At 35.6% G+C, this 115,343-nt stretch carries 113 protein-coding genes and 2 pseudogenes (1 of these 115 running past the window's edge); 85 read left to right on the forward strand and 30 right to left on the reverse strand.

Going from position 1 to position 115,343, the window contains the following annotated elements; all coding sequences use genetic code 11:
• The 14 genes from ACQKM9_RS01675 to ACQKM9_RS01740 form a co-directional block, all read left to right on the forward strand.
• Nucleotides 1–93 (forward strand): thiocillin family RiPP (locus tag ACQKM9_RS01675; protein WP_427732789.1); only part of this gene is annotated, 93 nt, incomplete at its 5' end.
• 34 nt (nucleotides 94–127) lie between these two features.
• Nucleotides 128–316 carry a thiocillin family RiPP gene (locus tag ACQKM9_RS01680; RefSeq protein ID WP_427732084.1) on the forward strand — a complete coding sequence of 63 codons (189 nt, stop codon included), beginning with the start codon at nucleotides 128–130 and terminating at the stop codon, nucleotides 314–316.
• Nucleotides 317–334: 18 nt separating this feature from the next.
• Entirely contained in the window at nucleotides 335–523 is a 189-nt protein-coding gene (locus ACQKM9_RS01685) for a thiocillin family RiPP (RefSeq protein WP_427732086.1), read from the forward strand.
• A gap of 54 nt (nucleotides 524–577) precedes the next feature.
• A complete protein-coding gene (locus ACQKM9_RS01690; protein WP_427732791.1) occupies nucleotides 578–712 on the forward strand; it encodes a thiocillin family RiPP in 135 nt (44 codons plus the stop codon).
• Nucleotides 713–730: 18 nt separating this feature from the next.
• The gene (locus tag ACQKM9_RS01695) at nucleotides 731–919 is read left to right on the forward strand and encodes a thiocillin family RiPP (protein WP_427732088.1); all 189 of its coding nucleotides are present in this window, start codon (nucleotides 731–733) and stop codon (nucleotides 917–919) included.
• A 594-nt stretch (nucleotides 920–1,513) separates the two neighbouring features.
• Entirely contained in the window at nucleotides 1,514–1,681 is a 168-nt protein-coding gene (locus tag ACQKM9_RS01700; protein ID WP_427732090.1) for a thiocillin family RiPP, read from the forward strand.
• 44 nt (nucleotides 1,682–1,725) lie between these two features.
• Entirely contained in the window at nucleotides 1,726–1,869 is a 144-nt protein-coding gene (locus tag ACQKM9_RS01705) for a thiocillin family RiPP (protein ID WP_427732092.1), read from the forward strand.
• A 190-nt stretch (nucleotides 1,870–2,059) separates the two neighbouring features.
• Entirely contained in the window at nucleotides 2,060–2,206 is a 147-nt protein-coding gene (locus ACQKM9_RS01710) for a thiocillin family RiPP (RefSeq protein ID WP_427732094.1), read from the forward strand.
• A gap of 18 nt (nucleotides 2,207–2,224) precedes the next feature.
• Nucleotides 2,225–2,419, forward strand: a complete 195-nt coding sequence (locus ACQKM9_RS01715) for a thiocillin family RiPP (protein ID WP_427732096.1) — start codon at nucleotides 2,225–2,227, stop codon at nucleotides 2,417–2,419.
• Between the two features lie 835 nt (nucleotides 2,420–3,254).
• Nucleotides 3,255–4,829 carry a peptide chain release factor 3 gene (locus ACQKM9_RS01720; protein ID WP_427732098.1) on the forward strand — a complete coding sequence of 525 codons (1,575 nt, stop codon included), beginning with the start codon at nucleotides 3,255–3,257 and terminating at the stop codon, nucleotides 4,827–4,829.
• 270 nt (nucleotides 4,830–5,099) lie between these two features.
• Nucleotides 5,100–8,168, forward strand: coding sequence for an efflux RND transporter permease subunit (locus ACQKM9_RS01725; RefSeq protein WP_427732100.1), 3,069 nt, complete (start codon nucleotides 5,100–5,102; stop codon nucleotides 8,166–8,168).
• A 19-nt stretch (nucleotides 8,169–8,187) separates the two neighbouring features.
• A complete protein-coding gene (locus ACQKM9_RS01730) occupies nucleotides 8,188–9,273 on the forward strand; it encodes an SDR family oxidoreductase (protein ID WP_427732102.1) in 1,086 nt (361 codons plus the stop codon).
• Between the two features lie 279 nt (nucleotides 9,274–9,552).
• Nucleotides 9,553–10,317 carry a TerC family protein gene (locus ACQKM9_RS01735; RefSeq protein ID WP_427732104.1) on the forward strand — a complete coding sequence of 255 codons (765 nt, stop codon included), beginning with the start codon at nucleotides 9,553–9,555 and terminating at the stop codon, nucleotides 10,315–10,317.
• A gap of 180 nt (nucleotides 10,318–10,497) precedes the next feature.
• Nucleotides 10,498–11,847: a TrkH family potassium uptake protein gene (locus tag ACQKM9_RS01740; RefSeq protein WP_427732106.1), complete on the forward strand. Its 1,350-nt coding sequence runs from the start codon at nucleotides 10,498–10,500 to the stop codon at nucleotides 11,845–11,847.
• 137 nt (nucleotides 11,848–11,984) lie between these two features.
• Here the strand turns inward: ACQKM9_RS01740 and ACQKM9_RS01745 are convergent, their stop codons facing one another.
• A complete protein-coding gene (locus tag ACQKM9_RS01745) occupies nucleotides 11,985–13,733 on the reverse strand; it encodes a B12-binding domain-containing radical SAM protein (RefSeq protein WP_427732108.1) in 1,749 nt (582 codons plus the stop codon).
• 278 nt (nucleotides 13,734–14,011) lie between these two features.
• Between ACQKM9_RS01745 and ACQKM9_RS01750 the strand changes: the two genes are divergently transcribed.
• Nucleotides 14,012–15,457, forward strand: a complete 1,446-nt coding sequence (locus ACQKM9_RS01750) for an ATP-binding protein (RefSeq protein ID WP_427732110.1) — start codon at nucleotides 14,012–14,014, stop codon at nucleotides 15,455–15,457.
• A gap of 99 nt (nucleotides 15,458–15,556) precedes the next feature.
• Nucleotides 15,557–16,003, forward strand: coding sequence for a MarR family winged helix-turn-helix transcriptional regulator (locus tag ACQKM9_RS01755; protein WP_427732112.1), 447 nt, complete (start codon nucleotides 15,557–15,559; stop codon nucleotides 16,001–16,003).
• 59 nt (nucleotides 16,004–16,062) lie between these two features.
• Here the strand turns inward: ACQKM9_RS01755 and ACQKM9_RS01760 are convergent, their stop codons facing one another.
• Entirely contained in the window at nucleotides 16,063–16,674 is a 612-nt protein-coding gene (locus ACQKM9_RS01760) for a CPBP family intramembrane glutamic endopeptidase (protein WP_427732114.1), read from the reverse strand.
• 245 nt (nucleotides 16,675–16,919) lie between these two features.
• Nucleotides 16,920–17,108 carry a YkvS family protein gene (locus tag ACQKM9_RS01765; RefSeq protein WP_038183507.1) on the reverse strand — a complete coding sequence of 63 codons (189 nt, stop codon included), beginning with the start codon at nucleotides 17,106–17,108 and terminating at the stop codon, nucleotides 16,920–16,922.
• Between the two features lie 124 nt (nucleotides 17,109–17,232).
• Between ACQKM9_RS01765 and ACQKM9_RS01770 the strand changes: the two genes are divergently transcribed.
• The 5 genes from ACQKM9_RS01770 to ACQKM9_RS01790 all read left to right on the forward strand — a co-directional run bounded on the left by ACQKM9_RS01770 (nucleotide 17,233) and on the right by ACQKM9_RS01790 (nucleotide 21,326).
• Nucleotides 17,233–17,421 (forward strand): hypothetical protein, encoded by a 189-nt coding sequence (locus tag ACQKM9_RS01770; protein WP_427732823.1) that lies wholly within the window; start codon nucleotides 17,233–17,235, stop codon nucleotides 17,419–17,421.
• A gap of 91 nt (nucleotides 17,422–17,512) precedes the next feature.
• On the forward strand, nucleotides 17,513–17,707 hold the full coding sequence (locus ACQKM9_RS01775) for an aspartyl-phosphate phosphatase Spo0E family protein (RefSeq protein WP_038183512.1): 195 nt from the start codon (nucleotides 17,513–17,515) through the stop codon (nucleotides 17,705–17,707).
• A 237-nt stretch (nucleotides 17,708–17,944) separates the two neighbouring features.
• The gene (locus tag ACQKM9_RS01780; RefSeq protein WP_427732116.1) at nucleotides 17,945–18,814 is read left to right on the forward strand and encodes an NAD(P)-dependent oxidoreductase; all 870 of its coding nucleotides are present in this window, start codon (nucleotides 17,945–17,947) and stop codon (nucleotides 18,812–18,814) included.
• A 225-nt stretch (nucleotides 18,815–19,039) separates the two neighbouring features.
• Nucleotides 19,040–20,359 carry an MFS transporter gene (locus ACQKM9_RS01785; protein WP_427732118.1) on the forward strand — a complete coding sequence of 440 codons (1,320 nt, stop codon included), beginning with the start codon at nucleotides 19,040–19,042 and terminating at the stop codon, nucleotides 20,357–20,359.
• Nucleotides 20,360–20,423: 64 nt separating this feature from the next.
• Nucleotides 20,424–21,326, forward strand: coding sequence for a chemotaxis protein (locus ACQKM9_RS01790; protein WP_427732120.1), 903 nt, complete (start codon nucleotides 20,424–20,426; stop codon nucleotides 21,324–21,326).
• Nucleotides 21,327–21,393: 67 nt separating this feature from the next.
• Here ACQKM9_RS01790 and ACQKM9_RS01795 read toward each other — a convergent pair whose 3' ends face one another.
• Nucleotides 21,394–21,849, reverse strand: coding sequence for a YkyB family protein (locus ACQKM9_RS01795; protein ID WP_427732122.1), 456 nt, complete (start codon nucleotides 21,847–21,849; stop codon nucleotides 21,394–21,396).
• Between the two features lie 149 nt (nucleotides 21,850–21,998).
• On the opposite strand from ACQKM9_RS01795, the gene ACQKM9_RS01800 reads away from it, so the two are divergent.
• From ACQKM9_RS01800 to ACQKM9_RS01880, 17 genes are all read left to right on the forward strand, one after another.
• Nucleotides 21,999–23,537 carry a Ppx/GppA family phosphatase gene (locus ACQKM9_RS01800; protein WP_427732124.1) on the forward strand — a complete coding sequence of 513 codons (1,539 nt, stop codon included), beginning with the start codon at nucleotides 21,999–22,001 and terminating at the stop codon, nucleotides 23,535–23,537.
• Nucleotides 23,538–23,540: 3 nt separating this feature from the next.
• Nucleotides 23,541–25,652, forward strand: coding sequence for an RNA degradosome polyphosphate kinase (locus tag ACQKM9_RS01805; RefSeq protein WP_427732126.1), 2,112 nt, complete (start codon nucleotides 23,541–23,543; stop codon nucleotides 25,650–25,652).
• 207 nt (nucleotides 25,653–25,859) lie between these two features.
• The gene (locus ACQKM9_RS01810; protein ID WP_427732128.1) at nucleotides 25,860–27,887 is read left to right on the forward strand and encodes an EAL domain-containing protein; all 2,028 of its coding nucleotides are present in this window, start codon (nucleotides 25,860–25,862) and stop codon (nucleotides 27,885–27,887) included.
• A gap of 128 nt (nucleotides 27,888–28,015) precedes the next feature.
• Nucleotides 28,016–28,783: a 2,4-dienoyl-CoA reductase gene (gene fadH, locus ACQKM9_RS01815; protein WP_427732130.1), complete on the forward strand. Its 768-nt coding sequence runs from the start codon at nucleotides 28,016–28,018 to the stop codon at nucleotides 28,781–28,783.
• A 60-nt stretch (nucleotides 28,784–28,843) separates the two neighbouring features.
• Nucleotides 28,844–29,086, forward strand: a complete 243-nt coding sequence (locus ACQKM9_RS01820) for a hypothetical protein (protein WP_427732132.1) — start codon at nucleotides 28,844–28,846, stop codon at nucleotides 29,084–29,086.
• Nucleotides 29,087–29,285: 199 nt separating this feature from the next.
• Nucleotides 29,286–29,729 (forward strand): cyclic-di-AMP-binding protein CbpB, encoded by a 444-nt coding sequence (cbpB, locus tag ACQKM9_RS01825; RefSeq protein ID WP_427732134.1) that lies wholly within the window; start codon nucleotides 29,286–29,288, stop codon nucleotides 29,727–29,729.
• 96 nt (nucleotides 29,730–29,825) lie between these two features.
• The gene (locus tag ACQKM9_RS01830; protein WP_427732136.1) at nucleotides 29,826–30,725 is read left to right on the forward strand and encodes a LysR family transcriptional regulator; all 900 of its coding nucleotides are present in this window, start codon (nucleotides 29,826–29,828) and stop codon (nucleotides 30,723–30,725) included.
• Between the two features lie 72 nt (nucleotides 30,726–30,797).
• On the forward strand, nucleotides 30,798–31,511 hold the full coding sequence (dapD, locus tag ACQKM9_RS01835) for a 2,3,4,5-tetrahydropyridine-2,6-dicarboxylate N-acetyltransferase (RefSeq protein ID WP_427732138.1): 714 nt from the start codon (nucleotides 30,798–30,800) through the stop codon (nucleotides 31,509–31,511).
• A 13-nt stretch (nucleotides 31,512–31,524) separates the two neighbouring features.
• The gene (locus ACQKM9_RS01840) at nucleotides 31,525–32,655 is read left to right on the forward strand and encodes an N-acetyldiaminopimelate deacetylase (RefSeq protein ID WP_427732140.1); all 1,131 of its coding nucleotides are present in this window, start codon (nucleotides 31,525–31,527) and stop codon (nucleotides 32,653–32,655) included.
• Nucleotides 32,656–32,826: 171 nt separating this feature from the next.
• On the forward strand, nucleotides 32,827–35,211 hold the full coding sequence (locus ACQKM9_RS01845; protein ID WP_427732142.1) for a DUF7408 domain-containing protein: 2,385 nt from the start codon (nucleotides 32,827–32,829) through the stop codon (nucleotides 35,209–35,211).
• The gene (locus ACQKM9_RS01850; RefSeq protein ID WP_427732144.1) at nucleotides 35,208–36,137 is read left to right on the forward strand and encodes an ATP-binding cassette domain-containing protein; all 930 of its coding nucleotides are present in this window, start codon (nucleotides 35,208–35,210) and stop codon (nucleotides 36,135–36,137) included. The genes ACQKM9_RS01845 and ACQKM9_RS01850 overlap by 4 nt, the downstream gene beginning before the upstream one ends.
• The gene (locus ACQKM9_RS01855) at nucleotides 36,134–36,982 is read left to right on the forward strand and encodes an ABC transporter permease (protein WP_427732146.1); all 849 of its coding nucleotides are present in this window, start codon (nucleotides 36,134–36,136) and stop codon (nucleotides 36,980–36,982) included. Before ACQKM9_RS01850 ends, ACQKM9_RS01855 begins: the two co-directional genes overlap by 4 nt.
• Before the next feature lie 12 nt (nucleotides 36,983–36,994).
• Nucleotides 36,995–38,467 (forward strand): hypothetical protein, encoded by a 1,473-nt coding sequence (locus tag ACQKM9_RS01860; RefSeq protein WP_427732148.1) that lies wholly within the window; start codon nucleotides 36,995–36,997, stop codon nucleotides 38,465–38,467.
• A gap of 12 nt (nucleotides 38,468–38,479) precedes the next feature.
• Nucleotides 38,480–39,475 (forward strand): AAA family ATPase, encoded by a 996-nt coding sequence (locus ACQKM9_RS01865; protein WP_427732150.1) that lies wholly within the window; start codon nucleotides 38,480–38,482, stop codon nucleotides 39,473–39,475.
• Complete coding sequence (locus tag ACQKM9_RS01870) at nucleotides 39,472–40,350, forward strand: DUF58 domain-containing protein (protein WP_427732152.1); 879 nt, start codon at nucleotides 39,472–39,474, stop codon at nucleotides 40,348–40,350. Before ACQKM9_RS01865 ends, ACQKM9_RS01870 begins: the two co-directional genes overlap by 4 nt.
• 10 nt (nucleotides 40,351–40,360) lie before the next feature.
• Entirely contained in the window at nucleotides 40,361–42,130 is a 1,770-nt protein-coding gene (locus ACQKM9_RS01875) for a vWA domain-containing protein (protein ID WP_427732154.1), read from the forward strand.
• Nucleotides 42,114–44,714, forward strand: coding sequence for a VWA domain-containing protein (locus tag ACQKM9_RS01880; RefSeq protein ID WP_427732157.1), 2,601 nt, complete (start codon nucleotides 42,114–42,116; stop codon nucleotides 44,712–44,714). The genes ACQKM9_RS01875 and ACQKM9_RS01880 overlap by 17 nt, the downstream gene beginning before the upstream one ends.
• Before the next feature lie 37 nt (nucleotides 44,715–44,751).
• On the opposite strand, the gene ACQKM9_RS01885 is transcribed toward ACQKM9_RS01880, so the two are convergent.
• From ACQKM9_RS01885 to ACQKM9_RS01915, 7 genes are all read right to left on the reverse strand, one after another.
• Complete coding sequence (locus tag ACQKM9_RS01885; protein WP_427732158.1) at nucleotides 44,752–45,924, reverse strand: MFS transporter; 1,173 nt, start codon at nucleotides 45,922–45,924, stop codon at nucleotides 44,752–44,754.
• Nucleotides 45,925–46,054: 130 nt separating this feature from the next.
• Nucleotides 46,055–47,128 carry an ABC transporter substrate-binding protein gene (locus ACQKM9_RS01890; protein ID WP_427732160.1) on the reverse strand — a complete coding sequence of 358 codons (1,074 nt, stop codon included), beginning with the start codon at nucleotides 47,126–47,128 and terminating at the stop codon, nucleotides 46,055–46,057.
• A complete protein-coding gene (locus ACQKM9_RS01895) occupies nucleotides 47,125–47,928 on the reverse strand; it encodes an ABC transporter permease (protein WP_427732162.1) in 804 nt (267 codons plus the stop codon). The genes ACQKM9_RS01890 and ACQKM9_RS01895 overlap by 4 nt, the downstream gene beginning before the upstream one ends.
• The gene (locus tag ACQKM9_RS01900) at nucleotides 47,912–48,736 is read right to left on the reverse strand and encodes an ABC transporter permease (RefSeq protein ID WP_427732164.1); all 825 of its coding nucleotides are present in this window, start codon (nucleotides 48,734–48,736) and stop codon (nucleotides 47,912–47,914) included. Before ACQKM9_RS01900 ends, ACQKM9_RS01895 begins: the two co-directional genes overlap by 17 nt.
• A complete protein-coding gene (locus ACQKM9_RS01905; RefSeq protein WP_427732166.1) occupies nucleotides 48,726–49,832 on the reverse strand; it encodes an ABC transporter ATP-binding protein in 1,107 nt (368 codons plus the stop codon). The genes ACQKM9_RS01900 and ACQKM9_RS01905 overlap by 11 nt, the downstream gene beginning before the upstream one ends.
• Before the next feature lie 15 nt (nucleotides 49,833–49,847).
• The gene (locus tag ACQKM9_RS01910; RefSeq protein WP_427732168.1) at nucleotides 49,848–50,390 is read right to left on the reverse strand and encodes a helix-turn-helix domain-containing protein; all 543 of its coding nucleotides are present in this window, start codon (nucleotides 50,388–50,390) and stop codon (nucleotides 49,848–49,850) included.
• A 379-nt stretch (nucleotides 50,391–50,769) separates the two neighbouring features.
• On the reverse strand, nucleotides 50,770–51,441 hold the full coding sequence (locus tag ACQKM9_RS01915; protein ID WP_427732170.1) for a LytTR family DNA-binding domain-containing protein: 672 nt from the start codon (nucleotides 51,439–51,441) through the stop codon (nucleotides 50,770–50,772).
• Nucleotides 51,442–51,624: 183 nt separating this feature from the next.
• Between ACQKM9_RS01915 and aceA the strand changes: the two genes are divergently transcribed.
• From aceA to ACQKM9_RS01950, 7 genes are all read left to right on the forward strand, one after another.
• Nucleotides 51,625–52,908 (forward strand): isocitrate lyase, encoded by a 1,284-nt coding sequence (gene aceA / locus ACQKM9_RS01920; RefSeq protein WP_427732172.1) that lies wholly within the window; start codon nucleotides 51,625–51,627, stop codon nucleotides 52,906–52,908.
• Nucleotides 52,909–52,926: 18 nt separating this feature from the next.
• Nucleotides 52,927–54,531, forward strand: coding sequence for a malate synthase A (aceB, locus tag ACQKM9_RS01925; RefSeq protein WP_427732174.1), 1,605 nt, complete (start codon nucleotides 52,927–52,929; stop codon nucleotides 54,529–54,531).
• 20 nt (nucleotides 54,532–54,551) lie between these two features.
• On the forward strand, nucleotides 54,552–54,674 hold the full coding sequence (locus ACQKM9_RS01930) for a YhfH family protein (protein WP_200866437.1): 123 nt from the start codon (nucleotides 54,552–54,554) through the stop codon (nucleotides 54,672–54,674).
• 292 nt (nucleotides 54,675–54,966) lie between these two features.
• On the forward strand, nucleotides 54,967–55,245 hold the full coding sequence (locus ACQKM9_RS01935) for a hypothetical protein (protein WP_427732176.1): 279 nt from the start codon (nucleotides 54,967–54,969) through the stop codon (nucleotides 55,243–55,245).
• 361 nt (nucleotides 55,246–55,606) lie between these two features.
• A complete protein-coding gene (locus tag ACQKM9_RS01940; protein ID WP_038183596.1) occupies nucleotides 55,607–56,155 on the forward strand; it encodes a peroxiredoxin in 549 nt (182 codons plus the stop codon).
• Between the two features lie 98 nt (nucleotides 56,156–56,253).
• A complete protein-coding gene (locus ACQKM9_RS01945; protein ID WP_427732178.1) occupies nucleotides 56,254–56,712 on the forward strand; it encodes a TlpA family protein disulfide reductase in 459 nt (152 codons plus the stop codon).
• Nucleotides 56,713–56,856: 144 nt separating this feature from the next.
• Nucleotides 56,857–57,516 (forward strand): potassium channel family protein, encoded by a 660-nt coding sequence (locus ACQKM9_RS01950; protein ID WP_427732180.1) that lies wholly within the window; start codon nucleotides 56,857–56,859, stop codon nucleotides 57,514–57,516.
• 150 nt (nucleotides 57,517–57,666) lie between these two features.
• Here the strand turns inward: ACQKM9_RS01950 and rnjA are convergent, their stop codons facing one another.
• Entirely contained in the window at nucleotides 57,667–59,334 is a 1,668-nt protein-coding gene (gene rnjA, locus ACQKM9_RS01955; RefSeq protein WP_038183613.1) for a ribonuclease J1, read from the reverse strand.
• Between the two features lie 4 nt (nucleotides 59,335–59,338).
• Nucleotides 59,339–59,548: a DNA-dependent RNA polymerase subunit epsilon gene (locus ACQKM9_RS01960; RefSeq protein ID WP_053417599.1), complete on the reverse strand. Its 210-nt coding sequence runs from the start codon at nucleotides 59,546–59,548 to the stop codon at nucleotides 59,339–59,341.
• 282 nt (nucleotides 59,549–59,830) lie between these two features.
• Between ACQKM9_RS01960 and ACQKM9_RS01965 the strand changes: the two genes are divergently transcribed.
• Complete coding sequence (locus tag ACQKM9_RS01965; protein WP_427732182.1) at nucleotides 59,831–60,604, forward strand: Cof-type HAD-IIB family hydrolase; 774 nt, start codon at nucleotides 59,831–59,833, stop codon at nucleotides 60,602–60,604.
• Nucleotides 60,605–60,659: 55 nt separating this feature from the next.
• On the opposite strand, the gene def is transcribed toward ACQKM9_RS01965, so the two are convergent.
• Nucleotides 60,660–61,217 carry a peptide deformylase gene (gene def / locus ACQKM9_RS01970; RefSeq protein WP_427732184.1) on the reverse strand — a complete coding sequence of 186 codons (558 nt, stop codon included), beginning with the start codon at nucleotides 61,215–61,217 and terminating at the stop codon, nucleotides 60,660–60,662.
• Nucleotides 61,218–61,575: 358 nt separating this feature from the next.
• Here def and pdhA point away from each other — a divergent pair, with 358 nt between their 5' ends.
• The 9 genes from pdhA (at nucleotide 61,576) to qoxD (ending at nucleotide 72,027) form a co-directional block, all read left to right on the forward strand.
• Nucleotides 61,576–62,691 carry a pyruvate dehydrogenase (acetyl-transferring) E1 component subunit alpha gene (gene pdhA / locus ACQKM9_RS01975; protein ID WP_427732186.1) on the forward strand — a complete coding sequence of 372 codons (1,116 nt, stop codon included), beginning with the start codon at nucleotides 61,576–61,578 and terminating at the stop codon, nucleotides 62,689–62,691.
• 3 nt (nucleotides 62,692–62,694) lie between these two features.
• Complete coding sequence (locus ACQKM9_RS01980) at nucleotides 62,695–63,672, forward strand: alpha-ketoacid dehydrogenase subunit beta (RefSeq protein ID WP_053417595.1); 978 nt, start codon at nucleotides 62,695–62,697, stop codon at nucleotides 63,670–63,672.
• A 30-nt stretch (nucleotides 63,673–63,702) separates the two neighbouring features.
• The gene (locus tag ACQKM9_RS01985; protein WP_427732188.1) at nucleotides 63,703–65,025 is read left to right on the forward strand and encodes a dihydrolipoamide acetyltransferase family protein; all 1,323 of its coding nucleotides are present in this window, start codon (nucleotides 63,703–63,705) and stop codon (nucleotides 65,023–65,025) included.
• 4 nt (nucleotides 65,026–65,029) lie between these two features.
• Nucleotides 65,030–66,445 carry a dihydrolipoyl dehydrogenase gene (gene lpdA, locus ACQKM9_RS01990; RefSeq protein WP_427732190.1) on the forward strand — a complete coding sequence of 472 codons (1,416 nt, stop codon included), beginning with the start codon at nucleotides 65,030–65,032 and terminating at the stop codon, nucleotides 66,443–66,445.
• Between the two features lie 341 nt (nucleotides 66,446–66,786).
• The gene (locus ACQKM9_RS01995) at nucleotides 66,787–67,569 is read left to right on the forward strand and encodes an SDR family NAD(P)-dependent oxidoreductase (RefSeq protein ID WP_427732192.1); all 783 of its coding nucleotides are present in this window, start codon (nucleotides 66,787–66,789) and stop codon (nucleotides 67,567–67,569) included.
• Nucleotides 67,570–68,253: 684 nt separating this feature from the next.
• Nucleotides 68,254–69,165 carry a cytochrome aa3 quinol oxidase subunit II gene (gene qoxA, locus ACQKM9_RS02000; protein WP_427732194.1) on the forward strand — a complete coding sequence of 304 codons (912 nt, stop codon included), beginning with the start codon at nucleotides 68,254–68,256 and terminating at the stop codon, nucleotides 69,163–69,165.
• Nucleotides 69,166–69,200: 35 nt separating this feature from the next.
• Complete coding sequence (gene qoxB, locus ACQKM9_RS02005; protein WP_427732195.1) at nucleotides 69,201–71,144, forward strand: cytochrome aa3 quinol oxidase subunit I; 1,944 nt, start codon at nucleotides 69,201–69,203, stop codon at nucleotides 71,142–71,144.
• Nucleotides 71,144–71,746 (forward strand): cytochrome aa3 quinol oxidase subunit III, encoded by a 603-nt coding sequence (gene qoxC, locus ACQKM9_RS02010; RefSeq protein WP_427732197.1) that lies wholly within the window; start codon nucleotides 71,144–71,146, stop codon nucleotides 71,744–71,746. The genes qoxB and qoxC overlap by 1 nt, the downstream gene beginning before the upstream one ends.
• Nucleotides 71,746–72,027, forward strand: coding sequence for a cytochrome aa3 quinol oxidase subunit IV (gene qoxD, locus ACQKM9_RS02015; RefSeq protein ID WP_076034181.1), 282 nt, complete (start codon nucleotides 71,746–71,748; stop codon nucleotides 72,025–72,027). The genes qoxC and qoxD overlap by 1 nt, the downstream gene beginning before the upstream one ends.
• 505 nt (nucleotides 72,028–72,532) lie before the next feature.
• Here qoxD and ACQKM9_RS02020 read toward each other — a convergent pair.
• The 3 genes and pseudogenes from ACQKM9_RS02020 to ACQKM9_RS02030 all read right to left on the reverse strand — a co-directional run.
• Nucleotides 72,533–72,646, reverse strand: a pseudogene (locus tag ACQKM9_RS02020) (IS3 family transposase); the annotation flags it as partial.
• A gap of 183 nt (nucleotides 72,647–72,829) precedes the next feature.
• Nucleotides 72,830–73,375, reverse strand: a complete 546-nt coding sequence (locus tag ACQKM9_RS02025) for a hypothetical protein (protein WP_427732199.1) — start codon at nucleotides 73,373–73,375, stop codon at nucleotides 72,830–72,832.
• A gap of 153 nt (nucleotides 73,376–73,528) precedes the next feature.
• Nucleotides 73,529–73,678: pseudogene (locus ACQKM9_RS02030) on the reverse strand (TetR/AcrR family transcriptional regulator); the annotation flags it as partial.
• Nucleotides 73,679–73,771: 93 nt separating this feature from the next.
• On the opposite strand from ACQKM9_RS02030, the gene ACQKM9_RS02035 reads away from it, so the two are divergent.
• The 5 genes from ACQKM9_RS02035 to ACQKM9_RS02055 all read left to right on the forward strand — a co-directional run bounded on the left by ACQKM9_RS02035 (nucleotide 73,772) and on the right by ACQKM9_RS02055 (nucleotide 79,775).
• The gene (locus ACQKM9_RS02035) at nucleotides 73,772–76,861 is read left to right on the forward strand and encodes an efflux RND transporter permease subunit (protein WP_427732201.1); all 3,090 of its coding nucleotides are present in this window, start codon (nucleotides 73,772–73,774) and stop codon (nucleotides 76,859–76,861) included.
• A gap of 164 nt (nucleotides 76,862–77,025) precedes the next feature.
• Nucleotides 77,026–77,679: a CidA/LrgA family protein gene (locus tag ACQKM9_RS02040; protein ID WP_427732202.1), complete on the forward strand. Its 654-nt coding sequence runs from the start codon at nucleotides 77,026–77,028 to the stop codon at nucleotides 77,677–77,679.
• The gene (locus ACQKM9_RS02045; RefSeq protein WP_427732204.1) at nucleotides 77,676–78,353 is read left to right on the forward strand and encodes an LrgB family protein; all 678 of its coding nucleotides are present in this window, start codon (nucleotides 77,676–77,678) and stop codon (nucleotides 78,351–78,353) included. The genes ACQKM9_RS02040 and ACQKM9_RS02045 overlap by 4 nt, the downstream gene beginning before the upstream one ends.
• 135 nt (nucleotides 78,354–78,488) lie before the next feature.
• Nucleotides 78,489–79,451, forward strand: coding sequence for an NAD(P)H-dependent flavin oxidoreductase (locus ACQKM9_RS02050; protein ID WP_427732206.1), 963 nt, complete (start codon nucleotides 78,489–78,491; stop codon nucleotides 79,449–79,451).
• A gap of 39 nt (nucleotides 79,452–79,490) precedes the next feature.
• Nucleotides 79,491–79,775, forward strand: a complete 285-nt coding sequence (locus ACQKM9_RS02055; protein WP_427732208.1) for a UPF0223 family protein — start codon at nucleotides 79,491–79,493, stop codon at nucleotides 79,773–79,775.
• Between the two features lie 27 nt (nucleotides 79,776–79,802).
• Here ACQKM9_RS02055 and ACQKM9_RS02060 read toward each other — a convergent pair whose 3' ends face one another.
• On the reverse strand, nucleotides 79,803–80,435 hold the full coding sequence (locus tag ACQKM9_RS02060) for a YktB family protein (protein ID WP_427732210.1): 633 nt from the start codon (nucleotides 80,433–80,435) through the stop codon (nucleotides 79,803–79,805).
• A 157-nt stretch (nucleotides 80,436–80,592) separates the two neighbouring features.
• Here ACQKM9_RS02060 and ACQKM9_RS02065 point away from each other — a divergent pair, with 157 nt between their 5' ends.
• On the forward strand, nucleotides 80,593–80,790 hold the full coding sequence (locus ACQKM9_RS02065) for a hypothetical protein (RefSeq protein ID WP_427732212.1): 198 nt from the start codon (nucleotides 80,593–80,595) through the stop codon (nucleotides 80,788–80,790).
• Nucleotides 80,791–80,931: 141 nt separating this feature from the next.
• The gene (locus ACQKM9_RS02070) at nucleotides 80,932–81,723 is read left to right on the forward strand and encodes an inositol monophosphatase family protein (protein ID WP_427732215.1); all 792 of its coding nucleotides are present in this window, start codon (nucleotides 80,932–80,934) and stop codon (nucleotides 81,721–81,723) included.
• Nucleotides 81,724–81,789: 66 nt separating this feature from the next.
• On the opposite strand, the gene ACQKM9_RS02075 is transcribed toward ACQKM9_RS02070, so the two are convergent.
• Nucleotides 81,790–81,975, reverse strand: a complete 186-nt coding sequence (locus ACQKM9_RS02075) for a DUF5325 family protein (protein WP_427732217.1) — start codon at nucleotides 81,973–81,975, stop codon at nucleotides 81,790–81,792.
• Nucleotides 81,976–82,159: 184 nt separating this feature from the next.
• On the opposite strand from ACQKM9_RS02075, the gene typA reads away from it, so the two are divergent.
• Nucleotides 82,160–84,001: a translational GTPase TypA gene (gene typA, locus ACQKM9_RS02080; protein ID WP_427732219.1), complete on the forward strand. Its 1,842-nt coding sequence runs from the start codon at nucleotides 82,160–82,162 to the stop codon at nucleotides 83,999–84,001.
• Nucleotides 84,002–84,030: 29 nt separating this feature from the next.
• Nucleotides 84,031–84,417, forward strand: coding sequence for a YlaH-like family protein (locus tag ACQKM9_RS02085; RefSeq protein WP_427732221.1), 387 nt, complete (start codon nucleotides 84,031–84,033; stop codon nucleotides 84,415–84,417).
• A gap of 105 nt (nucleotides 84,418–84,522) precedes the next feature.
• On the opposite strand, the gene ACQKM9_RS02090 is transcribed toward ACQKM9_RS02085, so the two are convergent.
• Entirely contained in the window at nucleotides 84,523–84,726 is a 204-nt protein-coding gene (locus ACQKM9_RS02090; protein WP_038183673.1) for a YlaI family protein, read from the reverse strand.
• Nucleotides 84,727–84,739: 13 nt separating this feature from the next.
• The gene (locus tag ACQKM9_RS02095; protein ID WP_427732223.1) at nucleotides 84,740–85,240 is read right to left on the reverse strand and encodes a peptidyl-prolyl cis-trans isomerase; all 501 of its coding nucleotides are present in this window, start codon (nucleotides 85,238–85,240) and stop codon (nucleotides 84,740–84,742) included.
• Between the two features lie 178 nt (nucleotides 85,241–85,418).
• On the opposite strand from ACQKM9_RS02095, the gene ACQKM9_RS02100 reads away from it, so the two are divergent.
• The 3 genes from ACQKM9_RS02100 to pyc all read left to right on the forward strand — a co-directional run bounded on the left by ACQKM9_RS02100 (nucleotide 85,419) and on the right by pyc (nucleotide 90,380).
• Nucleotides 85,419–85,700, forward strand: coding sequence for a YlaN family protein (locus ACQKM9_RS02100; protein WP_038183678.1), 282 nt, complete (start codon nucleotides 85,419–85,421; stop codon nucleotides 85,698–85,700).
• Nucleotides 85,701–85,766: 66 nt separating this feature from the next.
• Nucleotides 85,767–86,936 (forward strand): FtsW/RodA/SpoVE family cell cycle protein, encoded by a 1,170-nt coding sequence (locus ACQKM9_RS02105; RefSeq protein WP_427732225.1) that lies wholly within the window; start codon nucleotides 85,767–85,769, stop codon nucleotides 86,934–86,936.
• A gap of 12 nt (nucleotides 86,937–86,948) precedes the next feature.
• Nucleotides 86,949–90,380 carry a pyruvate carboxylase gene (gene pyc / locus ACQKM9_RS02110; protein WP_427732227.1) on the forward strand — a complete coding sequence of 1,144 codons (3,432 nt, stop codon included), beginning with the start codon at nucleotides 86,949–86,951 and terminating at the stop codon, nucleotides 90,378–90,380.
• Nucleotides 90,381–90,429: 49 nt separating this feature from the next.
• Here the strand turns inward: pyc and ACQKM9_RS02115 are convergent, their stop codons facing one another.
• Nucleotides 90,430–91,350, reverse strand: a complete 921-nt coding sequence (locus ACQKM9_RS02115; protein ID WP_427732229.1) for a COX15/CtaA family protein — start codon at nucleotides 91,348–91,350, stop codon at nucleotides 90,430–90,432.
• A 323-nt stretch (nucleotides 91,351–91,673) separates the two neighbouring features.
• On the opposite strand from ACQKM9_RS02115, the gene cyoE reads away from it, so the two are divergent.
• The 7 genes from cyoE (at nucleotide 91,674) to ACQKM9_RS02150 (ending at nucleotide 98,322) form a co-directional block, all read left to right on the forward strand.
• Nucleotides 91,674–92,591, forward strand: coding sequence for a heme o synthase (cyoE, locus tag ACQKM9_RS02120; protein ID WP_427732231.1), 918 nt, complete (start codon nucleotides 91,674–91,676; stop codon nucleotides 92,589–92,591).
• Nucleotides 92,592–92,687: 96 nt separating this feature from the next.
• Entirely contained in the window at nucleotides 92,688–93,773 is a 1,086-nt protein-coding gene (coxB, locus tag ACQKM9_RS02125; protein WP_427732233.1) for a cytochrome c oxidase subunit II, read from the forward strand.
• Between the two features lie 34 nt (nucleotides 93,774–93,807).
• Nucleotides 93,808–95,679 carry a cytochrome c oxidase subunit I gene (ctaD, locus tag ACQKM9_RS02130; protein WP_427732235.1) on the forward strand — a complete coding sequence of 624 codons (1,872 nt, stop codon included), beginning with the start codon at nucleotides 93,808–93,810 and terminating at the stop codon, nucleotides 95,677–95,679.
• Nucleotides 95,679–96,305: a cytochrome (ubi)quinol oxidase subunit III gene (locus ACQKM9_RS02135; protein WP_427732237.1), complete on the forward strand. Its 627-nt coding sequence runs from the start codon at nucleotides 95,679–95,681 to the stop codon at nucleotides 96,303–96,305. The genes ctaD and ACQKM9_RS02135 overlap by 1 nt, the downstream gene beginning before the upstream one ends.
• The gene (locus tag ACQKM9_RS02140) at nucleotides 96,305–96,637 is read left to right on the forward strand and encodes a cytochrome C oxidase subunit IV family protein (RefSeq protein WP_038183700.1); all 333 of its coding nucleotides are present in this window, start codon (nucleotides 96,305–96,307) and stop codon (nucleotides 96,635–96,637) included. The genes ACQKM9_RS02135 and ACQKM9_RS02140 overlap by 1 nt, the downstream gene beginning before the upstream one ends.
• Before the next feature lie 273 nt (nucleotides 96,638–96,910).
• Nucleotides 96,911–97,831 carry a cytochrome c oxidase assembly factor CtaG gene (gene ctaG, locus ACQKM9_RS02145; RefSeq protein ID WP_427732239.1) on the forward strand — a complete coding sequence of 307 codons (921 nt, stop codon included), beginning with the start codon at nucleotides 96,911–96,913 and terminating at the stop codon, nucleotides 97,829–97,831.
• 29 nt (nucleotides 97,832–97,860) lie between these two features.
• Nucleotides 97,861–98,322 carry a DUF420 domain-containing protein gene (locus tag ACQKM9_RS02150; protein WP_427732241.1) on the forward strand — a complete coding sequence of 154 codons (462 nt, stop codon included), beginning with the start codon at nucleotides 97,861–97,863 and terminating at the stop codon, nucleotides 98,320–98,322.
• A gap of 44 nt (nucleotides 98,323–98,366) precedes the next feature.
• On the opposite strand, the gene ytvI is transcribed toward ACQKM9_RS02150, so the two are convergent.
• The gene (gene ytvI, locus ACQKM9_RS02155) at nucleotides 98,367–99,422 is read right to left on the reverse strand and encodes a sporulation integral membrane protein YtvI (RefSeq protein WP_427732243.1); all 1,056 of its coding nucleotides are present in this window, start codon (nucleotides 99,420–99,422) and stop codon (nucleotides 98,367–98,369) included.
• A 103-nt stretch (nucleotides 99,423–99,525) separates the two neighbouring features.
• Nucleotides 99,526–99,891, reverse strand: a complete 366-nt coding sequence (locus ACQKM9_RS02160) for a YugN family protein (RefSeq protein WP_053417567.1) — start codon at nucleotides 99,889–99,891, stop codon at nucleotides 99,526–99,528.
• 146 nt (nucleotides 99,892–100,037) lie between these two features.
• Here ACQKM9_RS02160 and ACQKM9_RS02165 point away from each other — a divergent pair, with 146 nt between their 5' ends.
• Entirely contained in the window at nucleotides 100,038–101,108 is a 1,071-nt protein-coding gene (locus tag ACQKM9_RS02165; protein WP_427732245.1) for a CAP domain-containing protein, read from the forward strand.
• Here ACQKM9_RS02165 and ACQKM9_RS02170 read toward each other — a convergent pair.
• The gene (locus tag ACQKM9_RS02170; protein ID WP_427732247.1) at nucleotides 101,075–101,845 is read right to left on the reverse strand and encodes an aspartate kinase; all 771 of its coding nucleotides are present in this window, start codon (nucleotides 101,843–101,845) and stop codon (nucleotides 101,075–101,077) included. The genes ACQKM9_RS02165 and ACQKM9_RS02170 overlap by 34 nt on opposite strands.
• 117 nt (nucleotides 101,846–101,962) lie before the next feature.
• Between ACQKM9_RS02170 and ACQKM9_RS02175 the strand changes: the two genes are divergently transcribed.
• The 3 genes from ACQKM9_RS02175 to ACQKM9_RS02185 all read left to right on the forward strand — a co-directional run bounded on the left by ACQKM9_RS02175 (nucleotide 101,963) and on the right by ACQKM9_RS02185 (nucleotide 106,170).
• Nucleotides 101,963–103,435 (forward strand): UDP-N-acetylmuramoyl-L-alanyl-D-glutamate--2,6-diaminopimelate ligase, encoded by a 1,473-nt coding sequence (locus ACQKM9_RS02175; protein ID WP_427732249.1) that lies wholly within the window; start codon nucleotides 101,963–101,965, stop codon nucleotides 103,433–103,435.
• A gap of 733 nt (nucleotides 103,436–104,168) precedes the next feature.
• A complete protein-coding gene (locus tag ACQKM9_RS02180) occupies nucleotides 104,169–104,795 on the forward strand; it encodes a LysE family transporter (protein ID WP_427732251.1) in 627 nt (208 codons plus the stop codon).
• Between the two features lie 130 nt (nucleotides 104,796–104,925).
• Nucleotides 104,926–106,170 (forward strand): MFS transporter, encoded by a 1,245-nt coding sequence (locus ACQKM9_RS02185; RefSeq protein WP_427732253.1) that lies wholly within the window; start codon nucleotides 104,926–104,928, stop codon nucleotides 106,168–106,170.
• A 74-nt stretch (nucleotides 106,171–106,244) separates the two neighbouring features.
• Here the strand turns inward: ACQKM9_RS02185 and ACQKM9_RS02190 are convergent, their stop codons facing one another.
• Nucleotides 106,245–106,520 (reverse strand): YqhV family protein, encoded by a 276-nt coding sequence (locus ACQKM9_RS02190; RefSeq protein ID WP_427732255.1) that lies wholly within the window; start codon nucleotides 106,518–106,520, stop codon nucleotides 106,245–106,247.
• A gap of 372 nt (nucleotides 106,521–106,892) precedes the next feature.
• Between ACQKM9_RS02190 and ACQKM9_RS02195 the strand changes: the two genes are divergently transcribed.
• Nucleotides 106,893–107,339, forward strand: coding sequence for a YlbF family regulator (locus tag ACQKM9_RS02195; protein ID WP_427732257.1), 447 nt, complete (start codon nucleotides 106,893–106,895; stop codon nucleotides 107,337–107,339).
• A 47-nt stretch (nucleotides 107,340–107,386) separates the two neighbouring features.
• On the opposite strand, the gene ACQKM9_RS02200 is transcribed toward ACQKM9_RS02195, so the two are convergent.
• Complete coding sequence (locus tag ACQKM9_RS02200; protein ID WP_427732259.1) at nucleotides 107,387–108,286, reverse strand: glycerophosphodiester phosphodiesterase; 900 nt, start codon at nucleotides 108,284–108,286, stop codon at nucleotides 107,387–107,389.
• Nucleotides 108,287–108,416: 130 nt separating this feature from the next.
• Here ACQKM9_RS02200 and ACQKM9_RS02205 point away from each other — a divergent pair, with 130 nt between their 5' ends.
• Nucleotides 108,417–108,689 carry a YlbG family protein gene (locus tag ACQKM9_RS02205; protein WP_053417558.1) on the forward strand — a complete coding sequence of 91 codons (273 nt, stop codon included), beginning with the start codon at nucleotides 108,417–108,419 and terminating at the stop codon, nucleotides 108,687–108,689.
• Nucleotides 108,690–108,769: 80 nt separating this feature from the next.
• Here the strand turns inward: ACQKM9_RS02205 and ACQKM9_RS02210 are convergent, their stop codons facing one another.
• Nucleotides 108,770–109,159, reverse strand: coding sequence for a DUF7147 family protein (locus ACQKM9_RS02210; protein ID WP_427732261.1), 390 nt, complete (start codon nucleotides 109,157–109,159; stop codon nucleotides 108,770–108,772).
• A 55-nt stretch (nucleotides 109,160–109,214) separates the two neighbouring features.
• Between ACQKM9_RS02210 and ACQKM9_RS02215 the strand changes: the two genes are divergently transcribed.
• The 3 genes from ACQKM9_RS02215 to coaD are packed head-to-tail and all read left to right on the forward strand — an operon-like array spanning nucleotide 109,215 to nucleotide 111,731.
• Complete coding sequence (locus ACQKM9_RS02215; protein ID WP_427732263.1) at nucleotides 109,215–110,636, forward strand: hypothetical protein; 1,422 nt, start codon at nucleotides 109,215–109,217, stop codon at nucleotides 110,634–110,636.
• A 41-nt stretch (nucleotides 110,637–110,677) separates the two neighbouring features.
• Nucleotides 110,678–111,253: a 16S rRNA (guanine(966)-N(2))-methyltransferase RsmD gene (rsmD, locus tag ACQKM9_RS02220; protein ID WP_427732265.1), complete on the forward strand. Its 576-nt coding sequence runs from the start codon at nucleotides 110,678–110,680 to the stop codon at nucleotides 111,251–111,253.
• Entirely contained in the window at nucleotides 111,246–111,731 is a 486-nt protein-coding gene (gene coaD / locus ACQKM9_RS02225) for a pantetheine-phosphate adenylyltransferase (protein WP_427732267.1), read from the forward strand. The genes rsmD and coaD overlap by 8 nt, the downstream gene beginning before the upstream one ends.
• Nucleotides 111,732–111,785: 54 nt before the next feature.
• Here the strand turns inward: coaD and ACQKM9_RS02230 are convergent, their stop codons facing one another.
• Complete coding sequence (locus ACQKM9_RS02230) at nucleotides 111,786–112,670, reverse strand: hypothetical protein (protein WP_427732269.1); 885 nt, start codon at nucleotides 112,668–112,670, stop codon at nucleotides 111,786–111,788.
• A gap of 139 nt (nucleotides 112,671–112,809) precedes the next feature.
• Between ACQKM9_RS02230 and ACQKM9_RS02235 the strand changes: the two genes are divergently transcribed.
• Nucleotides 112,810–113,865, forward strand: coding sequence for a SepM family pheromone-processing serine protease (locus tag ACQKM9_RS02235; protein ID WP_427732793.1), 1,056 nt, complete (start codon nucleotides 112,810–112,812; stop codon nucleotides 113,863–113,865).
• A 3-nt stretch (nucleotides 113,866–113,868) separates the two neighbouring features.
• On the opposite strand, the gene ACQKM9_RS02240 is transcribed toward ACQKM9_RS02235, so the two are convergent.
• A complete protein-coding gene (locus ACQKM9_RS02240) occupies nucleotides 113,869–115,080 on the reverse strand; it encodes a nucleotidyltransferase (RefSeq protein ID WP_427732271.1) in 1,212 nt (403 codons plus the stop codon).
• Nucleotides 115,081–115,207: 127 nt separating this feature from the next.
• On the opposite strand from ACQKM9_RS02240, the gene ACQKM9_RS02245 reads away from it, so the two are divergent.
• Nucleotides 115,208–115,343 carry the 5' portion of a YceD family protein gene (locus ACQKM9_RS02245; RefSeq protein ID WP_427732273.1) on the forward strand. It continues 398 nt past the right edge of the window, so the window shows 136 of its 534 coding nt (coding positions 1–136); it begins with the start codon at nucleotides 115,208–115,210; its stop codon lies off the right edge, out of view.

Genomic DNA, 115,343 nt, shown 5'->3' on the forward strand with positions numbered 1-115,343 from the left:
GCAGCTTCATTAGGCTCATTAAGTACAGTTTCTAGTGGATCTTGCCCCGGATCATCATTGAATACTGCATCAACCGTAGGGACAGCGGGTTAAGTTAACATTCGATCAAAAAATAATAGAAAAGAGGGTGCACAGTTTGAACAATTTTGATGAAATTAAAGTAGAGCAAATGAGCCTTTATATTGAGGAACAAGATCAACAGTTAAATGAAGTTGCTGGTACATGGGGTTCTGCAAGTACATTTACATCAGCTTCTACAATGACGAGTAGTGTATCAACTGCTAGTTCAGCTGCAACTTCTTCTTCATTTGGATAATAAGGGAGGATATATATTATGAGTGAAAAACAAAACATAAATGTAAACATGAAAGATGCATTATATATTGAGGAACAAACTGATATGGTAGAGTTTGCTGGATTTACAACAGCTAGTAGTCTAGCCACGGGGGGGTCTTTTTCTTCAGTGACTTCTTGTGCTGGATCAGTTTCTTCAGCAGGAAGTTTCTCAAGTGCTGGTGACTAATTCACATAGTAAAATGCTTAGGTAACATTTAGAATACTCATTAAATACTGTTATATTGAGGAGCAAGATCAACAGTTAAATGAAGTTGCTGGTACATGGGGTTCTGCAAGTACATTTACATCAGCTTCTACAATGACGAGTAGTGTATCAACTGCTAGTTCAACTGCAACTTCTTCTTCATTTGGATAATAAGGGAGGATATATATTATGAGTGAAAAACAAAACATAAATGTAAATATGAAAGATGCATTATATATTGAGGAACAAACTGATATGGCAGAGTTTGCTGGATTTACAACAGCTAGTAGTCTAGCCACGGGGGGGTCTTTTTCTTCAGTGACTTCTTGTGCTGGATCAGTTTCTTCAGCAGGAAGTTTCTCAAGTGCTGGTGACTAATTCACATAGTAAAATGCTTGGGTAACATTTAGAATACTCATTAAATACTGTTATGTATTTATATGAGTATTCTATTCTTTTCCTACCTAAAATTATACCCTAGAATAACTCTCATTATTCAAGATTTTGGGGGTAAACTAATTATACTTAGAGCCTCAGGGGCTCAGATTAAGAAATGAAATTATTCGACATTCAAATAAAAACCCTCCTTCTAACCATTTTCGAGATTGAGATGATATCTATTTTCATCTAATTTATTCACCGTAGTATCTGGCCCACTTTACCTCTAATCGCCGATAAAGGTACTCCTACACCATAAGCTCCGACAAAATACGCTTGCTCTTTTTGCGAAGAACAGAATAGTTTACGAAAGAATGGCTACTTTTTTGATCATATAAACTGCTCTAATCTTCTGCTTGCAGGTGGAAATCAAGTCTTGTTCAATTATTTTAGGATTAGAAGAAACTCCATGGAGGGGAATTCAAAATTATTTAGCAATACTTGTTGTTCTATTTATTTTATTATTTATTATTTCAAAAAAGTCTTTCCGATATTTAAAGTAATCCTTTAAATCACTGAAAGGAGGTGATAAGTATGGAAGAAAAAAATATAACAGCAACTCTAGAATCAAAAATTTATATTGAAGAGCAAGTAGAGCTAAATGAAGTGGCAGCTTCATTAGGCTCATTAAGTACAGTTTCTAGTGGATCTTGCCCCGGATCATCATTGAATACTGCATCAACCGTAGGGACAGCGGGTTAAGTTAGCATTCGATCAAAAAAATTAAAGAAAAGGGGTTGGACAGTTTGAACAATTTTAATGAAATTAAAGTGGAAGAAATGAGCCTTTATATTGATGAACAAGATCAAGAGTTAAGTGAAGTTGCCGGTACTTGGGGATCAGCTTCTACACTTGGGAGTTGTGCATCAACTATTTCTACAGCCGGATAATAGGAAAGATATACATTTTAGAGCTAAATGAAGTGGCAGCTTTATTTAGCTCATTCAGTATCTTTCCCAGCATTATCAGTGAGTACATCATCAACCGTAGGAACAGCGGGTTAAGTTAGCATTCGATCAAAAAATTATAGAAAAGTGGGTGCACAGTTTGAACAATTTTGATGAAATTAAAGTAGAGTAAATGAGCCTGTATGTTGAGGAACAAGATCAACAATTAAATGAAGTTGCTGGTACATGGGGTTCTGCAAGTACATTTGGATCAGCTTCTACAATGACGAGTAGTGCATCAACTGCTAGTTCAACTGCAACTGCTTCTTCATTTGGATAATAAGGGAGGATATATATTATGAGTGAAAAACAAAACATAAATGTAAATATGAAAGATGCATTATATATTGAGGAACAAACTGATATGTCAGAGTTTGCTGGATTTACAACAGCTAGTAGTTTAGCTAGTTTACCCACGTCGGCATCTTTTTCCTCAGTGACTTCTTGTGCTGGATCAGCTGCTACAGAAAGTTTCTCTAGTGTTGGTGACTAATTCACATTGTGAAATGTTTAGGTAATATTACATTTAGAGTACTCATGTAAATACTTATGTATTTACATGAGTACTCTATTCCTCTACCAAATTATACCCTAAAATAACAAATAACCATAGATGATCTTATCAATATGCATAGAGCATTTTATCAGTCTGTTAATGTGTGTGTTGTAACTCTCATTATTCAAGATTTGGGGAGGTAAATGAAATGAAATTAAATCATTCGACATCAAATAAAAAACTTTCTACCAATTTATGGTATCTTGATTTCTGTTGAGTAGATATCTATGTTCATCTAATTTATTCATCGTAGTATCTCATCGATTTTACCTCTAAACGATGATGTGAAATACTGGTTATAAAAATACGATACATTTTTAGTTGGACAAAAGCTAATCATAAAAAAAAACAAAGAATACGAAAAAAACAATTCTACTACTAAAACTCTGAAATATACAGTTTAATATGGAGATTTCTTATCTGTAATTGGAAAAGTGTACGGAGTGCAAGTGACAAAATTAAAAAGTTGGAAAGATTTAAAATCGGATTTAATTTATGCAGAACAAAAACTGATTATCAAAAAATAACGTGATCTAGTTAAGAGCATGCTAACTATGTATGCTCTTTTTTGTTATAATAGTAGGGTTAAGAATGTATAACAGGATAAGCACATGGAGAATCGACTACAATAATAGAAACAATAAATTGTACGTCACGATTATCGAATGTAGTCAGTCAATGAAGAACTTATATTGACAACTAAATTCGGTTCAGTCTGGCTTAACATTTTTAGTTTTATGATGAAACATTATGGACAGAAGGAGACGGAAAAATGAGTTCTAATCTTGAACAAGATATATTATCTCGTCGTACTTTTGCCATCATCTCTCACCCGGATGCTGGTAAAACAACGATAACAGAAAAGCTTTTGTACTTTGGTGGCGCAATTCGCGATGCAGGTACAGTTAAAGCGAAAAAAACAGGTAAATTTGCTACTTCTGACTGGATGGAAATCGAAAAGCAACGTGGGATTTCAGTAACATCTTCAGTTATGCAATTTGATTATAATGATCGCCGTGTCAACATTTTGGACACACCAGGACACTCAGATTTCTCAGAAGATACGTACCGTACGTTAATGGCAGTAGATAGTGCTGTGATGGTTGTGGATGCAGCAAAAGGTATTGAGGCACAAACATTAAAACTATTCAAAGTTTGTCGCATGCGCGGTATTCCTATCTTTACATTTATCAATAAATTAGATCGTCAAGGTAAAGAGCCACTTGAGTTGATGGAAGAACTTGAAGAAGTTCTAGGCATTGAATCATATGCTATGAACTGGCCCATTGGTATGGGTAAGGAGTTCTTAGGAATTTACGATCGTTATAACAAACGAATCGAGCAATTCCGCACAGAGGAAGAGGAACGATTCTTACCAATTGATGAAAACGGTGAGTTAGCTGTTGAACATGATATGAAGAAAACCTCTTACTACACACAAGCGATGGAAGACATTATGCTTCTAAATGAAGCTGGAAATGACTTTTCAGCAGAACGTGTAACAAGAGGAGAGTTAACACCTGTATTCTTTGGTTCTGCCTTAACAAACTTCGGTGTACAAACATTCTTAGAAACATATTTGAACTTTGCACCAACACCACAACCGCGTCTAACAGAAGATGAGCAAATTATCGAACCTTTAGATAAAGATTTCTCAGGTTTTGTGTTTAAAATTCAAGCAAATATGAACCCAGCACACCGTGACCGTATTGCTTTTGTACGTATTGTATCGGGTGAATTTGAACGTGGTATGAATATGACTTTATCACGTACTAATAAATCATTTAAAGTAACACAATCGACTCAGTTCTTAGCGGATGACCGTGAAACAGTTGATAAAGCTGTAGCTGGAGATATTATTGGTCTTTATGATACAGGTAACTATCAAATTGGTGACACCGTTGTAGGCGGTAAAAAAACATTCCAATTTGAAAAACTACCACAGTTCACGCCAGAATTGTTTATGAAGGTAACGGCGAAAAACGTTATGAAATCAAAACACTTCCATAAAGGTATTTTACAACTTGTGCAAGAAGGTGCTATCCAATATTACAAAACTTTGCATACGGAAGAAGTTATACTTGGAGCAGTTGGTCAATTACAATTTGAAGTATTTGAACACCGTATGAAAGCTGAATATAACGTAGATGTTCGTATGGAACCAATGGGCTCGAAAATAGCACGCTGGATTCAAAATGAAGCAGACGTTAAAGAATCTATGACAGGTCCTCGTAGCATGCTTGTACATGACCGTTATGAAAATCTTGTTTTCTTATTCGAAAATGAATTTGCAATGCGCTGGTTCCAAGATAAAAACGAAAATATTGAGCTTTATAGCTTATTATAAGTTTCACAAGCAGTCGTCCTACTTAGTTAGGACGGCTTTTTTATGTTCTGGTTGAGAAATAGTAATGGCTCAATTGATTTTCTTCATAATCTATTTCGCTTTAAATTTCAAAAGTTTCACAATTAGATTTAATTCATACTAAACATGTCAATAGTATGTATGATAAAAGGAATTTAAAATTTCTGAAAATTAATTATTATCCAAAAAATATTTGTAGTTAAAGTAATAATTCAATATGATTAAAAGAATGAGTAAAAAGGAGCGAGCGCAATGAAGATTAGTAATTTTTCCATCAAGAGGCCTGTTTTTACTATAGTGACGATGTTGCTCGTGATTATTCTAGGAGCAGTATCTTTTTTCAAAATTCCAGTGACCTTAATTCCAGAGTTAAATCCACCAATTGGTGTTGTCGTTACAAATTATTCAGGAGCTAGTCCAACTGAAGTAAATGAAAAAGTAACAAAACCTTTAGAAAGTATGTTATCAACCTTGCCGGGAATTAAATCAATTCAATCTACTTCTCAAGAGGGCGCAAACTTTATGATGCTTGAATTCAATTGGTCGACAGATATAAATAAAATTCAAACGGATGTTTTACAGCGTATAGATCAAACGCCTATCCCATCTGATGCAAATCGTCCGCAATTTTTAAAGTTTGATCCAGCTCAATTTCCAGTTATTCAAATGACATTGCAAGCAACTGGTGATAATCAAGATGTCCGCATTTTAGCAGAAAAACTAGAGAAAGATTTACTACGTACTGAAGGTGTTGCTAGTGTAAATATTTCAGGGACTCTTATAGAAGAAATGCGTATAACATTAGATAAGGACAAGCTTGTAAACAATGGTTTAACCCAGGCAGATATTGTACAAACAATTCAAGGGAACAATGTTTCACTACCAGGAGATCCTATTGAAACGGGTCAAGGACAGCAACTGACGGTGAGAGTATTAAGTACGTTAAGTTCAGTAAACGATTTAAAAACACTTATTGTAAAAACAAACCCTTTAAATGGGGATGAAGTACAATTACAAGACATTGCAAATGTAAAAGTGGCTGAGCAACCAACGGCAACGATTACTAGGGCAAATGAGCATCCAGCTGTCTTAATGTCTGTCTTACAAGAATCGGGAGCTAATACAGTAGATGTTTCAAAGAATTTTAAAACTGCATTAAATACTTTATTAGCCCAAAAGCAGTATGAAGGAGTAAAAGCTGATATTTTATTTGATCAGGGGGATTATGTAAAGTTAGCAATTGATAATATTGGTTCATCGCTTATTTATGGTGGGATTTTTGCTATGTTAGTACTATTTGTCTTTTTAAGAGGCATTCGTAGCCCCATTATCATAGCTGTTGCAATCCCGTATTCTGTCATTGTGACGTTCGTTCTTATGTATTTCTCCAATTTTTCGTTAAATATATTAACGCTTGGAGCACTAGCTTTAGGGATCGGCATGCTTGTTGATAACGCTATTGTCGTAATTGAGAATATTGAGCGCCATCTAGGAATGGGGAAAACACCAAAGCAAGCAGCTTCTGAAGGTACGAAAGAAGTAGCCATAGCAATTATTGCATCCACCTTAACGACAGTAGCAGTGTTTGTACCAGTTATTTTTATAACAGGATTAATTGGTCAGATTTTCACTGAATTTGCATTGACTATTTCTTTTAGTTTACTTGCATCTTTAGTTGTTGCACTTACCGTAGTGCCGATGATGGCAGGCCATATGTTGAAGAAAAAGTCGGGAGATATGGAAGAAAAGCGTAGCAATTCCAAACGCTATACTGCATTTAAAAATTCAGTTGAGTGGGCTATCAAACATAGATTTTTAGTGCTTGCTGTAACTATATTTTTACTTGTTCTTTCGGTTTTTGGATTAACTCGTACTGGCATGGAGTTTTTGCCATCGACTGATGAAGGGTTCTTTTCAATTTCTGTGAAGCTTAATAATGGCTCCGCGCTTTCTAAAACTGAAGAGGTAGTTCAGTTAATTGAGGAGCGATTGAAAAAAGAAAAAGACGTTGCAGTTTACGTTAGCCTCATCGGAGGGAATCAGCAAACACAATCGAGGGGGAATTCTAAAGCAAATGAAGCTGAACTTTCTGTCAAACTAGTAGCACTTGATAAACGGAAGCGCTCTGTATTTGAATTTGTAGATGATATAAAAAAAGATGTGCAACAGGACGTAGGGGATAGGGCAGATGTTAGTTTTAATATGCAAACGGCATCTGGCTCTGCTCCTAATACATTAACATTCAGAGTATCTGACACGAATCATAAGCGACTTAATCAGGCAGTGGAGGATATTCAGAAGAAAATAGAGGGAATTTCCGATATTACTGAAGTTGAAAATGACCTCAATAATACAGTTGAAGAAATACAAGTAAATGTGAATCAACAGAAGGCCTCTCAATTAGGTTTTGTGCCCTCCCAAATTGCACAAACCGTACAACAAATGACAAAAGGCGTCACAGCAACGCAAATTTTGACAAATCAGGATGAAGTACAATCGGTTGTTGTGAATTACGGTGATGCATATAAAAAAAGTATAGAGCGATTAAAAAAAATGCAATTACGAAGTGCTACAGGTGAATTTGTTGAATTACAGGATTTAGCTGAAGTGAAAGTGAAAAAAGGACCTGTATCCGTTAGACGTACGGACCAACTGCCATCCGTTGCCTTTATTTTGAAGTATAAGTCAACACAAACGTTAACTGGGGCAGGAGAAAAAATTGATAAAGTAATTGAAGAGCTCAATCTTCCAGAAAGTACATCGATAAAATTTAGTGGAGATCGTGAACTGTTTGAAGAATCGATTAACGATATGCTGTTAGCCATTGTATTAGCAGTAATACTTGTTTATATCGTAATGGCAGCTCAGTTCGAATCGTTTAAATATCCTTTTGTTATTATGTTCACTGTACCATTAATGATTATTGGTGTTGCATTTGCTTTAGTGTTAACGAATACACCGATTGGGGTAACTGCCATTATTGGTATTCTGGTTCTAGTTGGAATTGTTGTTAATAATGGTATTGTACTTGTCGATTACATTAATCAGCGAAAGGCTGCTGGAGTTCCATCTTATGAAGCAATCGTTACTTCTGCTAGAGATCGTTTAAGACCAATATTAATGACTGCTTTAACGACTGTTCTAGGATTAATACCATTAGCTATTGGTTTAGGTGAAGGAACCGAAATGAATCAACCAATGGGGATTGTTGTAATCGGTGGATTAGTAAGTTCTACATTTTTAACTCTCTATATTGTACCGATTGTTTACAGTTTGTTTGATCGTGAAACACGTTTTTTGAATAAAAAGAGAAAGGCATAGTAATTAGGGGGTGGATGGGATGGCTACAGGTTTTTTTACAGGATTTCCAGGTTTTATTGCTAGTCAAATTGTTCGTACAGCCTTTAAACAAGAATTGTACGATAAAGTGTACGCAGTGGTATTAATAACGGAAATGCAACGAGCAGAAGCTGAAGTAGAGCGCATATTAAAAGATTATCCGGATAAAAAAATAGTTATTATTGAAGGAGATATTACACTACCAAACTTAGATATTAACAATGATCAACTTGAAGAATTATTGAATGAGGTGGATGTCGTTTGGCATTTAGCTGCTATCTATGATTTGGCTGTACCAAAAGAGGCTGCCTGGAAAGTAAATGTTCAAGGCACATCAATGGTAAATGAATTTGTTAGCCGAATTGAAAACATACAACGTTATATGTATTTTAGTACGGCTTATGTTGCAGGAACCCGTGAAGGCATTTTAAAGGAATCTGAATTAATTCGTCCAATAAGTTTTAAAAATTTCTATGAAGAAACGAAATTTGAAGCAGAAACATTAGTAGAAGAATTAAAGGCGACGATGCCAGTAACGATTATTCGTCCTGGTATCGTGCGCGGTCATTCACAAACTGGAGAAACAGTTAAATTTGATGGACCATATTTCTTTTTGAATATGATTGATCGATTAAAATGCCTCCCAATCATTCCGTACATCGGTCAATCGAATGCCAGATTAAATGTGGTACCTATAGATTATATAACGAACGGTGTTGTTTATTTGAGCACTCTTTGCGGGGCTATAGGAAAGACTGTTCATATGACTGATCCAAATCCGCATCCTGTTCAAGAAATATATAGAGCCATGGTATTTACTTTGACTGGTAAGAAGCCAAAAGGTCGTATTCCGTTAAGTCTTGCTAGAAAATCAATGAGTATACTATCTGTCCGTAAAGTACTTGGGGTTGAGTATGAGACTCTTGACTATTTAAGGTGGAATGCATCATTTGACACTAGGACAGCTGAGCAACTTTTAGCGGGTTCTTCTATTCAATGTAAAGACTTTATTCAATCCCTACCTACGATGATAGAGTTCTATAATAAGCATAAAAATAACAAAGCCTATCAGATTCAGATTAAATAATACTAATACTAGTTACTTTCTTAAAACAGAATTTTCCCCCTAGAAAAAAGTTTACTTACCAAAATATTTTAGTTATAATAGAGTCACAAACAAACTTAATTACTTTTGACATTTTGTCAAAGGGGAGTAGCTATAGGGAAACCTACCTCATAGTCGTCATTACATGGTTTAACCGCCATCGGTTATGAGAGCAAATGAATTTTTAAAATTGCTAAGCGAGACCTTTGCCTTTTATTAGGCATGGGTCTTTTATTTTTGTTTGAAAAAGGAGGAAATTGGATGGACACGATATTATTGGAATATGCATGGGTACTATTGGTACTAATAGTATTAGAAGGTTTATTGGCCGCAGATAATGCGGTTGTTATGGCTGTTATGGTCAAGCACTTACCACCTGTTCAACAGAAAAAAGCGTTATTTTACGGCTTGCTAGGTGCGTTTGTATTACGATTTGCTGCGCTATTTATGATTACATTCCTAGTGAACTTTTGGCAAATTCAAGCGTTAGGAGCAGCGTATTTACTATTTATCTGTTTCAAACATTTATATGATCATTGGAAGAAAAAGAATCAGGAGGAAGAGGTCGAAGAAAAACAGGGTTCTGGCTTCTGGATGACAGTATTTAAAGTAGAATTAGCAGATTTAGCTTTTGCTATTGATTCAATGCTTGCTGCAGTAGCTTTAGCTGTAACACTACCTGAAATTGGTGATTTCCACGTTGGTGGTATTAATGGTGGTCAGTTCGCAGTTATGTTCTTAGGCGGTATTATTGGCTTAATCATTATGCGTTTTGCAGCACAATGGTTTGTTAAGTTACTACAATCTTATCCATCTTTAGAAACGGCGGCGTTTTTAATCGTTGGATGGGTTGGAGTGAAATTAGTAGTTTTAACATTAGCACATCCAAAGGTTGCGGTTTTAGATGAGCAATTCCCACATTCAACTACTTGGAAAATGACATTCTGGATTGTTCTTGTTGTACTAGCAGCAGGTGGCTACCTTGTAGGAGTCCGCAATAAGAAAAAGTCAGATGCAACTGAATAATTTAGTTAAAACCCTATTCTCCATATTTATGGTGAATAGGGTTTTTTCTTTGGATAAAAAGGGCAGAATAGGGGAGATTGAAAAGTTATAGAGAGAATATTTTTAGGTACTTTCCTTTTCTCTTACTTTTTCATACAATAGGGAGTATCTTGTTTTCAAGATTGAAAGGATTCGATTTATTTGGGTTTTACTAAAGATATCAATCGGCGTGCAACGCCATTCCAAGCTATTGTTTCATATTATTTTATAGCTATTGCTATTTCTTTTGTACTTTTAAGGTTACCAGGTGTACATAAACCAGGTGTAGAAGTTTCGTTACTTGATTCGTTATTTACAGCAGTTAGTGCAGTTAGTGTGACCGGTTTAACAGTTACGAATATATCTGAAACGTATTCAGTTTTTGGTATTGTTATGTTACTGCTTATTTTACAACTAGGTGCAATTGGGATAATGTCTTTAGGCACCTTTGTTTGGTTACTTGTCGGGAAGAAGATTGGGATGCGTGAACGTCAATTAATCATGGTCGATCATAACCAAACGAAAATATCAGGTGTCGTGTATCTAATAAAAGAAATCGTGAAAATATTAATAACGATTGAAATTATAGGTTCTACCATTTTAACGCTTTATTTCGTACAATATTTCGATAGTTTTAAAGAAGCATTATTACATGGTGTTTTCGGCGCTATTTCTGCGACTACAAATGGTGGTTTTGATATAACTGGTATGTCATTAGTATCTTTCCACGGGGATTATTTTGTACAAGTAATTAATATGTTATTAATTACTTTAGGGGCAATTGGTTTTCCTGTATTGATTGAACTTAAAGCGTTTTTAGAAAATAAAAATAGAAATTTTCGTTTCTCGTTGTTTACAAAAATTACGACAGCTACTTATGCAATGTTATTTCTCTTCGGTACTTTCGTAATCCTAATTATTGAATCATTCCATTCATTTAAAGGGATGAGCTGGCATGAAGCATTTTTCTCAGCGATGTTCCATTCTATTTCAGCACGTTCAGCTGGGTTAACGACAATAGATGTCACGAAATTCAGTGAAGCGACAGATGTTTTTTTAAGTTTCTTAATGTTTATAGGGGCTTCGCCAAGTTCGGTTGGTGGTGGGATTCGAACAACTACTTTTGCGATAGCAATTTTATTTTTAATTAATTTTGCAAGGGGTAAGGAAGAAATCCAGATTTTTAATCGTGAGATTCATATTGTTGATGTGTACCGCTCATATGTTGTTATCATTTTAGCTGTAGCGATGGTACTTGTTGCAACGATGATTTTATTAATCACTGAGCCGGAAGCTACATTAATTCAAATTGTATTTGAAATTACATCCGCATTCGGAACTTGTGGTATGTCGCTTGGTTTGACAGAACATTTATCATCAATTGGGAAAGTAATCATGATGCTTCTCATGTTCATTGGTCGAGTTGGTCTTATTTCCTTCTTATATTCTATTGGAGGGAAGGCAAAGAAAACGAAATACCATTATCCGAAAGAGCGAGTAATTATTGGATAATCCACAGAAAGTCGTCTACGTTTTAACATTAAGTTAAAAACGCAGACGATTTTTTTGATTCATAACGTTGTCATTTTTTGTGAAAGACAAAAAAGCAGAGCAAAGCCAATTTTAATGGCATTTGCTCTGCTTTGTTATTAAGAAATGAGAGTACCTGAAATAGTTGTGAAGTAAGGAGTATTATCTTTTCTGAAGTAGGTTAATAAATAACCGCTTTGTACTGCAAGTTGTCCATTTTTAAATGCTTCATAATCAAGTGAGAAAGGAACGAGTAAAGTATGTTTATATAACTCCTTTTCATTTAATTGGAATGAAGCAAATTCCTCGCCAGCGATTGCAGGATTTTCACGTAACTGTTGGAAAAGCTTCTTGGATTCTGTACTTGAAATGCGTTTATCCCACCAAATTTTACGAGGTTGGAACTGCTGTACTGCTAAGTAATCAAGTTGCATTAAGTTTGTTACTATTTCTAGATTTACGCCACCACGGTCATGTAAAAATTGAAGTAAACGGTTAAATAAATCTTCAAGTTGATGACCTATTCTTGACCATGCGCGTTCTTCCCAATATGTACCGAATTCTTGGAAGAAGTCGAATGGCGATTCAAATATTTCTGTTACTAGATATTCTACAGTACGATCCATACGATGATCATTCCAATATTTTTCTAATACATCTTCTGCTTGTTTTATACGCAAAATGTCATCAAATGTTAATAAGTTGTTAGCGAAAATTTCATAAGGTGCCATATCGACATATTCATATCCATATTCCTTCGCTTGCAATCGTAAACCTGTACCACGTAGTAGTTTTAAGAAACCTAGTTGTAACTCCTCAGGTCGCATCGCAAATACATCATTAAAAGTTTGACGGAAACTAGCATAATCTTCTTCCGGTAACCCAGCTATTAAGTCCAAATGCTGATCAATCTTTCCACCATCTTTAACCATAGTAACTGTACGGGATAATTTTTCGAAATTTTGTCGTCGTTTGACAAGTTCATTCGTTAAGTCATTTGTTGATTGAACACCTATCTCAAAACGGAATAGCCCCTTAGGTGCGTTATCATTCAAAAATTGAATGACTTCAGGTCGCATAATATCAGCTGTAATTTCGAATTGAAATACTACACCTGGTTTATGCTCATCGATTAAAAATTGGAACATTTCCATAGCATAGCTACGGCTAATATTAAATGTACGGTCGACGAATTTAATCGTTCTAGCACCATGTTCCATTAAGTAACGAATATCTTCTTTTATCTTTTCACGGTTAAAGTAACGGACTCCAACTTCAATGGATGATAGGCAGAATTGACAGCTAAATGGACATCCGCGGCTTGTTTCAATATATGAAATTCGTTTTGGGATTTCAGGAATGTCCTCTTCAAAGCGATAAGGACTTGGCATTTCGCGTAAGTCGACTTTTTTAGGCTGTGGGTGAATAATGACTTTACCATCTTTTAAATAACAAATTCCTGGGACTTCTTCAAGCGGTAGGTCACCATTTAAGTGGAAAAGGAGCTGTTTAAAAGAATATTCTCCTTCACCCATAATGATATAATCCACGTCATTAAGTCGACGTAGCCAATCATGCACATCATAGGATACTTCAGGACCACCAAGAATGATTTTCGTATTAGGACTAACTTTTTTTAACATTCTAATGACGCGAATTGTTTCTTCGATATTCCATATGTAGCAGCTAAAGCCGACGATATCAGGTTTTTTTTGATAAATATCAGAAACAATATTAAAAGAAGGGTCTTTAATAGTGTATTCAGAGATAATTGGGTCGAATTCGGGTTTAGCAAATGATTTTAAATAGCGCAATGCAATATTAGTATGGATATATTTTGCATTTAGAGTAGCTAGTACTATGTTCATATTTGTGAACTCCTTTGGAAAACAGCGTAATGTAGGCTGTTATTAATGAGAAAGTAACATATGTGTAACTGTTATAGATTGTAACAATATTGTGAAATTTCCGCAATATAAGTATAAAGACCTATTCCTATATATTATTTTTTGTGGAATAATCTGAATATTATATATTAACGTTTGTGTCTCAATTGTGACCTTTTTATTTTCGATTATATTTGCATACTATATTAATAGGATGCATAGGGTTATAGAAGTAAACGAAAGGTACGGTGAAACAGCGTATGACGAGTAGTACTAATCCAACGTTCGACTATTTATTTAAGGAAATAAAAGACCCGCTTACAATTTTAGATACTAATTGCAAAATGGTTAGGATTAATGATTCTGCAAAGGAAATGTTAGCAATAGATCTAAGCATGGATTTAGAAACTATTGTGGAAGAGTCTTTTAGAGCAGATTGGCAACAGTTTATTCATGAATTAATCAATGAAAAGCATGCAGCATGCGTACTTAATTTAAATATAAATCAAAGTATAATTGAAGGAGTTAGAATTACAGGATTCCATTATACTAAATTTAATGTCATGATGGTGCGATTCGAACGATCTACTGTAGAATTGCCGACTTTCAGTTTATTGAATGACAGTGAGAAGAAATTTAATCATGTGTTTAATTATTCTACAAATGGCATTATATTAACGGATAAGAATGGTACCATTGTAGAAGTTAATAATCAGGCCGAAGAATTATTACAAGTGTCAAGAAAGGTCCTTCTTGGCAATAAAAAACCTGTTTTAATGGAGATATTCCACGGGGAAACAAATGAAATTCGTCATTTCTATAAGCAGCTATTGACGACAGGTAAAGCTGAGCATACTTTTAATATTCAGTTTGCAAATGAATACACTAGGTATCTTAATATTGTGAGCACCTACGATACGACATCAGAACTTCACATGACTGTTATCCGTGATGACACAGAAATGATGAACTTAAAACAACAAGTTGAACATCAAGATTCACTAAACATTCTAGGAGAGCTTGCTGCAAGTATAGCACATGAAATACGTAATCCAATGACATCCTTAAAAGGGTTTACCGAATTATTGAAAATAAGTGCGACTGAAGAAAATCGCCGTTATTTATCAGTTATTGATAGTGAACTTGAGAGAATGGAAGCGATTCTCAATGAATTTTTAGTATTATCGAAACCGAAAGAATGGACAAAGAGTATGCTATCTTTAAGTGGTATTGTAACTAAAGTTCTTGAGTTAATGTTACCAAATGCTTTAATGAAAAACATTAACATAGTGTATAATAAACCGGATTTTGAACCAGGATATATATATGCGGATGATTTTAAAATCAAACAAGTACTAATAAATCTTATTAAAAATGCTATAGAAGTAATGCCAGATGGTGGCGAAATAACGATTACCCAAACTTTTGACTTTATGGGGCAAATGAAGTTGACAATTAAAGATTGTGGTTCAGGTATAAGCGACCTAGAAATCCAAAAGATTTTCATGCCATTCTATTCTACGAAAAAAAGTGGGACAGGTCTAGGTCTGCCATTCGTATTGAAAACTATTGAAGAGCACGGTGGTAAAATTGAAGTGTCTAGTGAATTACAAAAAGGGACATGCTTTGAGATTACATTGCCTTTAGGAGTAGACCCTTCAATTCCTCAGTATGAACCAAAGCCAGAAAGCCTATACACAAGCTAAAAGGTGTATGGGTTTTTCATTAGTCTATTTTGACAAAGCTTCAACATTATCGATATAATAGCTTTAAATCAAGATAATGGATATGAAGGATGAATTAAAATGACATCAGAGGAAATAAAACAATCGTTAAAACTATTTATCGTTTTATCGAGAGCTAATAAAGCAATAAATGAATGTACAAATCAATTTTTTCAAGATAATGGACTTAACCCTACAGAATTTGCGGTTTTGGAGTTACTTTTCCACAAAGGACGACAACCATTACAGAAAATAGGGAATAAAATCCTTTTAGCAAGTGGGTCAATCACTTATGTAGTTGATAAATTGGAAAAAAGAGGTTTTCTAAATCGTATATCTTGTCCTTCAGATCGTCGTATCACCTATGCTGAAATTACGCCTGAAGGTGAAGCTTTTATGGCGGAATTGTTTCCTAAACATGAAGAACAATTATACGAGCTTACAAATGCCCTTTCGCCTGAAGAAAAAGATCTGGCTATTACATTATTGAAAAAAATGGGTCTATCTATAAAAGATTTATCTTATTAAAAGAAATAACAAAAAAACCAATCGATTTTGGATCGATTGGTTTTTTGATAGTTTAAAAATCAATATAGTGGTAATAATAGGAATAATAGTGTTATCATGACAAGGTGAGCGACGATGATAATTGGCATACTTTTTTTCCATTCATATAGGAAACCGAAAATAATGCCAGTTATGAAAGCAGCTAATACGCCTAACCAGAAGCCACTTACTGCAAGTGACATTGCAAATAAAATTGCTGCTAGAATAACGGCATAAGGCATCTTCATATACTGTTTTAGTTGTTGTTGTACATAACCACGCCAGAATAATTCTTCCGCGGTAGCAATGATCAAAATCAGTAGTATATAGTGCCATAAAGTACTAGGACCGAATGTTTTGATGAATTGATGTACTGTTGTCACAAGTTCTTCTGATAAGAAAGGTAGTAAACGATAACCTAATGCAATTAGACCATAGATAATCGTTCCAAAACCTATCCCGAATAGTAAGTATTCCCACGTTTTGATTTTATCTTCAATTTTTCCAAAAGCAAAAGCAAAAGCCATACCAACTAGCATTGTAAATGTATACAGATACCAGAATACTGCTTTTTGATCGAAACTAAAGTAGAGCAGAACGTATATGAAGACCAATGAAAGAATAAGCACTAAAATATTCTTGTGCTTCTTCATATTAATAATCACCTCCAACTGGATATTTAAAGAAGGTCTTTAACTCTTTTTTGAACATTATTGTAGTCTTTGTACAAAAGAGACGCCGTCCTTCAGATTCTGAGGGACGGCGCAGACTCAAATACAATCATTGTAGTGTTTTAGAGGCCCAATGTCTAGTAAAGTATACTGTTAACGAATAGTAATTGCTATAAGTATGTCGCATATGTTACATATGTATTCATAATGGGCATTGAACATTTTTTTTAAACTTCGTTACTGTATAATATTTTATAACGTTTGTGATTGACCACTGTTTTTTCTTCAACTTCTAGGCTGTTGAAATTTTCCATATAAGTTAGGTTGACGATAACAGAGTTTTCATTTACTTTCTCAACAATGCCTTGTAGACCGTCGTTAAATTCAATGATATTTCCGATTTCAGCGATTTTCATAGAAATTCAGCTCCTTCACCTACTAATACTTTACAGTTTGCACGAAAATACGTCTGAGGTAAAGTATTTTCTATTATTATTTTTAAAAAAAAAAGAAAATTTTAAACAAAAGGAAGTTTAATAAGTGAATTCATATAATGATATGTTAGAAGAATTGAAAAATGGTACGAAAAAAGCTATCACAGTCGATAAAGATAATTTTTATGCCTTTAGAGAAGTTCTAGTGAAGAGAGAAGACTTCAAACATTTCCGTGGTGTGGCAAAACAAGGTGGTCAAGTTATTTATCAATACATGGATGTTGCGAGGAGTTAATTTGTCGAAAGGTGTCGAAAGTTTCATCTCCGAAAAAGTGGGAATAATAGTATAATAATGAACAGAATTTAGCTTGAGAGGAGGATGGTAAATGTCTGATTCCATCTTGAAAAAATTAGAATCTACAAGAGAAATGATGATCCGTTCTGGAATTGAACATGGTTTTTCAAATATTGAAACCATCCGCTTAAGTAAAAAGCTAGATCATTTATTAAATATTTATCAACTTCAGAATGTCGACAAGATGAACGATTATAATTTTACAATGGAAAATGTTAAGCATTAGGGGGAATTCCTAGTGCTCTTTTTTTGATTAATTTTCTAATTTTTCGAAATAAAAGGTTTAAAATTACGTTAAAAGGAAATAATAATTATGAACACAGCAACAATCTCATTTCCCCCTTTCTTTGGCAGATGCAAATGCATCTGTCTTTTTTTATATGAGAATATAGAGAAGACATACAATTCGGAAAATTTCTGATACAATAAAGAGCATATATATATACATATGGAGGAAATTACGATGGCTGAACAATGGAATATTGGATTTGTAGGTACTGGGGTAATGGGTTCTAGCATTATCAAGCATTTTTTGCATGCAGGTCATATTGTTAATGTTTATACAAGAACAAAGGAAAAAGCTTTACCACTTGTTGAATTAGGAGCAAATTGGTTTCAGACAGCTGGTGAAGTAGCTAGTCATTCAAATATTGTTTTCACGATGGTAGGTTACCCACAAGATGTAGAAGAAGTATATTTTGATGAAAATGGAATATTTAAAAATGGACAAGCAGGTTTACTTGTTGTTGATATGACGACTTCCCAGCCTACTCTAGCGAAAAAAATTGCTGATCATGCGAAATCATTACAAATGGATGCTTTAGACGCTCCTGTTTCAGGCGGTGATATAGGTGCACAAAATGGAGCGCTTTCGATTATGGTGGGTGGGGAACGTGAAGTATTTAATAAAATTACACCGCTATTTAATCTAATTGGAACGAACATTGTTTATCAAGGAAAAGCCGGTGCAGGTCAGCATACGAAAATGTGCAATCAAATCGCGATTGCAACAAATATGATTGGAATATGTGAAGCAATTGCTTATGGGGAAAAGGCAGGTCTTGATATAGAAGATGTCCTAGTTTCTATTTCTTCAGGAGCAGCAGGTTCATGGTCATTAAGTAATTTAGCACCACGAATAGTGAAGGAGGATTTAGCTCCTGGATTTTATGTAAAGCATTTTTTAAAAGATATGAAGATTGCTTTGCAAGAAGCAGAACTTATGCAATTAGATTTACCGGGTCTCTCACTTGCAAAGAAAATGTACGATGAATTAGCTAGTAAAGGTTATGAGGATAATGGTACTCAAGCATTGATTCGCTCTTATAAATAACACTGTTTTAAAGGCCGCTCTGTGAATTTTTCACAGTAGCGGTTTTTAATTATTAATATCAACAATTCTGTCAACATATATATGAAGAAATAATTAGTATATGACATTGTTCGATAATTTGGGTAGGAAACTCGACGATTGATTGTAAGGTTTTTGTAAATTTACTTTGAAATACAGGACATTCTTCTTTCAATATGGAATAGTAATAAAAATGGGGGGAATATGATGAATGTAGGGGCTAAGAAATCGATATTAAGAGGTCCGTGGGGATTATATTTATCTTTACCTATATTGTCCTGGGCATTTTATGATTTTGCGAATACTATTTTTTCATCCAATATTAATACGGTATTTTTTCCTTTTTATATGGATGAAATACTTGGAACGAATGAAGTAAAGCAACAAGTTGCCAGTACATTTATCTCCTATGCAAATGCAATAGCGAGCCTTTTCCTAGTAATATTCTCACCGCTTTTTGGCGTATGGATTGATAATACTGGACTAAAAAAGAGATTTATCGTATGGTTCGCATCAATTTCCATAATCTTCACTTTTTTGATGGGGGTATTTAGTTACTGGGAAACTGATACTATGTTTGGTGGAGTACCCATGAGTCTGTTTTTAGTTGTTGTAAGTTTTGTTATAGCAAAATTCTTCTTTAATTCCAGCTTAGTATTCTATGATGCAATGATGCCAGATTTAGGAACGAAAGAAGAGATGCCTCTTATATCCGGGTATGGGGTAGCTGTTGGTTATTTAGGTACGATTGTTGGTTTGTTAATCTATCCATTTGTTAGTGATGGAGATTTCCATCGTGCTTTCATTCCTACAGCGGTATTGTATTTAATTTTTTCATTACCATTATTTTTTATTAACAAAGATAAACCACTTCCAAAGGAACAACGGAAAGTAAATTCTTTCTTATCTGGCTATAAGGAAATAATAAAAACATTTAAAGAGATGCGTGCTTATAAAGCTATTTTCACCTTTATGATTGCCTACTTCTTTTTAAATGATGCAATTGCGACAACCATTGCGATGATGGCTGTCTATGCAACTGCAATTGTAGGTTTTTCCTCCGGGCAATTTATCATTCTTTACTTAGTATCTACTGTATCCACTATCATTGGTTCACTTGTGTTTGGATACATTACTAAAAGTGTTGGTGCGAAGAGAGCGATAACTTATGTAGCTTTGTTAATGATCGTATCCCTTATCATAGCGGTATTTGCATTAAAGCAATGGATGTTCTGGATTGCGGGAAGTATGTTTGGCATTTCCCTAGGATCTTTGTGGGTAACATCTCGAACATATATTATCGAACTTAGCCCAAAAGAAAAGCAAGGGCAGTTCTTTGGATTATTCGCTTTTTCTGGGAAGGTATCATCAATTATTGGTCCTGCTATTTACGGAACAGTTACTTTGCTACTAAAGGACTATGGGACGCTTGCTAGCCGTATAGCTTTGTCAACTTTAATTGTATTAACTATAATTGGTTTGATCATCCATATAAGAGTTCGCCCAAATGTCACTAAATCATCATAGGAGTAATGTACCCTTTATGTTACAATTGAAGTAAAGAAAAGTGTGACTCAAGGGAGTGAATCAAATGGTAGAAAGTCATGGTATTTTGCTGGAGAGCGGGACAAACGAACTTGAAATTGTTGAGTTTGAAGTGGGTTCCAATAAATTTGGTATTAATGTTATTAAAGTAAAAGAAATTATACAACCAATTCCGGTTACATTTATACCTCATGCCCATCCGCACGTTGAAGGAATAATTCAATTACGTGGAGAAGTATTACCAGTTGTAGATATGAAAAAAGTTTTAGGTTTATCTGGTGTTTTTAATGAGCAACAAAAATATATTGTTGCAGAATTTAATCGACAACGCGTTGTCTTCCATGTTGATAATGTAACTATGATTCATCGTATTTCATGGAATCAAATCGAAAAGCCTACTGATATGTACCAGGGTGGTGGTTCGCAAGTCATCGGAGTAATTAAACAAGAGGATTTAATGCTGCTACTATTGGACTTTGAGAAGATTATGGTAGATATTAACCCTGATTCGGGAATTAGTGTAGAGTCTGTAAAAAAACTAGGTGATCGTAATCGTTCAGAGAAGAAAATTGTTATAGCGGAGGATTCACCATTACTTCGCAAATTACTGCATGATACGATGCATGAAGCAGGCTATATGAATATAGAATTCTTCGAGAATGGGAAAGACGCCTTAGATTATTTACTTGCTTTAGCAGACAAAGAAAATGATGTTTCAAAGGTTGTGCAATTAGTCGTAACAGATATTGAGATGCCACAAATGGATGGTCATCATTTAACAAAACAAATTAAAACCCATCCCGTATTGTCAAAATTACCAGTTATTATCTTCTCTAGTCTAATAACAGATGATTTAAGACATAAAGGAGATCAAGTCGGGGCTGAAGACCAAATCAGCAAACCTGAGATTGCCGAGCTCATCTTAAAAATAGATCAGTATATCTTATAAGTATATGAATGCATAAAACCGGATACCTTACTAAATAAGGCATCCGGTTTTATCATTATAATAGCGTCTAGTGTCCGTAAAAATAACTTGTATTATTAACTAAAGGCTTCTTTTTAGGTTTAGAAGTACTACCCGTTTCTTTTTTGACTAATTGTTGGGTTTTTATTCCTAAATAGTCTTTTAATACATTTCTAGCTATGTTTAAGCTCATTTTACGTTGGGGATTACGATAGCTGTCATCAAGATGTCCTAGATGGGGTAATGAAGCAAAGTCATCTTTTTTGGGTAGAGTATGAAAATAGTAATCTGCGCATTGAATGAGTACTGATGATTGTTGCTTACTAAAACGAGGATTTTTCACAAAATGTAAACCAATTTTTTTCGCTCTGCTGTCAAGAATCATTTTCTCAAGTGCAAGGCGTTTCAGCTCGTAAAGAGGTTTGTTGTCTGGTGCAGTTTTTGCGTGTCTATTTACAGTATAGATAGCAGTAGCTAGTTGTTCATCACAATATTCTCTTTGCATAAAATACCGCCTTTCTACTTAAGTTAATGTCTGTAATTGATTGTGTTTAGAAGAAAATTCAGAGCATTCAATTTATAATATACATTATAATACCAATATTACTCTCCGTTGTATAGAGAGACAAGAAAAATTCTAAGGATGTGCCCCAAATGACTTATTTTAAAACAGCTATTATCGATATCGGCTCTAATACAATCCGACTTGTACTTTATACGTATGATCCGCTAAGAGGCTTAAAGGAAGTAGAAAATGTTAAATCTGTAGTTCGTCTGAGAAATTATATACAAGTTGATAATGTAATGTCTGAAGAAGGCGTACAGAAACTTGAAGAAGTATTACTTTTTTTCAGAGACATATTAAATGATTATCACATAGTTGATCTAAGAGCCATAGCTACTGCTGCAATTCGTCAAGCACAAAATAGTTCCGAAATTATTGAGCGTATGTGGAAGAATACAGGGATAAAGATAGAGTTATTATCAGGCGAGCAGGAAGCGTATTTTGGCTATTTTGCTGTGGCCCATACATTAGAAACACCATCAGCTATAACAATCGATATTGGGGGTGGTAGTACTGAGATAACCTATTTTAAAGATAAAGAACTACAGTCTTCTCATAGCTTTCCGTTTGGATCTGTGTCCTTAAAGCAACAATTTATCCAAGGTGACACAATGACAAATGAAGCTGGAGAAAAGATTTATGAGTTTGCAAAAAGTAACTTTGAGACATTGCTATGGCTAAAAGGCGCTCAGTTGCCTGTTATCGGTATAGGAGGAAGTGCTCGTAACATGGCAAAGCTAGATCAACGAAAAAAGGATTATCCTATTTCAGGTATCCACCAATATGAGATGACGAAAGAGGATTTCACAAATATTAGCAACGAAGTAACAGCTTTGACATACGAAGAATTAAACCAACTTGATGGACTTTCAAGTGATCGTGCAGATATTATTGCACCCGTGATCATAGTATTTCAAGCGTTGATGGATATTGTGGGTAGTGAGACATTTCAATTTAGTAGAAAAGGATTACGTGAAGGTCTTGTTATTGATCGCATATTAAAGGACAATCCAACAGCTTTTAACAAATACAATGTTTTTGAGAGGAGTACAAAATTTTTAGCTGCAGAATTTGATAAACCTTTAGAAAAGACAGCTCATTTTGTACAACTAACGGAAATGGCCTATTTTGAAGTTTGTAAAATAGGGGCATTTTTGTATAATGCAGAAGATTTACATATGTTGAAGCAGGCCGCTAGATTGTTTCATATAGGCGAGTACATTGAAGTTGATGCTGCTAGTCAACATACATTTTACTTACTGTCAAATCGCTCAATTGATGGGATAAGCCATGGTCAGCGTGTGCGTTTAGCGTTAATTGCTTCATACAAGAACAGAGATGATTTCAGCCGTTATTCGGAACCATTTATGGAGTGGTTTTCGAAGGACGAGTTTAAAAAAATGCGTGACATCGGCGCATTACTTAAATTTGTATATGCATTAGATGCCTCGAAAAGAAATATTGTCGAATCGATTGAAATAGAACAATCAGGTGATGATGTAAAACTGAAGATTTACACAAAAGGTAATGCTATGGCTGAGATGTATCAAGCTAACCGCCAAAAGAAGCATTTAAATCGAATTTTTAAAGGGGAAGTATCCATACACTTTATAGAAAAGGAAGGATAGATAATGGAATTAGTCCAAGTTAAGCATACAGAAATTACAAAACCAGAATACTACAACAACCGTGAGTTAAGTTGGCTAGCATTCAATGAACGCGTGTTACAGGAAGCGGAGGATGCACAAAACCCATTACTTGAGAGATTGAAATTTTTAGCGATATTCAGTTCGAATTTGGACGAGTTTTTCATGGTACGTGTAGCAGGGTTACAAGATCAGGTGAAAGCTGGATTTCATAAACCGGAGAATAAATCAGGTTTAACACCAAAGGAACAATTAGCTCGAATTTCTGAGAAGACCCAAGCGCTTGTTTCAAGACAAACAGCGATTTACAAAAAATTAATGAAACAACTATTACCAAAAGAGAATGTTTATACGCGCAAAATAACAGAGCTGAATGAAGAACAAACTAATTTTATCAATGAATATTTCGAAGAAACGATTTTTCCAGTGTTAACACCTGTAGCAGTTGATGCATATCGCCCTTTTCCAACATTAATCAGTAAAACTTTAAATATGATAATACTTTTGGAACAAGACAATGTAGAACCAGAGTTCTGTGAAAAAGTAGCAGTTGTACAGGTTCCATCTGTCTTAGAACGTTTTATTCAAGTACCATCTAAAGGGAATGAGATCTCAGTGGTACTTCTTGAAGATATAATTAGTGCAAACATAAATAAATTATTTTATGGTTATCATGTTAAATCTGTACAGTCTTTCCGTCTAACACGTAATGCAGATTTAACTATTCATGAAGAAGGTGCACGTGATTTACTTTTAGAGATTGAAAAAGAATTGAAAAAGCGTAAATGGGGTGCTCTTACTCGTCTAGAAGTTCGTACAGGAGAAATGGATAAAGGCGTACTACAATTTCTGCTGAACGAATTAGAAGACTGGGAAGCGGAAGTGTATAGCGTAGATTGTCCACTAGATTTAACATTTCTGTTTTCGTTTGTAAAATTTGTGGGTGAAGGCAGAAAGCATTTAGAATATGAAAGTTTCATTCCACAGCCACCACAAGATTTAGGGTCGGATGAAAATATTTTTGAGAAAGCGTTAACTCAGGATATATTCTTTAATCATCCATATGAATCTTTTACACCTATCGTGGAATTTGTAACAGAAGCAGCAAATGATCCAAGTGTTTTAGCCATTAAGCAAACATTATACCGTGTCAGCGGGAATTCACCAGTAATTCAAGCATTAAAGCTCGCTGCTGAAAATGGCAAGCAAGTAACAGTTCTAGTAGAGTTAAAAGCACGATTTGATGAAGAAAATAATGTGCACTGGGCAAAAGAACTAGAACAATCAGGTTGTTTAGTTATTTATGGCATGCATAATTTAAAAACACATTCTAAAATCACGCTAGTCGTTAGAAGAAGACAAAGTAAAATAGAGCGTTTTGTCCATTTAGGTACAGGGAATTATAACGATGCAACTGCGAAAATTTATACGGATATGGGGATTATTACGACAAAAAAGAAATTTGGAATAGATGCGACGAACTTTTTTAATTTCTTAAGTGGATATACGGAGAAGCCAAACTTCCATCATATTGTGGTGTCACCTAATGATATAAGAGTTGAATTTATTAAATTAATTGATGACGAAATCAATTATCATTTGAAGTACGGTAAAGGACATTTACGTGCGAAAATGAATTCATTAACGGATAAAGAATTGATTATGAAAATGTATGAAGCTTCAATTGCCGGAGTGAAAGTAGATTTAATTATCCGCGGGATTTGTTGTTTGCGCCCGGGTATTAAAGGGATTAGTGAAAATATTACAGTGATAAGTATCGTTGGCCGTTTTCTTGAACACGCACGTATATATTGGTTCCATCATAATGGAGAAAACAAATTATTTTTATCTTCAGCCGATATGATGACAAGAAATATGATCAAACGTGTGGAAATTCTATTCCCAATTTTTGATACTGAAATAAAAAAACGTATTATGAAATCTATGAAGACTCAGTTCCGTGATAATGTGAAGGCGCGCATTCAAGATGAGAATGGTGTTTACTATTATAGCGAGAAAAAAGACGGAGATAAATGTATAAACAGTCAGGAAATCTTCTTAAAAGAAGCATACCGTGTCCTAATAGATGAAGAATAAAACAATAATATATAAACGAAGACTTTTGGTAATATGACGAAAGTCTTCTCGCCTTTATTGGAAAATAATGTGTGGAATATACTTTTATCTAATTCAATATAAATAATATGCCAAAAGATACAAAAGAATAAATAAAATTGTATTCAATCGAATAAAAATCAATTATGATAATACATAGTAGACTACTTCTGTTAATGGAGGCATTATATGTATAATTCATCATTGAGTCCTCAACAATATCTAGATTTTATACAAAAGTTTTCGAGATTGTATCCTGAATCCATGACAATGTTAATAGAACAAGATTCAAACAATCAATACTGGATTACATACGTTAATAAATCGCTTAAAACTTTTTTTGAACATACATTTGAACATAAAGTGCTTGCATCATCTTTTTTCACACTTCAATTGGGAACTAATTTAGAAGATTTCCTATTACAAACAGGTGAAGTGATAGAACCATATACTAAGCAGATAATAATAAGAAAGAAAACGATACAACATACCTTTAATGTTGGAGTGATTGCAGATACAACGACACAACACAAAGTAATTTGTTTGACATTAACTAAAGTAGTTAGCAATGAATCATATTGTTCGCTAATGGATCACAATTTAGATCCGGTCTTTACGATTAATCAATTTGGGCAAATTATTAAAAGTAATCAAGCAGCAACTTCTATATTTGGATATAAACAAGATGATTTTTTAAAACTGCCATATTTAGAACTTGTATCTAAGCAAGATAAGTTAAAACTGGTGAAATTGATAGAGCAAACACTAGAGCAAAAGCAACCTATAGAATTAAACGAATGTAGTATTAAAAATGTCGAGGGTAGAACAATAATGGTATACGTAAAAAGTATCCCAATTATTGAATATAATGAAGTAAAAGAAGTACAACTAATATTGCGCGATATCTCAAGGTATGGTGAATCGGGAAAGACGGATTTCTACTTGTCTTATCACGATCAATTAACAGATATTTGGAATAAACGTGCACTACAGGTGCATTTTAAAGAAGAAGAGAGAATTGCCAAGTGTCGGGGTCATCAGATGGCGATAATACTATTAGATTTGGATCGGTTTAAAAAGATCAACGACTCTATTGGCTTCAATAAAGGAGATGAGTTGTTAAAGAAAGTTGTGCAAAGACTTTCTACTCTGTCAGATGCTAATAGCCAAATCTATAGACAAAATGGTGATGATTTTATCTTTCTTCTACAACAATCGGATGTCGAAAAAACAGAATATTTTGCCGAGAAAGTATTAGCCTTATTTAAAAAGCCATTTTGTATAGATGAGCTAGAGTTGAATATTTCAGGTTCTATAGGGGGTGTTATGTACCCAACCGATGGAGCGGAATTAGATGATTTACTAAAAAAGGCAGGTCAAGCACTAAGATACGTAAAAGAGAGAGTACCTTCAACATTTCGTTTTTATCATAGTAAAATGCTTGATACCTCTAATAATGGAGCAGTGATGGAATCTCATCTTAGACGTGCAATCGAAAAAAACGAATTATCGATTCATTATCAACCCCAAGTGGATCTAGATACTGGGAAAATAAACAGTTTTGAAGCATTACTGAGATGGAATAATCCAAAGTTTGGTTCAGTTCCCCCAAGTGTATTCATTCCTATTGCAGAAGATTCTGGTCTCATATTAGAAATAGGTGATTGGGTTCTAAATCAAGTTTGTATTCAGTTAAAAGAATGGCAAATTAACGGATTTATAGATGTGCGAATTGCAGTTAATATCTCATCCAAGCAATTTAAGCAAGAAGCTTTCGCTAATGCCATTAAAAAATATATTTACAAATATGAATTGAACCCGCAATCTTTAGAACTTGAAATTACCGAAAGTTCAATGACAAATATCCATGAAACCCTTGCAATTTTACAAGAATTAAAGAAAATGGGAGTTATTATTTCTATTGATGATTTTGGGACAGGATATTCTTCTCTTAGCTATTTAAAAAAATACCCAATTGATATTATTAAAATCGATCAATCTTTCATTAAGGAAATTGAACAAGATGAAAAGGATGAAGCAATAGCGAAAACAATTATACATCTTGCACATAGTTTAGGTATGAAAGTAATTGCTGAAGGTGTCGAGAAAAAAGATCATGTAGAAATTTTAAAAGAAGTAAAGTGTGAAAAGGCACAAGGGTACTATTTTAGCCGACCAGTCCCGATTGAAAGTATTATCGAAATGTATTTTTGTTAGACATAATAAATGCAAACCTTAATGAGCTAGCTATCATTGAGGTTTTTATTTTTACCCCTAATTAAAGACAGCAATTCCGAAGTATGGTAAAATTATGAATGAATATTCATTCAAAGGGGGAATCGTAATTGTTAAAGGGGAAAACAATTATTATCACAGGCGGTTCAAATGGAATGGGGAAATACATGGCGAAAACGTTTGTAGAAGAAGGTGCAAACGTTGTCATTACAGGTCGTGATTTAGAGCGTCTAAAAAACGCAAAAGATGAAATTTCAAGAGACGGGAACAATATTGCTATCTTCCAAATGGATGTAAGGCAACCTGAACATGTTACTGGAATGTTAAATTATGCGGTAGATACCTTTGGGCAAGTAGACGGTCTAGTAAATAATGCTGCAGGAAACTTCATCGTTCGTGCTGAGGATTTATCACCTAATGGATGGAAATCCGTTATTGATATCGTACTAAACGGTACATTTTATTGTTCAAAAGAAGTAGGGAAGTACTGGATGGAGAACAAAATAAACGGTGCCATTCTTAATATGGTCGCAACCTATGCTTGGGACGCTGGTCCAGGAGTTGCCCATTCAGCAGCAGCAAAAGCTGGAGTACTGTCTTTAACTAGAACACTAGCGGTGGAATGGGGAAGACAATATGGTATCAGAGTTAATGCGATTGCTCCGGGACCAATTGAAAGAACTGGCGGTGCTGATAAGTTATGGCAATCTGAAGAAGCAGCGAAACGCACATTACAGTCTGTGCCACTTGGTCGATTAGGAAAACCAGAAGAAATTGCTGATTTAGCAACGTTTATGATGTCAGATAAGGCAGCTTATATGAATGGCGAAGTGGTCACCCTTGATGGTGGACAACACTTAAATCAGTATCCATTCTAGAGACTAAAATAGCCAAGTAATGCACATACTTAGCGAAACAAGTATGGAGGAAGTGACGCTATGGATATGTGGACTTGGCCGTTAATGGCAGTAATATTAATTATTTGCGGTATCGGGTATGCTTATACGAGACGTATTGCGAAAATGGAGCAACAAGCTGTTCATAATAATGATCAACCGGTTAGTCAAGCTGTTAAAGATAATCCAACGATGTTTAATCCAATTATTTGGATTTATGGCTTAGCATTTGTTTTTATATTCATTGTAATTTTTTACAATATCGTGAAATACAAATGGATATAAAGGTGTGAAGAGGGGTTGTTAGTAATTCCTCTTCACACTTTTTTATTGTTACCGTTACATAAAAATTCATTTTAGCGAATTTATATTATGTTTTTTTAAAAATTTATTTGTAGAAATGGAAATTTTATGAGGGACTGTGATATGATTAATAAGTATTTTGCTGTTCTAAAACGAGGAACAGAAAAAGGAGTAGAATACTATGATGTCCTTAAGTAGCAGAGAGTTCCTTGAAATGCCAATTACTGATTTTATCATTTCTTCAGAGAAAGTTGCACATGTTCAAATGGGGAATAATGCAGAGCATGCCTTGCTTGTCCTAACGAAAACTGGCTATTCGTCTATACCTGTACTTGATGCAAAATACCGTCTGCATGGTATGTTAAGCATGCGTATGATCACAGAACCGATTTTGGGAATGGATCATATTGAGTATGAGAGATTAACAAATATTAAAGTAGATGAAATAATGGATAAGAAAGTGGCTACATTAAACATTGGCGATAATTTCCAAAGAGCACTAGACCTTGTAATTAATCATGCATTTTTATGCGTAATTGATGATGAAGGTACCTTCATGGGGATTATGACACGTCGTGTAATTTTAAAACAGCTAAAAAAACACATCTATCAATTCAATTCTTAATATGACAAAATGAAGGAAGGTCACCATTAATGGGGCCTTCTTTATTTATAATAGATGATTTAAGCTATATAAGGACGAACAGGAGGTTACTTTTCGATGACTACAACAGAAGCTCAAATAGTAAAAGTATTGTCTGAAGAAGGCAATATGAGAAAAGCGGCTGAACGTTTATTTTTATCTCAACCTGCACTTTCCCAACGATTACAATCCATTGAAAAAGATTGGGGAGCACAATTGTTTTTACGCTCACAAAAGGGATTAACACCTACACCAGCTGGGGAGTTGGTTATACAATATGCGATTGATACAATTGCAAAAAAAGAAGAAATTTATGAAATGATTCAGTCGTTGAATTCGAAAGTACACGGTACATTGAAAATAGCATGTGCTTCGATTGTAGGGCATACATGGTTACCGAAAGTATTGAAAGATTTTATGACACAATATCCTGAGGCTAAAATTTCACTGATCACAGGTTGGAGCTCAGAAATTGTTAAATCTCTCTATGAGGGTGAGGCGCATGTAGGTATAGTACGTGGACATACAGACTGGAAAGGCTCGAAGATTCACTTATTCCGTGATACTTTGTATTTAGTAGATAAAGAAATTAAAGAGATTGACGAAGTTTTCGAAACAGATCGTCCATTTATTCAATTCAAAAGTGATTCTAATTATTATCAAGAAATACAACAATGGTGGCAACGTCATTTTAAGTCTAATCCGCATCGACAAATTACTGTAGATCAAATTGAGACTTGCAAACAAATGGCGTTGAACGGGATTGGATACGCCATTTTACCTTCTATTACATTAAGTGGTCATGAGGATGTAAATACCATTCCCCTAACAAATAATGAAGAAGAATTTGAGCTAACACGCGATACATGGCTTATTGGTTATGAATCTTCTTTTGAATTGCGCCAAGTAGCAGCCTTTGTAGATCTAGTAAAAAAACATGCTGAATGTCTTTATGATTATTCGAATACTGAGGAATAAAAGAAATGACAACACTATTATATTTCGTGTACAATTAGTCCATATTTTCAGAATAGTAGGAGGACGTAACCAATGCAGAAATTAGACGCACAAGAAATTATTGCATATTTAGCTAATGCCAAAAAAGCAACACCAGTGAAAGTTTATGTAAAAGGTGAAAAAGTAGCAGAACTTTCATTTGGTGAGGGAAGTAAAGTTTTTGGTGAAGGCAACTCAGCTGTTGTATTTGGCGAATGGGCAGAAATTGAAAAAGCTTTAGTAGCTAACGAAGCACAAATTGCCGATTTTGTTGTTGAACATGATAGAAGAAATTCTGCGGTACCAACTCTTGACTTAAAAGGTATCAACGCTCGTATTGAGCCTGGTGCTATTATCCGTGATCAAGTTACTATAGGAGATAATTGTGTCATTATGATGGGTAGTGTCATTAATATTGGAGCTGAAATTGGCGATCGTACAATGATTGATATGAATGTTGTATTAGGTGGGCGTGCAATGGTAGGAAAAGATTGTCACATCGGAGCAGGAGCGGTGCTAGCGGGTGTAATTGAGCCTCCTTCCGCATCTCCAGTTATTATTGAAGATAAAGTAATGATTGGTGCAAATGCAGTTGTTTTAGAAGGCTGTAGGGTAGGAGAAGGTGCTGTAGTTGCAGCGGGAGCAGTCGTTACCAAAGACGTACCACCTTATTCAGTAGTTGCAGGGATGCCAGCAAAAGTAATCAAAAATATTGATGAGAAGACAAAATCAAAAACTGAAATAATGCAAGATCTTCGTAAATTATAAGCAGGTGTATAAGATGAAAAGTTTACTGGAAATTAGACGAGAGTTACATAAAATTCCGGAAGTTGGTTTTAAGGAAGAGAAAACCCAAAAGTATTTACTCGCAATCATTGAAAAGTTATGGAAGCCATACATTCAAATTGACGTTTGGCGAACGGGTATTATTGTAACGATTAATGGCTCTAATCCACAGTTGAAAATTGGTTGGCGAACTGATATTGATGGTCTACCGGTTCTAGAAAATACAGGCTTGGCTTATTCTTCAGAGCATCCAGGTTTTATGCATGCTTGTGGTCATGACTTCCATATGACTATCGCATTAGGGTTAGTGCAGGCCTTTTCAGAAAATCAACCAGAAAACACCGTAATTATATACTTCCAACCAGCTGAAGAAGGTCCAGGTGGTGCAAAGCCTATGCTTGAATGGCTACAAGGAGAAAGACCTGATTTAGTGCCTGACACTATTTTTGCCTTACATATCGCTCCTGAATATCCTGTGGGAACTATTGCAACTAGACCAGGTATGCTATTTGCGAATACATCTGAGCTTTTTATTGATTTAAAAGGAGTAGGTGGACATGCAGCATATCCTCATAATACGAGAGATATGACAGTTGCAGCTGCTAATCTAATGATTCAACTCCAAACAATTGTCAGTCGGAATATAAATCCTTTAGATAGTGCCGTAGTAACGATAGGTAAGATGACTTCTGGTACTGTTCAGAATATAATTGCTGAAGATGCACGACTCGAAGGTACAATTCGAACGATGTCGGCAGAGTCGATGAAACTGATAAAAAAGCGCGTAGAAACACTTTGTAGAGCAACCGAAATAGCCTATGAATGTAAAGTAAGTATTGATTATGGTTCATCTTATTATCAAGTGGAAAATGATGAGCATTGTGCGTATGAGTTATTACACTTTGCCGAGCAGTTTCCTGGTGTCGTAGCTTATGAATGTACACCAGCAATGACTGGCGAAGATTTTGGATTCTTTTTAAAAGACTTACCAGGTGCTATGTTCTGGACAGGGGCAAATACGCCACATGGTCTTCATCATTCTGCTATTCAACCAGATGAAGAATTAGTGAATGTTAATATACAATTTGTAGAACAATTTTTTCGCTCATTTACTTTTGATAAATAATAAAAACCTATAGTGTAATTTTGCACTATAGGTTTTTTGCGTATAAACAGATCATTTATAAAAGGTAATATTTTACTCGTTTTATAAAAAATATATATTTTTGTTATATATGCAACCAAATTATTTAAAAAAACGTACTAAATAAAAAGAAGAAAGAGGGGGGAATCTCCATTGCGAAGAAGGATATTACTACTGGTCTCATGTTTTTTATTTATATTTAGTTTTTTACCAGGTATTCAAATGGAAGCATTTGCTGCACCAAAGCTGGATGTAAAGACATCAGTTGGATTTGCAAATAAAGGTAAATATAACAGAGGATTGCCTCTTACAATAACGGTTAAGAACACAGGGACAGCATTTTCTGGCGACATCGTTATTGACTCAATGCAGGACTATAATACTGGGAGTGGTATCGCCATCCCTGTAGAAATTGGAGAAAATGAAACGAAGTCGATAGAAGTAGCATTCGAACAGTTTTCTGATGCTTACATTGGGAATGGATCAAATCAACAAATGATTCATTTTTACGAAGGTGGTTGGAAAAAGGGGAAATCGATTGAGTACACTGGTAAAGCAAATGTCAATCCACAACTCCTTGAAGCTGATATTCCAATTGTTTTCACATTAACAAGTAATGCTGATCGGTTATTAGGATTAACTAAACTTGGAAAAAACAATGCAACTAGAATGGAAGTAATAGATGTTGCACAGTTAAATGACTTTACAATACCTTCAAAAGCAGCATCTTGGTCAGCGGGGGATGTACTTGTTATTGATGAATATAAATTAGCTGACTTAACAGAAGAACAACAACAAGCCATTATTGAATGGGTGAAAAATGGGGGTAAAGCAATTATCGGGGCTTCTATTAACGTAGATGCCGAAGTTGGTTTATTGAAAGAATATTTGCCGTTGACTTTAGGCGAAGAGCAAACAGTATCTAAGGAGACACTCAACAAGTTAACAAAAGGCGGCAATTTTAAAGAAAACGTAACAGCTTACGAAGCCAAATTAAATAATAATGCAGAAGTGATATTAGAAGCAAACCAAACTCCGCTTGTTGCTAAACTTGCTGTGGGTAAGGGGGAAGTTATTCAAACTGCCTTTTCTCTAGGAAATGCTCCTTTGGCAAAAGAAGATGATTACACAAAACTTCTTGAAAAAATAGTACCTTTGAAAGTCAATAACCAATCATTACAATCAACATTAAGTCAAATGAATTGGGAATTAGTCAGTCAAAATGAGGTTTTCCCATCATTCCATGTCTCCGCTATTTTATTATTATTGATTGTTATTATATATATATTCATATTAGGACCAGTACTCTATTTCTTACTAAAAAATAAAGATAAACGAGAACATGCATGGTGGATTATTCCCGTATTAGCAATTGTGACTTCTTTGTTCATCTTTTGGTACGGGGCAAAAGATCGTCTATTAAATCCACAAATTCAACAAACTGCTGTTTTTAAAGTTAACGATGATAATAGCTTATCAGGTATCTATGCATCGGCATTATTATCAAATCGCAGTGGTGATTTTGAATTTACTGCACCAAAAGATACATCAATGACTATGTCTACTACATATTCAGGTTTCAGAAACTTAAATGATGTACATCAAAAAGCGGTATTTGAACAATATGCCGACCATCAATCATTGACAATTCGAAATAGCCGTTATTGGGCTGTAAATAGCTTGGTTGGCCATACGCAAATTAAAGATGTTGGTCGTTTTGATATTCAGTTAGACGTAGAAAATGGGGCTGTGAAAGGTACAGTTAAGAATAACTTCCCATTTAAAATGAAGGATGTTTCTATTTGGTCAGGTGTTAAGTGGTTGGAACTTGGTGATATTGAACCAAATGAGACTATAAAAGTAACCCAAACAATTAATGGTTCTATATTATTGTCTCCAATGCAAATGGGCATGGTAGGAGTAGAACCAGCAAAAAATAAAAAAGAGCTTTTAGAAAATCGACAGCAGAGTGCTCGAAACTTAGCTTATCAAATGTTAGCTGATAATGATCAACCAGCTATAGTGGCATGGGCAGATGAAGCACTGGTACCAATTGAATTAAAAACGCAAAAAGCTGAGAGATCTTCTATGAATTTAATTGTCCAAAATTTTAATCCTAAAACTAATTTATCTGGTGAATTCGTATTACCAGCAAATGCAATGACTAAAGAGATTAATTCAACGATGGGTGGTTACGTTGAACAAACCTTTGAGGATAATAATTCTTGGTATTTAGATGATGGAGAATATGATGTGAATTGGACAATACCAGATTCCATATTAGATAAAAAGGTGAAGTGGACAGAATTACAACTAGCCAATACGGATATGCAAACGTTAACAATCAATTTATATAATGTGAAAAAAGATAAATTTGAAGAAGTAACCGACGCAAGGTTTATAGTAGATAAAGACGTTTCGCAATATATTTCAAAAGAAGGTCAAGTTATTTATAAATTAATAAAGAATGTTGGAAAATATAATGATCCGAGGACTGTGTTACCAGAGTTGCAATTGAAAGGGGAAGTCCAAAAATGATAGAAATTAAAGGGCTAACAAAAAAATACGGTTCCTTTTATGCTTTACAAGGACTAGATCTCTCGATTGGTGAAGGAACAGTATTTGGTTTTGTTGGAGCAAATGGAGCGGGGAAGTCAACGACATTCTCTATTTTGTCAACACTATTGCAACCAACAGCAGGTGATGCATGGATTGATGGTAAAAGTGTAACGAAACACGCTAAGGAAATTCGAAAACTAATTGGATATATGCCTGATTTCTTTGGTGTATATGACCAATTGAAGGCTGATGAATATTTAGATTTCTTTGGTTCAAGTTATGGTATTCCAGCAGCTGAGCGTGAGAAGTTAATTCCACAACTATTAGAACTAGTTAATTTAACACATAAGCGCTATGAATATGTTGATGTATTATCACGCGGAATGAAGCAGCGTCTTTGTTTAGCTAGAACGCTTATTCATGATCCTAAAGTTCTTATCTTGGATGAACCGGCATCAGGCCTAGACCCCCGTGCTCGAATAGAAATGCGTGATATTTTGAAACAGCTAAAATCAATGGGTAAGACGATATTAATTTCATCACATATCCTCCCTGAGCTAGCGGAGATGTGTGATGAAATTGGTGTTATTGATAATGGGAAATTGATAGCTCATGGATCAGTCTCAGTTATTCAAACACAATTACAAGGTGAAAAAGTATTGACAGTGAAGCTGAAAGATGGTTTTGAAAAAGCTATAAGTTTCTTTGAGGAAGATCCGAATGTAACTGGAATTGAAACAGGTGAACAGCAACTAAGTTTCCGTTATCGAGGATCAGATGAGGAACAGATGGAACTATTGAAAAAAGCAGTATTAGCAAATATTCCTATATTATCATTTGCAGAAGAAGAAAAAGACTTAGAAGATGTCTTTATGGCTATAACGAAGGGAGTAGATGAAGCATGAGGTCAATGTTTACTAATCCAGTGCTTATAAAAGAGCTTAAACTAAGATTCCGAGCCTTTAAAAGCTTTTCAGGCATCATGTTTTATTTACTAGCACTTAGCATATTTGTCTTTGGTTTCATTTTTGTATCAATGGAGTTTAATTTTAGTGGTTTTATAAATTCGCAAGAAAGCGTACTGTTATTTAGTTTATTGACCTTTGTTCAATTAGCTTTAACATTGTTTATTACACCAGGTATGACAGCCGGTTCAATTAGTTCAGAGCGCGAAAAACAAACGTTAAATATTCTCTTAACCACTGCGCAATCTTCTTTACAAATCATTTTTGGAAAAATGAGCTCATCTATCGTTTTTTTATTGCTGTTATTAATTGCGGGTTTGCCAATTTATAGTTTAGTTTTTTTATTTGGTGGTGTTTCACCTACACAATTACTTGTTATCTTCGCATTTTTAATTTTGACGATGCTTGCTATAGGCAGTATCGGAGTCATGTTCTCAACAATACTTAGGAAGACTATTCTCTCTATGATTGTGACGTATGGATCGATGCTATGTTTAACAGGTGTTACGGCGTTTTTCTTTTTAATCTCAGTGCAGATGAATGTATCAAACACAACGGGTGTGACAAGTAACCCATCAATTTTTGCTTATTTTTGGGGTACCATTAATCCAATTGCTTTAATGATGACACTCATTAGCCCTGAAATGTTGGAGAGTTTCTATGAAGTGACGAAAATTCATTTTCCAATTTGGGCAGGGTATTTAATATTCTATTCAATTGTGACCTTTGTCTGCTTGTTTATTGCTATAAAGAGACTACGAGTTAACATGAAAAAAGCGAAATGAGGAGGGTAATCGATGAACGGTCAAAGTCGTTTAGCACACGCAGTGAAAAAGGCAAAAACAAGTCTTTTTCTTGAACATTTATTTACTAAAATTCAGTTGGGGCTACTAGTCGCATTGAGTGTTAGTTTTATAGTAATGATCGTTTCTCGATTCTTTGTTTTTCCTTACTATTCTCAAATTGCACTCATAGTATCTATCATGATTTTTGTTTCTTGGGTACTTTATATTCTGTGGACGAAGCCATCAAAAGAGTATTCAATATATGCACTTGACGGCTATTTTCCATATAATCTATTACGCACAGTTTTTTCGATAGACGATACGTCGACGCCATTGTATCAACATTTATTGAAGCAGACAGATGATCATGCTGAAACAGCGTTGCTCAAATTTAAAGCAAGAGAGAAGAAAATCGTGCATGTACCCTATATATTAGGTAGTTTTTTTATTGCCGTTGCGATTTTCGCTCTTACTTTATTTCCAGCAACAACACAATTAGCTGCAAAAGATGCCGAGCAAGAAAATAAGATTATTTCAGACATGAAAAAAGAAGTGAAAAAACTTGAGAAAAAAGCAAAATCGGAAGAATTAAAAAAGGAACTAGCGAAGCTACAGGAAAAGCTAAAAGAAACTAAAACATCTGAAGAAGCGTTACGTGAGTTCGTGAAAAAGCAAAAGGAATTACAATTGAAAGAGCAGCAATTATTAGAGAAAAAGGAACTAGCTAAAAGCGATAAAAAGGGCGAAGGAAAAGGACTATCGGAGGCGGAAGTGAAAGAATTAGCCGAGTTGCAAAAAGCGAATGACTTATTGATGAATAAGGCAAAGGATGCACAAACTGCAATGAGTCAACAGGGAAAGCCGCTATCTCAAACGCTTCAATCGGCGTTACAAAATCAGCAAACAAATGTTCAAAATCAAAATCAATCGGCTACTTCAAATAGCAATTCTAGTCAGAGTTCTAATCAAAATGGAAGTAGTTCACAAAATAGTAGTACATCTCAATCAAATACTCAAAGTAGTTCTAATCAGAGCGGAAAGAATCAAAGCCAAGGCCAAGGCCAGGGTCAAGGCCAGGGTCAAGGCCAAGGCCAAGGCCAGGGTCAAGGCCAGGGTCATGGTCAAGGCCAAGGCCAGGGTCAAGGCCAGGGTCATGGTCAAGGCCAGGGTCAAGGTCATGGTTCAGGTTCAGGCACTGGTCAGGGGGCCGGAATAGGTCAAGGTAATCGCAATTTGCTAGCAATACCAGAACGTATTGGTAGTAAAGGGGAAACATCAGTAGACTCCGGTAAAATGGGTGATGGGAATGCTTCAGAAATTCATGAAACAGAAAATGGTCCAGTTCACAAAGGATCAATACGTCCTTATGAAGAAGTCGTTGGAAGTTATAAAGATTCGTATTTCCAAACAACTGATCGACTGCAATTACCAAAAGAATTGCAGAATATTGTTCAAAATTATTTTTCTACGATTGAAAACAAATAGAGGAGGAAATCCATGCCATACACACCAGAGCAATATGTAGCGATGAGTGAAAAATTACAAACTGTTCGAGACGAAATTGGTCGCTTTATCGTTGGTCAGGAAGAGACAATCGATTATACGATGTTTGCTGTTCTTGCTGATGGCCACGCTTTACTAGAAGGGCTTCCAGGGTTAGGGAAAACGATGTTGATCCGAACAATTTCTGAAGTTCTTGATTTATCGTTTTCAAGAATTCAATTTACGCCAGACTTAATGCCAACGGATATAACAGGAACTAGTGTTATTGAACGTTCAGCAGATGGAAATCAGCGTTTTTCTTTTCAAAAAGGGCCTATATTCAGTCAAATGGTATTAGCCGATGAAATAAACCGTGCAACGCCAAAAACTCAAAGTGCACTACTAGAGGCAATGGGTGAAAAAACAGTAACTGTTCTTGGTGATACAAAGGAAATGGCAAAACCATTCTTTGTATTAGCTACACAAAATCCAATCGAAATGGAAGGAACCTATCCTTTACCAGAAGCGCAAATGGACCGTTTCCTTTGTAAAATACTAGTCCCTACGCCATCAAAAATGGAACTGATGGAAATCATGAAAAGAACGACAGGTTCAATTTCAATTGAACTACAAAAAATAATGAACGATACAGAAATTATTGAATCGCAAGAAATGGTAAAAGAGGTAATGATAGCTGATGATATGCTTTCTTATGCGGTAGATTTAGTTGTCGCTACACATCCAGATAGTCCTGATACGATTAATGAAGTGAAACAGTTTATCGAGTATGGTAGTGGTCCTCGTGGATTGCAAAGTATTGTAAAACTTGCAAAAGCACGTGCACTAATTAATGGCCGCTATCATGTGTCTATTGCAGATATAAAAACTGTAGCAAAACCAGCTCTCCGCCATCGATTAATGCTCAATTATGAAGGAGAGGCTGCAGGCTTACAAGTTGACGATGTACTAAATACATTACTTGAAAACATGAAGCAAGGGCAAGCAGTATGATGCAGTCAAATTTTTTGCTGCCAAATGAATGGGCAAGTAAAATTCGGAGGTTGTCTTTAAATACAGCTACGAAGTTACGTGGACATCATAAAGGAGCGAATCGGTCACAGCGCTTTGGAGCATCACTAGATTTCTCTGATTTTAGAGAATATCATCCAGGTGACGATGTTCGACAATTGGATTGGAATGTCTTTGCAAGAACTGAGAAATTCTTTATTAAACGCTTTTTAGATGAGCAAGAGATGCGTGTTCATATAGTACTTGATACAACGAAATCGATGAGTGGGGAGTCAAAATGGCTATTCTCAAGACAGCTAACTACCGCTTTAGGCCTTATAGTGTTAAATAAGGATGATAGATTATCATTTTCATATGTATCAGACAATCCGACACCACCATTTCGTCGCAAGGGGGCAACTTACCAAAAGGCATATGAAAAGACTGTATCAGATTTATCGGAACCAATGTTCAACAAAACTTTTGCTGAGCATGCTTTACAAACTTTACCTAAGGATGCAACGATACTGATAATCATTTCAGATGTGCTTGAACCAATTGAAAAGTGGAGTGCTTTTTTAAGTAAAGTGCCGAGGTTTGCTAAGGATGTTCGACTTCTCCAAGTACAGTCAGCTGATGAAAAATTACCAAATTACTCTGGGGATGTACGATTAGTTGATGTTGAGACATCATCGAGTGTTAATGTGTCAATGTCACAAAATGTACTTCAATCATATGAAGAGAAACAGAAGGAACATCAATTAGAGCTTGACACAATATGTAGAAAATATGGTGTACACCATTTAACGGTGCAAGTGGCCGATGGGCTCCAACACGTTTTCTTTAATCAATTAGTCAAAGCAAAATGGTTACAGTGAGGTGTAGTAAATGGGATTTAATCAACTACCGTTTCTATTAACAGCTATTTTTCCTCTAACAGTATTAATTTATTATTTTTTTCGTAAAAAATATGTGGAGAAACAAATTTCTTCCACGCTTTTTTGGGACGAAGTAATGAAGGAAACGAAGGCTTCACCTTATTTACAACATTTACAAAGAAACGCCTTATTTTATTTGCAAATGCTTGGGCTTATTTTATTTGTTTTAGCTTTATTACAACCGTATTGGAAATCCAAATCTATTGCTGGTGATCAAATTATTTGGGTAGTAGATACGTCAGCTACAATGCTATCAGAAAAAGACGAGCAAACGATATTTGAAGGACATCAAAATGAAATGCTAGATTTAACAAATAGGCTTGGCGGTAAGGCTGTTACGATAATAACGACTGGACCAGAACCACAAGTCATTTTACGTAATGAAACTAATACTAAGACTATTCAAAGCGCCGTAAAATCATTAGAAGTTACATATGCTAATGAACAAATTCCAACAACGTTAGACTTTTTACAAACGTTCATTAGCAAGAGATCAACGGTTATCTATTTGTTCACAGATGCTATAGAACGTGACCAATTACCATTGGAATTACCAGACGTTAAATGGATTGTGAAAGGTGCACCAGAGGACTTACAGAATATTTCATTGCAGCGCTTTGGTGCAACCAAAGTAGACGGTCAGCTGAAGGCGATTGCTCAAGTGAAAAATGATACTAGTAAAGAACAACAAGTAACAATCTTAATTGCTAATGATACTGGTAAAGAGTTAACAAAAAAGAAAATTACTATCCCTGCAAATAACGAAGAACGTGTTCTCTTTGATAATCTTCCTAATCAACCGGTTTTAACAGCTAAGTTGAAAGCCGAAGATGACTACAAAGTAGATAATGAAATGACCATTTTGATACAGCAGAATATATCTAAAATTCTTGTCGATCAAGGGTTACAGCAATTAGTACAAAAAGCCTTTCAGGCGATGGATTTCCCAGTAAGCATAGTCCCATCGTTACAATTAGAAGATTCGAAAAATGATGCAATCATCGTTACTAACCAAACGAGGTTGTTAGAACAACAAAAGCAACCAGTTCTTTTAATTGGACGTGATGATAAAAATGCGAAAGAAGTAAGTGGCGAAGTGACAACGAAGGATTCTAACCTCTTTGCTTATGCGCCAATTAAGGATGTATATGTCAATGAGTTGTATCCAGCGTTTAAGGATTATAAAACTGTTGCAACAATTGGAGATGCGCCATTTATTCAAATTTCACCTGTAGGACATATTGCCGTCTTAGCTGATATACAAATGACCGACTGGCCACTTCATCCTTCATTCCCTTTATTCTTATGGAGTGCAAAAGAAAGCCTAGCTAGTAGTGGTAGTGATATTGGCATGTTTTCACCGAATGAAAGGCGTATTATTTCCTTAGCAGGAACAGACAGTGGAGAGAAAGGGTATGAAGTGTATACTCAAGAAGGGGAATACATTCGTAGCTTTGAAGATGGTAACAATTTTATCGCACCTACTGAACCAGGGCTCTATATGATGAAATCAGGTAATGAGGAAAAACGCTTCGTAGTTACATTACAGCAGCAAGAGAAAGTAATTACTAAAGGGACTTCATTTGAATATGGAGAGACTGTGGATAAAAAAGTAACAAATTTAGTACAGCAACCCCTATTGCCAGTATTAATATTGTTGATTATCACATTATTACTAGTTGAATGGGAGGTGCAACGTCGATATGGATTTACGCATTGATCACCCCCTCTATCTTTTGTTATTTATACCAGTTCTAATGTATATTGGATGGGCATGGCTACAAAGTAGCAAACGTTATAATAAAGAACATAAAATTATTTTCTACATGCGTGTAGTAGCAATCAGCTTACTTATTTTTGCATTGAGTGCCCCTTATATTTTATTGTCGGTAAAGGAAGAACAAGTAGTCTTTTTAGTAGATCGTTCTGCCTCAATGAAAGGAACGGAAAAAGACATTGCGAGTTGGATCCAAGAAAGTATGGAAAGTAGTAAGGACTACCAATCTAAAGGGGTCTATAGCTTTGCTTCAGGAGTACAAACAGATCTTAGTTTAACCACTGATAAAATCAATTTGCCAGTATGGTCTGCATTAAAAGATAGTGGACAAACAAATTTAGCAAATGCCTTACAGCTAGTATCGAATGTAGTTGATCGTAATAAGGCGACTCGTATTGTTTTATTTTCAGATGGCGTAGAAACAGCGGGTTCAACAATGGATCAACTTAGTCGGCTACAAAATAGTAAAGTTCAAATTGATACAGTCAAAGTAGATAAACCAGTAAAACAAGATGTGGCCATTACTTCTTTTGAAACGCCACCTGTGGCATATAAAGATGAACGGCAGCAGTTAACGGTGCAAATTGAAGCTTCCACAAATACGACAGGTGAGTTAATATTGTCGGCGAATGAAAAAGTAATTGAAAAACAAAAAGTGCAGTTAGATAGTGGCTCAAATACAATTACATTCCGTCATACGGCAAAAGGTGACGGCCTCATTAAATATAAGGTTCAACTTAAAATGGAAGAAGATTCCTTACTTGAAAATAATGAGTTAACGAGTGTCACTACAGTGCAAGGAACACCACATATATTATTAGTACACGGTGATGATGTGAAATCAAGTACTCTTTCGAATGTTATTGACCAGAGTACGTTAAAGATAGATGACATCTCAGCGATAGAATTACCGTCAATGCAGTCATCTTACATTGGCTATGATGCTATTATTTTTGACAATGTCTCAGGGCATTTAGTCGGAGAAAAGAAAATGGCTATGATTGAACAGGCAGTGAAAAACTTTGGGATGGGATTTATGATGATTGGTGGGGAAAATAGTTTTGGGCTCGGTGGTTATTTCAAAACACCGATTGAAACCATTTTGCCTGTTGAAATGGAAGTGAAAGGTAAAGAACAAATTCCTTCTCTTGGCTTAACAATTGTCTTAGACCGCTCTGGGAGTATGAGTGGTAACAAAATTAATTTAGCAAAAGAAGCAGCTGCACGCTCGGTTGAGTTATTGCGTGAAGAGGATACGTTTGGTTTCATCGCGTTTGACGATCGGCCATGGGAAATTATTCCTCCAACACCGTTAGAAGATAAAAAGCAAGTAATTGAGCAAATTTTATCTGTCGCACCAGACGGGGGAACCGAAATTTATACTTCATTAAGTTTAGCTTATGAACGTATGCAAGATATAAAATTACAGCGCAAGCATATTATATTATTAACAGATGGTCAAGCAGCAACAAATAATTCCTATGAGCAGCTAATTGAGGAAGGTAAAAAAGCGAATATTACACTTTCTACAGTTGCGATTGGGCAAGATTCTGATCGAGGTTTACTTCAATATTTAGCGGAAGCAGGAGCAGGTAGATTCTATGATGTAGCAGATGAAGAAACTATTCCATCTATACTTTCTCGTGAAACGTCGATGTTGACCCGCACATATATTGAAGACAATCCCTTTTATCCCATCATAGGTGGAGGGGCGAAATGGCAAAGTTTATTTAAAGATGGCGTGCCGAAAATGAATGCTTATATCGCTACTACAGCAAAGCAAACGGCTAATGTCATTGTAGAAAGTGCAAAGGATGATCCTGTTCTTGCTGAATGGAAATATGGACTTGGAAAGACAATGGCTTTCACATCGGATACAGCAGGCAAGTGGAGTGGAGATTGGGCTCGCTTTCAAGGATGGTCGGATTTTTGGAATACTACCGTGTCAGAGCTACTCCCAGCATATAACGAGGTACCCTATAATATCCAACAGCAGAGCGACGGTTCTTTTATTGTTTCAGACCCGACAGCACAATCGGCCTTTATGGACATAGTTGTTGTAGATGAAAAAGGTGAAGAGTTATCTATCACAGAAGAACCGTTAGCGCCTGGTAAAACCCGTGTAAATTTTGAACATGAACCCGGATTAGTATTCTTCAGAGTTTCAAATGATGAAGAAGGTATGTATCAAGCGGGACTGACTATCCCATATAGTGCAGAATATCAAATACAGCCGGACAATACAAAGTTATTAACAGAGCTTGCAACAAAAACCAATGGTAAAGAACTAACAGATCCAGCAGAAGCATTTCGTAAGCTTCCTTCATCAAGTTTAAATCAACAAAGCATTGTACAATGGTTAGTGTTAACTGCAATGTTATTGTTCTTTATAGATATTACATTAAGACGTTTTGGCTGGACTACATTACGTAATATTCCAAAGGGATTTCGTAGAGCAAAAAAAGAAACCCAACATGAAGAACAACTAGATGTTGGTGAACTGTTAAAAAATAAAAAAACACGTTAAAAAGGCGGCTCGAGTTTGAGCCGCCTTTTTATATATTTTATGAAGCCAGTGTTGTTTTTCTCTTTGCCCAAACCGCAGTTAAGGAGAAGCAACCAACAAGAATAATCGTTCCGAAAACATAGGGACTATTCATATTCCAATCGAATAATATTCCTGCAAGTGCAGGACCAATCATATTACCTAAACTCATGTATGCATTATTCATACCAGCAGCGAAACCTTGTTCATTGCCAGCTGTTTTTGAAATTAGTGTATTGACAGCAGGACGAATTAAAGTTGTTGCTGTTGAGAATATTGTTGCCACAAGCAACATGATAAAGAATCCACTAACGAATAATATACCAAGCATGCTAATCGATGCAACTGCAAGACCAAATAAAATAATTTTCATTTCGCCGAATTTTTTAAATAGCTTATTTAATGCAAAGCCTTGAACAATGACACCAACAAAACCACCAACTGTCATTAATATAGCTATATCAGTTGCTGTATATGTAAACTTATAAGTTAAGAACATTGATAGAGTCGCTTGGAAATTTGAAATTCCAAAAGAGAATACAAAGACAACAATAAGTAGTACAAAGTATGAGGCATGGAATGAACGAGACAGTTGTTTTAATATGTTATCACCTTTAACAACATTCTGTATTATAGGTGTTGTCGCTGGTAGTAAGATGAGAGATAGTATCCCTGCGATAATAGAAGCAGACCCTGCAAAATAGAATGGAAAGTGTAAACTAACATTAGACAAAAAGCCACCAATTCCAGGACCAATCATAAAGCCCAGTGAAATTGCTGCTCCAATTAGCCCCATTGCTTTTCCACGTTCATCAATGGTGGTAATATCTGCTACATAGGCCATAATTGGCGGTACGATAAAGGCAGATCCAACTCCTGTTAAGAACCGACAAACGAATAGCATCCAAAGTTCTGTAGATAAGCCAAAAGAGATTTGTGCAATACCATTTAAAATTAGACCAAAAACTATTAAATTTTTTCTACCTATTTTGTCAGATAGATTACCGGCAATAGGAGAGAACAGAAACTGAGCAAAAGCTATAATTGCTATTAAAAAGCCGAGTACTTGTCCAGCTGCACCAAACTGTTTTAAATATGTGGGCATTACAGGAATAATAAGACCAACAGCACTCATCGTGATAAACATATTAAACATTAATAAAATCAATGCCAATTTATTAGAGGATTTCATATATTACTCTCTTTCTTGAAGAAGTATTTCGTGTTGCTAATTAATGTCGCTTTTAGAATTATACAGCTTGTTCAGATGTTAAGCAACAAAAGAAGCTCAGTGAGGTTTACACCTACCGAGCTTCTTCATTTTATCGTATGGACATTTTAAATTTCAAGAAAAACTCATTGTATTCACCGATTTTTTCTTTACCTAAATTTTTATACACATGTAAATTATTTCGAACTTCTTTTGATGGATAGTAGCGTTCGTCGTTTACTACTTCAGGATCCATTAATTTTAATGCAGCTTTATTCGGTGTAGAGTATCCTACATATTCTGCATTTTGAGCAGCCACTTCAGGATCTAACATAAAATTAATGAATTTATGTGCACCTGAAATGTTTTTAGACGTTTTAGGAATAACCATATTATCAAACCATAAATTCGAACCTTCTGATGGGACATTGTATGTTAAGTCCTCATTCTCAGACATCATATCAGCGGCTTGACCTGACCAAGTTAAAGCAACAGAGGCATCACCATTAACCATTAATTGCGTTACTTCATCTCCGATAATAGCTTTGACATTCGGGGCCATTTTTATTAATTTGTCAGTTGCTGCCTTCAATTCATCAGTATCAGTAGAATTAAGTGATTTTCCCATGCTGTTTAAGCTAACACCTAAAACTTCACGAGCACTATCAACTAATATTACTTTTCCTTTTAGAGATGGGTCCCAAAGGTCATCCCAGCTATCGAAATTTTGTCCTTTTAACATTTTTGTATTATAAACAATCCCTACAGTCCCCCAAAAATAAGGGACAGAGTATTTATTCTTCAGGTCAAAATCCAAATTCAAAAAATCTTCATCGATGTTCTTGATATTCGGAATTTGTTTGTAGTCGATTGGAAGTAATAATTCACGTTCTTTCATTTGCTCAATTGTGTATTCAGATGGCATCGAAATATCATAAGATGTACCACCTTGTTCAATTTTCGTCATCATCGCTTCGTTTGAATCAAATGTTTCGTAAATAACGTGAATACCAGTTTCTTTTTCAAATTGTTTTAGTAAGTCAGGATCAATATATTCGCCCCAGTTGTAAATGGTCAAAATATCTTTTCCAGATTTACCTGAAGTTTGGTCCATTACACTTGCAGCATACATCAGTATTGCGCAAACAAGAATTATACCAACTGTATAGCGTACTAATGACTTCATTTAGGAACCTCCGATCCACGAGAACCTTTACTACGGTTTGTGATGAAGTAATAGCCGAGCACTAGTAACATCGTAACAAAGAATACTAAGCCTGAAATAGCATTAACAGTTAAAGACACACCAGCGCGTGCCATCGAATAGATTTCAACGGATAAAGTACTGAAGCCATTACCGGTAACGAAAAACGTTACTGCGAAATCATCAAGGGAATAAGTTAAAGCTAAAAAGAATCCAGCGAAAATACCTGGTTTGATAAAAGGTAAAATAACACGAGTTAAAATGTCGCGACGTGATGCACCTAAATCAAGTGCGGCATCGATTAGAGAAGAACTCATTTCTTGTAACTTAGGTAAAACCATAATGACAACAATTGGGATACTAAAAGCAACGTGTGCTAATAATACAGAACTGAATCCTAAATTAACTCCAACCATTGTGAATAAGATCAAGAAAGATGCCCCAATAATAACGTCTGGACTTACAATTAAAATATTATTAAGCGAAAGAATAGTATTACGTAGCTTGTGATTACGTATCGAAACAATTCCGATCGCACCAAGAGTCCCAATCATAGTAGAAATGAGTGCGGACAATAGAGCTACAACAACAGTATTAATCAAAATGTTTATCAACCGTGTATCTTCAAATACAGCTTTATAGTGTTCCAACGTAAATGATTTGAAATTTGTCATCGTTCCGCCACTGTTAAAAGAGTAAAATACTAAAAACAGAATAGGCGCATACAAAACGACAAAAACCAAAGCTAAATATAGCTTTGAACCTTTACTTAGCTTTTCCATTTTGTGATGCCCCTTTCTCTTTTTGACCAGTGAGTAGCATTATGATGAACATAAATAGTATTAAGAAAACGGCGATTGTCGAACCCATTCCCCAGTTTTGAGTAACCAAAAACTGTTGTTCGATTGCAGTCCCAAGTGTAATAACGCGGTTACCTGCAATAAGTCGAGTTATCATAAATAGAGATAATGAAGGAATAAACACTGCTTGAATTCCTGATTTAACACCGTTCATTGTCAGTGGTAGTATAACTCGACGGAATGTAGTAAGTTTTGAAGCACCTAAATCACGAGAAGCATAAATAAGTGCTGGATTTAGTTTATCCAATGCATTGAAAATTGGTAAAATCATAAACGGAATGAAAATATAAACAGCCACAAAAACAAAACTAGCATCAGTAAATAAGATTTGTTGTTCTGGAATGCCAAGTGTTTTCAAAAATGCATTAATCGGACCACTCATACCGAAAATCCCAATAAATGCGTACGTTTTTAAAAGTAAGTTAATCCATGATGGAATAATAATTAATATAAGCCAAAGCTGTTTTTGCTTTGTTTTAGTAATTAAATAGGCAGTGGGATAAGAAACTAATAATGAAAATACGGTAATCAGAAATGCGTACCAAAATGAACTTAACGTCATTTTCAAATAAACGCCCGAAAAGAAGTTATGATAGTTTGCGAATGTGAAATTACCATTTAAATCAAGAAGTGAGTAATACACAACCAATATAATAGGAGCAATTACAAAGAGCGCAATCCATAAATAATATGGAACGAGTGTAAATGGATTGTTTTTGTTATTTCTCATCTTCTTCATCTCCATATGATTCTAAACGTTTGTCAAAGTCTTCCTCTGTCTCGTTTAGACGCATAACGTGAATGGCTTCAGGATCAAAATCTAGTCCGATTTTTGTACCAACTGTTGCTTTTTTTAATGAGTGTACAAGCCATTCATTTCCATCTTCATCATAGGTAGATAATTCATAATGTACACCGCGGAATAATTGTGTATCTACAGTTACTTCTAGCTTACCATTTTCAAGTGACGTAATTTCTAAATCTTCAGGTCGAATTACGATGTCTATTTTTTCATTTGGATTTAAACCTTGGTCAACACACTCGAATGTTTTGCCAGCGAATTTCACGACAAAGTCTTCAAGCATCGTACCAGGTACTATATTTGATTCGCCGATGAAATCAGCAACGAATCGGTTAATTGGTTCATCATAAATATCAACAGGTGTTCCACTTTGTTGAATAGTACCTTCGTTTAAAACGAAAATTTCATCCGACATTGCTAATGCTTCTTCTTGATCATGTGTGACGAATACAAATGTTTTACCTAGTCGTTGTTGTAATTCTCGTAGTTCATATTGCATTTCTGTACGTAGCTTTAAATCTAATGCAGATAATGGTTCATCTAATAAGATGATTTCAGGGTCATTCACGATTGCCCGAGCGATAGCGACACGTTGACGTTGACCACCAGACATTTCAGATATTTCACGATTGCCATAGCCTTCTAAGTTAACGAATTTTAATGCTTCATTTACACGAGTTGTTATTTCAGCATTTTTTAGTTTTTTTATACGCAATCCAAATGCAACATTTTCAAACACATCTAAATGTGGGAATAGGGCATAGTCTTGGAATACAGTATTCACTTGTCTTTCATTTGCAGGAACATTATTGATCTTCTTCCCATTGAAATAAATCGAGCCACTCGTTGGCTCCATGAAACCAGCGATTAGGCGGAGAATTGTTGTTTTACCACAACCAGATGGACCTAGTAGCGTGTAAAACTCACCTCTTTCTAATTCAAAACTGATGTCTTTTAATACGACAGTGCCATCAGAATAAGACTTTGACACGTTTTCAAAGCGGATAATTGAGTTTTCAGTCATGTGGGGCCTCCTAAACTATAAATAAGATTCGGTTGCGACGAGTAAAAGCTCGGTTTTTCCTGCGTGAGCATTAAACAGTTGATGGGTATCTGAAGCATCGAAATAAACCGCATTACCTGCAGTTGCGATATACTCTTCTTTACCTAATACAAGTCGAACACGCCCAGTTAAAACATAGATAAATGTTTCAGAGAGAGAAGGCTCAAATTGTTTGAATTCACCGTTTTGTTCAAATGTTAAAATGACAGGTTCAATTTCTTTTTCATTAGAAGTTGGAATAAGCCATTGAATACGATATTTTTTATCTTCGTCTGTAAAGATTGTTTGGTCCTCATCTGTGTAGACGACCTTTTTTTCTTCTTGTTCATCATCAAAAAAGTCTTTTGGTGTTGAGCCAAGAACTTCTAGTAATGTGAAGAGAGTTTCAATAGAAGGAGAGTTTAAATCCCTTTCTAATTGTGAGATGTAACCTTTGCTCAAATCTGTTCTTTCACCTAACTCTTCTTGGGTAAGCCCTTTTTTTAGGCGAAGTCGTTTAATCTTTTTGCCGATTTGCATCTACCTTGCTCCTCGATTGTTTACTATTCGTAAACTTACAGAATCGAAAGTTTACTTTAACGAAACTTTTAGTTTACTCAAACGATATCTATTATACAAAATTGACAGCATTTTTCAACCGTTTTTAGAAAAAAAAAATAGCATTATTGAAAGTTTATGAGAAAATACTTGAAGCTTTAAGGTGAAAAATGCATTCTCTTTAATCTCTTACCCTAAATGGAAATAAAGTATTCTCTTTATATAGGAGGTGATTTCGTCAAGTTGTTTTAGTAATAAAAAAATTAATCAATATTAACAGGGTGTCCTCAATTAACCGAAATCATTAAATATAAAAAACCGAATGCATCTTCGCATTCGGTAGACATTACAAATATTAATCTCAAAACTCTAGAGCTCTCTTCACATCATTAATATAGGTACTACTGATAGGTAGTTCAGTATTATCTTTTAAAACAATCATTAAATTTGATGAGAAATCCCTTGTTATTTTTTGGATAGAGTGAATGTTCACTATATAGGAACGGTGTATTCTTAAAAAACAATCGGGTAATCGTCTATGTAACTCTTTTAATGTTAAGTTCGTTCTGTATTGTTCACTTTTAGCATAAAACCAGCTTTTTTTATTTAAGCTTTCGAAATGCGAGACTTTTTCAATTGCGATAGGCGCCCATTCATCTTGTTGTTTACCAGTTATAAAGCGGAAAGGTTCTTTTACAGCTAAATGATGATTGGGTGGTAATATGACTAGTAGTGCTGCAGGTTTGCCATGTAAGTCGATGGGATAACCAATACAGTAATAAGGCGTACCCAATACCTCTTCTTCTACAACAGCTTCGATCTTTCTTCTTTCTTGAATGACTCGTTCAGCGATGCTCCCTTTTTGTATCCCTTTGCCATTATTTAAATGTACATCATAATCGCCTGCCACAAAATAGATGTAAGAGTCTCCGATAGCAATTGCCAGCGTTGCCTCCTGTGGAACCCAATCCGCTAACAAATTCTTGTATTGATCAACTAATCCTTTTGCAAAACCAACTTTATCCTCAACCATTTGAAGTGCCCCCTCAATTCATCTTGGAAAAACATTCTTTCGTCTTGAAAAAATGGTTTTTTGTCAAAAAGCAATAACAAAAATTAGAAACTGTTATATATTAATTTATAACAACGTTATCTGTTATGCAACAATAGATTCGAACAGATTTTAACGTAAATTAATTGGAAGGTGTGGATTTTTATGATATCGAGACAACAACAAGTGGAGCAATTAGAAAAAAACTGGGTTGAAGAGGGTCGATGGTTAGGAATTGAACGTCCATATAGTGCGGAAGAGGTAGTTAAATTACGCGGTTCTGTAATTATTGAACATACATTAGCCAAAAAAGGTGCTGCACGTCTATGGAAATCTTTACACGAAGAAGATTTTATCAATGCTTTAGGTGCATTGACAGGTAATCAAGCTGTACAACAAGTTAAAGCGGGTTTACAAGCAATTTACCTAAGTGGTTGGCAAGTAGCAGCAGATGCAAATCTTTCAGGTCAAATGTATCCTGACCAAAGCTTGTACCCAGCTAACAGCGTTCCTCAAGTTGTTAAGCGAATTAACCAAGCGTTGCAACGAGCAGATCAAATCGATCATGCTGAAGGCCGCGAAGATGGCTTTGACTGGTTCGCGCCGATTGTAGCAGACGCTGAAGCTGGTTTTGGCGGACCCTTAAATGTTTTTGAATTAGTAAAAGGTATGATCGAATCAGGTGCTTCAGGAGTCCACTTAGAGGATCAATTAGCTTCAGAGAAAAAATGTGGTCATTTAGGTGGTAAAGTTTTACTTCCAACACAAAATGCGATTCGCAATCTAATCGCTGCAAGACTTGCAGCTGACGTTTTAGATGTACCTACAATTTTAATTGCACGTACAGATGCAGATGCAGCAGATATGGTAACAAGTGATATCGATCCAAGAGATGCAGAGTTTATCACAGGAGAGCGTACTCCTGAAGGTTTCTTCCGTACAAAACCTGGCATTGACCAAGCGATTGCTCGTGGCCTAGCTTATGCGCCGTATGCAGACTTAATTTGGTGCGAAACATCAACACCAGACTTAGAAGAGGCAAAAAAATTCGCTGATGCAATTCGAGCGAAATTCCCGAATAAAATGCTTGCCTATAACTGCTCTCCGTCATTCAACTGGAAAGCAAACTTAGACGATGAAACGATCGCTAAATATCAAGTTGAACTAGGGAAAATGGGTTACAAATTCCAATTCGTAACATTAGCTGGATTCCATGCTCTAAACCATAGCATGTTCGAATTGGCGCATGATTATAAAGATAATGGCATGGCTGCATACTCTAAACTTCAAGAAGCTGAATTTGCTAACGAAACAAAAGGTTATACAGCTACAAAGCATCAACGCGAAGTAGGCACTGGTTACTTTGATGATGTATCACAAGTAATCTCAGGGGGAACATCTTCTACAACTGCTATGAAGGGTTCTACAGAAACAGCACAATTCATTTAAACAAAAGGGGGATGGGCTATGAGTACTCAACAAGTAACTTCACACGAAATCAAAATTTTAGGGAAACAATCGGCAGCTAGCGAAGAAATTTTAACAACTGAAGCATTGCAATTTATAGCTTTGTTACACCGCCAGTTTGATCAAAGAAGAATAGAATTATTAGAAGAACGTCAAAATAGACAACAGCAAATCGATGCTGGCGAGAAACTGGATTTTCTTCCGGAGACAAAAAAAATCCGTGAGGGAGAGTGGACTATTGCTCCACTTCCTGCAGATCTACAAGATCGTCGAGTAGAAATTACGGGGCCTGTTAATCGTAAAATGGTCATTAATGCACTTAATTCTGGTGCGAAAATGTTCATGGCATGTTTTGAAGATGCAACGTCACCAACTTGGGACAATATGATTGAAGGGCAAGTGAATATGCGTGATGCAGTTCGAAAAACAATTTTCTTTACACAGCCATCAAATGGAAAAACATATCAACTAAATGATAATCCAGCTGTCTTACTTGTTCGCCCACGAGGTTTACACTTACTCGAGAAGAATATAGAAATTGCCGGTGAACAAATTGCTGGAGGTCTGTTTGATTTCGGTTTATATGTCTTCCACAATGCGAAGGAGTTAGTAGCCCGTGGATCAGGTCCATATTTCTACTTGCCAAAACTTGAAAGCCATTTAGAAGCACGATTATGGAATGACGTATTTATCTATGCTCAAGAGCAACTTGGTCTTCCGCAGGGAACAATTAAGGCGACTGTCTTAATTGAAACGATTACAGCTGCATTTGAAATGGATGAAATTTTATATGAATTGCGTGAGCATTCAGCAGGTCTAAATTGTGGACGTTGGGACTACATTTTCAGCTATTTGAAACGATTACGCAATCAACCAGAAGTTATTTTACCTGACCGAGGTCAAGTAACAATGACATCGCCATTCATGCGTGCGTACACTTTGAAATGTGTGCAAACTTGTCATAAACGGAATGCACCAGCCATCGGGGGAATGGCTGCGCAAATCCCGATTAAAGATAATCCAGAGGCAAATGAAATCGCTTTTGGTAAGGTACGAGAAGATAAGCGTCGTGAAGCAGCAGATGGTCATGATGGAACGTGGGTTGCCCATCCGGGGTTAGTATCAGTAGCAATGGAACAATTCGATGAGCATATGAAAACACCAAATCAGATTGAACGTAAAAGGGAAGATGTGCATGTTTCGGCAGAGGATTTGTTAGAAGTGCCAGTAGGAACGATTACGGAGGCCGGCTTACGAGTCAATTGCAGTGTAGGGGTTCAATATATCGCTTCATGGCTACGAGGTAATGGAGCAGCGCCAATCAACCATATGATGGAAGATGTAGCTACAGCAGAAATTTCACGCTCACAAACTTGGCAATGGATTCGTCATCCGCAAGGGGTGCTTGATGATGGTCGTGATATTAATGAACAGTTATTTATTGAAATATTACAACAAGAACTAGCAGAAATTGAGCAACAAGTTGGCCAAGAAAACTTCCAAAATGGTCGTTATGTAGAAGCAGCTGACATTTTCAAGTTCTTGACGTTAAAACCGACATTTGAAGAATTTTTAACTTTACCAAGCTATAGTCATATTCAATAACAAAAATGGAGGAGATTACAATGAAAACAACGAAACAAGAAGTAGCAAAAAAACATTGTCGTGAGTGCGGATGCGTAATTGTTGAGCGTGTGGAATCAACTCTTTATGAGTGTGAGCGCTGTATCGGCATAAACGAAGAATAAAACGTAGAGTAATACTTAAACTCGTCAGTTAACAATAGGCTGATGAGTTTTTTTGTTGTAATGATTTTAAAAGATGGTGCATTTCCGATAACCCATTTGAAGTGTATTCATTTCGACTTTTTTATCTGCATTCTACATGTCACATGTGAAGTCTAAATAGTACTATTCCGCCATGAATGTAATTTATGAACATATGCAATAGTCCGCCGAAATGTTCTTGAAAAATAAAAAGTATTATAGAGAAAAATGACGATGATTTATGCTAAACTAGGTGTCTAAGGAGGCGGAAATATTGGGAAAGAAATTGTTTTTTTATCTAGATCCTAAAGAACGACAGGGTGCGGTGAAAGTCCCAAGTGATCCCGTTTTTGAAGGTACATTCCTAATGGCAAATAATCGTTTAATCGATGCGATTGCATTAGAAGATTATTGTCCTGAATGTTTAGGGTTATTACGTTATTCAGATGATTATGATGCATTATTTTGTGCAAATTGTAATGAATGGCGAGAAGAGGTATGTGAGGATCCCTCTTGTGATAATTGTAAAGGCCGGCCAAATCGACCTTTGTAATTGTTCTTGTAAATTTGACAGTCATGAATCTGTGGAGTATTTTTTTATATAGAATACGATTACATTGACAAAAAAGCCTATAATTATAATAATTTCAATCGATTTTAAACTCCATTTATGGGGTTTTTTCTTTTGTTATCATTTTTTTAATATAATTAATAAATTCATACTAAAGATGAGTTCTTTGATTCTGTAATGCGTAAAATGTCGATTATTTGTCACAATAAGAGATAGATTAGAATAATTCTTAAGTGTAAATGATTGATTTCACAATGTTGATTTGCTATTGTAGGAATTGAATTAATGCGAAAATTTTAGTTTTTCGTAATAGCATATATAACAATATTTGGAGGGATTCAACATGGCAGAACGTTTAGTAGCAAATCAAGCACCGCGCTTTGAAATGCAAGCAGTATTAGCTAATAAAGAATTCGGTAAAGTTAATTTAGAAGAAAACATGAAAAATGACAAGTGGACTGTTTTATTCTTCTATCCAATGGACTTCACATTTGTATGCCCAACAGAAATCACTGCAATGTCAGATCGTTACGATGAATTTGAAGATCTTGATGCAGAAGTAATTGGTGTATCAACTGATACAATCCACACTCACTTAGCATGGATCAACACTGATCGTACTGAAAATGGTCTTGGTCAATTAAAATTCCCATTAGCAGCTGACCACAATCAACGTGTATCTCGTGATTATGGTGTGTTAATTGAAGAAGAAGGCGTAGCACTTCGCGGATTATTCATTATCAATCCAGAAGGCGAACTTCAATATCAAGTTGTTAATCACAATAACATCGGTCGCGATGTAGATGAAACTCTTCGTGTTCTACAAGCACTACAAACTGGCGGTCTTTGCCCAGCTAACTGGCGCCCAGGTCAAAAAACTCTTGAAGTTTAATTTAGATTTTTAACATCAAAAAGGCCTAACAAATGTTAGGTCTTTTTTTGAAAGATGAGAATATACTATGTACGAATTCCATTATGAGGTGATTAAACATGAAACTACGTGCTCAAATGCCTGAATTAGTAGGCGAAACGGCTTGGTTAAACGGTAAAGTATCAAAAGCGAGCTTAATCGGTAATAAACCAACACTAATCCATTTCTGGTCTGTAAGCTGTCATTTATGTAAAGAAGCAATGCCAGATATCAATAAATTCCGTGATGAATATAGTAGAGAATTAAATGTTATTGCAGTTCACATGCCACGTTCGGAAAGTGATTTAGATTTAGATGTTATTAAAGCCACTGCAGCTGAACATGATATTACACAACCAATCTTTGTTGACGGTGAAATGAAGTTAACTGACGCCTTCGATAACCAATATGTACCTGCATATTATGTTTTTGATAAAGAAGGGCAACTTCGTCATTTCCAAGCAGGTGGTAGCGGTATGAAAATGCTTGAAAAACGCGTTAACCGTGTATTAGACGAAGTTCGTAACGCTGACGCGTAAGCCGTTTCGAATGTTATAAGAATTGTCCTGTTTTTATAAGGATAATTCTTTTTTTATTGAAAAAAATAGCAATAGCTGCGTTTGTATGCTTAAATGTATTGTGTTACACTATGTCCATTCTTTACAGTATCGGGGGAAAATTTCATGAAAAAAGAATTTGTTGTCATTGGTTTAGGTCGTTTTGGTGGCAGTATTGTTTCGGAGCTGATACAACAAGGTGCTGATGTAATGGCAATAGATAAACAACCAGAAAGAGTGGACGAGTTTGCTCCTATCGCCACGCAGGCAGTCGTAGCAGATACGACGGATGAATCTGTTTTGAAGTCACTTGGGATCCGTAACTTTGAACATGTAATTATAGCAATTGGTGACGACATCCAATCAAGTATTTTAACTACATTGATGTTAAAAGAAATTGGCGTGCAGAAAATTACTGTGAAGGCCCAAAATGATTACCATGAAAAAGTTTTACGAAAAATTGGAGCTGATCATGTTGTTCATCCAGAACGTGATATGGGGATTCGTATTGCGAATAATATGATGTCAAATAATGTACTCGATTACTTGGAATTATCTGATGAACATTCAATTATGGAGATTAAGGCAAATCATTTAATAGAAGGCCATACAATCATTAACTTAGATATCAGGGTAAGATATGGTATTAATATTGTAGCGATTAAAAGAGGGCACGAAATCATCGTTTCACCGCAAGCGGATGAGATCATTCATGAAGGTGATATTTTAATTGTTATAGGAGCAGATGTTGATATTAGTCGCTTTGAGAAGAAAATGATGAATTAAGAGTAAAGTTTTTTAAGGATCATTCATTTCGAGAGCTAGGGATGAATGATCCTTTTGTAGATTAAATGGTACATTATATTACATTCTTATTGACTTTCACCATAAAAATATTAAAAGGGTAGAGATTTTAAAATCTCTACCCTTTTGAAATCAAACTTCCATGATAATCGGCAAAATCATTGGACGACGTTTTGTTTTTTCAAACAAGTATGGTCCTAATGCATCAGTGATATCATTTTTCAATTCTGACCACTGAGGTGTTTTGTCTTGTAAGGTACGTTGTAAGTGACGGTTCAACATTTGTTGAGCTTCATTAATCATCATACCTGATTCACGCATATATACGAAACCACGAGAGATAATATCTGGGCCGGAAACAATTTTCTGTGTCTCCATATTCACGCTGACCACAACAATGACTAAACCTTCTTCGGAAAGGATACGGCGATCGCGTAATACGATATTACCGATATCTCCAATTCCATTACCATCAATGTATACATCACCAGAAGGAATTCGGCCCGATACAGCAGCCGTATTAGGGCTAAGTGCAAGGACGTCACCATTTTCCATGATGAACGTATTGTCTGGTTCTACGTCACAATCAATAGCTAAATCAGCATGCATACGAAGCATGCGGTACTCACCATGAATTGGCATAAAGAATTTTGGTTTAATCAGTCGAAGCATTAGTTTTTGTTCTTCTTGAGAACCGTGACCAGAAGTATGAATGTTATTCAATGAACCATGAATAACTTCTGCACCTGCACGGAATAATGAGTTAATTGTTTTATTAACGCTAATTGTGTTCCCTGGGATTGGTGAAGATGAAAATACAACAGTATCGCCAGGCTGAATTTGGATTTGACGGTGAGTTCCGTTGGCAATACGAGAAAGTGCTGCCATTGGTTCACCTTGGCTACCTGTACAAAGAATCAATACTTCGTTAGCTGGCAAACGATTTAATGTTTGTGAATCAACAAACGTTTCTTTTGGTGCAGTGATATAGCCCAATTCACGACCAATTGTAATGGCGTTATCCATACTTCTGCCAAATACGGCGATTTTACGTCCGTGTCTAGCCGCAGCATCTGTAACTTGTTGTAAACGGTGAATATTTGAAGCGAATGTTGCAAAAATAAGACGACCTTCTACTTTACGTAGAATTTCATCAATACTTTCTCCAACTTTGCGTTCAGACATTGTGAAATTAGGAACTTCGGCATTTGTACTATCAGATAGTAGACATAACACGCCATCGCGTCCGATTTCAGCCATTTTTGTTAAGTTTGCTGGTTCACCAACAGGTGTGAAGTCGAATTTGAAATCTCCTGTATGAACAATATTACCAGGAGGAGTTTTCACGACAATACCGTATGCATCCGGAATGCTGTGTGTTGTTCTAAAGAAGCTCACAGAAGTTTTACGGAATTTAATAATGTCCTCTTCTTGGATTTCAATCATTTTTGTTTGGCGAAGTAAACCATGCTCGTCCAATTTATTACGTAACAAACCTAGTGCAAGCTTGCCGCCGTATACAGGAATGTTAATTTGACGTAGCAAATAAGGAATACCACCAATATGATCTTCATGACCATGTGTAATGAAAAGACCTTTAATCTTGTCTACATTTCTTACTAAGTAAGTGTAGTCTGGTATTACATAGTCAATACCTAATAGATCATCCTCAGGGAATTTAATTCCTGCGTCAATCAAGATAATTTCATCTTGGAATTGTACGGCATACGTATTTTTACCGATTTCGCCCAGTCCGCCGAGTGCGAAAACCGCTGTTTGGTCATTTTTGACAAACTTCATACGTTTAGAGTTTCTCCACGTGGAAATGTTCGCTTGCTTGTTCGTACTCTAAGTAGTTTCCTTCAAGCAATTGAACAAATTCGATATTGTAGTTACGGTCTTTAAGTTTTTGACGAACTTCACGCTCATCTGCCGCTTCTAAGTATAAGCTTTTAGTATTTTCGCGAACTGGTACTTCAAGCGCATTTTCTTGATAATAAACTTTGTAAATCATAATATGCTCTCCTTTAACACGTTCAAAATAATTGCATTTCCTTTATATTATCACGCTAGTAACTTAAAATAAAGAAAAGCCCTCCAAAATTATGAAGGGCAAATATACTTAAGCGATTGTTTTTTTTCCGAGCAAGCCATTAAGCCGTTTCAACAATTGTTTTTTAAGGCGTTTAAACATGGCATATCACTCCTCGTGGACATTATACAATATTAGGTTATTACTGTAAAGTTTTTTTACTTAACAAATGGAAATACAAGAAAAGAGAGGGAGTAATTTAGTATGCAGAAAAGAATATTGTTTTTTGATATTGACGGTACACTCTTTAATTCGAAAAAAGAAATTCCACAGACAACAATTGAGGCGGTCAAAAAAGCAAAAGATAATGGTCATGAAGTGGTTATTGCTACGGGTAGAGCTCCGTTTATGATTCAGGAAGTTCTTGAAACGCTAAAAATAGACTCTTATGTTTGTTTCAATGGTCAATACGTTGTGTATAAGGGGCAGCCCATCTCATTGAAGCCGGTGCCACTCGAACAACTGAAGGCTCTTGTAAACTATGTGGAGAAACAGGACAAGCCATTAGTTTTTTTAGATGATCAAGAGATGGTTACTTCGGTTCCAGAGCATCATCAGATAAAGGAAAGCTTGACTTCTTTACTCTATCCTATGCCAAGACTGGATAAAAATTTCTACTTAAATCATCCTATTTATCAAGTGTTATTATATGTAAGTGTCGAGGAAGAAGAAGAGTATGCAAAGGCTTTTCCTGAACTGCAGTTAGTTCGTTGGCATACTTATTGTTGTGATGTATTAAATAAAGGTGTTTCTAAAGCTTATGGGATTGAACGATTACTTGAATATACAAAATTTGATATGCAAGATGCAGTAGCTTTCGGTGATGGATTAAATGACGTTGAAATGCTAACGGCAGTTGGAACAGGTGTAGCGATGGGGAATGGTCATGTGAAAGCGAAAGCTGTTGCGAGTTTTGTGACTGATCATGTAGATGAAGATGGATTAGTAAAAGCAATGGAAAAATTACAATTGGTATAAAAAACAATAAAAAAGCCTTACTATAAATTAAAGTTTCATAGTAAGGCTTTTTATGTTAATTATTTTCAATTGGTTGAGAATTAGGTACATCCGCGAATGGGTTGGATTCATTAATATGATCATAGAACATGACACCATTTAAATGATCTAATTCATGTTGAAACGCAATTGCGGGTATGCCTTTTAAGCGCATTTTTTTTTCTTCACCATCGAGTGTATGGAATTTAACTGTAATACGTGCATGACGTGGTACATAACCAGCTACATTACGATCAACTGATAAACAACCTTCACCATTTGTTAAAAAAGTATTTTCAACTGAATGACTAATGATTTTCGGGTTTACAGCTACGAAACTGATTTGATTATCATTGTCATCAGGTAGATGCAGAGCAAACATTCTTTTTGATTCATTTATTTGTGGAGCGGCAATACCTATTCCGGAACGCAAGCTATATTTTTCACTTATTACAGGGTCTTGACTATTAATAAGGAATTCAAGTAAGTCTTGACCTAACTTTTTATCCTCAGTTGATAGGGGGAAAGTTAGTTCTTTCGCGCGGGTACGTAATGTTGGATGGCCTTCGCGAATTACATTATCCATTAAAATCATTTCGTTTCTTCCTTTCGATACAAAATCTATATCCATAGTATAACGAACAACGACAATCGTTCAATGGAAAAGAGAGATTCTTAGAAGATTATTTGTTTAAGTTCCCGACATCTGGGAATACATAATACGAGGTGAAAAACTGTTCTAGTAAAGAGTGATAAAAAAAAACTGTTGTATAATACAGTTGTCTAAATGTTTATGGTACAGGTATTTCTGAATAATAAGAATAAAATAATGTAAGCATTATCATAACAATGATTGACCTATTTATTTTAATTCAGTATACTGAAAATGAAGAAACGTTGTATTACTAAAACGAAAAAAATTTATAATACAGACACAGAGGAGATGTGGTAACATGGCTTCACAAAAATCAAAGCAATTCGATCCAGTTGCAAACTTGCATGAGATTGAAGAAAAATTTGAAATGTTTCAGATTTTGAATGAGGAAGGCGAAATTGTTAACTCAGATGCAGATCCGAAACTATCGGATACTGAACTAGTTGAATTAATGAGCCGAATGGTTTTCACACGTATTTTAGACCAACGTTCAATCTCATTGAACCGTCAAGGACGCTTAGGATTCTATGCACCAACAGCGGGCCAAGAAGCTTCTCAAATTGCTTCTCACTATGCACTTGAAAAAGAAGATTATATTTTACCGGGATATCGTGATGTGCCTCAAATTGTTTGGCACGGACTACCGCTTTATAAAGCATTCTTATTCTCACGTGGACATTTCATAGGTAATCAAATTCCTGAAGGTGTTAATGTGTTACCACCACAAATTATTATTGGTGCTCAGTATATTCAAACAGCTGGAGTTGCACTTGGTATGCAAAAACGAGGCAAAAAATCCGTTGCTGTAACTTATACGGGTGATGGTGGTTCGTCTCAAGGGGACTTCTATGAAGGTATTAACTTTGCAGGAGCGTTTCGTTCACCAGCAATCTTCATCGTTCAAAATAACCAATTTGCTATTTCTACACCACGTGAATTGCAAACAGCTGCAAAAACAATCGCTCAAAAAGGAATTGCGGCAGGTATTCCTAGTATCTTAGTAGATGGAATGGATCCACTTGCAGTATTCGTAGCAACTCGTGATGCTCGCCAACGTGCTGTAAATGGAGAAGGTCCTTCGTTAATTGAAACAATGTGTTACCGTTATGGTCCACATACAATGGCTGGAGATGATCCAACTCGTTACCGTACTTCTGATACAGATTCACAATGGGAAAAGAAAGATCCAATTGTACGTTTCCGTAAATACTTAGAAGCAAAAGGTTTATGGAGCGAAGAAAAAGAAGCAGAAGTAATTGAAAAAGCTAAAGAAGAAATTAAAGCAGCTGTCAAAGAAGCGGATGCGGCACCAAAACAAAAAGTAACAGAACTGATCCGTAATATGAATGATGGCGATTTACCATATAATTTACAAGAACAATACGAAATCTTCAAAGAGAAGGAGTCGAAATAACCGATGGCACAACTGACGATGATTCAAGCAATTACAGACGCACTACGCTGCGAACTAAAAGATGACGAAAACGTTCTAGTGTTCGGTGAAGACGTTGGTGTCAACGGAGGGGTTTTCCGTGCAACTGAAGGTCTTCAAAAGGAATTTGGTGAAGATCGCGTTTTTGATACGCCACTAGCAGAATCAGGAATTGGTGGATTAACAATCGGTCTTGCGCTTCAAGGTTTCCGTCCGGTTCCAGAAATACAATTCTTTGGTTTCATATATGAAGTAATGGACTCTGTAAGCGGTCAATTAGCACGTATGCGTTACCGTACAGGTGGAGCACTTGGTGCACCTGTTACAATCCGTTCTCCATTCGGCGGTGGTGTACATACACCAGAAATGCACTCAGACAGCTTAGAAGGTTTAATGGCATCTCAACCAGGATTAAAGGTAGTCGTACCTTCAACACCTTATGATGCAAAAGGGTTACTAATCTCATCAATTCGTGATAATGACCCAGTAGTTTTCCTAGAGCATTTAAAATTATATCGCTCGTTCCGTGAAGAGGTTCCTGAAGAGTCTTATACAATTCCATTAGGAAAAGCTGATGTGAAGCGTGAAGGAACAGATTTGTCAATCTTTGCATACGGTGCAATGGTACATGAATCACTAAAAGCTGCTGAATTATTAGAAAAAGAAGAGTACTCAGTTGAGGTTGTGGATTTACGAACTATTCAACCTCTAGATATTGAAACAATTATTGCTTCTGTTGAAAAAACAGGTCGTGCAGTTGTTGTTCAAGAGGCACAAAAACAAGCAGGTATTGCTGCTAATGTAGTTGCTGAAATTACAGAGCGTGCTATCCTTAGTCTTGAAGCGCCAGTACTTCGCGTAGCAGCACCGGATACAATCTACCCGTTCCCACAAGCAGAAGCAGTTTGGCTGCCTAATGCAAAAGATATTGTTGAAACAGCGAAAAAAGTACTAACATTCTAATTCGTTTTCGAAACAGAAAGGGTGAAACATATGGCATTTGAATTTCGATTACCAGATATTGGTGAAGGAATCCATGAGGGTGAAATTGTAAAATGGTTCGTAAAAGCAGGTGACAAAATTCAAGAAGATGACGTGCTTTGTGAAGTGCAAAATGATAAAGCGGTCGTTGAAATCCCTTCTCCGGTAGAAGGTACAGTTGAAGAAGTCCTTGTTGAAGAAGGTGTTCTTACAACAGTTGGTACAGTTTTACTAAGAGTAGACGCACCAGGATATGAAGATATCCAACTAAAAGGTCATAATGATGAAGAAGAAACCACAAAAGAAGAACCAACAAAAGCTGCAGTTGAAGAAGCTCCGAAAGCAGAAACAACAACAGTAGCATCAGAACCATCTGTGGAGGCTGACCCGAATAAACGTGTTATTGCAATGCCATCAGTCCGTAAGTTTGCACGTGACAATGACATTGATATTAAACAACTATCGGGTTCAGGTAAAAATGGACGTATTGTCAAAGAAGATGTGGAATCATTTATGAATGGTGGGCCATCTCAAACTGCAACACAGGCAGTTGAAGCACCAGTTGCAGAAGAGACTCCAGTTTCTGAAAAAATTAATGAAAAAGCTTCCGTACAACCAGTATTAGAAGGCGACTTCCCTGAAACACGTGAGAAAATGTCGGGTATCCGTCGTGCAATTGCAAAAGCAATGGTTCATTCAAAACAAACAGCTCCACACGTAACATTAATGGACGAAGTGGATGTAACAGAACTTGTAGCACATCGCAAAAAATTCAAAGAAATCGCTCTTGAAAAAGGTATCAAACTTACTTATTTACCGTATGTAGTAAAAGCTTTAGTTAGCGCATTACGTGAATTCCCTGAATTTAATCGATCACTTGATGATGCGACACAAGAAATTGTTCAAAAACACTATTATAATATCGGTATTGCTGCTGATACAGATAAAGGCTTATTAGTTCCGGTTATTAAACATGCAGATCGCAAATCGGTATTTGCAGTTTCTGACGAGATTAATGAGCTTGCTACAAAAGCGCGTGACGGTAAATTAGCACCAAATGAAATGAAAGGTGCATCTTGCTCGATTACGAACATAGGTTCTGCAGGTGGCCAATGGTTTACTCCAGTAATTAACCATCCTGAAGTAGCTATATTAGGAATTGGTCGAATTGCAGAGAAACCTGTAATAAAAAATGGTGAAATTGTAGCGGCACCTGTGTTAGCATTATCATTGAGCTTTGATCATCGAATGATCGACGGTGCTACAGCTCAACATGCGTTAAATCATATTAAGCGTTTGTTAAGCGAGCCCGAATTATTATTAATGGAGGCGTAAGAAAATGGTAGTAGGAGATTTCCCAATCGAAACAGATACAATTGTAATTGGCGCAGGCCCTGGTGGATATGTTGCAGCAATTCGTGCAGCGCAAACTGGACAAAAAGTAACAGTTGTTGAAAAAGAACACGTAGGTGGCGTATGCTTAAACGTTGGTTGTATTCCTTCAAAAGCATTAATTTCAGTCGGTCACCGTTTAGAACATGCTAAAAACTCAGCAGACATGGGTATTGTGGCTCCTGAAGTTAGCATCGATTTCAAAAAAGCGCAAGAATTTAAAGACGGCGTAGTTAAAAAATTAACTGGCGGCGTATCAAGCTTATTAAAAGGTAACAACGTTGACGTAGTAAGTGGAGAAGCTTACTTTGTAGATGCAAACACAATCCGTGTTATTAACGAAGACTCTGCACAAACGTATACATTCAAAAATGCGATTTTAGCAACTGGTTCACGCCCTGTTGAAATCCCAACTTTCAAATTTTCTAAACGAGTACTAAACTCTACAGGCGCACTTTCATTACAAGAAGTGCCTGGAAAACTTGTTGTTATTGGTGGAGGTTACATCGGTACTGAGCTTGGTTCAGCATATGCCAACCTTGGTTCTGAAGTAACAATTCTAGAAGGTGGCAAAGATATTCTAGCTGGCTTCGAAAAACAAATGACAATGATTGTTAAAAAAGGTCTTAAGAAAAAAGGTGTTACAATCGAAACAGGCGCCCTTGCTCAAGGCGTTGAAGAAACAGAAACAGGTGTTACTGTAAAATACGAAGTAAAAGGCGAAGCAAAATCTGTTGATGCTGATTACGTATTAGTAACTGTAGGTCGTCGTCCTAACACTGACGAAATTGGCTTAGAAGAATTAGGTCTTGAATTTGGTGAACGTGGACTAATAAAAGTTGACAAACAATGCCGTACAAATATTCCAAACATTTATGCAATCGGTGATATCGTTGCTGGACCACAACTTGCTCACAAAGCTTCTTACGAAGGTAAAGTAGCTGCTGAAGCAATTGCTGGTGAAAAATCAGTAGTAGATTACTTAGCTATCCCTGCTGTTTGCTTCACAGATCCAGAAATGGCAACTGTAGGTCTTTCAGAAGACCAAGCAAAAGCAGAAGGTTTTGAAGTAGTAGCTGGTAAATTCCCATTCGGAGCAAATGGCCGTGCATTAGCTTTAAATGAAACAGAAGGTTTCGTGAAACTAGTTTCTCGTAAAGCTGATGGCTTATTACTAGGTGGTCAAATTGTTGGTGCTGGTGCTTCTGATATGATCGCTGAAATTGGTTTAGCAATCGAAGCAGGTATGACTGTAGAAGATATTGCCATGACTATTCATGCACACCCAACATTAGGTGAAATCACTATGGAAACTGCTGAAGTATTACTTGGAAACCCAATTCATATCGTAGCTAAAAAATAATATGGCTTTGCCAATTAGTAAACCTCTTGAAGTTTTTGGACTTCAGGAGGTTTTTTTATGAGGAAATATCTAGGTGTAATATAATTAAAGTGTCATTATAATAAGTTGGATTTAATAGAATGAAAATAGAGAGAATATAAAGTGATGTAGCTTATGTATTTCAAAAAAATTCCTTCTATATAATACGCATAATTAATATGTATGTAATATTAATAATTAATTTACAAAGTAGCTATATTTAAATATGGTATAATAATCCTGTGTTTATATATAGTAAATGATAAGGTACTTTTTATCCGAATTGAATTTATTTATTCAGAACAACAAAGGAGTGCTGAAAAATGGATTTAGGTTTACTAGGAAAAGTAGCGATTGTAACAGGGGGCAGTAAAGGGATTGGACTTGCAACAGCATTACAACTCGCTAATGAGGGTGCCGATGTTACAATTTGTGCACGTAATGAAGAAAATTTAATACATGCAGCGAAAGTGATATTCTTGGAAACAGGACAGAAAGTACATACAGTATGTGCGGATGTATCGATAAAAGAAGATTGCGAGAGAATAATAAATGAAACAATTGAACATTATGGACAACTAAATATTTTAGTGAACAATGCCGGTACAAGTTCTGCTAATTCTTTTGAAAGTGTAGAAAATGAGCTTTGGCAAGATGATCTGGATTTAAAACTATACGGTGCTGTGAATTGTTCTAAATTTGCGATTCCTTATATGAGGGCAGTAGGTGGAGGCGCAATTGTAAATGTTACTGCTATAAAAGGAAAAGCACCATCGGAATCATCTTTACCAACATCTGTAAGTCGTGCAGCTGGGTTAGCATTAACGAAAGCTATGAGTAAAGATTTAGGGAAAGAGCAGATTCGAGTAAATACTGTTTGTATCGGATTAATCCGTAGCTCACAACTTGAGCAAAAATGGCAAACAAACGCTCCGGGTCTTAGTTGGAATGCATTTTCTGAAGAAATGGGAAAAAATATTCCTCTTGGTCGAATTGGTGAAACTGAAGAAGCAGCAAATGTTATCGTTTTCTTAGTATCCGATGCAGCTACTTATGTTAGTGGTACTGCGGTTAATATTGATGGTGGCTCAGCTCCAGTCCTATAAATATGAAAATAAGAATTTATGATTTAAATAATGAATATAAGAAATTTAGTAATTCACAATGAAAAACTTTTGAAAAAAACTACACCACTTGGATGTTTTGTTTAGGCAAAATTCCTGGTGGTGTTTTTATTTTGCGTATTGTTTAAATGTGATAGTACATTCTTCCTTTAAATAAAGATATAGTAAATATGTAATAATCCTTATTAAGGAAGAGTTGTTAAATATAAATTAAATAGACCAATGTAATTATTGCCAGTACACACTTTGTTCAAAAAACGTACATAGAACGTTCATAATGATGTGAATTTCTTATGTTTATGGAGAGGTTTTGATTTTTTTATTAAGAATAAGGAGTTATAATTTCATTTGAATCAAGCAAGAGATTTGAAAGTTCCTCTGAAGAGTCTTAGGCGCGAAAACCTGGGTGCTTAATTTCTCCTATTGGAAACGTGAGAATGTATTTAATTTTTTAACTCAATCAAGTAGGCTATTAAAACATTGAGACTACTATGAATTGTCTCATCGTTGTTCCAAACAAAAGGAGTAACATTCAATAATCTAGCAAATTCAAAATGTGTTATTTGTTTTAGAATACTATTATTTTTTAGGAGGACAATTTTTTAAAGAACGATTTAATATTCTAAAATACATTACAAGTAAGTTGTTTTTTGAAGGGAGTACAACATGAAGAAAAAAATGCTAATTTTGCCAGCGTTGATGTCAATCATGGCTTTATTCTTAGCTGGCTGTGAACCATTAATGATTCTTGATGCAAAAGGTCCAAACGCGAAGACTTTATCAAATACAATCATTCTATCCATTATCGTAATGGCGTTTATATTGTTAGTTGTTTATGTATTATTAGCGAATATGCTTTTGAAATATCGCGCATCTAAATCTGCGAGTGATTATGAACCACCGCATGAAGAAGGTAGTACAAAACTCGAAATTATTTGGACAGTTATTCCGATTCTTATCGTAACTGCTCTATCAATAGTTACGATTAGCACAACATCAAAAGTTGAAAGTCAACAAACAGGTTATGACAATACAAAACCTCTTGTAATATACGCATCATCTTCTAACTGGAAATGGCATTTTAGCTATCCAGAAGAAGGCGTTGAGACGGTAAACTATGTTAACATTCCAACAGATCGTCCAATTGAATTTAGATTATATTCATTTGGTCCAATTACAAGTTTCTGGATTCCTCAATTAGCTGGTCAAAAATATGCAATGAGTGATATGGTCAATAAACTTCATATGGCAGCAGATGTAGAAGGATCATATTTTGGTAGAAACTCAAACTTTAATGGTAAAGGTTTTGCACAAATGGAGTTTGAAGCACAAACAATGTCTCAACAGAAATTTGACGAATGGGTATCTGACGTAAAAGCGAAAGAGCCTGAGTTAACAGAGAAAACATTCAATGAATTATTAGATACGGACTTCGTAGGACGTAAAAGTTTCTCTTCTACACATTTAACATTCAGTCCGGCTCCAGAAATGCATCATGGAAAATCATCGGATATGTCTGATGAAGAAATGGATGGAATGGATATGTCTGATGGAGAAATGGACCATTCTAATCACTAGATAGCTAGATTAGATGATTGAAAGGAGTTACAAAAATGAGCATGGAAGAATTATTTGAGCCGATGAAAGAACCAATGATCATGGGTGCGGCCGTTAGTATTGTTGTAGGTGCCATTGCAATTGTTGCTGGTTTGACTTACTTCAAGAAATGGGGCTATTTCTATAAAAATTGGTTAACTACAGTTGACCATAAAAAAATCGGTGTTATGTATATTATTGTTGCATTAGTCATGCTATTTAGAGGTGGTATTGACGCATTATTAATGCGTGCACAAACTTCTGTTCCTGAAAATGACTTATTAAATGCACAACACTATAATGAAATCTTTACAACTCACGGTTTAGTCATGATTCTCTTCATGGCAATGCCGTTTATTATCGGGTTAATGAACGTTGTAGTACCATTACAAATTGGTGCACGTGACGTTGCGTTTCCACGATTAAATGCACTTAGCTTCTGGCTATTTGCTGCAGGTGCAGGATTATTAAATGTTTCCTTCATCATTGGTGGATCACCAGATGCTGGTTGGACTGCATACTTCCCACTAGCTGGTACTGAATTCAGTCCAAATGTTGGGAATAACTATTATGCATGGTCTTTACAATTAGCAGGTTTAGGTACGTTAATGACAGGTATTAACTTCATTACTACAATCATGAAAATGCGTGCACCAGGTCTGAAATTAATGAAAATGCCTATGTTCACTTGGTCAGCATTAATCACAAATGTCATCATTACATTTGCTTTCCCTGTTTTAACAGTGGCACTTGCGCTTATGACACTAGACCGTCAATTTGGTACTAAATTCTTTGCCATGACTGACGGTGGTATGGATATGCTATGGGCTAACCTATTCTGGGTTTGGGGTCACCCTGAAGTATATATCGTTATTTTACCAGCGTTCGGTATTTTCAGTGAGATAATCTCAGCATTCTCACGTAAAAACTTATTTGGTTACAAATCAATGGTTATGAGTATGGTCGTGATTTCTTTACTATCATTTATGGTATGGGCTCACCATTTCTATACAATGGGCCATGGCGTTATGGTAAACAGTATTTTCTCAATCTCTACAATGTTAATTGCTGTACCGACTGGGGTTAAAATCTTTAACTGGTTGCTAACAATGAGGCATGGTAAGATTCAATTTACAACTCCAATGCTTTATGCGCTTGCATTTATTCCAATCTTCACAATTGGTGGGGTAACGGGGGTAATGCTAGCGATGGCAAGTGCTGACTATCAATATCACAATACGATGTTCTTAGTTGCCCACTTCCACTATGTATTAATTCCGGGTACTGTATTCGGTGTATTAGCAGGATACCATTTCTGGTGGCCGAAAATATTTGGCTTCCGCTTAAATGAAAAATTAGGGAAAGCGGCTTTCTGGTGCATTGTAGTTGGATTCAATGTGGCATTCTTCCCATTATTCATTCTTGGTTTAGACGGTTATGCGCGTCGTATGTTCACTTATTCTGCAAGTACTGGTTACGGTACATTAAATATGATTTCCTTCCTAGGGGCTATAGGTATGGCAGTCGGATTTGTGCTTATTTGTTACAATATTTACTACAGCTTCCGTCACAGCCCACGCGACGAAAATGGCGACCCTTGGGATGCGCGTTCTCTTGAATGGGCGACACACAGTCCAGTACCTGAATATAACTTTGCGGTTGTACCAGAAGTTAATCAATTAGATGAATATTGGTATGCGAAAAAAGAAGGTCGCGATATTACGGCAGGCGAATATGAACGTATTCATATGCCTAATAATAGTGGTGCACCAATGTGGATGGCAGGCGTACTATTCCTATTCGCATTCTTCTTTGTATTTAGTGTATGGACAGCTGTTATCGCATTTGGTATAGCTACTCTTGGATTTATGGCATTCCGTTCATTTGAAAAAGATCACGGTCACTATATTGAAGTGGCTGAAATTGAAGCAACTGAACGTCAATTGAGAGGTGACAAATAATGTCTAAAGAAAACACATCACTTCCATTAGAATATCGTACAGAGGAAAATAGATTAAAGATTTTCGGTTTTTGGATTTTCCTAGGTGCTGAGATTATGTTATTTGCAACTCTATTTACTGTGTACTTTGTATTAACGGATCGCACAGGTTCAGGTCCTGCTGGTATTGACATCTTCGAAATGCCACCAGTTTTAATAGAAACTTTCTTGTTATTAACAAGTAGTTTCTTGATTGGACTTGGTGTACATGCGATGAGAATTGGCCGTACAAAGGCAATGATAGTGTTCTATATCTTGACATTGCTACTTGGAGCAGGCTTCTTGACTGTTGAGGTTATGGAGTTCGTAACATATGTTCATGAAGGTGCAACAATTACAACAAGCGCATTCTTGTCATCATTAATGACACTATTAGGTACGCATGGTGCTCACGTAACTTTCGGTTTACTATGGGGTATTGCGATTATCGTACAGGTAGTTAAACGTGGATTAAATGCTCAAACTGCAAACAAAGCATTTATCTTTTCGTTATACTGGCATTTCTTAGATGTCGTATGGATCTTCATCTTCAGCTTCGTTTATCTGAAAGGAGTGTTGGGATGATGAAAGAATTATTTCCAAAAGAACATGTTGTAGGTTTTGTTGGCTCCCTTATTTTAACGATCGCTGCTCTAAGTGTAATTACATTTGATATGTCTAAAGGTATTGCAATGACTATCTTAAGTGTAACTGCACTAGCGCAAGCTGTTGTACAACTTGTGTTATTCATGCATATTGGAGAAACAGAAGATAAAAAAACTCTATATACAAGTGTCATTTACGCTGTAGTAGTTGGTCTTGTGACAGTCTTTGGTTCATTGTTAACAATGATTTGGGGATACTAAGAAAATAATAGAAAAAGCAGTTCAAAGTTTAAATACTTTGGACTGCTTTTTATTATGAAAAGAAATATTTAACTACTGTTACACGTGCTCTGCAAGTGTACTTAACATAAGCTAACATACATATTTAAATAGAAATTCCTTATGAGTGAAGATACTAGCATAGTTTCTAATAATGACCGTCTAGTCATAAAACTTTTTTTAAAAGAAAAATCTGAAAATGGTTGAGGAAATGAAGAACGTCACAAATCCCAAAAGAAAAATAAGAATATTTTTTGTCATGTTTTTCACATTTTCCCTCCTTCTATTTATAATAATACCTAAATTTTCAATGATAGTAAATTCAATTTACGGATTATTCTGATATGAAAAGCTTTATAAAAAACTCCCTTAACCATATAACTACTAATCCACTCTTTTTCTAAGAAATAGTGATTTAATAGTTTTAATTAAACAAAAAGGAGTTGCATTCGTGAAGTGAACCCGAAAAGTTAGACACTTTATTTAATTAAGCCGCTTCTAGGGTCTGAGTCCGGTATTGTACAGGGCTCAGACCTTTTAATTTTAGCTTGATTCGTTTGAGATTATAGTAATGAATATATTGTTCAAGCTCTCTCTTGAAGTGAGCCATTTGCCAATTTGTTTGGCAATTGTCTTATATCCACCTTCACCGTTCAAATAGCTCTGTACTGCAAGAAATTTTTATTCAAATGTAAATTTAGAAATAAAAAAGTACACCTCCAATTGTTAGATTGTGTCTAACAATTGGGGTGCACTTCATTTGATACAACTATCTCTTTTGTGTTTATGAAAGATGTGCTATATATTGTTTTATTAATAAGGCTAGCCATTGTAAGTTATCATGTTGTTTAAGGTTCGTCATCATTCCATTTAATAAAGCAGGACGAGGATTTGTAAGCTTTAGTTCTGCGTCTATTAAAGATAATGTGTCTTCAATGATAGGGTGTCCTTTATAAGTTTCTTGCCAACGATTTACTTCTTCTTGTACTTCGAATGTAGTCACAGAATACTCTTGCATGCAATTTGGTTTTGAGTTCCATAATTGTTCTGTAAGGAAAGTGTTTTTTGAATGCTCTACAAGGATATCAACTTTTTCAATAAGAGTAGAACTTAATTGAACGAAATCATATGGTTGTCTATGGAAAAGGATAAATTCTGAATAGCCATGCAAGATTCCTTTTAAAGAAATGAGAATGTCATATTGGAATGGAGCAATACGCTTTCCATATACTTCTGATAATAATGCTAGAGTAGTTTTATCACCAAGATCCTTATAATAATTTAATCTTTGAAGAATTTGTTCATTAATTGGATTCATTTGTTCCTTCATAAACATAGATATTAATGGTAATTTTTCTTCAAATAGGTGAAAATGTAAAAGAAAGTAGTTATTGAACTTTTCTTTTGGAGGCATGTCACTTTCCAATAAATCATTATATTGACCAATAATTTCTCGTAAAAAATGTTCGAATATAGCAATGAATAACTCATCTTTTGATTTGAAAGATAAATAAAAGGCACCTTTAGAAATACCACATGCATCTGTTATATCTTGAATAGAGGTCGACGCTATACTATTTTGTGCAAATAATTCTACGGCCTTTTCAATTATTAATTTTTGCTTAGATATAATAACTCACTCCCTATCCGTAGTATTTGACAACTGACTAATCAGTCATTATTATATAAAATAGTGACCAAATAGTCAAAAAAAGGCGGTGCAAAGGTGCATTCTATAATTAAGTTTATGCTGAAAAACAAGCTAGCTGTATGGTTATTAACAATTATCGTAGCAGTGGCGGGGGTTTATGCAGGCTTTAAAATGAAGCTTGAATCAATTCCTGATATTTCAGTTCCAATAGTTACTGTAACAACAGTTTATCCTGGTGCTACACCAGAGCAAGTAACAGATGATATTTCAATTCCCTTTGAGAAGGCAGTTAATAATTTAAAATCAGTAAAATCTGTTTACTCAAATTCATATCAAAACGCCTCAAGTCTTCAAATTGAATTTAAATATGGTGCAGATATGAAAGAAGCGGTTGACAATGTAAAGGAAGCAATTGATAAAATAGATCTTCCTGAAACTGCGCAAGTACCGACCATTGATCGAGTTAACATTAACGCCTTCCCAGTAGTAGCGTTAAGTGTTTCTGATAAGGAAGAAACAATCGATGAGTTAACAAAAACAGTAGAAGATTACTTCGTTCCTAAAATGGAAGCAATCGATGGTGTTGCTTCAGTATCAGTAACTGGGCAACAAGTTGAAAAAGTTCAATTAACATATGACCAAAAGAAATTAGCACAATATGGTCTAGATGAAGCAAAGGTTAAGCAGTACATTCAAGCAATGGATATTAAAGTCCCACTCGGTATGTTCCAATTTAAAGATACGGAGCAATCGGTCGTAGTTGACGGTAAATTAACAACTTTAAAAGAGTTGAAAAACTTAGATATTCCTGTTCAACCTCAAGCAGGAGCTGGATTAACTCAGCAGCAACCATCAACTGAACCGTTTGTGAAATTAGGAAAACTCGCTGATATCAAACTGATCGGTGACGTAGAATCTGTTTCTCGTACAAATGGTGAATCGGCAATTGCGGTTCAAATAGTAAAATCGCAAGAGGCCAATACGGTTGATGTTGTAAATGACGTAAAAGATGCTTCAAAACAATTTGAAAAAGATAATAAAGGTATGAAAATTGATATCACGATGGATCAAGGTGAACCTATTGAGAAGTCTGTATCAACAATGTTAAATAAAGCATTATTCGGTGCTATTTTTGCCGTTATTATTATCATGCTATTTTTACGTAATATTCGTTCAACAATCATATCGATTATATCAATTCCATTATCACTATTAATCTCGGTATTAATTTTGAAACAAATGGATATTTCATTAAATATGATGACGCTTGCTGCAATGACGGTCGCAATTGGTCGTGTAATTGATGACTCTATTGTAGTAGTTGAAAATATTTATAGAAGAATATATTTAGAAGGTGAGAAATTACATGGTCGTGCTTTAATTCGTGAAGCAACGATTGAAATGTTCAAGCCAATTCTATCTTCAACACTAGTTACGGTAGCTGTATTCTTACCGCTTGGATTAGTAGGAGGCATGGTTGGCGAATTGTTTATGCCGTTTGCTTTAACAATGGCATTTGCTCTAGGTGCATCGTTAATCGTTGCTATTACTGTTGTTCCAGTATTAGCTCATTCTTTATTTAAAAAAGAGCTGTATGGTAAAAAACAAACGAAAAAAGAAGAGCATGGTAAGTTATCACAAAGCTATAAGAAATTACTAAGTTGGGTACTTGACCATAAACTAGTAACTTCAATTGGTACAATTGTTATTTTAGTAGCAAGTCTATTCTTGGCTCCGTTTGTAGGGTTTAGTTTCATGCCAGAAGATGAGCAAAAAATGGTCTACTTAACGTATACTCCAGAACCAGGAGAAACACGTGACAGCGTTATTAAAGACGTTGAAGAAGTAGAGAAGATGGTAATGGACAAAAAAGATGTTCAGACAGTTCAAGTATCAATCGGTGGAGCTAATCCTATGATGCCAGGTGCTTCAAACGGTGCTTTAATGTACATTATTTATGATCCAGATACAAAAGAATTTAGTAATGTAAAAACTAAATTAGTAGAAGAAATCGTTGCAGTTAACCAAACAGGAACTTGGAAAAACCAAGATTTCTCAATGACAGGTTCAAGCAGCGAGTTAAATTACTCAGTTTATGGTAATACGATGGAAGACATTAAACCAGTTGTCAAAAACATCGAAAAAATCATGAACAAACGCGATGATTTAAAAGATGTAAAAGCAACGCTTTCTGAAGTTTATGATGAACATACATTAGTAATTGACCAAGATAAAGTGAAAAAACTAGGTTTAACTACGGGGCAAATTGCTATGGCGATTAATCCGAACGTCCAATCGGAAGTATTAACTTCAATTGATAAGGATGGCAAGAAAGTCGAAGTTTATGTTCATAAAGAAACAGCATCACCTGATGATTTTGATGATGTATTGAAACAAAAAATAAAATCACCACTTGGCATGGAAGTTAAACTTTCAGAAGTAGTAGATGTCAAAGAGGGTACAACTTTATCCCAAATTAATCGTAGTAAAGGAAAACTTTATGCGAATGTAACAGCGACAGTAACTTCTAAAGACATTACAAAAGCGTCTAGTGCTGTACAAAAAGACATTGATAAGCTAGATTTACCAAACAATGTTGAAGTGAATAGTGGCGGTGTAGCAGAAGATATGACTGAAGCTTTCACTCAATTAGGTTTAGCTATGTTAGCAGCAATTGCGATTGTTTACTTCATCCTTGTAGTTACTTTTGGAGAAGGTTTGGCACCATTATCAATCCTGTTCTCACTACCATTTACCGTAATTGGTGCTTTAGTAGCGCTATGGATAACTGGCGAAACAATCAGTGTATCTTCAATGATTGGTCTTTTAATGTTAATAGGTATCGTAGTGACAAATGCGATCGTATTGATCGACCGAGTAATTCATATGGAACATGAAGGCATGACGATGCGTGAAGCGATTTTGGAAGCCGGTGCAACACGTCTTCGTCCAATCTTAATGACTGCACTAGCAACAGTTGGCGCTTTAATTCCATTAGCGATTGGTGCAGAAGGAAGCGGCTTGATTTCAAAAGGCTTAGGTGTAACAGTAATCGGTGGTTTAATCAGTTCTACTGTTTTAACATTAATCATCGTGCCACTTGTTTATGAACTATTGTCTAAAATGTTGAAGAAGAATCGTGCAGCAGAAAACCTTGACGATTGATTTTAATGAATGAAAATAGGAAAGAAGCTATCTATCATTACATAGTTAATGAGGGGTAGCTTCTTTTTTTTTCCAGTTAGATTCATAGACATCTAGAGAAGATAGGCGTACAATATTTCGTATTACTTCATAAACGCGACATGTGTTAAAAGGGGAGTTTCGAAATGCAATCTAAAGTAGGTAATTATAAGTTAGTCAGACACAAAAAAAGCAATTATAAGATAGTTATTAAAGAGTCAGTAGTAAATGTGGAAGTAAAAGAGCAAGAAGTCGATGAAGCAGCGGTAAATGAGTTGGAAATAACAGAACCAGAAATGAAAGAATCTGATATAAGTAAAATTACAGAACAAAAAATAGAAGTGGAAAATTCAACAACATCACAAATGGATTCAACGAAATTGAAGCAAAAAAATTCAATGAAAATTAAATTTATTAAACAAAAATCAATTAAATGGATACGAATAATTTTACAAATGGTAGTTCTATACATTTTCTCGTTTGTTGGTACGACTATCGTGAATTTATTAGGTATCAAATTTCCAGGTAGTATTGTTGGTTTACTTATTTTATTAGCTCTGTTACTTAGTAATATAATGCCAGTGTCATTGATCGAAGAAGGGGCAGGATTTATGTTAGCAATTTTACCGTTGTTTTTCGTTCCGGCAACTGTAGGTGTTATAAAGTATCCTGAATTATTATCCTTGCAGGGTATATTGCTATTACTCACAGTTATTGCTAGTACGATTTGCACAATTATTGTTTCAGGGAGAATTTGTAAAGTTTTAGAGAAGAAAGAAATGAAGGAGGTCGTAAAATGAAAGCTGTAGCCATTATTCTTATAACTATTTTTGTTTTTTATCTAATGTCAAGATTATATGCTCGTTTTTCGACTCCGTTTTTGTTACCAATTTTAACAACGACCATAATCGGTGTTTTTATTTTGGTATTAGGTAATATTCCTTATGAAACATATATGATTGGTGGTAAATGGATTGATGTAATGCTAGGGCCTGCAGTTGTTAGTTTAGCATATCCATTGTATACACAAAGGCATATGATTAAAACATATAAATTATCAATAATTTCGGGTGTAATTGTAGCTATGATTTCGGGTCTTATTAGTGTCTTTGCTTTGGCAAAGTTAATGCGTTTTGATGATGAAATGGTGAGATCGTTACTGCCAAAATCGATTACAACACCTGTTGCAATGCAAGTAAGTGGTTCATTGGGTGGGATTCCGTCTCTGACTGCTGTATTTGTTATGGTGGCAGGATTTACTGGCGCCATTTTAGGGCCGTTTATATTCCGTGTTTGTAAAATTGATACTGCGGTGAGCAGAGGAATTTCGATGGGAGGAGGAGCTCATGGTTTCGGTGTTTCCAAACTTACTGAATACGGAGAAAAAACCTTATCCATGGGTTCTGTTTCAATGACGTTAAGTGCTGTTATTGGTGCATTTATTTGCCCATTATTTGCAATGCTCATATTCTAAGGAAAGCATGTGGAAATTCTTTTTGAATTTTTCACATGCCTATTTTATTTCTTGGGAAATAAAAAATGAAAAAAGGGTTTTCCTCATATTTGGAGAACCAGTTTATTATAGGAAAACAAAGGGGAGTTATAACAGATGAAATGGAAAACAAGAGTGACAGAATTATTAGGTATAGAGTATTCGATTATTCAAGGTGGACTTGCTTATTTAGCATATGCAGATTTAGCTGCAGCTGTGTCGAATGCAGGAGGATTAGGGCAAATTACAGCTATGAGCTTAGAAAGCCCTGAAGCATTACGTAAAGAAATTCAAAAAGTACGCCGATTAACAGATCGACCTTTTGGTGTTAATTATGCTATTGGACAACATGGTCGCTCATTTGATCATATGTTAGCGGTAGCAATCGAGGAAAAAGTTCCGGTAGTATCAATGACAGGTGGAAATCCTGCGCCGATTTTTAAGCAATTAGAAGGGACAGATATTAAGAAATTGGTATTAGTTGCTGCACGTAGACAAGCGCAAAAAGCTGAAGAATTAGGTGCAGATGCCGTTATGGTTGTAGGACAAGAAGGTGGCGGCCACCTTGGTCGAGATGATATCGGAACAATGGTACTAGTACCTCAAGTTGTAGATGCTGTTTCTATTCCGGTGATTGCATCAGGAGGTATAGGTGATGGACGTGGGTGGATGGCAGCACTTGCATTAGGTGCAGAAGGTATTGAGATGGGGACGCGTTTTATCGCGACGAAAGAATGTGTGGATGCTTCTGCTGCGTATAAAAACACTTTAATTCATAGTACGGAAGCAGATACTACTGTTATTAAACGATCTCTTGGTGCACCAGCACGTGCAATAAGAAATAGTTGGACGGATCAAATTCATGATATTGAAAAAGTAACTCCAACATATGAAGCTTTAAAAAATTATATAAGTGGTCAAGCAAATAAAAAATTTATATATGAAGGTAAGGAACATGAAGGGTTTGGTTGGGCTGGACAAGTAATAGGTTTAATCCGAGATGAACCGACTGTAGAGGAACTTATACAGCGAATGGTTGCGCAGGCAACTGAAATACGCTTAAAATGGGGAGAACAATAAAAAGGCTATATTAGCCTGAATCAAAAGGTAGGTAAGATTATGGAATACTCTTATCCGTTTTCAACGGACTGGTCTACAGAAGAGATTGTAGATGTAATTGCGTTCTTCCAAGCAATAGAAAAAGCATATGAAACAGGTGTTCAACGCGAAGACCTAATGTCGAAATATAGACGATTCAAAGAAATCGTGCCAGCGATGGCTGAAGAAAAAACCATTTTCCGCGAATTTGAAGAAGTTAGTGGCTATGTGAGCTATTCAATTATCAAGCAAATGAAAGATGCTCCAGCTGGTTCGAAAATTAAAGGTGAATCAAGAAAAAGATAGTAAAAGAACAGGCTTATGCCTGTTCTTTTACTTTTTGTTGACCATAGAATTATAAATAGGAAGTAGTGCATCGAACGTTTCTTCAGTTAATTTCTCAAATTCCTCTGCGGTTAATTGGATTGCATCTTCTTTTGGAAGTTGTAGACCAACTATAAATTCTCCTTTTTTTACATCACGTAAGCGTTCAAGTAAACCGACTAGCTGACCATCATTCAAAGCATCTTTGATATGAATGCCTTCTGGAGAAAAATGATCACCTGAAACATAAAAATTTTTTGGTAGCTTTTTAAATAAATTCTGTTTTTTAAGCAAACGATCAGCAATTTCAACTTTACTTGGTGCTTCATAAATAACGCAAAGAATTATGAATAGATGAGTACCAAATAAGCCAAGCTGAAAGTGAGGAATTGATTTATAGCCTCGTTTGTACGGAGCAAATGCGACCCAGCTATCTTTTGGGGGATTTACTTTACGACGTGCATGTTTTGCTACATGTGGGTAAAATTCATCTGCAGTTTTTGCGGAGAAATATGTAGAAAATGTCGTACCAAATTCTTCAAATTTAGGTCTTACGGTATGGATAAGTGCTTCCATTCGAGGCTCTAAACCTTCGATGGAGAAAACGTCGAAATCTTTTTGTGTCCATTTTGTTTTTTGCATAATAATTTAACTCCTTTTGAAAGTTTATGTTTATTTTATTAGAAATTTGGGAAAAAATCTTGTAGAAGGACTTATCATTTTTCACATCATGCATATAATGTAGTAAGACACTTTAAGTCCTAGCTTGCACAAACAAAATAAAAAGGAGCTGGTTAGTATGAAACAAGTAGTACACATTATTCGCAAAGTTGATTATGAAAAGCAATATGTGAAGGGTCTGCAATTAGAAATGGATTATGAACTAGCAACATTATTTGATGCTCTGCAAGACGAGGATTTAAAACAAATTGAATTAAGCAAAATTCGCCTTTCTGAACTTCATTTGGAATTGGAGGCATTTCATGCTTTTGCCTAAAGAGAGAATCAAAATTCGCCGGTGAACATCTGCTAATCAAATGAGAAGCAGATGTTTTTTTGCTATAATAGAGATAGGCAAAAAACATTAACTTGTACTTATAGAAATGATGTTTTTTTTGCTTCGAAAGGTGGGGCTATGGTGGAGATTACAGCAATACATGAATTTACAGTTAAAATTATTCAAGAAGCAGGCGAACGAATTCGTCAATCACTTTCTGAAAAGTTAGAAATTGATACAAAGGCTAATGCGAATGATCTTGTAACGAATATTGATCGTGAAACAGAATTGTTTTTTATTGAACAAATTCATTCTTATGATCCTGTATTTAAAATTCTCGGTGAGGAAGGGATGGGGGAACCCCTTGAATCATTGGATGGTGTCGTGTGGATAATTGATCCGATTGACGGGACGATGAATTTCATACGACAGCATCGTAATTTTGCGATTTCAATTGGAATTTATGTTGATGGCATTGGAAAACTAGGATACATATATGATGTAATGCGCAATGATTTGTATTATGCTATCAAAGGACAAGGAGCATATATGAATGAGCGCCAGTTAGAGAGGCTGCAACCGTTACCGTTACATGAAGCGATTATTGGGATAAACGCTACTTGGGTTACACCAAATCGCTACATCGAACACAAAAAGATGATTGACCTTGTTCATAATGTTAGAGGGACAAGATCATATGGCTCTGCTACTTTAGAGATTGCAGCAGTAGTATGTGGACGGATGGATGCTTACATGTCCATGCGATTATCACCTTGGGATATTGCTGGTGGTGCAGTGATTGCTAATGAAGTCGGTGCGATTGTGTCAAACTTAGGAAATGAAGCGATTAATTTGGAAGAACAAGATACATTTATTATTGCAAATCCTAAAATTCATAAGACAATCATTGAACAATTCGTTCATTTGAAATAGAATATAGATATAAATAAAAAGAATGAACTCGCAAATTGCCAGTTCATTCTTTTTATTTGAGAAGAGTTACAGCAAACCTTTATCGCGGAATTGACGTTTTGTTTTGAAGCCATAGCCCATAATGGCACAAACCAATAAAATGGCCCCAATGATACCAATTACGCTTTTAAAGGCAACTGCAATTCCAATCGAACACATAGCTAGCACTGCAGCTAACGCAAAAAAAGCCATAACGACTTTTGCATTTTTCATTTTAAAACCTCCAGTTGATGAATTTGTTTGTCTTATAAGTGATTTTAACTTAATGTCGAACTAATAATTATACTGCGAAATAATAAAAAAAATTGAAATACTAGTTATTAAGAAAAGACAAAAAACATCTCTTGTGTTATAATAACACAGTTATGGACTCGAAAATAGAATGTGGAGTGGAATAATGACAAATTTACGTCAAGACATTAGAAATATTGCAATTATAGCTCACGTTGACCATGGTAAAACGACATTGGTTGACCAATTATTACAACAATCAGGTACTTTTCGTTCAAACGAAAATGTCGCAGAAAGAGCAATGGACTCAAACGACATCGAACGTGAACGTGGTATTACAATTTTAGCGAAGAATACAGCAGTAAACTACGAAGGTACTCGTATCAATATCCTAGATACACCAGGACATGCCGATTTCGGTGGAGAAGTTGAACGTATCCTGAAAATGGTTGACGGTGTACTTTTAGTTGTAGATGCATATGAAGGTTGTATGCCTCAAACTCGTTTTGTGTTGAAAAAAGCATTAGAACAAAAATTAACACCAATAGTAGTAGTAAACAAAGTAGATAAAGATTCAGCGCGTCCTACAGAAGTAGTGGATGAAGTAGTCGATTTATTAATCGAATTAGGTGCTGATGAAGATCAATTAGAATTCCCAGTCGTATTTGCTTCTGGTGTAAATGGTACTGCATCACTTGATTCAGACCCAGCTAAACAAGAAGAAAATATGAAGTGCTTATTTGAAGAAATCATTAGTCACATTCCAGCACCAGCTGATACTCGTGATGAACCTTTACAATTCCAAGTAGCATTACTTGATTATAATGACTATGTTGGCCGTATTGGTATCGGTCGTGTATTCCGCGGTAAAATCCATGTTGGACAACAAGTTGCACTTATGAAACTTGATGGCACTGTGAAAAATTTCCGTGTAACTAAAATCTTTGGTTTCTTCGGATTAAAACGTGAAGAAGTTGAAGAAGCATACTCAGGTGATTTAATTGCTGTTTCAGGAATGGAAGACATTAACGTAGGTGAAACTGTTTGTCCAACTGAACACCAAGAAGCTTTAGTACCTTTACGTATCGATGAACCAACATTACAAATGACTTTCTTAGTAAACAACTCACCTTTTGCAGGTCGCGAAGGTAAATGGGTAACATCACGTAAAATTGAAGAACGTTTACGCGCTCAATTACAAACAGATGTAAGTTTACGCGTAGAAGATACTAATTCTCCAGATGCTTGGACTGTTTCAGGTCGTGGTGAACTTCACCTATCGATCCTGATTGAAAACATGCGTCGTGAAGGTTATGAATTACAAGTTTCTAAACCAAAAGTTATCGTTAAAGAAATTGATGGTGTAAAATGTGAACCATTTGAACGTGTACAAATCGATGTACCTGAAGATGCTGTAGGTTCAATTATTGAATCATTAGGTTTACGTAAAGGTGAAATGTTAGATATGGTGAACAATGGTAGTGGCCAAGTTCGTTTAATCTTCATGGTACCTGCTCGTGGATTAATTGGTTATACAACTGAATTTATGTCTTTAACAAAAGGTTTCGGTATTCTCAACCATACATTCGATAGCTATCAACCATTACTATCAGGTAAAATCGGTGGACGTCGTCAAGGTGTACTAGTTTCTATGGAAACAGGTAAATCAACTACTTATGGTATGATGCAAATTGAAGACCGTGGTACACTATTTGTTGAACCAGGTACTGATATTTATGAAGGTATGATTGTTGGTGAAAATACACGTGATGCAGACATTACTGTTAATATCATCAAAATGAAACAAAAAACAAACATCCGTTCAGCTAACAAAGACCAAACGAATGTTATTAAAAAACCTCGTATTTTAACTCTTGAAGAAGCATTAGAATACTTGGCTGAAGATGAGTACTGTGAAGTAACACCAGAATCTATTCGCCTTCGTAAACAAATTCTAAATAAAAACGAACGCGAAAAAGAAGCTAAGAAATCACGTAGCGCTGAGTAATCATTCGCTAAACGAAAGGAAGGAAAGTCTTGGATATTAAATCCGGTTTTTTAAGTGAACTGAATTTTATTCAACTTGCCGCACCTGATGTATCAAATAATGATGCATTTGTATTTGATAAAATGTATCCGGTAGCCAAGTATGTTTATCAAAATGCATCTGATTTTAGTGTTGCTAGTAATATTTTGTTAGTGGTTATTTTTGCATTATCGATTGTTGTTTACAATCTGGGGTTTGCGAAAAAACTTAAATTTTGGCAAAATATCGTTATTTATTTCTTCTTGTTTGTTGGTTGTATCTTTTTGACATTCTTTGCAACTTATTTACCTGTAGTAGAAGGATTATTGATTATCGCACTTGTGCTAATCATGTATAAAATTGGTCTGCGAAGAGATAAAAAAGCACAAACAGTATAATAATGGTCTGGTAAATCACATAAAAAAGAGCAATTGAGGACAAGCTAGTAGCTGAATCTCAATTGCTCTTTTTATATTTTATTTAACCTACATTACATAGAATATCTAGAATTCATCTTCGACAAGAGAGTGTTTTTTTCTAAAGATAAATCGACCAGTTGCTATACGGGCATTTGTTCTTTCTGAAATGCGATCATGACATATTGGACACATATACGTATGGATAGGGCGATTTCGTAATTTTTTTGCTTCTGGTGAATAATCGGGTAATTCATTAATAGAATCGCAAATGACACATTTAACTCGCATCGTTTAAGTCCCCCTATTCTACTCGAATCGCTACAAGACCTTTAATTGGGTTCTCTACATTTGAACCGTCACCGTTGAGTACATAAACAGGACCGTTATCAGTCAGCATTTTACCGTCTTGGCTATATTTTAAGATAAGGGACTCAGCATCTTCTATAGAGAAGTTATATTCCGAGCCATCTCGGCATTCTAGAATAACTGTAGTTGCGCCATCTTTAATTTCTGCATTGTTAAGGAATGGTTTTAATATGATACCAAATGTGCCAGTCATCATGTGTTTTTTCTCAAATTTCCGTTCGGATTTTAAAGTTGGTGGAAATGTGGCGCCCTCCATAATTTCACGTGACCAGTGTTTACCTGCTTTTTCCATATACTCTTCGTCAGCGTTTTTAATTACTCGTTCTTCAGTAAAATATGTGTCTAGATCTAATTTACGATCATCAAAAATCCAAACGGTCGGATCTAATGTGATAGCAAAATTCACGGCACCCTTAATTTGAATGATAGATTCCATGTTGATTCCTCCTTGAATAGTACATTCCATATCTCAGTATACAGCTAATTTATGTAGTTAATAAAGAAATAAAATTGGTTACACGGTTTACATAGTTATATACTTGCAATTTTACTGCGCAAAAGATAAACTTTATTAAGATAGAATAGAAGAAATATCAGGTAATGGGGGCGTCCTCATGGATACAAAATCGCAAAGTTCATATCAGGAGAAGGCATTGGAACTCCTTATTGCTGACGCAGATAAAATTGCTAAGCTTATAAGAGTACAGATGGAGCATTTAACAATGCCACAATGCCCACTATACGAAGAAGTTTTAGATACACAAATGTTTGGCTTATCACGCGAAATTGATTTTGCAGTTAAGTTAGGCTTGCTTGAACGTGAAAAGGGAAGAGAGATTCTTGATTCACTTGAAAAAGAATTATCTGTGTTGCATGATGCATTTACAGAGAAATAAGTAAAAAACTCAAACACGCTGTTGTTTGGGTTTTTTTGCTACAAGATTAGTAAAAGAGGTATTCGCATGAAAACATACTTAAAAAGATATGCAAGAAATTTCGATTATCCACTGTTTTTTACATATTTATTACTTTGTCTTTTTGGACTTGTTATGATTTATAGCGCAAGTATGGTGTGGGCAGTGAATCAATTAGGATATAGCGCTGACTATTTTTATAAAAAGCAAATTATGAACTTATGTATTGGTGCGGTTGCTTTTGCAGTTGGGGCTTTTATTCCATACAAAATTTACAAAGAAAATAAAGTGATTCTAGCGATGTTGATTTTTATGTTCGTTTCACTCTTATCAGTTTACTTTTTTGGCTTTAGTCCGGGAGACTCTGGAGCAAAGAGTTGGATTAATCTAGGTTTTGCAAATTTACAGCCATCTGAGTTTGTGAAGATTATTATCATATTGTATTTTTCTGCAGTCTTTACGAAGAAATATGAAAAAGGAAAAATCGATAATATAAATGAATCTATCATTCCACCTATTTTCGTTTTATTTGCAGCGGCATTTATGATCTTTCTTGAACCAGATTTAGGGAGTTTGATGATTATATTCTTTATCGCTATTTCAGTTATTGCAGCGAGTGGAATTAAATTTAAAACCTTTGGTAAAATTCTTGGTGTTTTAGGTGTTTGTATGACAATTGCGTTAATTGGTATTTTCTTTATAAGAGATAGTTTTTTTACTGAGAAAAGAATGGGACGAATTAACGCTTACTTTAATCCTTTCGAGGACGAGCAGTTTTTCGGATATCAAATCGTGAACGGTTATTTAGCAATTGGTGCTGGAGGCATTAAAGGGCTAGGTATAGGTCAATCTGTACAAAAAATGGGTTATTTACCAGAACCGCAAACAGATTTTATTTTAGCGATTATTTCAGAAGAATTGGGCACATTAGGGGTCGCAATTGTGTTAGGTGGTTTAGGCTTTATTGTAATTCGAGCATTGCTTATTGCCTTACGTGCAAAGGATCCAATGGCGAGAATGATAGCAGCTGGTATTGCTAGTATGATAGGGTTCCAAACGTTCGTAAATGTCGGTGGATTAACAGGGATTATACCGTTAACTGGTGTACCGCTTCCCTTTATTAGTTATGGCGGAACTTCTATAATTTTGTTATCTTTAGCTATGGGGATTCTCATAAATGTCTCCATGTTTGTTAAAAGGGAAAGGAATAAAGTCTAGGGGGCAAGGGAAATGGCAATTAAAAAAATTCTAGTAGCAAACCGTGGTGAAATTGCGATTCGCGTGTTTCGGGCGTGTACAGAGCTAAATATTACAACAGTAGCTATCTATTCGAGAGAGGATAGTGGCTCGTATCACCGTTACAAAGCTGATGAAGCGTACCTTGTTGGTGATGGTAAGAAGCCTATAGATGCATACTTAGATATAGAAGGAATTTTAGCAATAGCAAAAGATGCAGGAGTGGACGCAATCCACCCTGGTTATGGTTTTTTGTCTGAAAACTTAGATTTTGCAAAACGTTGTGAAGAAGATGGAGTTATTTTCATCGGTCCAACATCTAATCATCTAGATATGTTTGGTGACAAAGTAAAAGCTCGTGAACAAGCTGTCGAAGCTAATATTCCCGTAATTCCTGGAACAAATGGACCTGTTACATCTATTGATGAGGTGTTAGCGTTTGGTGAGCAGTATGGCTTCCCGTTAATGATAAAAGCTGCACTTGGTGGTGGAGGACGCGGTATGCGCGTTGTGCACTCTGCTGTTGATGCTTTAGAAGCTTATGATAGAGCTAAGTCAGAAGCGAAAGCTGCATTTGGGTCTGATGATGTGTATGTAGAGAAATTTGTAGACAAGCCAAAGCATATTGAAGTGCAAATTTTAGGAGACAAAGAAGGGAATATTGTTCATTTATATGAACGTGATTGTTCTATTCAACGTCGTCATCAAAAGGTTGTTGAAATTGCACCTTCGAACTCAATTACTCCTGAATTACGTGAAGAAATTTGTCAGGCTGCAATAAAATTAATGAAAAATGTGTCCTACATAAATGCAGGGACTGTAGAATTTTTAGTAGCGGGTAACCAATTTTATTTCATCGAAGTAAATCCTCGTATCCAAGTTGAGCATACGATTACAGAGATGGTTACTGGGATTGATATTGTACATGCACAAATTAAAATTGCAGAAGGTTTATCTTTACATAGTGAAGAAATTGGCATCCCTCTGCAATCACAAATCCCACTTTTCGGATTTGCTATTCAATCGCGTGTAACGACTGAAGATCCGTTAAATAATTTCATGCCTGACACTGGTAAATTGATGGTTTATCGTTCAAGTGGAGGTTTTGGCGTACGCTTAGATGCTGGTAACGGCTTCCAAGGTGCAGTTATTTCACCATATTATGATTCATTACTTGTTAAAGTTTCAACTTGGGGAATGACATTTAAAGAAGCAGCTGCTAAGATGGATCGAAATCTACAAGAATTCCGTATCCGTGGTATTAAAACGAATATTCCGTTTTTAGAAAATGTTGTTCGTCATCAGAATTTTATAGATGGTAAGTTTGATACAAGTTTCATCGATACAACGCAAGAACTATTTTTATTCTCTCCACGTAAGGACCGTGGTACAAAACTATTAAGTTATATCGGTAATGTTACGGTTAATGGTTTCCCTGGAATTGAATATCAACAGAAGCCAATTTTCTCGAAACCTCATAAACCAGATATTAAAATTGTACAATCAATTCCAGCTGGTACGAAGCAAATCTTAGATGAACGTGGTCCTGAAGGTCTTGTACAATGGATTAAAGAGCAAGATGATGTATTGTTAACAGATACGACTATGCGTGATGCACACCAATCGTTGTTGGCGACTCGTGTACGCTCACGTGATATGTTTAATATTGCAGATGAAACAGCACAAATTATGCATAATTTCTTCTCACTAGAGATGTGGGGTGGTGCAACTTTTGACGTTGCATATCGTTTCTTAAAAGAGGACCCATGGGATCGTTTAATTAAACTACGTGAAAAAATGCCAAACGTGCTATTCCAAATGCTATTGCGTGGTGCGAACGCAGTAGGTTATAAAAACTATTCAGATAATATTATTAGAGAGTTTATCTCAAAATCTTCAGATGCGGGAATTGATGTATTCCGTATTTTCGACAGTTTGAACTGGATTAAAGGTATGGAAGTAGCCATTGATGCAACAAGACAGTCGGGTAAGATTGCAGAAGCAGCTATTTGCTACACAGGAGACATCCTAGATGATTCTAGAGCAAAATATACAGTACAATACTATAAAGATATGGCGAAAGAATTAGAGGCTGCTGGGGCCCATATTTTAGCTATTAAAGACATGGCAGGCTTATTAAAGCCAGAAGCAGCTTATCGTTTAATTTCTGAATTAAAAGCATCGACAGATTTACCAATTCATTTGCATACACATGATACAAGTGGCAATGGTATTTATTTATATGCTAAAGCAATTGAAGCAGGCGTAGACATTATTGATACAGCGCTTGGCTCAATGGCAGGTCTAACATCGCAACCAAGTGCAAATTCACTTTACTATGCGATTAAAGGTAGCAAACGACAAGTAAGAGCAGACATTGACGGTCTAGAAAAACTTTCTTATTACTGGGAAGATATTCGAAAATATTACAGCGACTTTGAAAGTGGCATGAACAGCCCACATTCTGAAATATACGTTCACGAAATGCCGGGAGGTCAATATAGTAACTTACAACAGCAAGCTAAAGGTGTCGGGCTTGGCGACCGTTGGGAAGAAGTGAAAAGTATGTATTCCCGCGTAAACTTGTTATTTGGAGATGTTGTTAAAGTAACACCTTCTTCGAAAGTAGTAGGTGATATGGCTTTATTCATGGTTCAAAATGATTTAGATGAAGAATCAGTCATTGAACGAGGTAAAACAATTGATTTCCCAGACTCAGTAATTGAATTCTTCCAAGGTTATTTAGGACAGCCATATGGTGGATTCCCAGAAGAATTACAAAAAGTAATTTTAAAAAACCGTGAAGCGATTACTGTAAGACCGGGAGAATTATTAGAGCCAATAGATTTAAAAGAACTTCGCGATGAATTATTTAAAAAATATAATCGTCAAATTACAAGTCATGAAGTACTGGCGACAGCTTTATATCCAAAAGTCTTCGAAGATTACATGAAGACAGTAGATATGTTTGGAGATGTATCGGTATTAGATACGCCAACATTCTTATATGGTTTAAGACTGGGTGAAGAGATTGAAGTTGAGATAGAAAAAGGTAAAACACTTATCATTAAGCTAGTGTCCATTGGAGAAGCTCAATATGATGGTACACGTGTCCTTTACTTTGAATTAAACGGTCAACCTCGTGAAATTATTATTCAAGATATGACAGTTGAGGTAGATGGAGATCGTAAAGCAAAAGCAGACCCTGCAAATCCAAATCAAATTGGCGCAACAATGCCAGGTACAGTATTGAAGGTAGCTATTTCTAAAGGTAGCCCCGTAAAACGCGGTGAGCATTTGCTGATTACAGAAGCTATGAAAATGGAAACGACTGTTCAAGCACCTAAGGACGGAGTTATAAAAGAAATTTATGTAGCTGCTGGAGATGCAATTTCAACAGGTGATTTACTAATCGAAATGGAATAACTAGCAAAAAAACACGCCTTTGCATTTGCAAAGGCGTGTTTTTTATTATTTAGTTACTTTTTTGTTTTTGTCGACTTCTAGATAATAATAGAATCATATAACACAATAAACCAAATAAAAGTGTGATTAATAGCGAATGTAGTAATGCTAATAAGATATTTAATCGAGAAAGTACTACAGCCATACCCGCTAACACTTGAAGAGAAACTATTATTAGTGCGATAATCCAACCCCAATAGAGGACACGTTGTTCTTTATAATGTTTAATAACATGAATTGCAATGAATAAAATCCATACGAAGATTAATCCAGCTGCAAAGCGATGACCCATTTGAACCCACTCATAGAAATTAGTAGGTAATCCAATATCGTTGTTATTACAAAATGGCCAATCTGGACAAATTAAGCTCGCATTTGTATGACGTACTAAGGCACCTGTATATACTACTAGATAAGAATAGATTGTAACACCTATTGTATGTCTTTTTAGCGTATTACCAATAATGACCTTGTCCGCATCAAATTTTTGGTCAACTTCGAAAATAATTAATGTGAGTAAGAGTACTGCTGCAAATGAAATAAGTGATATACCAAAATGAAGAGCTAATATAAAATCGCCTTGTCCCCATAAAACTTGAGCAGCACCGATTAAAGCTTGTGCAATCAAGAAGAATAAAGCCATGAAAGATAAGAATTTCACTTCACGTATATGTCCTAATACTCTCCAAGCCCAAACTGTTAAGATCAAAATAAGAAATGACACGGCTCCAGTAACGACACGATGGGAAAATTCAATCAACACTTCTGTAGTTATTTCTTTTGGTATTAGAGAACCGTTACAATCAGGCCAGTGTCTACCACAGCCCATACCACTATCAGTTTTTGTGACGAGTGCTCCGCCCAGTAAAATGAGCAACATTCCAATTGTTGCAGCAACAGCAAACCATTTCATGTATTTACTATATTGCATAATTGCCACCTACTTTATATATAGTAATCACCTTTTAAAGGTGGTACCTGCCTTTCTGATGATAGCGAAAATAGGACCAAAAAACAACTTGTATAGAATATTGTCATTCTAAAGAGAAAACGATTTCACAAATTGTTCATAATTTCGTACAAGAACCTTCACAATTAAAACAAGAAAATGATTTACTATAGATATGTTGTGTCAGAGAAACTGGTTCCACCAACCCTTCGACATGAAATTTCACTTTCTGTCTAGAAATCAACGTTATTATTCGTTATAGTAGGGTTAACGGAATATGCTTATCAATCGAAAGGAGGGGGAATATGTCAAATGGTCGTATATTGTCTGCTGATGGAAACTCGGAACCTGAAACAACTTCTCTAGTAAAAGATTTTCTAGCACTTATCAAAATTGGCATTGTTAATTCCAATTTAGTTACTACTTTTACAGGGCTTTGGTTGGCCTTTCAATTCACTAATAAACATTTTTTACAAGAATTGAATATCATGTTCTTTACTTTAGTAGGTGCGGCATTCATTATTGCAGGATCTGGTGCGATGAATAATTACATTGATCAAGATATTGATCCAATAATGAAACGGACAAAGTCAAGACCGACAGTTACTGGTAGATTTAAACCGAGCCTTGTATTGACAATAGCTCTCACTCTTTTAATTGTAGGTGAATTTTTGTTATTTATGGCATCTTTTGCTGCCGGTATGTGGGGACTTGCAGGCATACTATGTTACGTAGTCTTGTACTCCATGTGGTCAAAGAGAAGGCATGTAAGTAATACCGTTGTAGGAAGTATCTCAGGAGCCATTCCACCACTGATCGGCTGGGCTGCTGTTGAACCATCACTTGGTTCTGGTGCATTGGCACTATTTTTGATAATGTTTGTATGGCAACCACCGCATTTTTATGCACTTGCTATGAAACGTACTGAAGAATACAGAGCAGCCAATATTCCAATGCTTCCAGTTGTTAAAGGCTTTGCAAGAACTAAACGTTCAATGTTAGTATGGGTAATATTGTTATTCCCACTACCATTTCTGCTTATGCAGCTTGGAATAGGATTTATTATTCTCGCAACAGTATTGAACCTTGGTTGGTTCGCACTTGCTTTAACAGGTTTTAAAGCGACAGATGATATAAAATGGGCGAATAAGATGTTTATTTATTCATTAAATTATATGACTATATTATTCGTTTCAATGATCATTTTCTCTGTCTTTGCCTAACTTTGGGATTCTTTCTTTAAAGGAATTCATATAGAATGAACCACAGTCCTAGTTACACATGTAAATACAACAAAGAAAGAGGGGTTTAATTAAGCTATGATGAAAGGGCTTAAAAAATGGCGTCTATTCGGATTGTTAGCAGCACTAACGATTTTCCTTTCAGGTTGTGGCGAAGAGTATTTATCAACTTTAACTCCAGCGGGTCAAGTTGGTAAAGATCAATACAATCTACTGCTATTATCTACTGCAATTATGACGTTTGTTATTATCGTAGTGGTTATCATCTACGTGCTTGCTATTGTTAAGTTCCGACGTAAAAAAGTTGGGGAAAATACAATTCCAAAGCAAGTTGAAGGTAGCCATACACTAGAAATTATTTGGACAGCAATTCCTATCGTTTTATTATTAATCTTAGCTGTACCGACTGTAAGTTTAACTTACAAATTCGCTGATACTAAAGCGATGGAAGCAAAAGACGCTGATGGTAACGCGAAAGCGGTTACTGTAAACGTAACTGCTAAATTATATTGGTGGGAATTCGAATACCCTGAACAAGGTATCGTAACCTCTCAAGAATTAGTAGTACCGACAGGTCAGAAAGTTTACTTCAATTTAAAAGCTGCTGACGTTAAACACTCATTCTGGATTCCAGCTATCGGTGGTAAAATGGATACGAATGTTGATAACATCAACAAATTCTATTTGACATTTGATAAAGAATCAGATGGTTTGAAAGACGGAGTATTCTATGGTAAATGTGCTGAGCTTTGTGGTCCTTCACATGCTTTAATGGATTTCAAAGTTAAAACATTAAGCCAAGATAACTTCAACAAGTGGGTTGATAACATGCAAGCTACTAAAGGGAAGACAGCTGATAAAAAATCAACTGATTTAGGTGAACAAGTATTCGCTAATAGTTGTATTTCATGTCACGCAGTTTCTGGTGAGGGTACTGGAGGCGGAGTTGCACCTAACTTAGCTGCATTTGGAGATCGTAACCGTGTTGCTGGTTTCCTTGAACACTCAGAAGATGGTATTAAAGACTGGATTAAAAACTCACAAGAGCTTAAACCAGGGAACCTAATGCCAGAAGAGAAAGCTTTAAATAATGGTAAAGAATTCACAGATGAAGAGCTTGATGCTTTAGCCGCATACTTAATGGGTCTATCTGTAGAAAAATAATTTGATTTAAATCATATTGAGGGAGGTTAAAGTTGTGAGCTCAACTGCAAAGAAAAAGGGCTTTGGCGCAACTATCTGGGACTACTTAACAACAGTAGACCATAAAAAAATCGCCATTCTTTACCTTATTGCCGGTACGTTCTTCTTCGTAGTCGGTGGTATAGAAGCAATGCTTATTCGTATCCAACTAGCAAAACCAGATAATGATTTTGTGAGTGCGGGTCTTTTCAATGAAATTATTACAATGCATGGTACAACAATGATATTCTTAGCTGCAATGCCATTGTTATTTGCATTTATGAACGCCGCTGTACCATTACAAATTGGTGCACGTGATGTTGCATTCCCATTCCTAAACTCTTTAGGATTTTGGTTATTCTTATTTGGTGGTATTTTCTTAAACCTTTCATGGTTCTTAGGTGGAGCTCCTGATGCAGGTTGGACTTCTTATGCATCACTATCTCTAGCATCACCAGGTCATGGTATTGACTTTTATGCATTAGGTTTACAAATTTCAGGTGCGGGTACACTAATCGCGGGGATTAACTTCCTTGTAACGATTATTAACATGCGTGCACCAGGTATGACATATATGCGTATGCCATTATTCACATGGACTACATTTGTAGCGTCTGCTTTAATTTTATTCGCTTTCCCTCCACTTACTGTGGGATTATTCTTCATGATTTTTGACCGTATGTTTGATGCGAACTTCTTTGATCATATCAATGGTGGTAATACAATTATCTGGGAGCACTTATTCTGGATCTTTGGTCACCCTGAAGTATATATCTTAGTACTTCCTGCATTCGGTTTATTCTCTGAGATTTTCGCGACATTCGCAAGAAAACGTTTATTCGGATACTCTTCAATGGTATTTGCGACTATCTTAATCGGTTTCTTAGGCTTCATGGTATGGGCTCACCATATGTTTACTGTAGGTCTTGGACCAACTGCAAACGCAATCTTCGCAGTAGCGACAATGGCGATTGCTGTACCAACAGGTATGAAAGTATTTAACTGGTTATTAACAATTTGGGGCGGTAACATTAAAGTTACAACACCAATGCTTTATGCATTAGGTTTCATCCCATCGTTCGTAGCTGGTGGGGTTACAGGGGTAATGCAAGCATCTGCACCTCTTGATTACCAACTACATGATTCTTACTTCATCGTAGCGCACTTCCACTACGTTATCGTTGGTGGTATCGTTTTAGCATTATTTGCTTCAGCACATTATTACTGGCCATTAATGTTTAACCAAATGTTAAATGAAACTCTAGGTAAGATTACATTTGTATTCTTCTTCGTTGGGTTCCACTGTACATTCTTTGTTCAACATTTCTTAGGTTTAATGGGTATGCCACGTCGTGTGTTCACATTCATGGGCGGACAAGGTTGGGACCAATTTAACTTAATTAGTACGGTTGGTGCTTTCTTAATGGCAATCGGTGTTATTTTACTAGTAGTAAACGTAATTATCACTGCTATTAAAAATGAACCAGCAGGACGCGATCCATGGAAAGATGGACGTACTCTTGAGTGGGCTATTCCACAACCAGTACCATACTATAACTTTAAACAAACTCCACTTGTTCGTGGGTTAGATACTTTTTGGATTGAAAAAATGGAAGGAAACAAAGAGGGGATGACATATGCTGAACCAATTTCAGATATCCATATGCCAAACAACTCATTCATTCCATTCATGATCTCATTTGGTTTATTCGTTGCAGCATTCGGTGCACTTTATCACCAAGATGCAGATAAAACATGGTCAGTTCCAGTTTTAATTATTGGTTTAGCAATTACATTTGCTTCTATGATTACTCGTTCTCTTAAAGATGATTTAGGTTATCATATTCATAAAGAGGAATTAATGAATGAAAAAGGGGGTAAACACTAATGGATTTAAATAAGAAATTTACCCCACAATCTTGGCCAGCACATCCCGAGAACTCTACACTTGAAGGGAAAAACAAAACACTAGGTTTTTGGATTTTCCTTGGTGGTGAAACAGTTTTATTCGCGACTTTATTTGCGACTTTCTTAGCGCTAAAAAATAAAGGGCCAGCTGGAATGGAATTCTCAACTCAAAGTCTATTTGAGTTACCACTTGCTTTCATTATGACGATGTTACTTTTAACTTCTTCATTAACAAGTGTTTATGCTATGTATCATATGAAAAACTATAATTTCAAAGCAATGCAAGCTTGGTTAATCGTAACTGTTTTATTAGGTTTAGGATTCCTTGGTCTTGAAATTTATGAGTTCTATCACTATGTACACCGTGGCTTTACATTTACTCAAAGTGCATTCGGTTCTTCATTCTACACTTTAGTAGGTACTCACGGATTGCACGTAATTCTAGGTTTAGCTTGGTTTATCCTGTTAATGCTACGTAACTCTAAACGTGGCTTAAACCTTTATAATGCACCTAAGTACTACTTAGCTTCATTATACTGGCACTTTATCGACGTAGTTTGGGTATTCATCTTCACTGTAGTTTACTTGATGGGAGTGTTGGGCTAATGTCACATGACGTTGAAGCACGTACAAGAAGTAAACACGAGTATGAATATGCTCGTAAACGCGCAAACCAAGGTATGCGTAATCAAGTAACAGTATTTGCGATTATGATCTTCTTAACATTCATCGCATTTGCTGCAGTTCAAGCAGGAATGTCTGCTTACTTAGTTGCACCTCTTATCTTATTATTTGCGGCTGTACAAGTTGCGCTACAATTGTATTACTTTATGCACTGGAGCGAAAAAGGTCATGGAATGGCACAATTCTTCATGTACTCTGCTGCATTCATCGCTTTTACAATGATTCTTGCTTTTGTAACAATCATTTGGTGGTAAGTACCAGTGCAAAAAACCGAGTCTATTACAGGCTCGGTTTTTTACTTTTTTGCTAGATATTGTTATAGGTTGGAAGATGCAATCAAGCTTTAAGTATTAGGGCCCACAGGATGTGGGTCACGTAACCGTTGCGGCAGGACGCCGCGAACTTAGGTTACGTTCCTTAAAATGAGCGCGCAAAGCATTTAATAAAAAATTGTCATGATTCGTTCATTGAAGTTCGTGGGATTGGGACTTATAATGGAGGTATTGAGACTAAAGGAGCGAAATACTATGCCTCTGAGTATATTTGGATTTCAAGCAATGTGGAGCCCTTATTTAATAGGCGTCATTTTGTTTTTAACTGTACTATATTTTCTTATTACTGTTAAATGGAGAACGGACTTCAAAGTAAGTGAACCTTTGAAAAAACGTGAGGCGATCAATTTTGTAATCAGTATGATATTGCTATATATTGTTATGGGTTCGCCGGTCGATTTAATGGCTCATATTATGTTTACAATGCATATGGTGCAAATGGCTTTACTACTTTTATTAATACCGATTTTCTTGATTCAAGGGATTCCAAATTGGTTATGGAAGTATGTCATTGAATTACCTTATATCAAACCTGTATTTCATTTTATGACTAAGCCCATATTTGCTTTAGCATTTTTCGTTGCATTATTCTCTTTTTATCATATTCCAATTGTTTTGGACTATATAAAACTAAATGAAACGATACATGGACTGTATACATTACTTCTGTTCGTATCAGCATTATTTATGTACTGGCCACTTATTAATTCTGTAGAGGGACAACCTCGTATGAAGGACTTACACAAAGTGGGCTATATTATCGGGAATGCGGTTCTTATCACGCCTGCTTGTGCATTAATTATTTTTGCTTCATCTCCATTCTATGCTACATATACAGATGGCGAATTGTGGATGAAAGCAATGGAATTATGTGTGCCTGTATCAACATTAGCAGGACTATCATTATCGGGGCCTGAATTATTTACAAATATGGATCCTATGTACGATCAACAGCTAGGCGGAGTCATCATGAAGATTATTCAAGAAATTATCTTTGCAGTTGTATTAGGTAAAGTATTTGTTAGATGGTATCGTAATGAACAAGAAAATGCTGAAGAAATTACGCAAAAAGCTTTATTAGAAAGACAACAGCTTAATGCTAATCAATATCACTAATTACAAAAAGACTGTTAGGAGAAAAACGCATGAATGTACCTATTTTACCTACAATTAGTACAACCTTTATTGCATTAAGTGCTATCTTAGTAGCAATTGGTTGGGCACTAATTAAGCAAAGAAAAATTGAAGCGCATAAGAAAACAATGATTGCAGCTGCAATTTCAGCATTAATATTCTTTATCATCTACGTATCACGTACTGTGTTTATTGGTAATACAGCATTTGGTGGACCAGATAATTTGAAAATCTATTATACGATTTTCCTTGTATTCCATATTTGCTTGGCAACTACAGGTGCCGTTTTCGGTATTGTAACATTATTATCGGGATTCCAAAATAACCTAGTACGTCATCGTAAAATTGGACCAATTACAAGTGTGATTTGGTTCTTCACAGCCATTACAGGCGTAGCAGTATATACATTACTCTATGTATTATACGAAGGTGGAGAAACAACTTCAGTTATTAAAGCTATTTTAAGTAATTAAAGCTAAAAAGCTGTTCCCTTATTATTTTTTGGGGAACAGCTTTTTTATTTGATCAATTTACCTAGTAATCCAGCTTCCTTAGCTGTTATAAATACCATGACAATTAATGGACCAATAAAAAAACCTAAGAACCCAAATAATTGTAGGCCGATATACATACTGATTAATGTAGCAAGTGGAGGTAATCCGATTTGAGCACTCATAACCTTCGTCTCTAATATTTGGCGGAGAATGATAATGACAACCGCTAATGCTGCCAATTTGATACCCATTGCCATTTGACCAGTAAGCATAGCGTAAATGGCCCAAGGAGCTAATATAACAATGGCACCTAAAATAGGTAATAAATCGACAAACCAAATGATTAAAGCCATAATAATGGCGTATTTCGGTACGATGAATAGTAAAGCGCAAAAAGTAACAACTAAAACGGATACGCTAACGATTAATTCAGCTTTAATATAACCAAATAATACAATATGGAGTTTTTGAAAAAGTATTTTCCACTTTTCTGCCTTATTTTGAGAGATATATGAATTGAATTTTTTTTTGAGTTTCGGCATTTCAGACATAAATAAAAATAGGGCAAACATATAAACAAGTAAATTGAGTAAAAAGAAAGGTAGCTTTGATACGATCATTTTTAATCTATCGTAGTTAAAGAATTCGATAAATGAGGATTGAAGTCTTTCAATGACTCTGTCAATACCAAGTTGAATTTCAGTAATTACTTCAATAGGTAGATCGTGAGTAATCTTTGCTAATCGATTTTGAAGGTTCATCCAAGAGGCGGTTAATTGGTCGAAAAGTTCGGGAGCTATTTTTGATAAATGGGAGACTTGAGTGATAGCATTTGTAATGGCGAAGTACAGGATGCTTGATAATACGATTAAAAAGAGAGAGAATAAAATGATGACTGAAAATCGTCTAGATTTAATCCATTTTCGTTGTAGAAGCTGTATAAGCGGCTCAAGCAACAGAGCAGTTACAAGGGATAGTAAAATGGGTATAGATGCTGGAATTAAAATGTATAATAGTAATAGAACTATAATGGTTAGTAAGATTTTTTTTAATATAATAAAAAAATTGGATTTAGCCATTCAAATCACCTATCTTTTAAATTTACGCTCATAGTATGGATAAATTTCTAATTTTTATCCAATAAAAAAAGTGCTGAAAGATACCAGCACTTCAATAAAACTATTAAGCATGAATTTCAAATGATTTAATTTGTTTTTCAAGAGATTTCAAAATTTCTTGGCAAGATTTTACTAAATGAGCAGGGAATACTTCACCTTCACCATATTCTACGCCGTGTGGGAAATAGTGTTTACCTAGAGCTGGTTTTAATAGTGTAATCATTGCATCATTTGCGCCAATGTCACCGTCTTTTGTGAAACCGAATACACGTAGGTAGAATGTACCTTCACGTACATCAAAGCGTCTGTCCCAAGTTACTCGTTCGTAGTCCCATCCTGTAGCACGGATTAAACCATGTTCGCGCATAAGATCATCAAGAAGTGTAATGTCAGCTAAAGTGTTTTCAAGTCCTGTATTTTCGAAATACATAAATTTCGTCCTCCTTTGACTCATCGTACCATATATACGTTCCATTTTATAATAGAGCAAAAATGCATCGGTTGCAATGACAACATTGTGAATACATCACGGCAATTGGTATAATAAAATAACTAAACAAATTGGGGAGAGGCCATGTGAAAGCGTTATTTCGAATATTAGTTATATTAGCAGCTATATTAGTTGTTTTCTTCTATACAAATCAGTCCGTAAAGGAAAATGAACTATTAACAGCTCCAAATTCAAAAGGAAAAGTAATACCTAATCAAGATGTTCCAAATGTGAATGATAAGGCCATGCCTAGACCAAAAGATGGGTTATCTACATTAGTAGGAAAGTCTACTAATGCATTAGAAAAATTAAAAGGCAAGCCAAGCCGAGTAGAACCTTCTGCTTACGGCTATGAATGGTGGGTATACGATGAGGGTTATGATGATTATTTAATGGTTGGTGTAGAGGGACGTAAAGTAACACAAGTGTATATTGCCGGTGTTAATGGTGCAGCGACACCATTTAAAATAGGTCAGACTTTAGATGATATATATCGATCTACTATTATTGATATGGAAGTCAATGTGCAAATTGATGAAAATACTTACACTTTTATTTTAGATGAAGAAGATATGAAAACACGTATTTTAACGATGTATGATGGTTTATATGCACAAATGTATTTTGATGCAACAGATCGAACATTACAGGCAGTACGCTTCATAGATGGAGAAACACTTGTGAAACAGCAACCTTATGATATGACATATGTCGGCGACATGATTACACCAAATGTACCTTCATCGTATTTACAAGTTGAAATAGATTTAGCGAATCAGCGACAACTTTTTGATTTGACGAACGTTTATCGTAAGCAAAAAGGTTTGCAACCTTTAAACGCAGCAATTGATTTAAATAGTATTGCTCAAAGTCATGCTGCAAGTTTAGCACTTGGCAATTTTTCAAAAGAGGACGTTCAGCCAGATACTTTAAAAGAGCGATTAAAAAATGCAGTTGTTAATTTTGATATGGCAGCAGAAAATATTGCGGAGGACTACCTAGATGCTCCTGAAGCAATTAATGGATTGCTTAATTCAGAGAAACACCGAGACACATTATTAAATGAAGATTATAATCAGCTCGGTTCAGGTGCTTTTGGTAAACACTTTTCACAGGTGTTTATTCAAAGTATAGATAGTATATCGGATGAGCCATGATGAATTGCAGGTATGATTAGTGTTCCTTGGTCCATAGAAAAAGTATTTCGAATATGCAGTGTGAGATGGTGTTTTTCTGCCGTCTCCGCTGCTTTTTTTTGCACTATTGGATGGCTATCATTGAGTAATTCGTGGAATTCGGGATACGTTAATTTCGAAATTAATTCTGCGTTAGCATTAATTTTAGGATTGTAAGTCATAACTCCAGGAACGTCTTTATAGTATTCAATAAATTGTGCCTTCAAGGCAGCTCCAAGTAGCGCCGCGGTTAAATCACTACCGCCACGTCCTAATGTAGTAATATCACCCTCAGCAGTGGTACCTTGAAAACCAGGGACGATGACGCAAGAAGTCTCACTTAATGCTTTTTCTATAGCTGTTGTGTGAACAGCATGGATTTCTGCGTCACCAAAGTTATCGGATGTCTCTATGCCAATCCCTTGACCATACAACAACGTATTATCGATACCACTTTGTTCTAGTTCTGCTGAAATGACAGCTGCGGCAATCATTTCACCACATGCTGCAACGAGGTCTTTTGATTTAGAATCGTTTTTAAAAGCGCTTGTTAAGGTTAACAATGTGTCAGTGGCATAAGCATCTCCACCACGGCCCATAGCTGAAACAACAATAACTGCCTTTTCAAATTTATGAATAGCCTTACGTATATGAAGGATGCAATGTTTACGCGAAGCTTCGGATTGCATTGCGATTCCACCAAACTTTTGAATAATCATAGTGAATACTCCCATCTTTCTTCGTGTCATTTTGTGCACTCTCTTCATACGATACAAGTGAATAGCGGATTGTAATAATGTATTCGATGATGTTAAAAACGTGCAGGAGGAAAGCAGTTGATCTTAGCAGAGCTTATTAAGGATTGGCCTTGTGAAGTACAGGGCGGCTCGATACGTGTAGAAATAAGTGGAATAACTGATGTTGCAGAACAAATCCAGCCAGGTAATATTTTCGTTGCAAGGAAAGGAAAGCAGCATAATGGTTGGCACTTTGTTTCCGAAGCAGTGGCAAAAGGAGCGGCAGCCATTGTATATGATCAAGACCAGCCAATTGAACATTCAGAAGTTCCTCATGTTTGGGTACCTGATTGTTCAACATTTTTATCCTATGCATGTAAAGCTGTTGTAGGGGATAAAATTGAGTTATTGACTGTCATTGGGGTGACCGGAACAAATGGCAAGACAACTGTAACGCATTTTATTGGGCAGATATTACAAAAGCTTGGAGCTAAAGTAGCTGTACTTGGTACATTAGGATTATGGATAAATGGTGAGCGTCAGGATCAGAATACTTCCTCTATGACCACACCACCTCCAACCTATTTGTACCCGATTTTTGCGCAATGCGTAGAATTGGGCGTGAAGTATATTATTATAGAAGCATCTTCTTTAGGATTGTCGCAACATCGATTAGATCATTGCCCAATTGACTACGGCGTATATTTAAATATGAGTAGAGACCATTATGATGAACATGGTAGCAAGGAGAAATATGAATTAGCCAAGAGAAAATTGGCAACTTTAGCAAATAAAATAATCGTTAATGCCGACGATCCGTTTTGCTTAAATATGAAACAGCATCATGTAAGATCCTTTACTTTTGGTCGACATCGAACAGCGGACATTAGCGTCATTCATAAAGAGATAGATGGTACTTCCACCGTTTTACTTGTGCAGTATTTGGAAAATCCAGTTGAACTAACGATGCCATTTGTAGGAGAGCACCACCAACAAAATGTATTAGCAGCAGTGGCAACTGTACAACAACTTGGATATCCGCTCCAAATCATTGCTCCAAGTATTTCTTACCTCACATTGCCTTCAGGAAGACAACAAGAAGTAGAGAATGATCTCGGTATACGAATCGTAATTGACTACGCTCATACGCCGAGTGCTCTTGTAGCTGTTTTACAATCTCTTAAATTAATATCTAAAAAGAGATTAATAGTTGTTTTTGGCTGTGGGGGAGACCGTGATCATGGAAAACGTCGTGAAATGGGGAAAGTAGCAGATAGTTATGCTCATAAAATATGGTTAACAAGTGACAATCCTCGTAGAGAACAAGCGGATATGATTATAGCACAAATTGCACAGGGCATTGACCTGACACCATATGCAATTAAAATTAATCGAAAACAAGCGATAGAAAGTGCAATAGCTGAGGCTAATCCTGGGGATACTGTTTTAATCGCGGGAAAGGGGCATGAAACGACTCAAATAATTGGTAATGAAGTAGTCCCGTTTTCAGATTTTGAAATTGCTAAAGAATATATAAATCTATTAAAAACTAGGCTCAATGACGAAAAATGAGACTGTTGTGAATGAAGTATGTTAGCTAACTTCCATTTCAATTGAAGATTCGAATACCTATGTACGACTACTTTGATGAATAGATTTAGTTTTGTAATTAATGTATTTTGATTAAAGGTTTTCACATAATGCTTTGTTAGATTACTCGTGTCTACACGGTAACCATCTGCTACAAAGGGATTGGCATGTGTTTTTATACTAGTTTAGCCGTTGTAATGATATTACCATTTGATAACTTTAAGATATTGTGAATAGTAAGTGAAATTGTTTTAATACCATGTCATGTGTTTCTGAAGTATTCGATAGAATAAGGTGAAGTAATTTGCCACACACCTATAGAGAAACTCCTTGAATAAATAATAGAAAGATCCTATTTGTACAGAATACTCCACATTTTTTAATGTAATAATCATAGAAATCAGACGTATTCGGCTTTACTTATAAATTTATTTTGCTTGATTGACCAAGATCTAGAGGTACCTGAAATTATTAATGGGGAAATCACAATGTATTTAAAAAAACTAGTATTAGACGGAGGATGAAAATTGACATCCTTCGTTTTTTTTGTCTAGTAAGTGTTTTGGTAAGCTGATTTATTAATGGTAAAGATGAAAAATCCTTTAATAATAAGAACTTGGTTTAATTATTCTTAGAATTTTCTTTTTTTAATTGTCGTACAAGTAATGCGCCTTGAATATGATGCAAAGACACTATTATATCGGAGGGGTATTTCATGAATTCCATAGTTCCCTACTTCTTTTTAGGGGTATCTTTAGCTACACCAATTGGCCCTGTTAAAGCAACTTTATTAAATACAGGTATTAAAAATGGATTTTTCCATGCTTGGTTTTTCGGTCTTGGGGCAGTAGTCACCGATATTTTATATATGGTAATGGTGTACTTTGGCATTGGACACTTTATAGAAATACCTTTTATAAAAACGCTACTTTGGTCATTCGGCTTTTTCGTACTTATGTACACAGGGATTGAGAATCTACTAACATTACATACTATTGAGATGGATTCAAAATTTGGAAAAGTGGTCCGTTTAAGACATTCATTATTATCAGGTTTTTTAATGGCATTGTTAAATCCATTAACAATCCTTTTTTGGTTAGGTATATATGGATCGGTCCTTGTAGGAGGAGCCGGAACATTATCAGGAGTTGAAATAATTCTCTATAGTGTATTCATATTACTGGGCATTTCTTTAGTCGATTTAATAATGGCCACTATATCAGGTGGTTCACGGAAAATTTTATCGTCATCTTTTTTGAGAATCATTTCCATTATTTCATCTTTATCGATGATTGGATTCGGTATTTATTTTGGTATTCAAGCTTACCATTCAATTTTTTAATTTGTCTTGATTTTCACAACACTCTTTCCCTAAGAGAACATAATGTATTTCCAAACGCATAAAAAAAATAAGCAAGGAAATCATACCTTTAATAATTGAAAATAATCTAACAGTTAATAGAGGTGTATGGATGGGGAATGTGGATAATCGTGAAGACAAAGTCAGCCTTTGGTGTATAATCAGTTTGGCCTCAATTCCTTTAGTTATGACACTTGGAAATTCTATGTTAATCCCAGTGTTACCGATATTAGAAAAAAATGTGGGTATTTCTTCTTTTCAATCAAGTATGATTATTACCAGTTATTCAGTAGCGGCAATCATTCTCATTCCAGTTGCAGGTTACTTATCGGATCGTTTTGGAAGAAAAATGGTCATCTTACCTAGTTTAATCTTAGCGTTAATTGGTGGTCTAATAGCTGGTATAGCTTCTTGGAAAATGGAAAATCCGTATATGGGTATTATTGTTGGGAGAATTTTACAAGGTGCAGGGGCGTCGGGTGCTATGCCGATAGTATTACCGCTAGTAGGTGACTTATATAAAGATGACGATGAAAAAACGAGTTCCTGTTTAGGAATCATTGAAACGTCAAATACGTTCGGAAAAGTATTAAGTCCAATTCTTGGTTCATTGTTTGCAGCTTTCATATGGTTCTTACCATTCTTCTCTATATCTGCTTTTAGCTTAATCTCTATCGTACTAATTTTCTTTTTTGTGAAAGTACCTAAAGAAAAAGATGAACCAGTAAAATTAAAAGAATTTTTGACCAATGTTAAAACCACATTTAAGCAAGAGGGAAAGTGGTTATTCACCGTATTTCTAAACGGGGCATTTGTTATGCTTATTTTGTTCGGTGCGTTATTCTTCTTATCTGAAAATCTTGAAAAAACACACGATATTAAAGGTGTGAAAAAAGGATTTGTGTTAGCTATTCCTTTACTGATGCTCTGTATTGCTTCTTTTATTACTGGCAGGAAGATAAAAGGAGATATGAAGCTCATTAAGAAGCTGATGATTATCTGTTTAATTGTCCTTTCTATTAGTGTTGTGTTTGTTGGATTTACAGCAGAAAAGCTGGTTCTATTGTTAGTAGTGACCAGTATTGTGGGCATTGCAATCGGAGCAATATTACCAGTGTTAGATGCTATAATTACCGAAAATATTAGAAAAGAGGAGAGAGGTACTGTCACTTCTTTTTATAGTTCAGCTAGATTTATCGGTGTTGCAGCAGGCCCACCTGTTATGTCACTGGTTATGGAAAAATATCTAAATATGAGTTATATTTCAGCAGGTGTTATAGGCCTTATTATCTTGTTTTTAGTATTTAAGTGCATTCAAATTGATAAAATCGGGCAAAAAAATAGCGCCACAAAATAAAAAGGAGCGATCAGCTAACTTAGCTGAATCGTTCCTTTTTATTTTTTTAATATGAAAATCTATAATGTTTTTACTTACTTAGAATTCAAACTGAAAAGGATGAGGGAAATTCCTGAGAATAGACAAACCATTTTGAGCAACGAAACCTTTTCGGCTAAGCCGAATAAACCAATACCAGTCGTAACAATTAAAACAGTAGGTCCAACTAATGCGAGGAGAGTATTGATATAAAATGCTTTTTCTAAATCATTATACTTAAACATAAAAAGTGCTGCTGTTAACTCAATACTCCCTGAACAAAGTCTTAACAAAATAATTAAAAGAAGTGCTTTTTCGATAAAAATAACCACCTTGTTTTTTCATATTCATCGTAAGTAGATAACTTAGCTCGTACATAAGTAATGAAAACTGATTTAAGAAAAATATGTAAATTTAGTTTTTTGGTAACTATCATTTTGGCTTTTCTATAGTGTATGTATGCTTTTCCACTATTATCAATAAGTCATGCTTTTTGATAAAATAGTTGCGACAGTTAATAAATGGCGATGAGTTGTTCGGGGCATTTTTTTATAGTGCAGTTATATGAGGAAGATTTAATATTTGGTTTGAAGAAAGATATGAAAAAGACTAGGTGGCTTTAATCGAACAACTTTTTTTCAATCGCTAACTTAACAATAAAACAGTAAATCTGTTATGATATTAATGGAATGGGGGAATGAAATATGATGATGACTTCTGAGTGGGCACAAATCCTTGATGAAGTAGATGTCCTGAGTAAAATGATACGATCCTCCAAAGAAATCGCAACGTTGCAGCATGCCTACAACAGTGTGTATTCCGATGTTGAACTAGTAGAAGAAATTGCTTCATTCCAACGGATGAAAGAGCAATATGAGGATGTTCAACGTTTTGGGAAGTATCATCCAGATTACCAAACAATTATGAAATCGATCCGTTTGCAAAAACGTAAACTCGATTTAAATGATAAAATAGCAGCCCTGAAAATTGCCGAAAATGATTATCAAGATTTACTAGATGAAATCAGTTTGTTAATCGGCAAAACGGTATCAGAGGCTGTAAAAGTACCTGTTAGTAATCCATTCTTAAACTCTAGCTCCTCATGTGGTTCGGGTTGTGGAACTGGCGGTAGTTGTTCTTGTTCAGCATAAGAAAAAAGACTTATACGAATTTCGTATAAGTCTTTTTTTTATTTCTTTTATTCATTTAATAGTTCAATTGCTAAATCAGGGCGATCAGTGACAATACCTTTGGCACCGACTGCGAGTAATTGTTCCATTGTTGATACGTCATTGATTGTCCAATAATGTACCGGAATATTCAAGCTTTCTAAGAAACGTATAAAGCTAGCATTATCTAAAGCAAAAACACCAAATTTCGATGGAATTTGGAATACATCAACTTTTGGATGGTATAGATGGCCGAATTGACTAGTGAAGGAAGTATAAGCCTTTTTCACTTCACCCTGACCAGCACCTAAAGCAACCTTATTTTGAGCATAAAGATTGAATCGATCGATTTGTTCGTCAAAGAAGCTTGTCACAACAACACGATTTTCGACACCTAACTCTTCGATTAAACGCCAAAGTTTTGAAGGCATTAGTCCTCCCTCATATGTATCTGGCGCATCTTTCATATCAATATTTACGAGCATTTGAGGGAATTCTTCTAACAATGAACGTAATGTAACAATTGATTGCTTATCCTCTCGATATGGTAGGTAACCATCCAAATCAACAAAATTATAGCCAAAGTTTAATAACTGTAATTCTTCTAAAGTTAAATCTGCTACTCGACCTGATCCGTCACAAGTATGATTTACATACTCATCATGTAAAACAACGATTTCTTCATCTTTTGTTAAACGAATATCGATTTCGAAGCCGTGAACACCGAGTTCTGCTGCTTTGCGGAATGCAGCCATGGTATGCTCTGGTGCTAAATGTGAGCCGCCACGATGTGCAAGTACAATAGGTTGGTCATATTGTAATGCATCTTTATCGCTTCGTTTTTGAGGTTTTGAAAGAGCTTTTGAACCTGCCCATGCTGCTGCGCTTGCCGCTGCAATTGCGATTGCAACTTTCGTTTTCTTTCCCATTATAGTCCTCCTCTAAATGCAGACTTCTAATTTTATTATAACGGATAAACCATATCTCTGTCAGCTAAACTTGGTTGCGATTGAATTCCAAGCTATGGTATTCTTGATTGTAAGAAAAGAGGGAATCCATATGAAAGACCGACAAGGCCTGATTGTGTATGTCCATCATTTAAAACAAGCAAAATCTTTGCGAAGATATGGACATGTACATTATATTTCAAGAAAATTAAAATATGTTGTACTTTATTGTGATCAAGATGAAATTGAAGCGACGATGGCCAAAATGATACGACTTCCGTATGTTAAAAACGCAGTGCCCTCATATCGTCCTTTTGTATCAACTGAGTTTGAAAATGCGAAACCTGATAAGGCAAAAGAATACGATTATAAAACTGATTTATAAAACTTTGGTTATATTTGTCGATAAAAAGAACATCCAGTATATTGTTGTCAAACTGAATGGAAATTGATGAAACGTATCAGTTAGTACATGGATGGGATATAATGATTAAGACGCATAATACCAATAAGATATTGGTAATAGAGAGTACTTTCTGCAAATTCAGATGAGTGTTTTACGTTTAACGTAATTGCTTGTCTATCGATTTCAGTTATTTTATTTTCGAATAGTTGAACTCGTTTAGAGGGCTTTGTTTTTGAATGCGAGATACCTTCTCTACAAATATAAAGTGGTGTAAATTTACTTTCACCAACTGGATTAAAAGCTACGGCAAGAGAAGCTACAGTTTTGCCGTTATGTTCAGCTACAAGTATGAAGGCATTACGATAGCGATGCTGATTTGTTTCGGCAAGTTCGCATAGTTCAAAAACGTCACCAAAACCTTTGCCGAGCTCAATAAATTGTTGAATCATTGTTCGTACACATCCTTTCCTAACACATAGTATCATGATGCAGGAGGATTAGCACATGAAATTTGCTGCCAGCTTATTTTCAATTTTATTATTTTTTAACGGCATAATGTTAACTTTTCAGTACCATGTCTTTTCGGATCAATTGTCTGAAGAGGAAAAGGTATTTAACTATGACCAAGAAATAGAAGTGATTTATCGTACAGGAAAGTTGATAGTGAATCATCACTTTACCGACCTCCCTCAAGATAATGTGAAGCTTATTTGGCCAACTAAGAGTAAGAAAAAGGCATGTTTTTTAGATGATGACAAAAGTTGCGAACGTTTAAATGAGCAACTAACTCAGCTAAAAGCAGGAGATGAAGAGAAACAATCCATCTCATATGAAATTCCAGTATCTAAAAAAGGGCTTACTTCAGGTGAAATTTTGCGTAATATTTTTTTAACTCTACAAAATGGGACCCCAGTACATACACAGGTTCACATTTCCGATGAGACTAAATCGGGTGGTCAATGGTTTACTGGTCTACAATTAGTAGGTCAAAAAACACTTGATCTAGTAGATTATTCAATGTATAGCGGTTACGGAGCAGTGACTGATTTATATTGGCAAAAACAAAAGTTGAAAACTGTCTTTGAAAATGAGCAAGTCACTTTATATAGTGACAAAGCGATATCGAAGGATTTAAAAACAGATTTAAAAGATTTTTCTTTGGAAGGCTTTAATCATGTAGAGATTATGCAAAGTTCAAAGAAAAACTCAGCATCACGAATATTATTTACACCAGCATTTAACGTTGGTTCTATTGAAAAGAAAATCGTCATGTCTCAGATTGAACAACAATATGACTTTGTAAGTAATAATAATTGGTTGCCAATCGCCGTTGCGTCCTTTGTAACTGGGAAAGAAATAGGCTCTGATAAGGCGCATGAAATCACTCAGATTGTAAATAATTACATGACCAATGAACAATCAAAAGTATGGAAAAAAAGTTTGATAGCAAAAAAAGGTGAAGTGATATCACCAAAAGGACTTGACAAATTGTTATCTAAAACGCTTGATTTACAAACGTCATTTTTTGAAATGAATGACAATGATCGTACTGAGATTGCTCCGTTGTTATTTGAAGATGCACGAGATGTGTATTTGAAAGATACTGAGGATGATGATTCGCAAGTTATTTTCAAAGATGGCCGTATTTTTTATAAAGCGGTACCGGTATTAAATAGTCTTGGCTATGAAGTACACAAGGGGAAAAATGGATTGTATATAGAAAGTGATACGCGAAAATTCAGATTCCCAATGACTGAGTCATTCTATGTTTATAATCAAAAACGCTATAACATCATTTCGCAACCTTTCGAAAAATTTGGTGACGAATATTATGTGGAAGAAGCATGGCTAGTTAGGTTATTCTTGGTCGATATAGAAAAGTCAGATGACAAAATTAATATTGCGCCATCTGCTATTTTGGATTAAAATCGATTAAAAATGTAAGTAAGAGAAGGTTTGGTGAAACAATGAGAGTGATTGCTGGTGACAGAAAAGGTATGCCTTTAAAAGCGGTATCTGGCACAACCACTAGACCAACAACAGATAAAGTTAAAGAATCATTATTCAATATATTAGGTCCGTTTTTTGACGGTGGTACCGTTTTGGACTTATTTGCAGGTAGTGGTGGACTTGGTATTGAAGCCATAAGTAGAGGAATGGATAAAGGTATTTTCATTGAAAAAGATGGACGTGCCTTCCAAAATCTAAAAGAAAACATACAAAAATGTCGTTATGAAGAACAGACTGAGCTTTTTCGAAACGATGCGGTTAGAGCTATGAAAGCCCTTATAAAAAAGGGCGTGCAAGTTGACTTAATCTTTTTAGATCCACCGTATAAAAAACGAGCATATTATGATTTAGTAGAAGAAATAGTATCAAATAATGTTATCTCAAGCACAGGTACGATTGTTTGTGAACATGATCGTGATACAGATTTGCCAGGCAACTTTCTACATTTTGAAAAAATACGTGAAGAGAGTTATGGTAGCATTATTATTTCATTTTATCGTTCGGTGAAGGAAGAAGGAGAATCCATTGAATAAAATAGCTGTTGTACCAGGGACTTTTGATCCAATTACGAACGGACATTTAGACATTATTAAACGAGCCGCCGATATTTTTGATGAAGTTTATGTTGCTGTAATGAATAATTCCTCGAAAAAACCATTATTTAATGTGGATGAAAGAATGGATTTAATTACACAAGTAACGTGCGACATGCCAAATGTTAAAGTGGATTCATCCTCTGGCTTATTAATCGAGTATGCAAAAAACTGTAATGCAGATGCCATAGTACGTGGCTTACGTGCAGTTTCAGACTTTGAGTATGAAATGCAGATTACTTCGATGAACCGCTTCCTTGACGAGCAAATTGAAACATTTTTCATCATGACAAAAAATCAATACTCATTTTTAAGTTCTAGTATTGTTAAAGAAGTATCACAATATGGTGGAGATATTCATGGTTTAGTACCAGACATTGTTGAAGTTGCGTTAAAAGAAAAGTTCAACTCGAAATAAAAGTAAGGCTGTTCTATGATGTCCATCATAAAACAGCCTTTTTTGCGGTGATTTTCATAAGAAAATCACCCAGTACAGTAGAGGGAGTATAGGTATCATAATCAAGCGTAATAAAAAGTATGGAACAAGAGGGATATCAGCATCCTTTGCTAAAACGGCAACTTGCAAATGAATACTTAAACCTTGGATCGCTAAAATAGTCATGAGCCATATAGGCAAGTAAGCAGAACTTGCAAATGATTGTGTTGCAATATGTAAACTAGAAGTCATTTCTAAGACTGCATATAAAGAAACGGCTAAAACTGTAGGTAAATCGTGAAAGAAATGAAGTAATGTCGTTGCAATCACATGGCTAATTGTAGTGAAAAATATGACAGTTGTACCAACCAAAAGGACAGTAGGAATACTACCTTTCATACTTTCAATTAAAGGAAATGAAGCGCGTTTTATTTCCTTTTTCATAGATGTTGTTTCAGCAGGACGTTTAGAAAATAATATGAAAATACCAAGTGTCACTAAATTCACACTATGTATTAGCAGTAACATTTGCCAACCAATTGAGGCATTTTCAAGTAATTCATAACCAACAAAGCCAATCATAAAGAGTGGACTAGGGGCATGACAAATAGCAAGTAGAAACTTACTTTCTCGCAGGGTTAATTGCTGTTCCTTTGTCATAAAAGCGATTGTCGCTGCACCAGTTGGAAATCCTCCTAACGCACTTATGCCATAAGCTTTTAAGTAAAGAGCAGTCTTAGATGAATTACTATTGCCCTGATTTGTCAGGCGTAGTAACCATTGGGTCAATATTAAATAGGGCAATAAATAGGGGAAGAGTGCGTTCATAAATAATTTGATGCCGACATCTGCCCCTTCATGAGCAATACCTGGTTGCAAGAGTAATAAAGCAATAAGTATCCAACAAATAATGATGTTCATACGAGAAACGAGAATTAGCTCCACCCATTCTTATCTTTTTGTAAGTCGAATTCACAAATGCTAAAATTATTTTTAAAAAAATCGAACAAACCTTCTAATGTTTCGTCATATACATAGCTTAAGAGTTTGTTAATTGGAGGTGCATGTCTTGAATATCAAGAAATTTATAGGTTTTATAGTCATTGCTGCAATTGCGGTTTTAGGTTTTGTCTATCCATTACCTTATTATATTATGCAGCCAGGTGGAGCTTATGAGCTTTCACAATTTGTAGAAGTAGAAAATGCAAAATCAGACAGCGAAGGAACAATGAGTCTCATGACTGTATCGATGTCTAAAGCAACGCCTTTTACTTATGCTGGTGCTAAGTTAAGTAGTCGAAAAGAATTGCTTCCAGAAACGCAAGTAAGAAGTCCTCATGAGAATGAGAACGAATATAATTTACGTCAATTAAAACTTATGACGGATTCACAATTTAACGCCAAATATGTTGCTTTCAAAAAGGCAAATAAAGAATATGAGATTAAGTATAACGGCGTTTATGTTGTGTATGTTTTAGAAGACGGTGCTAGTGACGGTATTTTAAAACCTGGTGACGAAGTGATTGGAATAGATGGAAAAAAAATTATTCGTCAAACAGAATTGATCGACTACTTAGCAGAAAAAAAATCTGGTGATAAAGTAAAACTTACTATCATTCGAGATGAAAAAGAGCAAACAAGAACCGTTACTTTAAAAGAAATACCTGGGACAAAAGGAAAAGTTGGTATTGGTATTACTTTCACAGAAAATAAATCCATTACAACTAATCCGAATGTGAAAATCGAAGCAGATGAAATTGGTGGTCCTTCTGCAGGGTTAATGTTCACATTAGAAATCATTGATCAATTAACGGAAGGCGATCTAACAAAAGGATATAATGTAGCAGGCACAGGTGAAATGTTAGAATCAGGTGAAGTTGGCCGAATTGGTGGTATTGATAAGAAAATAATTGCTGCAGATGACGGTGGTATCGAAATTTTCTTTGCTCCAGACGATACAATAACGGATGAAGTTAAAAAAATAAATCCAGGAATTAAAACAAATTATGAAATAGCTGTTGAAACCGCAAAAAAAATAGACACGAAAATGAAAATCGTGCCTGTAAAAACAGTAGATGATGCATTAAATTATTTAAATGACTTAAAACAAAAATGATTTTTATACACGAATGGGCGGGGTTTTATAATCCAAGCCCATTCTTTTTGTATTTGTAGGTCCGCTAAGAGCAAGCATGTACAAATCGGTGGCATGAATATCTTGCATTAACATTGCATCGTCAGAGCTCGCTACACGGCTAATAATAGGTAATGTAAAATTCTTTTTCTTCGATGACAAATATCTTTGACCATTTTCAGTCATACCTAACAAGCGAATATATGAAGGCTGCTTAAAGGTTTTTAAACGTTCCCAAGTAAAGCCGGTAAAAATATGTGTTAACATACGTTGTATACGTGTCCATGTGTAGCGTTTTGATTTAACTTTTTGCATAAACGACACAAAAGATTCACTTTCTTTTGCAGCGCGTAATAGCAAATATTCAATACCTTCCGTAACTTCTGCGAAACTTGCTAGTTCTAGTGGTGTATGACGAATGATTGTAAAGCGTAAAAGTGGCCAGAAAGCCTCCCAACTTCCAAAAGTGATATCTGAATGATGCCATTCTTCTAATCCTTTAAAAGACGCCTGAGGCATGTATGAGGCGATTCTATCAATCGAACCCTCTTCAAAAACTGCCTGTCTAATTCCAGTAGCACTAGCAATCGTAGAATCGACTTCAATAGCATCATGATAACCAGCTTTAATACGTTGGATTGTTACAGCTTTTATATTCGAATGAATTTTATTTGCTGCTTCAATATAATGAAAACCTAAAATATTATTTGGTTTTGATAAATCTACGAATGACAGTTCATTTGTTGGGATAAGCTGTTTATATGCCATATTTAACGCTTGAGGATAGCTTATACCTGTTTGAATAGAATCCCTTATAATTTGCTGTAAAGTATCGTTATGCTCTTGTAACAGGCTATAACTGTTTAAAAACGGTGTTATATTACCTTCTTCACTACCAAATGAAAAATAGTCACAGCACATAGCGTCTAATATGCTTATACCACCTTTAGCAAAATCGGATGCTTGAGCGGTTGCGTACACATAAGGTAATTCGACAACAAGATCTGCACCTGAAGCAAGAGCCATCTTAGTTCTCGTCCATTTATCGACAAAAGATGGTTCACCTCTTTGTAAAAAATGACCACTCATCACGGCAATGACAATATCTGCATTTGTCTCTTTACGTGATTGTCTGATATGATGGAGGTGGCCGTTATGAAAAGGATTGTATTCTACAATTACACCGGTTGCTATCAAATCTTCACCCCATTTACACTCTATATCCGTAATTATACGGAGAGTTTGTAGTAGTGACAAGAAAATATCTTGACATCTATAATTTAGCATTATATAATCAACTTTGTTGTCTTGAGGTGATAAACGTATGAAATGGGCAATCCCACAATTATCTAAATATCGCCAAAACGGGATGCCGATTGACGAATTAGTTCAATTGGATGATGTGATGAAACGTAACCCGGACATCCGTCAGATTACACCTGTTCATGTAAAAGGGCACT

Origin of the sequence: Viridibacillus sp. NPDC093762, from assembly GCF_050279675.1 — a bacterium.
In the GTDB taxonomy this organism is placed as follows: Bacteria; Bacillota; Bacilli; order Bacillales_A; family Planococcaceae; genus Viridibacillus.

Excerpts from the sequence above, each read along its gene's own strand:
- ACQKM9_RS01685 (WP_427732086.1), top strand. The coding sequence starts at position 335 with ATGAGTGAAAAACAAAACATAAATGTAAACATGAAAGATGCATTATAT.
- ACQKM9_RS01695 (WP_427732088.1), top strand. The coding sequence starts at position 731 with ATGAGTGAAAAACAAAACATAAATGTAAATATGAAAGATGCATTATAT.
- ACQKM9_RS01700 (WP_427732090.1), top strand. The coding sequence starts at position 1,514 with ATGGAAGAAAAAAATATAACAGCAACTCTAGAATCAAAAATTTATATT.
- ACQKM9_RS01710 (WP_427732094.1), top strand. The coding sequence starts at position 2,060 with ATGAGCCTGTATGTTGAGGAACAAGATCAACAATTAAATGAAGTTGCT.
- ACQKM9_RS01715 (WP_427732096.1), top strand. The coding sequence starts at position 2,225 with ATGAGTGAAAAACAAAACATAAATGTAAATATGAAAGATGCATTATAT.
- ACQKM9_RS01720 (WP_427732098.1), top strand. The coding sequence starts at position 3,255 with ATGAGTTCTAATCTTGAACAAGATATATTATCTCGTCGTACTTTTGCC.
- ACQKM9_RS01725 (WP_427732100.1), top strand. The coding sequence starts at position 5,100 with ATGAAGATTAGTAATTTTTCCATCAAGAGGCCTGTTTTTACTATAGTG.
- ACQKM9_RS01730 (WP_427732102.1), top strand. The coding sequence starts at position 8,188 with ATGGCTACAGGTTTTTTTACAGGATTTCCAGGTTTTATTGCTAGTCAA.
- ACQKM9_RS01735 (WP_427732104.1), top strand. The coding sequence starts at position 9,553 with ATGGACACGATATTATTGGAATATGCATGGGTACTATTGGTACTAATA.
- ACQKM9_RS01745 (WP_427732108.1), bottom strand. The coding sequence starts at position 13,733 with ATGAACATAGTACTAGCTACTCTAAATGCAAAATATATCCATACTAAT.
- ACQKM9_RS01750 (WP_427732110.1), top strand. The coding sequence starts at position 14,012 with ATGACGAGTAGTACTAATCCAACGTTCGACTATTTATTTAAGGAAATA.
- ACQKM9_RS01755 (WP_427732112.1), top strand. The coding sequence starts at position 15,557 with ATGACATCAGAGGAAATAAAACAATCGTTAAAACTATTTATCGTTTTA.
- ACQKM9_RS01760 (WP_427732114.1), bottom strand. The coding sequence starts at position 16,674 with ATGAAGAAGCACAAGAATATTTTAGTGCTTATTCTTTCATTGGTCTTC.
- ACQKM9_RS01765 (WP_038183507.1), bottom strand. The coding sequence starts at position 17,108 with ATGAAAATCGCTGAAATCGGAAATATCATTGAATTTAACGACGGTCTA.
- ACQKM9_RS01775 (WP_038183512.1), top strand. The coding sequence starts at position 17,513 with ATGTCTGATTCCATCTTGAAAAAATTAGAATCTACAAGAGAAATGATG.
- ACQKM9_RS01780 (WP_427732116.1), top strand. The coding sequence starts at position 17,945 with ATGGCTGAACAATGGAATATTGGATTTGTAGGTACTGGGGTAATGGGT.
- ACQKM9_RS01785 (WP_427732118.1), top strand. The coding sequence starts at position 19,040 with ATGAATGTAGGGGCTAAGAAATCGATATTAAGAGGTCCGTGGGGATTA.
- ACQKM9_RS01790 (WP_427732120.1), top strand. The coding sequence starts at position 20,424 with ATGGTAGAAAGTCATGGTATTTTGCTGGAGAGCGGGACAAACGAACTT.
- ACQKM9_RS01795 (WP_427732122.1), bottom strand. The coding sequence starts at position 21,849 with ATGCAAAGAGAATATTGTGATGAACAACTAGCTACTGCTATCTATACT.
- ACQKM9_RS01800 (WP_427732124.1), top strand. The coding sequence starts at position 21,999 with ATGACTTATTTTAAAACAGCTATTATCGATATCGGCTCTAATACAATC.
- ACQKM9_RS01805 (WP_427732126.1), top strand. The coding sequence starts at position 23,541 with ATGGAATTAGTCCAAGTTAAGCATACAGAAATTACAAAACCAGAATAC.
- ACQKM9_RS01810 (WP_427732128.1), top strand. The coding sequence starts at position 25,860 with ATGTATAATTCATCATTGAGTCCTCAACAATATCTAGATTTTATACAA.
- ACQKM9_RS01820 (WP_427732132.1), top strand. The coding sequence starts at position 28,844 with ATGGATATGTGGACTTGGCCGTTAATGGCAGTAATATTAATTATTTGC.
- cbpB (WP_427732134.1), top strand. The coding sequence starts at position 29,286 with ATGATGTCCTTAAGTAGCAGAGAGTTCCTTGAAATGCCAATTACTGAT.
- ACQKM9_RS01830 (WP_427732136.1), top strand. The coding sequence starts at position 29,826 with ATGACTACAACAGAAGCTCAAATAGTAAAAGTATTGTCTGAAGAAGGC.
- dapD (WP_427732138.1), top strand. The coding sequence starts at position 30,798 with ATGCAGAAATTAGACGCACAAGAAATTATTGCATATTTAGCTAATGCC.
- ACQKM9_RS01840 (WP_427732140.1), top strand. The coding sequence starts at position 31,525 with ATGAAAAGTTTACTGGAAATTAGACGAGAGTTACATAAAATTCCGGAA.
- ACQKM9_RS01850 (WP_427732144.1), top strand. The coding sequence starts at position 35,208 with ATGATAGAAATTAAAGGGCTAACAAAAAAATACGGTTCCTTTTATGCT.
- ACQKM9_RS01855 (WP_427732146.1), top strand. The coding sequence starts at position 36,134 with ATGAGGTCAATGTTTACTAATCCAGTGCTTATAAAAGAGCTTAAACTA.
- ACQKM9_RS01860 (WP_427732148.1), top strand. The coding sequence starts at position 36,995 with ATGAACGGTCAAAGTCGTTTAGCACACGCAGTGAAAAAGGCAAAAACA.
- ACQKM9_RS01865 (WP_427732150.1), top strand. The coding sequence starts at position 38,480 with ATGCCATACACACCAGAGCAATATGTAGCGATGAGTGAAAAATTACAA.
- ACQKM9_RS01870 (WP_427732152.1), top strand. The coding sequence starts at position 39,472 with ATGATGCAGTCAAATTTTTTGCTGCCAAATGAATGGGCAAGTAAAATT.
- ACQKM9_RS01875 (WP_427732154.1), top strand. The coding sequence starts at position 40,361 with ATGGGATTTAATCAACTACCGTTTCTATTAACAGCTATTTTTCCTCTA.
- ACQKM9_RS01880 (WP_427732157.1), top strand. The coding sequence starts at position 42,114 with ATGGATTTACGCATTGATCACCCCCTCTATCTTTTGTTATTTATACCA.
- ACQKM9_RS01885 (WP_427732158.1), bottom strand. The coding sequence starts at position 45,924 with ATGAAATCCTCTAATAAATTGGCATTGATTTTATTAATGTTTAATATG.
- ACQKM9_RS01890 (WP_427732160.1), bottom strand. The coding sequence starts at position 47,128 with ATGAAGTCATTAGTACGCTATACAGTTGGTATAATTCTTGTTTGCGCA.
- ACQKM9_RS01895 (WP_427732162.1), bottom strand. The coding sequence starts at position 47,928 with ATGGAAAAGCTAAGTAAAGGTTCAAAGCTATATTTAGCTTTGGTTTTT.
- ACQKM9_RS01900 (WP_427732164.1), bottom strand. The coding sequence starts at position 48,736 with ATGAGAAATAACAAAAACAATCCATTTACACTCGTTCCATATTATTTA.
- ACQKM9_RS01905 (WP_427732166.1), bottom strand. The coding sequence starts at position 49,832 with ATGACTGAAAACTCAATTATCCGCTTTGAAAACGTGTCAAAGTCTTAT.
- ACQKM9_RS01910 (WP_427732168.1), bottom strand. The coding sequence starts at position 50,390 with ATGCAAATCGGCAAAAAGATTAAACGACTTCGCCTAAAAAAAGGGCTT.
- ACQKM9_RS01915 (WP_427732170.1), bottom strand. The coding sequence starts at position 51,441 with ATGGTTGAGGATAAAGTTGGTTTTGCAAAAGGATTAGTTGATCAATAC.
- aceA (WP_427732172.1), top strand. The coding sequence starts at position 51,625 with ATGATATCGAGACAACAACAAGTGGAGCAATTAGAAAAAAACTGGGTT.
- aceB (WP_427732174.1), top strand. The coding sequence starts at position 52,927 with ATGAGTACTCAACAAGTAACTTCACACGAAATCAAAATTTTAGGGAAA.
- ACQKM9_RS01930 (WP_200866437.1), top strand. The coding sequence starts at position 54,552 with ATGAAAACAACGAAACAAGAAGTAGCAAAAAAACATTGTCGTGAGTGC.
- ACQKM9_RS01940 (WP_038183596.1), top strand. The coding sequence starts at position 55,607 with ATGGCAGAACGTTTAGTAGCAAATCAAGCACCGCGCTTTGAAATGCAA.
- ACQKM9_RS01945 (WP_427732178.1), top strand. The coding sequence starts at position 56,254 with ATGAAACTACGTGCTCAAATGCCTGAATTAGTAGGCGAAACGGCTTGG.
- ACQKM9_RS01950 (WP_427732180.1), top strand. The coding sequence starts at position 56,857 with ATGAAAAAAGAATTTGTTGTCATTGGTTTAGGTCGTTTTGGTGGCAGT.
- rnjA (WP_038183613.1), bottom strand. The coding sequence starts at position 59,334 with ATGAAGTTTGTCAAAAATGACCAAACAGCGGTTTTCGCACTCGGCGGA.
- ACQKM9_RS01960 (WP_053417599.1), bottom strand. The coding sequence starts at position 59,548 with ATGATTTACAAAGTTTATTATCAAGAAAATGCGCTTGAAGTACCAGTT.
- ACQKM9_RS01965 (WP_427732182.1), top strand. The coding sequence starts at position 59,831 with ATGCAGAAAAGAATATTGTTTTTTGATATTGACGGTACACTCTTTAAT.
- def (WP_427732184.1), bottom strand. The coding sequence starts at position 61,217 with ATGATTTTAATGGATAATGTAATTCGCGAAGGCCATCCAACATTACGT.
- pdhA (WP_427732186.1), top strand. The coding sequence starts at position 61,576 with ATGGCTTCACAAAAATCAAAGCAATTCGATCCAGTTGCAAACTTGCAT.
- ACQKM9_RS01980 (WP_053417595.1), top strand. The coding sequence starts at position 62,695 with ATGGCACAACTGACGATGATTCAAGCAATTACAGACGCACTACGCTGC.
- ACQKM9_RS01985 (WP_427732188.1), top strand. The coding sequence starts at position 63,703 with ATGGCATTTGAATTTCGATTACCAGATATTGGTGAAGGAATCCATGAG.
- lpdA (WP_427732190.1), top strand. The coding sequence starts at position 65,030 with ATGGTAGTAGGAGATTTCCCAATCGAAACAGATACAATTGTAATTGGC.
- ACQKM9_RS01995 (WP_427732192.1), top strand. The coding sequence starts at position 66,787 with ATGGATTTAGGTTTACTAGGAAAAGTAGCGATTGTAACAGGGGGCAGT.
- qoxA (WP_427732194.1), top strand. The coding sequence starts at position 68,254 with ATGAAGAAAAAAATGCTAATTTTGCCAGCGTTGATGTCAATCATGGCT.
- qoxB (WP_427732195.1), top strand. The coding sequence starts at position 69,201 with ATGAGCATGGAAGAATTATTTGAGCCGATGAAAGAACCAATGATCATG.
- qoxC (WP_427732197.1), top strand. The coding sequence starts at position 71,144 with ATGTCTAAAGAAAACACATCACTTCCATTAGAATATCGTACAGAGGAA.
- qoxD (WP_076034181.1), top strand. The coding sequence starts at position 71,746 with ATGAAAGAATTATTTCCAAAAGAACATGTTGTAGGTTTTGTTGGCTCC.
- ACQKM9_RS02025 (WP_427732199.1), bottom strand. The coding sequence starts at position 73,375 with ATGAAGGAACAAATGAATCCAATTAATGAACAAATTCTTCAAAGATTA.
- ACQKM9_RS02040 (WP_427732202.1), top strand. The coding sequence starts at position 77,026 with ATGCAATCTAAAGTAGGTAATTATAAGTTAGTCAGACACAAAAAAAGC.
- ACQKM9_RS02045 (WP_427732204.1), top strand. The coding sequence starts at position 77,676 with ATGAAAGCTGTAGCCATTATTCTTATAACTATTTTTGTTTTTTATCTA.
- ACQKM9_RS02050 (WP_427732206.1), top strand. The coding sequence starts at position 78,489 with ATGAAATGGAAAACAAGAGTGACAGAATTATTAGGTATAGAGTATTCG.
- ACQKM9_RS02055 (WP_427732208.1), top strand. The coding sequence starts at position 79,491 with ATGGAATACTCTTATCCGTTTTCAACGGACTGGTCTACAGAAGAGATT.
- ACQKM9_RS02060 (WP_427732210.1), bottom strand. The coding sequence starts at position 80,435 with ATGCAAAAAACAAAATGGACACAAAAAGATTTCGACGTTTTCTCCATC.
- ACQKM9_RS02065 (WP_427732212.1), top strand. The coding sequence starts at position 80,593 with ATGAAACAAGTAGTACACATTATTCGCAAAGTTGATTATGAAAAGCAA.
- ACQKM9_RS02075 (WP_427732217.1), bottom strand. The coding sequence starts at position 81,975 with ATGAAAAATGCAAAAGTCGTTATGGCTTTTTTTGCGTTAGCTGCAGTG.
- typA (WP_427732219.1), top strand. The coding sequence starts at position 82,160 with ATGACAAATTTACGTCAAGACATTAGAAATATTGCAATTATAGCTCAC.
- ACQKM9_RS02090 (WP_038183673.1), bottom strand. The coding sequence starts at position 84,726 with ATGCGAGTTAAATGTGTCATTTGCGATTCTATTAATGAATTACCCGAT.
- ACQKM9_RS02095 (WP_427732223.1), bottom strand. The coding sequence starts at position 85,240 with ATGGAATCTATCATTCAAATTAAGGGTGCCGTGAATTTTGCTATCACA.
- ACQKM9_RS02100 (WP_038183678.1), top strand. The coding sequence starts at position 85,419 with ATGGATACAAAATCGCAAAGTTCATATCAGGAGAAGGCATTGGAACTC.
- ACQKM9_RS02105 (WP_427732225.1), top strand. The coding sequence starts at position 85,767 with ATGAAAACATACTTAAAAAGATATGCAAGAAATTTCGATTATCCACTG.
- pyc (WP_427732227.1), top strand. The coding sequence starts at position 86,949 with ATGGCAATTAAAAAAATTCTAGTAGCAAACCGTGGTGAAATTGCGATT.
- ACQKM9_RS02115 (WP_427732229.1), bottom strand. The coding sequence starts at position 91,350 with ATGCAATATAGTAAATACATGAAATGGTTTGCTGTTGCTGCAACAATT.
- cyoE (WP_427732231.1), top strand. The coding sequence starts at position 91,674 with ATGTCAAATGGTCGTATATTGTCTGCTGATGGAAACTCGGAACCTGAA.
- coxB (WP_427732233.1), top strand. The coding sequence starts at position 92,688 with ATGATGAAAGGGCTTAAAAAATGGCGTCTATTCGGATTGTTAGCAGCA.
- ACQKM9_RS02135 (WP_427732237.1), top strand. The coding sequence starts at position 95,679 with ATGGATTTAAATAAGAAATTTACCCCACAATCTTGGCCAGCACATCCC.
- ACQKM9_RS02140 (WP_038183700.1), top strand. The coding sequence starts at position 96,305 with ATGTCACATGACGTTGAAGCACGTACAAGAAGTAAACACGAGTATGAA.
- ctaG (WP_427732239.1), top strand. The coding sequence starts at position 96,911 with ATGCCTCTGAGTATATTTGGATTTCAAGCAATGTGGAGCCCTTATTTA.
- ACQKM9_RS02150 (WP_427732241.1), top strand. The coding sequence starts at position 97,861 with ATGAATGTACCTATTTTACCTACAATTAGTACAACCTTTATTGCATTA.
- ytvI (WP_427732243.1), bottom strand. The coding sequence starts at position 99,422 with ATGGCTAAATCCAATTTTTTTATTATATTAAAAAAAATCTTACTAACC.
- ACQKM9_RS02160 (WP_053417567.1), bottom strand. The coding sequence starts at position 99,891 with ATGTATTTCGAAAATACAGGACTTGAAAACACTTTAGCTGACATTACA.
- ACQKM9_RS02170 (WP_427732247.1), bottom strand. The coding sequence starts at position 101,845 with ATGATTATTCAAAAGTTTGGTGGAATCGCAATGCAATCCGAAGCTTCG.
- ACQKM9_RS02180 (WP_427732251.1), top strand. The coding sequence starts at position 104,169 with ATGAATTCCATAGTTCCCTACTTCTTTTTAGGGGTATCTTTAGCTACA.
- ACQKM9_RS02185 (WP_427732253.1), top strand. The coding sequence starts at position 104,926 with ATGGGGAATGTGGATAATCGTGAAGACAAAGTCAGCCTTTGGTGTATA.
- ACQKM9_RS02195 (WP_427732257.1), top strand. The coding sequence starts at position 106,893 with ATGATGATGACTTCTGAGTGGGCACAAATCCTTGATGAAGTAGATGTC.
- ACQKM9_RS02200 (WP_427732259.1), bottom strand. The coding sequence starts at position 108,286 with ATGGGAAAGAAAACGAAAGTTGCAATCGCAATTGCAGCGGCAAGCGCA.
- ACQKM9_RS02205 (WP_053417558.1), top strand. The coding sequence starts at position 108,417 with ATGAAAGACCGACAAGGCCTGATTGTGTATGTCCATCATTTAAAACAA.
- ACQKM9_RS02210 (WP_427732261.1), bottom strand. The coding sequence starts at position 109,159 with ATGATTCAACAATTTATTGAGCTCGGCAAAGGTTTTGGTGACGTTTTT.
- ACQKM9_RS02215 (WP_427732263.1), top strand. The coding sequence starts at position 109,215 with ATGAAATTTGCTGCCAGCTTATTTTCAATTTTATTATTTTTTAACGGC.
- rsmD (WP_427732265.1), top strand. The coding sequence starts at position 110,678 with ATGAGAGTGATTGCTGGTGACAGAAAAGGTATGCCTTTAAAAGCGGTA.
- ACQKM9_RS02230 (WP_427732269.1), bottom strand. The coding sequence starts at position 112,670 with ATGAACATCATTATTTGTTGGATACTTATTGCTTTATTACTCTTGCAA.